Source organism: Ancylomarina euxina (genome assembly GCF_003863355.1).
GTDB lineage: Bacteria > Bacteroidota > Bacteroidia > Bacteroidales > Marinifilaceae > Ancylomarina > Ancylomarina euxinus.
The window spans coordinates 1-85,088 of sequence record NZ_QQWG01000020.1 but is presented as its reverse complement, the minus strand read 5'-3'; the positions used below and the strand labels follow the sequence as shown (position 1 = coordinate 85,088).

The window sequence follows — 85,088 nt, the reverse complement described above, 5'->3', positions numbered from 1 at the left end:
TCGTTACTCTTTAAATAAACAAATCATACATTTTGGTTTGGTAGTTCAGTTGGTTAGAATACATGCCTGTCACGCATGGGGTCGCGAGTTCGAGTCTCGTCCAGACCGCCAAAATAAGAGTTTTGATTCGTTACTCTTTAAATAAACAAATCACACATTTTGGTTTGGTAGTTCAGTTGGTTAGAATACATGCCTGTCACGCATGGGGTCGCGAGTTCGAGTCTCGTCCAGACCGCCAAAACATAAGCCTTCGATTCTTTTGAGTCGGAGGTTTTTTTTTATTAAAAAATTCTCCGCATATCTAAACGAAAACTTAACCTTCTTTAACTTGTGTTGACTCCCCTTAACTAAAGAAAACGCTATGTTTGTAGTGTAGAACAAAACTAATTTTTTCATAATTAGAGCTGAGCCAACTCCAAAAAGCTCAGCAAGTTTTTCATAGGTTAGATTTAGGTTAGTTGAAAACTCAGGTGGGGACCTGAGTTTTTTCATTTTATACCAAGCCCTCATCCCTCTCTATTATTTTTTCTGAAATTCAATTTCTCTTCTGAATCATTCCAAATAATTTCAGACATAAAGATCCCTTATTGGATTTTTTTTCCCATTTTTAATAGAAAATTACTATGTACTAAGACTTTAAATCAGATGAAAGATCTAAAATCCGCAGATCACATACAGGATTTGCAATTCTTTGGAGAATTTGGCGGTGTTAATCCTTCTATATGCGACTCGTCGACTTTTACTTTCTTACAGGCTAAAACCATGGCTGATGTGTTTGATGGAAAAATTGAAGGCTGTTATTTATACTCCCGCCACTGGAACCCAAGCAATCTTTATCTCTCAAAAGCGCTTGCCCAGTTGGAAGGCACCGAAAGTGCTCTGGTTACAGCTTCAGGGATGGCAGCTATTAGTTCAACACTCTTGCAATTGTGCAGCGCTGGTGATGAAATCGTATCTAGCAGAACCATTTATGGTGGCAGTTATGCGCTCATGAAAAATTTTCTTCCCAAGCTCGGTATCAACACCAAGTTTGTTGACACCACTGATACCCAACAGGTCAGAAAGGCCATAAGCAAACAAACCAGGTTGATTTATTGCGAAACCATGAGTAATCCCATGTTGGAAATTACAGATATTAGAGAACTTACCAAACTTGCAAAAGCAAATAACTGCCTTCTTGTCGTTGACAACACCTTTTCTCCACTCATTTTTTCGCCTGCTGAAATGGGGGCTGATATTGTGATTCATAGCTTAACCAAATTTATCAACGGCATGAGTGATTGCGTTGCTGGTGCCATCTGTGGAAGTCAGGAATTCATCAACTCATTATATGATGTCAATTCAGGTTCGGCCATGCTTCTGGGCCCCGTACTGGATAGTCATCGATCGGCTAGTATTCTGAAAAACATGAAGACTTTGCACATTAGAATGCAACAACATGCTCGCAATGCCTTAAGTCTTGCCAAGAAACTTCAAGCGGATGGGTACCGAATCATTTATCCGGGACTGGACAATCATCCCCAGTATACTTTGCTGAAAGAAATTGCTCATACCAAATATGGAGCAGGCGCCCTTATGGTTATAGATTTAAAAGAAAAAGAAAGGGCGAATCGCTTTATGGAACTCATGCAAGAAGCCAATATCGGCTATCTCGCCGTTAGTTTAGGATCATATAAAACCCTTTTCAGCGCGCCTGGTGGCAGTACATCATCCGAAATACCAGAACATGAAAGAATGCAAATGGGGCTTACTGATGGGCTCGTACGTATTTCTATTGGCTTAGATGACGATATTGAGAGGACCTACGAAAAAATAAGCCAATGTCTTGACATTGTTCATCCAAAATCCAAAAACAAATAATATTAAGTTTATTTTCATAAATTACGAATCAATTCACTAACAATTGACCAATCATGCAATTAGAAGTATTTGACATCCTATGGAAGGCTTACAGCCTGCAAAATCCTTCAGTACAAGCGATACACGACTTGTTTACAAAAGAGAATGAGCAAGTTATTAATGACCATATCGCTTTCAGAACTTTCGACGATGCCAGAATGAATATTAAGGTGTTATCAAAAAAATTCATCAAACTGGGTTATATTCCAAAAGGTGACTATGTTTTCGAGGATAAACATCTGAATGCCATTCATCTTGAACATCCTACAATTGAGAATGCTCCTCGTGTATTTATTTCGGAACTCATTCTTTCCGAATTTTCAGCGGAATTTCGAAAGACTGTCAAAAAAAGAATCAATTCGGTAGGCAATGCCTATTATGCCGATCCCGATTTAATTTACAAGGGCTCCGTTTGGGGAAAACCATCTTATGCCGATTACCAGTTTCTTCGTAAAGAATCGGAATATGCGGCTTGGCTTTATATTCATGGCTTTAGAGCCAATCATTTTACAGTGAGTATTAATGCCCTTAAGAAATACAACAGCATAGAAAAAGTCAATCAATTTATTAAAGACAGCGGCTACGAAATGAATACAACGGGTGGAGAAATCAAAGGCGTTCCAGAAAAATTACTTCAGCAATCATCAACTCTAGCCGAGATAATTCAAATGGAATTTGAGGAAGGAACATACGAAGTTCCAGCTTGTTTCTACGAATTTGCCATACGATATCCCGATACCAATGGGGAACTCTTCTCAGGCTTTATAGCGGCCAATGCCAATAAAATATTCGACAGCACAAATTTTAGATAAAAAAAGACAACAGTGATTATAAACAATGAGAAGCAAAGCTAATATTAGGCTTTGCTTTTTCTTTTTATCTAAATATTGACTTTTATTAGGTCTTTAAAAGAACGACACTCTTATATTTGCAAGACGAAACAACTAAATTCAACATTGTGAAAACATTACAATCTCCGCTGATAATACTATGTCTTTTTCTATCAGCCTGTAGCAGTTCCAAACAAGCACTTCCCATTGAAACTGGTGTAGCCAAAACATTGGCAGAATACAGAAAAGAAACTATTTCAGATCTGGAATATCAATTACAATTCAACATTCCTGAAGGAAAATCGGATACGATAACAGGAAGAAACTCAATCACCTTCAATTTAAAATCGGTAAAACAAGATTTGCAAATTGATTTCCGTGAAGATTCGAGCCTGATTAAATCTGTGACAAGTAATGGAAAAGTATCTGCTTACCAATTTCTATCAGAACATCTGATTATCCCAAAATCAGAATTACATGAAGGTCGAAACAGCATTGATATTGAGTTTACTGCAGGAAACACATCACTTAATCGCAACGATGAATTCCTATATACCTTATTTGTTCCAGATAGAGCAAGAACAGCCTTTCCTTGTTTCGATCAACCCAATATGAAGGCTAAATTCCAATTGAATTTGAGCGTCCCTTCACATTGGAAAGCTATGGCAAACGGAAAATTGAATTATAAAAAGGATGAAGGAAATAGAAGTCTCTATAGCTTTGCCCAAACAAAAGCCTTACCCACTTATTTATTCTCATTTGTTGCAGGAAAATTCGAAACCATCACACGCGAGCACAATGGACGTGTACATACCATGTATCATCGTGAAACTGATCCTGAAAAGTTAACTAACAACACCGATGAAATCTTCCGTTTGTTATTCGAATCTTTAGATTGGTTAGAAGACTATACGGATGTTCCCTATCCCTTTGCTAAATATGATATTGTTGTGATTCCATCATTTCAATACGGAGGAATGGAACATACTGGGGCCACTTTGTATAACGCTTCAAAAATGTTCCTGGATAATGATCCAACACAGAATAGTTTATTGGGTCGAGCGAACTTAATTGCTCACGAAACGGCACATATGTGGTTTGGTGATTTGGTAACCATGAAATGGTTTGATCAAGTTTGGCTAAAAGAGGTTTTCGCCAATTTCCTTGCTGATAAAATCACAAATCCAAGCTTTCCGGATATGAACCACAAACTAAAATTTCAGATGGCTCATTTCCCTAGTTCATATCGTATAGACAGAACTACCGGGGCCAATCCAATCAATCAGGTTTTACCCAACCTTAAAGATGCAGGAAGCGTTTACGGAAGCATCATCTACCACAAATCGCCCATTGTGATGAATATGTTGGAGAATATTACGGGTGAAGAAGCACTGAAACAAGGCCTGCAAAGCTATATGAAAACCTACGCTTATGGCAATGCAAGTTGGGAAGATTTAATATCTATTTTAGATGAAGCAACGCCGAGTAATTTAAAGGAGTGGAGCAAAGTTTGGGTCGATAAAGCAGGCAGAGCTCGCATTTCAACTGCATTGATCAGTGAAAATGGAAAAGTTAAGCAATTGAAACTAGTTCAGAAAGAGGTTAATGGAGCCGATGGTGATTGGACTCAAGATTTAAATGTGATTCTTGGTTACAAAGAGGAAAATATACCGATTCAAGTATCAATGGACAAGCCTCAGGTTTCAATTGAAGAAGCAAAGGGCATGGATATTCCCGATTATATTATACCCAATGGAAAAGGCAATGCTTATGGATTTTTCAAGTTAGACGAAAAATCAAAGCAATACCTACTTGAAAATATCAACCAAATAGAGAATGATTTGGTAAGAGGAATCGCCTGGATCAATCTTTACGAAAACCTACGAGAAGGTCAAATCGATGGAAATGATTTTGTTCTTGCCATCGAAAAAAATCTGGATAAAGAGAATAATAATCTAATCTTAGAGCGTATGCTCTCCTATTTACAATCCACTTATTGGTTAGATTTGACTGTCGAGCAAAGAAAGTTAATCGGCAAACAACTGGAAAAAACGCTTGGGATTCGATTGAGTTCTGAAAAGGACATGAGCAAGAAGTCGAGCCTATACTCGGCACTAAGCAATATAGCTGAAACACCAGCTTTACTGGATCAACTTTTCAAAGTATGGAAAGAGGAGATCACATTAGGTGATTTTAAACTTTCAGAAAGCAAAGCAACTACTTTGGCGTGCAACTTAGCCATTAAAATGCCAAACAAGGCTGAAGAGCTTGTTAAGACACAAATTGAGCGAATCAAAAACCCTGATCACAAAAAGCGTATGCAATTTGTTGCTCCTGCCCTTTCTGCAGATTCTCTAGTACGCAAAGCCTTCTTCGAAAGTCTAAAACAAGAAGAGAACAGACAAATTGAACGTTGGGCATTGGAAGCTCTGGGCTATTTGAATCACCCTCTTCGGGAAAAAGAAGCACTAAGTTACTTGCCTCAAGCCTTAGATTTATTGAAAGAAATTCAGGTGACTGGCGATATTTTCTTCCCTTACAATTGGTTAAGCACCAGCTACAGTGGTCTTCAATCAAAAGAAGCAGGAGATATCACCCGCAAATTCTTAGAAGAACGACCTGATTATCCGGAAAACTTGAGATTGAAGATTCTTCAGGCAGCTGATTTGGTGCTGAGGAAAAACTAAGACTCAAGCTTATAATAGACATGGCGTTCCAGATTATTGGAACGCCATTTTTATAAACTACTTACTACAACAATGTCTTAAAAAAAATACATTGTTGTTTGCAGACAACTCAATCAACAAAGCGTAAACAGCCATTCCCCTTGCCTAATCCTCATATTATAGCGAAGTTTGGCCTTGTTCAGAAAAGGAACACACAAAAACTCAAACACACAACAAACAAAATGAAAACACCCATTATTGCTCTCATCCTAAGCCTATTTTTGGCATTTAGTTCTCAGGCTAAAAACAAAACTGTAAAAACGGATTCTGTTGAAATCATCAAAGATTTTAATAGCGCCTTTAAATTCCAAAACTATTACATCAGTGCACAGCCCAGTCTGGAAGTCCTGCGTTGGTATAAATCGCAAGGCGTTAGTTCCATTATTAACCTACGCACCGAGAAAGAGAATCAGGACTTTGCCACTTATGCCTTCAACGAAAAAAATATGGCCAAAGAATTGGATTTAGACTACTACAGCTTGCCTATAGGGGGGATTAAAGATTATACTCCAGAGAATTTAGAGGCCTTTGCTAAATTAATTGAAGGAGATAAAAAGCTACTGATCCATTGCCGCAGCGCAGGTCGGGCAACCACGGTTTTCATGGCTTACCTGATTAAACACAAAGGCTATTCGGTTAACGAGGCAGCCAAAGTAGGTCGTCAGCTTAAATTCTCCTTGCCCTTAGAAAAAGTACTTGGCAAGGAAATCAGTCTGGAAATAGAGGACTAGTTTCCAAGAATTATTCTAAAAAAAACAAAGCCATTCTCTAAGGGAAATGGTTTTTTTAGTGACATCTTCTTTTACTCAACGATTAGACTTATTCTTTAGCAAGTAAAAATTCAAGAGGAATGTGCAATCTATCTCTCCAGGCGTTCTCATCATGCTTAGCACCCTCGAATTTTTGGGTCATCCAATTCATATTTCGATGATAGCCACGTTCTTTCATCAGGCTGTCAGCTATTAACTGATAAGGTTCATAAAGCGAATCAAGCGTTTTCGTTCCGTAATCGAAATAGATTTTGTGCGTTTGTGGGTCAGGTAAATTCTTTTCAACATACCTAAGAAAAACACCATCAATCGCTAGCCAATGTGTCGACAGGCAGGCTGCACCTCCAAATACATCGGGGTATTCTGAAATAGCATAACAGGATATTAAGCCTCCCATGCTCGATCCTAATATAAAGGTGTTATCACGATCAGCTTGAGTCCTATAGGTCTTATCAATAAAAGGCTTGAGCTCTTCTACCAAAAACTTAAGGTATTCATCTGAAAGAATCTTTCCCTTAAACTTATCTGGACGATCTATCAACTTCAATTCATCCTTTGGTTTATTGGGCATATACTCGAGCGAGCGGTTGTTTGTATGACTAATACCCACCACAATCACGGGTCTAATTTTATTAGCCCTAATCAAATGATCGACCGTCTCATCAACTCCCCATTCTTGTTTATTCCAGGTTGAAGTACTATCGAAAAGCATTTGTCCATCGTGCATATAGATAACAGGATAAGATTTCTTAGCCTCATAGCCAGCAGGCAACATCACCTTGACATCACGAGCCGGAATATATTTAGACTGAAACGCCAGATAATCGTTAAAGCTAAGGGATTTTCCATTATGCTTATTACAGGCAAATAAACTGCAGGTAAAGATCAAAAGCAGGACTAAATTTTTCATGTTTATCTTATTATATCAATAGGATTGCTTATCATGAAAAAAAGCCATTCCCCTAAGAGAATGGCTTTTCGAGGGGTACCCACTTTCCGTAAAAAACGAAAAGCAAATTACTTCACATATACTTTATATTCCCACGCCTTTAGAGACATTGGTGTTTCTTTAGTAAGTTCTTGCTTCTCTTTAGTGAAAAAGTCGCTATAAGCACCAGCATAAACCTCAGTGTTTAATTTCACGTCAACAGCATTCTTGCTTAGGTTAAGAACCACTAGAATTTTGTCGCCGTTTTTCTCACGAGCAAAGGCATAAACCGATTCGTTCTTATCTGTAGCGATGCGAACCAAATCGCCACCCTGAGCCCCATTTAATAAAGCTTTATTGTTGGCCTTCAAGCTCATCAATTGGGTATAAAAAGGAACCAACTCCTTATTGTTCCAATCTATTTCATCCTTCTCGAAAAACTTCAAGCGGTGACTCAAGCTAGCCTCTTGTCCTGAATACAACATTGGCATACCTGGCATTGTAAACGTTAGTACAGCAAAAGCATTCGCTGCCTCTCCCATTCTTTCCTTAACGGTACCCGCCCATGAATTTTCGTCATGATTGGTAATGAAGTTCATCAGGTAGTTATCCTTCTGGTAAAGGGTATCGATTTTTGCAAAATAAGCATCAATCTCGTTGACATTTTTCTCACCCTTGGCTATATCGTTCATAAGGTGGTGGAAATCCCAAGCATATCCCATATCGAAAGCAGACTCAAGCAATTCTGGTTCCCAAGCCTCAGCCAACATAAACACAGGCTTGATTGCGTCAAGCTCCTTGCGTGCTTCGTTCCAAAAATCAGTTGGTACCATGGCAGCCATATCGCAACGGTATCCATCAACATTCGCTTTCTCAATCCAGAATTTCAAAGACCCCTTCATATACTCACGCAAGTCCTTATTGTCGAAGTTTAAGTCAGCGGTATCCGTCCAATCCGTTCCTGCAGGAATCTGAATCTCACCTTTTTCATTTAGGGTGTACCAATCTTTATGATCTTTCATGATCACATTATCCCATCCCGTGTGGTTGGCTACCCAGTCAAGAATCACTTTCATTCCCAAATCCTGCGCTTGTTTTACCATGATTTTCAAATCCTCAATGGTTCCATAATCAGGATTAACAGCACGGTAGTCTGCTACAGCATAACAAGATCCCATGTTTCCCTTGCGATTCTTTTCAGAAATCGGGAAAATAGGCATTAACCAAAGGATATCAACACCCATCTCCTTAAGACGAGGCAAGTGATTTGCAAAAGCATTAATGGTTCCTTCAGGTGTGTACTGGCGAATGTTCACCTCGTAAATGTTCGCATTTCGTGTCCAGTCCAAATGCATGTCGGCAGACTTGGCACAACATGATTCTGTCTCTTTTGAGCAACATTCTTTCTTTGCCTTAGGTGTGTTTTGGCAAGACATAAGTAAACTTGCCATCAAAAGCAGGCTTAGTGTTGAATTGACTATTCTGTTCATATGTTTATATTTATTATTTCTATTTAAAATCGAGTTTATGGTAATTAAATAACCACCTCCCCACGTTCCTCGGGTACTCCTCCTAAAAAAAAGGAGGAGAAATTTCATGAAATCATATTCGTATATCGCAAAATAAGCTTGCGCACTTTGCGCGACACTTAGCGTTCTTTGCGGTTAATTACAAAGTTTGCTCAAGTAATACGATATCGAATTTGGTATCCAAAACAATTTTAGAATCAATCACTTTTGCTGTTTTCCCCGAATAGGCATCTCTTAATTGAATTCCGTCTTCAAAACCTGCGACAGGAATTTCTTTCTTGCCTTTCATCAAATCAAGAGCTACAACCACATAGTCACGATAGTTTTCCTGAGCAAAGCTTCTTGCAAAAACATAGGGCTTCTCAGAGATCATTTGATGGACACCTGCACCTACAGCTGGATGATTTCTACGAAATTGACCAAGCTTTTGCCAATGCTGCAACAAGGCTTGTGTTTTGGCATCCTTGGCAATGTCTTCCCAGTTCATGAACGAACGCAATGTGGCATCACCTTCAGTACCTTCAATTTCCAAAGAACGAGCTGACTCATCGCCATAATAAACCTGCGAAGTTCCAGGACAAAGCAAGAGCTTGGTTGCCGTTTCGTAGGTTTTGCTTCTCGAAGAATCGAAAGGACTACCATCGTCATGCGATGTCATGTAATTTAATACACCTGCAGTTTTTAATTCTTCATTCAAAATAGTAGAATAGCGAGAGAATAGATCCTCATAGCCTACCAATGCATTGTACTTAAACTCGAAGTTGATCATGCTATTAAAACCATAATCGTAGTAGTTTACCTGCTTGTCTCCAAAATCGAAAGCTTTAGCAGCACTGATATTGAAATTGTAAACCTCACCTACCAAATAAAAGTCATTGTCATCCAACACTTTTTCAGGATGATTCTGTTTCCAGGTTCTAAAGGCATAATCGCATTCCTTTTTCAGATCAGCCCAAACTGATTCTTCTGTATGCTTTACAGTGTCGCCTCTGTAGCCATCAATTCCAAACTCTATGATGTAATCACACATCCATTTTATCAAATGATATTTTGGTGTTCTAGGGTAGCCTGTTCTTGCAAAGAAGGCATCCAACTCTGCCATCTCATCATCGTAACGACCTTCAGCTTTCCATTTTTTTGCTAGCTCAGATGGAATATTAACCTCTTCCATGCTTTCTGTTTTTACATCAGGTAAGTTGCTGGTCAAAGTACATTCTATGGTGTTTTTATAACTGGTGTAGTCACAAGTCGGACAAGTTCTTACCCATGATTCCTCCCAGGCTGGATCCTTTTCAGTAGCTGGTCCTGTATGGTTAATCACACCATCCAATAAAATTCGAATACCATGAGCATGAGCCGTTTCAACAAGCTCAGCCAAGTCGGCTTTTGTTCCGAAGTTAGGATCTAGTGCCGTCCAATCCTTAGCCCAATAGCCATGGAAGCCATAGGTAGCACCTGTTCCTTCATCTATTGCACCGTGAATTTGCTCCGTAATGGGTGTCATCCAAATGGCATTTATTCCCAGATTATTAAAATAACCTTCTTTAATTTTTTGAGTCACCCCTTTGATATCACCCCCTTCAAAACCACGTAGTTTTGCAGTTTCCTTTGTTCTATCAAAGTTGACATCATTAGACTGATCACCATTGTTAAAACGGTCAGTCAATAAGAAATAGACATTGGCACCGTCCCAAATAAAGGGGGCTTCGTTTGTCTTAGCTTGCTTGTCGGCATTAACACAGCCGCCCAAAGCCAATAGCAGCGTCAGTAGACTAATTAATTTTGTTTGAAGTTTCATATTATATAGCGTTTCAAATATTTAAAAACCTGTCAGGTTTAGTTGTTATGTTTTGATGACAAGGTTGTTTTTGGTATTAGAGGTTACAACAAACCACCTCCCCCTCGTTCCTCGGGTACTCCTCCTTAAAAAAAGGAGGAGAAACTAATTGATAATTTATTTACAATTTTACATTCACTGAGGTCTTGTCACCAGAGGTGATTTTCACTTTTACTGATAAAAGCTTCTTCTCGGCATTCCAGCTGAAATCTGTTTTTTTGCCTGCCAACTTCACCTTCTTAGGTTGCTTGGCTATATTGTGAATGATGAGTTCAAATTCACGATCCACAGCAACAAAACGCTCCCCTTTTTCTGATTCAAATCCAATTTGTAAATTCTTCTTGCTTGTATGAGAAGTAAAGTTAATCAATTCGTAATTGCCTTTTTCAAAAGCTTCAGGTGTTGAACCATCATCATCGAACAAATAGCCTTTCCCCGTGTCAACTGCATTCGAATGATAATAATGCAGATCGATATGCTTACCGGAATAGTCAACAGTTGACTGCACCAATTTCGCAAGTGGCACAAATGATCCTGCTCGTACATATACAGGAATATGATCTTCAGCAACCTCTACTTTTTTGGCTGAACCACCTTCAATCATTTCATCGGTATAGAAATCGAACCAGGTATTGTTGGCTGGAAAATACACTTCACTTTCAGTGACTTTGGCATCGGTAATTGGTGAAACTAAAAAGGCATCACCCCACATATACGTATCTGAAAGATCAAAAAGCTTGGCATTGTCCTGCTCCTCAAAAAACAGAGGACGCATTAAAGGCATACCTAAAACCGAATTTTCATGAGCCAAAGAATAATTATAAGGCAACATGCGATATCTCAACTCAATAGCTTTTTTAGCCAAGGCTTTGGTTTTTGCTTCGCGAAACACGGGCTCCGAAGGCACATCCTCCTGTGCATGTGGTCGAAAAATTGGTTGGAATACACCGTACTGCAACCAACGTGTATACAATTCATCATCCAAATTGGCACCAGCAAAACCACCCAAATCGGAGTGCATATAAGCGATCCCCTGCAGTCCCATTTGTAATGAAATCTCTGTTTGTGGTTTTAGTCCATCCCATGAACGGCTCACATCACCCGACCATGGAATCATGCCATAGCGCTGAGATCCAACGGCACCCGCTCTCATTAAAATGAAAGGTCGCTGATTTGGAAAATCTTTTTTGTAGCCTTCGAAAACCAACTTAGCCCACTGGTGCCCATAAATATTATGAACCTCATCGGCAGATCCATTGATATGCTTCAAGTCTGAAGGATGAACCTCTGGTTCGCCTAAGTCACCCCACCAGCCGCCAACACCATTGTTGATTTGTTCCTTGTAAATATTCCAAAACCAATCCATGGCTTCAGGCTTGAAAACATCAACCAGTCCGGTATTTCCGAAATAGAAATCGTATTTGAATGGATTTCCCAAAGAATCGGTACCCAATACTTTATTTTCAACTGCCTCGTCCCATCTTTTCGATGTGGTCAGAACGAATGGCTCCGTAATCAGAATGGTTTTAACCCCCTGCTGATTAAAATCAGCCATCATTTGTTTTGGATTAGGAAACGAATCCCTTAAAAATTCCAAGGTTCCCATATTCCCCTTCATATCTTTCCCAAACCAGAACAAGTCCAAAATAATCGCATCCAAGGGAATGCTATCTTTTTTGAATAGCTCTACAGTAGCTCGTGTTTCCTCTTCGGAGTGGTAACCAAAACGACTTGAGAAATTCCCCAAAGCCCATCGAGGCAGTAAGGGCTGTTTTCCTGTCAGATCCGTAAACTCTTTCATGAATTCAGGCCAGGTATCACCTGCAATCACCTGATAAGTTTTTCTTCCCGAAATGGTTTCGTAGGCTAGGGTATTATTTTTTTCACTATCCAAATCCAGAAAGCCAATGGGTGCGTTGTCGAAATGAACCGCATATCGCTTTGATGAAATCACCAAAGGCATGGTGTAGTTCATCAACTCGGAACGGGTTCCATAACCATAGTGTGCCCTGTTGTAAAGCTGAAGTCTGTAACCACGACGGTTCATGCCCAATACTCGGGCACCACCACCCATTAGGGATTCAGTGTTATCAAGGTTGAATTCGATGCTTTCATTGTCCTTTGAAGCAAAATAGCCTCGCTTTTCCGAAATCAGCTGCTTTCCTTTGTAAATGTAGCTAATCTGAAAAGGGGATTTGCTTAACAAGACAGTCATTCCTGAACTGGCATAAACCAATTCAGACTTACTGTCAGTCAATTTAGCCTTAACGTCTTCTGACTTTAAAACAACGGCATGCGATTCAGGATTAAAACTTTCGCCATTAGGAATAAAGCTTGTTTCAACAATATTCTCATCGTAAAACTTGACCTGGTACTGACCATCGTTGGTCTTTACAAGCAAATGTTCACTTTTTAACTCGTGACTCTTATAAATACGTTGTATATTCTGTGCTGTCACAATTCCGGAAAGGAATACAAGTAAACACAGAACTTGAATCTTTATAAAGAAATTCTTTCTCATTTTATATTATAGTATCAAACACCATATACTTAAACCCTGACAGGTCTATCTCGAACGATCGGGACTGTCTGGATTTTAATTTAACTCCTGTATATAAATCTGCGTCAAGTTATTTTTCTACAGCTTCAAAATCACCTTCCTATTTAAACGCTGACAGGTCTTCGACTCTGTCAGGTTTTAAATCAACGCATCATCACATTATCGTAATTCCAAAATCATAACTGATTTTGCAGGCACTTCAATCGTGCTGATATCGTTTAATTTCTCATCGGTCATCACATTCTTGGCAGATATGAAACCAGACATCACTTCGTCGAATCTTTTACGGTCGACTGTTTTAGCCTTATCTTCATCGTTATTCATGATAACCATGATGGTTTTCTCTTCATTGGAACGGAAGTAGACGTAAGTTTCATCTTGAGGAACAAAGTGCTTCAGTTTGCCAGTGTGCAATACAGGATTATCCTTACGGTAATTCAAGAGCTTCTTTAAGAAATCGAAAGCTTCATTCTCACGTTCTGTTCTCCCCTCTTTGGTAAAGGCATTTCTCGCATCGCCTTCCCAACCTCCAGGAAAATCGATACGCATCACACCATCTCCATCAGATTTGCGACCTTCCATCAAGATTTCACCTCCATAATACAGTTGAGGAATTCCACGAGTGGTCAATAAAAAGCTCATTAGCATTTTATATTTACGCATATCACCATTCAATACCGTCATCATTCTGTCGGTATCATGATTCTCCATGAAAGTAAACAGGTTCTCAGGATGTGGGTAGAAATAATCAAATGACAACGAGTTGTATAAACGAATCAAACCTTTATTCCAGTTTTCCTTCTCATCAAATGCCTTGGTCATGGCTTCCAGCAATGAGAAATCCATCACACATGGCAAGTTTGAATTGTAGCCATCGTGATTTAAAGCATCCTCCTGCCAGTACGAAATTTCGGCAGCGGTACTCAACCAGGTCTCACCAACCACATTGAAATTAGGATATTCGTTCATAATGGCAGCGGCATAAAGAGCCATCGCATCTTTATCGTTATATGGATAGGTATCAACACGAACACCACCTAAATCGGCAAACTCAATCCACCAAATGGTATTCTGAGTTAAATAAGTTAAAAGTAAATCGTTCTTTTGATTCAAATCTGGCATGCTGGTATCAAACCATCCATTAAAATTTAAATCGTAATCGACTTTTGATACATAAGGGTCATTGGTTGTGCTCTTTCGATGATTCGAATTGGTAAATGTTGGGAAAGTATGTACCCAATCTTTTGATGGTAAATCTTTCATCCACCAATGTGCTGATGCAGAATGGTTGGTTACAATATCAATAATCAATTTAATGCCACGCTTTTTTGCTTCAGCAGACAAACGAGCATAATCTTCATTCGTGCCATATCGGGCATCGATCTTATAAAAATCGGAAATAGCATAAGTATGATAAGACACCTTAGCCATATTATCTTCCATCAAAGGTGTATTCCAAATAGCTGTAATACCGAGCTCTTGCAGGTAATCCAAATGGTTGATGATACCTTGGATATCACCACCATGACGGCCATCAGGATTTTCTCTGTCTAATTTGTCATTCATTCCATCAACTGAATCGTTATCAGGATTTCCGTTGGAGAAACGGTCGGGCATGGTGAGATACACCACGTCGGAAGTATCGAAACCTTTACGCTGAGCAGAACCAGCTCTTCGTTGTTTCAATTCGTAATTGTAAGTCGCTTTTGTTTTACCTTTATTGGTGAAAAGGATATCAAAAGTTCCGGCTTGAGCCGATTTATTGATCAAAAGGTCAAGAAATAAGTAATTGGGATTATAAGTCTTGATGACTCTTTCAACGGTCACCCCGGGATAATCGATTGCAACTCGACAATCAGAAATATTTTCGCCATGAATCATGACTTGTAGTTTGGGGTTGGTCATATTAGCCCACCAAAACATGGGTTCAACATGATCCAATTTTATTTTCCCAGCAAAGGAAGACGTACCACATATAAATGTGAGACTTAGTGCGATTAATAAGGTTTTTAATCCATTCATGGTTCGGTTGTTGTTTGTCCGACAAACATCGGAAGCTTGATTGTTGAGTTGTTTGATTAGCGGCCGATATAAAATGAAATATAAGAGCTTAATCCTATTTCGTATTACCTAAAAGGTAAAAAAAATTGGCTTGCAATCCTTGTTCTTATACACAATTCAGCAAGCCACTTTTTCATTAGAGTTATTCGTTTTCTATAACCAGACTACTGCTCTTCTCTATTTTATATTCATCATCTTTTATAAAGATTGAAACGTCTTCACCTTCTTCATTGATCACGCCAACTTCGTCAGCTGAAACAAAAATATTAAGTAGGTTCCCACGGAATAAAACTTTAAAAGAATAAGATTTCCATTGTCCAGGAATAAGAGGTTTCAGGCTAAGTTGTCCATTAACCACACGCATACCTCCAAAACCTTCTACAATCGACATCCATGTACCAGCCATACTGGTAATATGTAAGCCTTCGTGAGCTTCACGGTTGTAATCATCAAGATCCAAACGAGAAGTTCTTAAATACATCTCATAAGCACTATCGATATCACCAATCTTAGAAGCTAAGATCGAGTGAATACATGGCGATAAAGAAGACTCGTGAAGTGTTCTTGGCTCGTAGAAGTTATAATTCTTCTTGATGGTTTCCAAGTCGTAGTTCTCTTCGAACAAGTAAACACCCTGAAGAACATCGGCTTGTTTGATGAAACATGAACGAAGAATTCTATCCCAAGACCAGAACTGGTTAATCGGACGGAATTGAGGATCCAAATCAGAAGCCATCAATTGTTCCTTATCCATAAAACCATCTTGCTGCAAGAAAACACCTGTTTCTTTCTCGATAGGGAAATGCATGTTCTCAACAATATCGCTCCATCTAGCCGTTTCTGTTTCGAAATCGAAATTCAGATTTTCGATAATTTCTTCGTAACGGACAGGATTACTTTCCTTCACATATTTAAAGGCTTCCTGAGTATAAGACATACACCAACATGCAATGGTATTGGTATACCAGTTGTTGTTCACGTTGTTTTCGTACTCATTCGGTCCGGTTACGCCAAGCATCACATATTTATTTTTCGCTGTAGAGTAAGTTACTCTTTGGCTCCAAAAACGTGAAATACCAACCAAAACATCCAAACCATATTCAGCCAAATACTTTTTATCATCGGTGTGACGGATGTAGTTGTAAATGGCAAAAGCAATGGCTCCATTACGGTGAATTTCTTCGAAGGTAATTTCCCATTCGTTATGACACTCTTCACCATTCATGGTCACCATAGGATAGAGAGCAGCTCCATTTTTGAATCCTAATTTCTCAGCATTCTCAATCGCTTTTTGCAATTGTTTATGACGATAAATCAAGAGATTACGAGTCACCTCAGGACGAGATGTACTCAAATAGAAAGGCACACAGTATGCTTCAGTATCCCAATAAGTACTTCCACCATATTTCTCTCCGGTAAATCCCTTAGGACCAATATTCAAACGCTCATCTTCACCAGTGTAAGTTTGATTTAACTGGAAAATATTGAAACGAATAGCTTGCTGAGCAGCTACATCACCTTCAATTACAATATCAGAAATTGACCATTTTTCAGCCCATGCCGCAACATGCTCTTCCAATAAGGCTCCATAACCTTTTTCGAAAGCAGCAGCAGAAACTTTAGCAGCATTGCCACTAATTTCAGTTTTACTGTGATTCAATGAGCTTAATACACTTACATATTTGTAAAAACTAAGTTCATCACCTTGCTCAACATTAAATTCAATGCTATTAGCAACATATTTTTCCTTTTCGATGATATCAGCTGTAGCTGCAACATCCTGTCCATTCTTTAAAACCTGATATCGCATGTTCATACAAACATGAAAATCAAGCTTCTTGGTACGTGCAGTAATGTAGGCTTCACCAGTCATCGACTTGGTATTTAAGATATCCCAAAATTTCTCATCATAGTTCGAGTCTTCGTTCTTAACGTCGGCATCGATATACGAATTGAAACTGATTTTGCCATCGAAATTAAGAGCAGTAACCGAGTAGCGAATCACACCAACTTCAGTAGTTACAATACTCAAAAAACGTTTGGCTTCGATCTTCACCTGATTGCCATTACTCAATGTAGCCACAAAAGATCGCTCTAATACGCCTTCTTTCATGTTAAGAGTACGAACAAATTCGCTCACCTTACATTTTGCCAAATCAAGCATCTCTCCGTTTATTTTAACGTCGATACCAATCCAGTTTGGCGCATTAAGCACCTTGGCAAAATATTCTGGGTAACCATTTTTCCACCAACCCACTCTGGTTTTGTCTGGATAATATACCCCAGCAATATAGGTTCCTTGTAGAGTCTCTCCGGAATACTGCTCTTCGAACATGGCACGATGTCCCATGTTTCCATTTCCAAGACTAAATATACTTTCGGATGACTGGTGATTTTCAGGTTTAAACCCTTCTTCAATTATACACCACTCATCATGCTTTAAATACTCGTTCATTTTACTTTAATTTTAGATTACAGCACCAATAATAAATTGAAAACCGATAGTAATCTGCTACTTAAAATCGTAAAAGGCTTAATAGCCCCAATACTACTTATTCAAACCAGACTCCATAGTCTCAAAAGAAAAACCTTCGAAACCAGGAACCACAAAATTGGCTTTGTTTAAAACATCAGGAGAACCAATTCCAACACATCGCATGCCTCCGTTAATTGCAGCTTCAACACCAGCTTCAGCGTCTTCAAACACCACACAATTTGCAGGTTCAAAACCTAAAAGCTCTGCTCCCTTCAAAAACACTTCAGGATCAGGCTTAGCCTTACTAACATGAGTACCATCAACAATCGCGTCGAAATATGAGGTTAGTTTCAATTGCTCAAGAATGGTCATGGCATTCTTGCTTGCAGAACCTAAGGCAATCTTAATCCCCTTGGCTTTTAAGTCTTCGAAGAAAGTCTTCACCCCTGGAAGAATTTCATCAGGTGTCATCTTTAGAATGTATTCTAAATACTCCTCGTTCTTTTTAGCAGCCAACTTCAATTGAGTTTCCTGATCAAGATCTACGCCACCAATTTCCATTAGAATCTCCAAAGAACGCATACGGCTAACACCTTTTAAACGTTCGTTATCCTCCTCTGTAAAATCGAAACCCAATCCATTGGCCAAGCTTTTCCAAGCTATATAGTGGTATTTAGCTGTATCAACTACAACACCATCTAAATCAAAAATACATGCACTAATCGTTTCCATCCTAACAAACATTATAATTTAACAGCTTTATTTTGCTTTACAAAGGCAACTGAAATTGCCCCTAACAACATCGACACTCCAGCAATTATCATGATGTAAATTGCTTCTCCGTCAAAAAAGTATCTTAGTATTTCACCAGCAATGATCCCACTAATGATTTGAGGTCCTGCAATGGTGAAATTGAATATCCCCATGTATACACCCATTTTATCAGCTGGTAATGAATCAGACAAAATAGAATATGGCATGGCTAAAATCGCAGCCCATGCGATTCCTACTCCTACCATTGAAAACAGCCATAGAGAAGCACTGGAAGGCACATCAACTTGTGTTATCAAAAGATTTAAATGAATGATTTCACCTCCACTGAATAGATAGGTTGATAGATACCCAATACCTCCAAGTAATAATGATATGGCATAAACATTTTTCCTTCCAAAGCGATTGGCAAGATTTGACATTACAACTGAGAATATAGCCGCAAAAAGACTATAACCTCCAAACAGAATACCAACCCAATCTCCAGCATCCTGAAAGGATTTAGAAGAAACATCATCTATAGAACAACCCCAAGAATGTTGAGCCAAAGCATAAGTTGTATACACCCACATCAAATAAAGGGCAAACCATGAGAAAAACTGAACTACAGCCAATTGCATCATCGTTTTAGGTGTTTCCTTTAGAAGTTTTAGAAAACCAGCTAAAGAAGCTTTTTCCTTCTTTTCCTTAGATACAACTTCTAAGCCTTTATACTCGGCATATTCTTCTGGCGGATATTCCTTAGTTCGAAACACAGTCCAAAGTACTGATAGAAGCAACATACCACCACCAATATAAAAAGACCAGATAACGGATGAAGGCACACCACCATCGGGATCAACATTGCTTACTCCAAGAACATTGGTTAATACGAATGGCAAAATAGAACCCAGCACTGCTCCAGTATTAATTAGAAAACTTTGGATTGAATATCCCGTATTCCTTTGTTCTTCAGGAGTCATATCCGCTACAAGTGCTCTAAATGGTTGCATGGTAATATTAAATGAACCATCCATTAAAGCAAACATCACAGCCCCAAATACCAGAGGTGGCATAATTTTGACAGCGATGCCAGCATTAGGCATAAAAAACATGGCTAAAGCAGCAATTATAGCACCTCCTAAAATGTAAGGGCCTCTTCGACCGAAACGATTCCATGTGCGATCACTAGCTCCACCAACAATTGGCTGAACAATTAATCCCATAACGGGGGCGGCCAACCAAAAAAGTGATAAATGGTGTAAGTCGGCACCTAAACTGGACAAAACACGGCTTACATTAGCTCCTTGCAACGCAAAACCCATTTGTATCCCTAGGAATCCAAAACTAACATTCCAGATTTGCCAAAAATTTAAACGAGGTTGTTTCTTCATTAGATTTTCATTTTGTATCACACGACACATTTAAAATTGAATGAGACATACTTTTAAAAACAGTGCTATCGAGAACGATAACAATCATTTGCAAAAAAATATCGATTGGATCGAGACACACATAGACTAACTCAGCATGTGTCACCTTAAAATAAGGATACCAATCCCAATGAAACAGAGCTAAAGCTCAGTTTTGAGATCAATAATAAAGGAAGTAATTAAATATTATAGTCGGAATAGAGGTTTCCCTCTGGAATTCAAAATTAGATTAAATTTTACAGAATATCAAAAAAACGAAGTTGCAAGAGATTCAAAATGCCTATAAACATTGAACTAAATCGCATTTCAAACGGTTGCGAAGAAGACAAAAAAAAAAGAAAAAAATATTATTGAAGACCTAGATTATAATCATTTCATAATTGAAAACTGAAAATCTAATAAAAAAAGAGTATTTCTAGTCAAACTCTAAAGTTGAATTGAAATACTCATAATAAATCTTAAGATTCTACTTCGTTGACTCTCGAACCACCAATGATGTTTTAACAACACGAGTAACTGGCACATAATCCATATGCCCTTCTTTTATTCTTTCGAGCAGTAATTCAGTTGCTTTTAATCCAACTTCATTACCATGTTGTTCCAAAGTCGTTAATGCTGGGTCAGTAACTCTTGATACCAAGCCATCAGTAAAACCAATGATAGATATATCTTCTGGAACACGTAAACCTGCTTTTTTAACGACGCTTAATGCTCCTGCTGCTGTCAATTCATTTACAGCAAAAATCGCATCGGGACGTTCAGAAAGACTTAATAATGAAGGAACCAATTCTTTGGCCTCATCAAAACTATCACACTTCATAATCAAATCTTCGTCGATAGCAAGTTTATTCTTAATCAGTGCCTGACGATAGCCCTGCAACCTATTTTGTCCTAAAAGCATATGCTGAGGAGCCGATAAATGAGCAATGCGCTTACATCCTGACTCAATCAAGTGTTGAACAGCTGAAAAAGCACCAGCATAATCATCAACAATAACATTATCAGAAGAAACCTCATTGCAAATCCGATCAAAAAACACAATAGGAATTCCATTATTTCTTAATTCACGGAAGTGGTCGTAGTTCTTAGTCTCTTTCGACATAGACACCAAAACACCATCAACACGGCTAGACAAGAGAGCCTGAGTGTTATCCATCTCACGATCAACAGATTCGTTTGACTGGAAAATCATCACATTATATCCCGCCTCGTGGGCAATTTTCTCGATACCACTTATAACAGAAGAAAAGAAATGATGAACAATTTCAGGAATCATCACACCTATTACATTACTCTTACTATTACGCAAACTTAAGGCAACTGCATTAGGTTTATAATGCCAGGCCTTAGCCAAAGCATTAACTGCCTCTTTTGTTTTTACACTAATATCAGGATGATCTTTTAAAGCTCTTGAAACAGTTGAAGCTGAAATACCTAATTCTTTCGCAATATCCTTAATCGTTACCTGTCCGCTTCTCATATATTCCCTTTTTTTAAACTAAAACAACACATCCTAACAAGGCTGTAAAAGCCCTAAAGATAAGACTTTAATAAGATTTTAATCTACACTCTTCATGCGTAAATATAAGAATAAATCAACAATTAATTTGCACTATCAACTCACACACGCATACAAACATATAGACATTGACATATCACGCGTTTGCGGTGACGTTTGCGGTGATTTAGGAGCTTTTTCATATCCATTCAAATAAATGATTAATGACACGCTTTTACCTTTACAGCCGAAATAATTAAGGCTAACTATAGATTTAGATAACAACTAATTTACAATAAAGGAAGATTCATAGTCGGAAACAGTGAGTTCAATAATTGTAATAGGGTTTCTAAATTAAAAACATGATAGAATAATGGAATAGAGTAGTACTAATCTCGTAAACGATTTAAAATTGAGTTCTACCTCAAAATCATCATCTCAAACTTCTTATTTACATTAAATTAATATTTATGAAACTTAACATTAGTATGTTCAGAAAACTGCTTCTATTGTTGGTTATGGTATATTCTTTTACCATTGCACAAGCTCAGGAAAAAGCAGTAACTGGTACAGTCACCGATGCAAACGATGGCATGGGAATCCCAGGTGTATCTGTAGTTGTTAAAGGGACTACTACAGGCACAAGTACCGACATTGATGGTCACTTCTCTGTCAATGCCGATGCCTCTTCCACTTTAGTATTTTCATTTATTGGATACAAAAGTCAGGAAATACTGGTTGGCGCTCAAACTCAATTTAATATTGTTTTAGGTGCTGACGTCGAAAACCTTTCCGAAGTTGTGATAATTGGTTACGGACAAGTTAAAAAAGAAGACGCGACAGGTTCGGTTATTGCTATAAAATCAGATGACTTTAACAAGGGATCCATCTCTTCACCACAGGAACTACTAACAGGTAAGATGCCAGGTGTAACCATTACCTCAGGAGGTGGCGCACCAGGATCTGGTTCAACCATTCGTATCAGAGGAGGGTCCTCTCTCTCTGCCAGCAATGATCCTCTTATTATTATTGATGGTGTTCCAGTAAGTAGCGATGCCGTTTCGGGTATGCGTAACCCATTAAACACGATTAATCCAAACGATATTGCATCATTTACCGTATTAAAAGATGCCTCAGCAACAGCTATTTATGGTTCAAGAGCTTCTAATGGTGTTATTCTTGTAACAACTAAAAAAGGTAAAAAGGGACAGGATTTTAAAGTAAATTACTCTGGTAATGTTTCTATAAACACGGTTGCAAAACAAATTGATTTACTCAATACTGAAGAGTTAGGAGAAGTTATTCAACAATATTCCCCTGATAAAATAGATCTCTTAGGTACTGAAAATACTGACTGGCAAAATGAAATTTTTGAAACTTCAATAAGCCACGATCACAACATTAACTTTTCTGGTTCAGAATTTAACACACCTTATCGTGTTTCTATTGGGTATACTGATCAGGAAGGTATTTTGAAGACTTCAAATTTAGAACGTTATACAGGAGCATTAACCTTAAATCCAACATTCTTTGAAGATCACTTAAAATTAAACCTTAACGCAAAAGGTTTATATATTAAGAATCGTTTTGCTGATACCGGAGCAATAGGTAATGCCCTTGCATTTGACCCAAGCCGTCCTGTAAAATCAGACGACACAAAATACAACAAATACGGTAACTACTACACCTACTTCAATGGTGATGTTAGAGACGTATTGGCACCTACAAATCCATTAGCTCTTTTAAATCAAAAAAGTAATACCTCTGAAGTGAGACGTTTCATTGGTAACACTCAAATAGATTATAAGTTCCATTTCTTACCAGAACTTAGAGCCAATTTGAATATGGCATACGACTACTCAAAATCAGAAGGTGATGTCATAGAAAATGCAGAAGCTGCCTGGACCGAATCCAATAACGGAAATGGTTCTAGAAAAACTTATTCACAAGAAAAGAAAAACGAATTAGTTGAATTCTATTTGAACTATAAAAAAGATTTAGAGCAGTTTGATTCAAAAATTGATCTTGTTGGTGGATATTCATGGCAACATTTCTGGAGAAAAGATGCTAATGGTGCAACCAGTACATTTGATCAGTCATTCGAAAAATCTCCTGCTTCACAATCTGGTACTGAAAATTACTTAGTTTCATTTTTTGGACGTATGAACTATACTTTCAAAGATCGTTACTTATTAACATTCACTCTTCGTCAGGATGGTTCTTCAAGATTCTCAAAAGACAAGCGTTGGGGACTTTTTCCATCTGCTGCTTTTGCATGGAGAATGAATGAAGAACTTTTCTTACAGAAATTTGAACAATTATCTAACTTAAAATTACGTTTAGGTTATGGTGTAACAGGTCAGCAAGAAATTGGACAAGGAGATTACCCTTACCAGGGGATTTATAACATCGGTAATGACCAGGCTCGTTATCAATTTGGTGATACTTACTACAACACAATCCGTCCAAATGCCTACGATGCGGATATCAAATGGGAAGAGACTACAACTTATAATATTGGTTTAGACTTTGGTTTCTTCAACAACCGATTAAATGGTAGTGTAGATGCTTATAAGCGTAAAACTAAAGACCTGATTAACGAAATTGATGTCCCAGCAGGTTCAAACCTTAAAAACCGTGTTGTTACCAATATTGGTTCTCTTGAAAATGAAGGTCTCGAGATTGCTTTAAACGGGATTATTATTGCAAATGATGACTGGAATTGGGAATTGAATGCTAATGCCGCTTACAATAAAAATGAAATCACCAAATTAACCGACTCTAACGATCCGAACTTCAAAGGTGTCTTTACGGGTGGAATTGCTGGTGGTACAGGAAACAACATTCAAATTCATAGTACAGGACATGCTGCAAATGCATTCTATGTTTATCAACAAATGTACGATGTAAATGGAAAACCTCTTGAAGGCGTTTATGTTGACCGCAATGGAGATGGCCAAATTACACTTGAAGGAGATCGTTATATCTACAAAAAACCATCTGCTGATTGGACTTTCGGATTTGGATCTAATTTGGGCTATAAAAAATGGACACTATCAATGAATGCCCGTTTGAGTTTAGGAAACTACGTCTACAATAACATTGAATCAGACAAAGGTCATTTCGAAGGCGTTGTTAGCTCACTTAACAACATCACTAACCGTGTGGCTGATGCCAATGACGCGAAGTTCTTTACTGCTCAATACCACTCTGATTATTTTATTCAGGATGCTTCATTCTTTAAGCTGGATAATATCACTCTAGGTTATGATTTAGGTAAAGTTTGCCAGGATAAACTGAATATCTATTTGTATACGACTGTTCAAAACGTATTCACAATTACAGATTACAAAGGATTGGATCCTGAAATATATGGTGGTATTGACAATAATATCTACCCAAGACCAAGAACATTCCTATTGGGAGTAAACGTTAATTTCTAATGCATTTCGATATGAAAACTAATATAAAAATATATATACTGATGGCCGCAGTAGCTTTGGGCTCAACATTAACTTCATGTGTTGACGACCTGGATACTACTCCTATCGATCCTAATTATAAATCAGGAGATAAGATTTATGTTTCAGCTGAATCATACAAGCAAGGACTCTCGAAACTTTACGGTTCGTTTGTATTAGCAGGACAAGAAGGTGCTGGAGGAAATGCTGATATTGCTGGCGGAGATCCGGGCTCTACAGTTTATACTCGTTTGTTATTCTACTGTCAGGAACTCTCAACCGATGCTGCAATTGCAGCTTGGAATGATGGCGACATTAAAGAATTCCACAATCAAAAATGGACTGCAGGTAACGGTTTCGTGGGTAATATGTACACTCGATTATACCTAACTATTGGATTCATCAATCAATATTTAAGAGATACTGAATCGGGTAAACTAATTGGTTCTCTAACCAGCGAAGACCTTAAAAATATTGAGCAATATAGAGCTGAGGCGCGTCTGCTTAGAGCAATGGTTTACTACAATGCATTAGACTTGTTTGGTAGTGTACCTATTCTTACGGAGGCTGATCCTGTAGGTAAATTTAAACCCGAGCAGAAAACTCGTAAAGAAATCTTCACATTTGTTGAGACTGAAGTTAGTGAAATTGAAAGTCTGTTAGCTGCACCAGGAAGCAATGAATATGGACGTATTGACAAAGGCGCAGCATGGGCTCTTATGGCAAGAATGTATTTAAATGCTGAAGTTTACATCAACGAAGCAAAATACACAGAATGTATCGATTACTGTAAAAAGATCATGCCTTTCTACTCTTTAAATGACAGTTACGAGGAACTCTTCATGGCTGACAATCATCTAAGAACCAATGAAATGATATTCGCATTTGCATGCGATGGCTTAAATTCTCAGACTTACGGTGCAACAACCTATATCATCCATGCTGCTATTGGTGGTGATTATGTACCAGCTGATGCCGGTATTAACGGTGGTTGGGGTGGAAACCGTGTGACCTCTGCTTTCGTAAACAAATTTGATCAGAATAACGACAAGAGAGCTATGTTCTTTACAGAAGGTCAGGCTCTTGAAATTGATCAAATTGGCGAATTTACGGAAGGCTATATGTTGGTAAAATACACAAACAAAAATTCCGATGGAACCAATGGAGCTGATGATAATTTTGTAGACACAGATTTCCCTATGTTTCGTTTAGCTGATGTTTATTTAATGTATGCTGAATCCGTTTTAAGAGGCGGTAATGGTGGTTCATTAGGAGAAGCGAACTCATATGTCAATCAGTTAAGAACACGTGCCTACGGAAATACTTCTGGCAACATTGCAGAGGCCGATTTATCTCTTGATTTTATTATTGATGAAAGAGCTAGAGAACTTTCTTGGGAGTGCATGAGAAGAACAGATCTTATTCGCTTTGGGAAATTTAGTAACTCTAAATACCTATGGCCTTGGAAAGGTGGTCTTAAAGATGGTAAGTCAGTAGATTCACACTACAACCTATATCCTATTCCATTAAGCGAATTAAATTCAAATTCGAATTTGACTCCAACTCCGGGTTACTAATCTAAATTCAATAGAAGATGAAAAAAATATTATATTCTGCATTATTTACTGGATTAATTTTATTTTCAGGCTGTGCCGAAGATGAGAATCTAGCATACCTGAGTGCTAATCCAGAAAAACCAACACTTCAGCTACCCGAAAATGGGGAGGCTTATATCATCAGCGAAGCCACTGGCGAAAATAACATTGCATTCAAGTGGTCAAGTGCCGATTTTGGAATGCCTACTGAGATTACTTATAAATTACAAGTCGATAAAGATGGTGGTGATTTCTCTAACCCAATCGAACTGGGTGAAACAACTAATAATTTTATCAGTCTAAAAAGTAGTAAACTAAACGGAATGTTAGGACGCGCCGATTTTGAGGCTGAAAAACCAGTGATCGTTCTATTAAGAGTTACGGCTTCAATTTCTTCAAACATTGCTCCTATCACTTCAGAAGTTATCGAAACAAGTTTCACCTTGTACAAGTTAGCAGATCCCAATGATGATGGTTCCCGCATTTACATGGTGGGTGGAGCTGTACCAGCAGGATGGAATCCTGGTGATGCTGTCGAAATGCTTAATATTGCTCCTAACGTTTATCGTGCAACAACCACTTTTGCGGTAGACCGTTTCCGTTTCTTGGGACAAAAAGACTGGAGTCCAGTTTCATATAACTTCCCATTCTTCACTGGCAGCGTTGATAATAATTTCGAAAATGCCAGACAGGCAGACAGAGAAGATGGTGATGAAAACCTTTGGTTTAAAGGAAGCCCAGGAGAATACACCATTACAGTTGATTTAAACACGAAATCCATCATACTAGATGCTACACATACAGATGATAATTCTAGAATTTATATTGTTGGAGCAGGTGTTCCTGATGCTGGTTGGGATCCAAGTAAAGCTATAGAAATGGTAAATATTGCTCCTAATGTCTATCAGGCAATTACCGAATTTGCAGTTGATCGTTTCCGATTCCTGGGACAAAAAGACTGGAGTCCAATCTCATACAACTTCCCATTTTTTAGTGGTGGAGTAAGTGCTAATCTTGAGAATGCATTACAAGCAGATAGAGAAGATGGCGATGAAAACCTTTGGTTTAAAGGTACTGCAGGAAAACATATTATAACTGTAGACCTCGATAATAAAACCGTAGAAATTTACTAATACTTAAAAGGTCGTTTATTAAAATAAACGACCTTTTTTTTAATAATTTTTTCACAATAAATCTGTAAAAAAAACTCTAGTCCATATTTATTCTTCTACTATTAACTTTTAGGTCTCAGCTTGGATGAGCTAAAGTCGTCATCAAAACTCCTTCCTGCCTTCCCCATACAAAATTATAAAGTGTTATCACAATTGCCGCTAGGTAAACTTAAGGTAATACCATTGAGATTATATTGTCAGGTCTTAGTCAAAGCAGTAACGACCTCTTTCATTTTTCACATGTAGATCACGATGCAATTTTAAAGCTCTCGAAACTTTTGAAATAGAAAACCCCCAACTCCCTAGCGATATCTTTAATACTTTCCTATTCGCTTCCCAATATTTTTTCTTATATTAGTGTGTAGACTACATTTTGATAAGACATTGATAATGCACGAAATATGACTCAAGACAGGCTCCTACTCCCAACTCTCTAAAATTAATATTTGGAATAAATAACTATTAATTTAAACCTTATTTTTTGACACACACATACAGATATACACATATTAAAATATCAAACGTTTGCGGTGACGTTTGCGACGATTTTAAGTGCTTTTAACATTCATTAACTTATACGATTAATCAGGCACTTCATATATTTATGTAGAAAATAATTAAGGCTAACTTAAGATTTAGCTAGCAATTAGTATACAATAAAGGAAGATTCATAGTCGGAAACATTGAGTTCAATAATTGTATAATTGTTACTAAATCAAAACTTGATAGAATAATGTAATAGAGTGGTACTAGTTTCGGAAACGATTTAAATTTAAACTCTATCTCAAAAAACTATCATTACATCTAACTTCTTATTTATCTTAAATTTACATTTATGAAACTTAACATTAGTATGTTCAGAAAACTGCTTCTCATGTTAGTTATGGTATGTTCTTTTACCATTTCTCACGCACAAGAGAGGCTAGTGACTGGTACAGTTACCGATGCAAACGATGGCATGGGAATACCTGGCGTTTCTGTAGTTGTTAAAGGAACAACTGTGGGCACAAGTACCGACATTGATGGTAAATTCACCGTCTCAGCCGATGCTACATCTACTTTGATTTTTTCTTTTATTGGTTATAAAACACAGGAAATACTAGTTGGCACCCAAACTCAAGTTAATGTTGTTTTAAGCGTTGACACAGAAACTCTTTCCGAAGTTGTTATTGTTGGTTACGGTCAAGTAAGAAAGGAAGATGCAACGGGAGCAGTCTTTACAGTAAAATCAGATGATTTTAACCAAGGTACTACCAGTTCTCCTCAAGATTTAATTGTAGGTAAAATTGCCGGTGTACAGATCATCAGTGATGGAGGTGCTCCAGGTTCAGGATCAACAATTAGAATTCGTGGAGGTTCCTCAATGTCTGCAAGTAACGATCCATTAATAGTAATTGATGGAATGCCACTAGATAACAGGGGGATTGATGGGATGAGTAATGTTTTAAGTTCATTAAATCCTAACGATATTGAAACCTTTACTGTATTAAAAGATGCATCAGCAACTGCAATTTACGGTTCACGTGCTTCCAATGGTGTAATTTTGATTACAACTAAAAAAGGAAAAGCGGGTCAAAAAATACAAGTTACTTATGACTCTAAATTTTCAATAGGTAAAATTAAAGAGACTATTGATGTTTTAAGTGCTGATCAGTATAGAACTTTAGTAACTGAAAGAGCTGTAGATCATTCTTCAGTTAACCCTGCATTGTTGGGTCAAGCTTCAACAGACTGGCAAGATGAAATATACAGAGATGCAACCGGTCATGAGCATAATATTGGAGTTTCAGGTTCGTACAAAAACATCCCTTTTAGAGTTTCGGCTGGCTACACTGATCAGAAAGGTATTTTACAGACTTCTGAAATGCAAAGAACTACAGGAACTTTAAATGTTAATCCTAGCTTTTTCGATGAGCATTTAAAGATTAATGTAGGTGTGAAATATATGGCTATTGAAAATCAATTTGCTGATAAAGGTGCAATAGGAAGTGCTTTACGCATGGATCCCACTCAATCTGTTTTTAATAAAACAGGTATCTACGGAGGTTATACAACCTGGTTAATGGGTGATGGTTCCAGAAATGTAAATGCAACTCGAAATCCGGTTGCTCAATTACAACAAAAAGATGATAATTCAGATGTATCAAGAGTAATCGCGGATTTTCAAGCTGATTATAAATTACATTTCCTTCCAGATTTAAAAGCAAGTATGAAACTAGGCTATGATTATTCTGATAGTAATGGTGATGTAAATACTGATTTGGATGCTTCTTGGGTTAGAGCTTCTTCTACAGGTGTAAAAAGAGATTATACTCAGGAGAAAAAGAATGAATTAGTTGACTTCTACCTTACATATAATAAAGACCTGCCTTCCATAAATAGTAAAATCAATGTAATGGGTGGTTATGAGTGGCAACACTTCTGGTCAAAATCATCAGCTTTTGAGGTTGATAGAAATGCGGCTACAATAGAAGATTCAAAAAATGAAACGGAGAACTACCTGGTTTCATTCTTTGGCCGTGCAAACTACACATTCATGGATAAGTATATCGTTACAGCTACGTTACGTAAAGATGGTTCCTCAAGATTCCACAAAGATAATAGATGGGGTACCTTTCCGTCAGCAGCTTTTGCCTGGAGAATGAGTGAAGAGTCTTTCCTTAAAGATATTGATGTTGTAAGTAATGCTAAAGTTCGTTTAGGTTACGGTATTACAGGTCAACAGGAGTTAAACAGTGGAGACTATCCATACATGGGAACTTACCGATTAAGTGATTCAAGAACAAGATATCAATTCGGTAATCAGTTTTATACTCTAATCAGACCTGATGGATACGACGAAGGATTGCAGTGGGAAAAAACAACAACATATAATGCAGGTCTAGACTTTGGATTTTTTAATAACAGACTTAATGGTTCGTTCGATATATATAAGCGAAAAACTGAAGATCTTTTAAATACGATTCCTGTGCCTGCAGGAACAAACTTTACAGACAGATTATTGACAAATGTTGGTGATTTAGAAAACAACGGTTTTGAATTCTCTATTAATGCGATAGCAATAGAAACAGAAGATTTGTTTTGGGAACTTGGCTTCAATATAGCTTATAACAAGAATGAAATTACTCGTTTAACTAATTATGATGATCCTAATTACAGAGGAGTTGAAACAGGTGGTATTAGTGGAGTTGGTGTTGGAAACAATATTCAGATCAATGCAGTTGGACATTCTCTAAACACTTTCTATGTATACGAACAAGTATATAATAGCAACGGAAAACCAATTGAAGGTCTTTATGTAGATAGAAATAAAGATGGGGAAATCACAACAGCCGATAAATACTATGCTAAAGATCCTGCTCAGGATTATAATATGGGATTTTCATCTAATATCAAATACAAAGATCTAGATTTCGGATTTAACGGTAGAATTGGTATTGGCGGTCAAATGTACAACAATGTTATTGTAGGTGGTCGTTATCAGGAGATGACCGTAAATGAGTACTTAACAAATATGCCTTCAGAAATTAATAAGTCACAGTTTGAGACTGCGCAACAATATTCTGATTATTTCCTTGAGGATGCATCATTCTTTAGAATTGATAATATAACTCTAGGCTATAACTTTACTAAGCTATTAAAACCTCTTTTAGGTTTTGATTTTAACGCCAGAGCATTTGCAACAGTTCAAAATGCTATTGTGATAACCGATTATAGTGGATTAGATCCTGAAGTAAATGGAGGAATCGACAATGATGTATATCCAAGACCAAGAACATTCTTGTTTGGATTAAACGTTAAATTTTAATTGATAAATGTTATTTATTATGGATAAGAAATATTTTAGAACAAATTATATCATGATAACATTTGCATTATTATTTGCATGTGTATCGTGTGTTGATGATTTGAATACGCTACCTCTTGATGAGGATATAAAAACTGGAGAAAATGTACTAACTGATGCGGAATCGTATAAACAACTTTTAGCAAAATGTTATGCAGGTCTGATTGTTGGTGGTCAAACAGGTGTTGATGCCGATCAGGATATCAGTAGTATCAATGGTGGTTTTTCATCTTATTTAAGACTATTATGGAATCACCAGGAGCTACCAACTGATGAAGCTATATGTGCATGGAATGATGGTAATTTAAGAGACTTACACGATCAGGACTGGACAAATTCAAATGAGTTTGTTACAGCAATGTATTATCGAATAACACTTCAAATAGCTTACTGTAATAATCTGATTAAACTAACCAGTAATAAACCAGAATACAAAGCTTTTAGTGATGAAGCGAGAGCTCTAAGAGCTTTAAGTTACTATCATATGTTAGATATGTTTGGACGTGGTCCGTTTGTAACCGAAGAAGATGAGGTCGGCTCATTTTTCTTTCCTGAAATGGCTACACAACAAGAACTATTTAAATATATCAAGGATGAGCTAGAAGCAATTGAAACCGAATTAGCTGACCCCAGAACAAATGAATATGGTCGAGCTGATAAGGGACTGGCTTGGGCAATTTTGGCAAAGATGTACTTAAATGCTGAAGTATATATTGGAGAGCCTAAATACACCGAAGCTATCACTTATTGTAACAAAATAATTAATGGTGCCTATTCAATTGAGTCTGATTATGCCAACTTGTTCTTAGCTGACAATCATTTGAGAACTAACGAAATCATCTTCCCAATAGCGGCAGATGGTAATAGCACTCAAACCTGGGGAGGTATGACTTTCCTAATACACTCTACAGTCGGTGGCGATATGCCTGCTAGTGAATCTGGTATTGACGGTGGATGGGGTGGAAACAGAACCACAAAAGCCTTTGTGAACTTGTTCCCTGACGCTACAGGCACAGATAAAAGAGGCATGTTCTATACCGAAGGACAAAATCTGGAAATAGCGGATATTTTCAACTTTAGAGATGGATATGCACTACGTAAGTTTAAGAATATTACTTCGACTGGTGCTGTTGGTTCAAACCTGTCATTCCCTGATACTGATTTCCCTCTTTACAGATTGGGTGACTTCTATTTAATGTATGCTGAAGCTGTGGTTCGCGGAGGTGGTGGTGATATGACTGCCGCTGTAGGTTATATCAATGAACTAAGAGAAAGAGCGTATGGTGATGCTACCGCTAATATTGTAGAAGCAGATTTAACCTTAGATTTTATTCTTGACGAAAGAGGACGTGAACTATACTGGGAGTGTCACAGAAGAACCGATCTTGTTAGATTTGGGAAATTAACAACTGGTGATTACAATTGGCCTTGGAAAGGTGCTGTTGCAGATGGAAAATCAACAAATGCAAAATATAATGTATTCCCTATCCCATCGTCAGACATAAATGCCAATCCAAATCTGTCGAATATCTCAGGTTATTAATAGATAAAAAAATACGTTATGAAGAATTTTAAATATATACTCATATTACTTCTCGCTGTTAGTTTCTTTTCTTGCGAAGATGATGATATTCTGAAATTGAATGATTCAAAGTATATGCCAGCAACTAATATTACTGGTTTTGGCGAGACTTTGGCAATATCAAAGGCTACAAAAACGGAGACTATTGAGATATCTTATACACCTGCATCGTACGGTATTGATATTGTAGTAACGCATAAACTTCAGTTATCTACTTCTTCTGAATTTGCAGATCCAACTACTTTTGATGTTGATGCAGTTGACAATGCATTTACATTCACAGTGGGTGCTATTAATGAGGTTCTTACGGAGATATTATTATTACCCGTAGATGAAGAAGCGACGATTTATGCAAGAATTATCACGACCTCACTTAGTGGCGTTGATCCATTATACTCTGCAGTAGTAAACTTTAAGACAACACCATATCTAGACATTCTATTTGCACCAAATACTTTCTATCTCTTTGGTGATGGTGTAGGACGTGTTGCACAAAATAATAAGCTTAAATTCATTAAAGTTAACAGCGAACCTGATGACACTTGGATTATTGTATGGATGGAAGCTACAGGAAGCTTTAAACTGTGTTCTGATGAGAACTACAAAGGAGTAATAGGAAAAATTGGAGATCCTGTTAGTGGCGAGTACACATTAGGAACAGTTGACAACAGAGGTGAAGATATTCCAGTACCAGGAACAGCAGGATACTATACTGTTGGTGTAGATATGGCGAATAATAAGCTATTGATTGAGCCTGCAAATGTTTATATATGTGGACCGACCATTGGCAATGTATGGCCTACTAGTTCTGTTGTCCCAGATAACCAGTTTAAATTGGATTCTGAGAATAAGAAAATGTATTTATCTAAAAGCTTACAAGCTGGCGAACTAAGACTTCATGTAACACATCCATATATTGGAGACTGGTGGCATGCTGAGTTCATATTTTTTGATGGCAAAATTGCATACAGGGCAGACGGTGGTGATCAGGAAAGAGTTAATATTAACGCAGGTGAGCAGACTATAGAGCTTGACTTTATTAATCAAACTGGTAAAATTGAATAAAAATGAAGAATCTTAAATATTTATTTATATCACTGTTGGCTGTTCTCTTTATCGCTTGTGAAGACGACTTTGAGATGCCAAAAGTAACTGAGCCTGTTCAAGGAACAGCCCCAGTACTAAATGCATTAACCGAAGAAATAGATTTGGTTCTTGAGAAAAAGAATGAAGGAAGTATTATAGTAGACCTAATGTGGACTGATGCAACATATGCTGATCCTATTGGTGTTAGATACTACGTTCAAGTTGATACTGTAGGTAATGAGTTTAAAAATGCTTTAGAATTTGATCGAGTATCGGATACTAAAACATCAATCACAGTAGGTGGCCTAAATACTTTGATATCTAGCAGATATGCTCCTGCCAAAATGGTGGATCTTGAAGCAAGAATTAGAGCTTTTGCTAACGAAGATCTTCAGAGTTTGTACTCTGCATCTTTTACGATGAAAGTGACTCCTTATCTTGATGTGCCTATCCCTTCAGATCTATTTATATTCGGTACATCTACAGCTTCTGCTGAAGTAACAGACGCCTTAAAAGCTTATGGTAAAGAGAATATCTTTACAAAATACCTAAAGCTGACAAAAGATGGTTTATTTAAATTTTCTGACAAGCAAGCAGATGATGGTTATGACTATAACTTCGGCAAATTTGCTACTGTTTCTGATAATATTGAAGCTGCCGCAGATGATGCAGGAAATTTCAAATTTACAGGTGAAACAGGTTGGTATGCCGTAACTGCTGACTTTGTAAACAGTAATCTAACTATTGCAGCTTATGAAAGCTATGTTGGTGACTATCCAAACATTTACCTTGTTGGAGATTACAATGCGACTGATCCTGCGTGGAGTCCTGGAACATCGCCTGAAATGACACGAAAGTCAGAAGGTGTTTATTCAATTGAAGTAACTCTAAAAGATGGTGCTAACTTTAAATTTATTAATCAGCAAAACTGGGATGGTTTAGATTGGGCTGATGCAGATTCTGATGGAAATACTGGAATAATAGCTCCAAAGGGTAAGAACAATAACATCGCTTTCGATGGTGCTGACAAAACTTACATTGTTACTTTGGATCTTAACAAAGGTATTTACACTGTTGAAGAAGCAGCTATTTATCTTGTAGGTGATGCAACTGAAGCGGGATGGAATATCGATAATGCTATCGAGTTAAAGTATCGATCAAGTCATAACGCTTATATGGGCTATATTCCATTAAAGAGTGGAAACTTCAAATTCTTCCCTGCTAAAGGCAGTTGGGATGGTGGTATGGGTAGAATTACTGATACCGAAGATCCTAAAGGTGGTTTATTAGGTGGAGATAATAAAGACATCCCTAGCACGAACACAGGTGATGATTTCAAATTATACAGAATTGCTGTATGGTTCGACGCAGATGCTAGTTCTTATAAATATTCTGTTCTCGATGCTGAAATGATTCTTGTTGGCGATGCAACTCCTGCAGGATGGTCTATTGACAATGGATTTAATATGGTATACGCTGGAGAAGGCAAATGGACAACCTATGTGGACATGAATGCAACAGGTGGTTTCAAATTTTTCTATGAAACAGGAAACTGGGATTCAGGTTATAAGGAAATTAGTGCTGGTGAATTATCACTTGAAGGAGGAGATCCAAATATTGCAACTCCTGGCGAAGGCTATTATAAGTTAACAATGGATACTTATAATATGACCTATACTAAAGATCTTATTGCTGATAAAAAGATGTTCTTAGTAGGTTCGCCTAACGGATGGAATATCAATGCAGGTATCGAAATGACTTGGGATGACACTAATAAAGAGTGGACTCTTACTACTGATCTTGCAGCAGACGATGCATTTAAGATTTTTGCAGAATCAGGAAACTGGGATTCTGGATTTAAGTTCAAATATGAAATGCTTAATTTTGAAGGTGGAGATCCAAATCTATCAACTCCTGATGGAGCTGGAAATTACACCATCAAATTTAGCTTAGCTAAAAGGACTTTAACATTTACAAAAAATTAAACCTAAACTAAAAATCACGGGAATACGCTTCCCGTGATTTTTTTACATATTTCATTACTTACAAATTAAGATCGACAGATTGACAATAAAATTAATTCTCATTTATGAAAAAACTTTACTCCATATTTATTCTTCTACTACTAACAATTAGCTCTCAGCTAGTATGGAGTCAGGTCGTCACTACTGCTCCCATCTTCCCTACTGAAAACTCTGAAGTGACCCTTACATTTGATGCAAGTCTTGGAAATCAAGGCTTAAAAGATTATACAGGTGATGTCTATGCTCACACTGGTGTTATTACTGATAAAAGCACTTCAGGAAGCGATTGGAAATATACTCCAACCTGGGGAGACAATAGTGCAAAATACAAGCTTACAAGCTTGGGCAACAACAAATGGGAATTGAAAATCTCTCCAAATATCCGTGAATACTATGGTGTTCAGGCTGCTGAGGAAATATTGAAGATGGCCTTTGTCTTCCGAAGTGCTGACAATTCGAAAGAAGGTAAAGATATTGATAATAAAGACATTTTTGTAGATATCAGCAAAGAAGGACTTAACGTAAGCATTACCTCGCCAATTAACAATTCCATTTTTGGTAAAGATGAAACTGTTACGATTACAGCAAATTCAGCAGACAGTGAAAGCCTGCAACTCTTAATTGATGGTGTTAACACAAACACAACAAGCGCAGCAACATTAAGCTATTCCTATACCCCGCATGCTGCAGGAAATCATCAGCTTGTTGCAGTGGCTACGGAAGGTGCCAATGAGGCCAGAGATACCGTAAATATAATCTTTCGTGAAGACACCCCCATAGCCACAAAACCATCCGGACTTGTTGATGGGATCAACTATATTTCGACAACTTCAGTTAGCCTGCAACTCTATGCTCCTTATAAGCAGTATATTTTTGTATTGGGTGATTTTAATGATTGGACACTAGACAATAGCTACCAGATGAATAAAGATGGCGACTATTTTTGGTTAACAATTGATAATCTGACTCCTGGGCAAGAATATATTTTCCAATACTTAATTGATGGAAAAATTAAGATTGCAGATCCTTATGCAGATAAATTACTCGATCCATGGAACGACCAATATATCTCTGATGCAACTTATCCAAACTTAATCGCTTATCCTACTGATAAAACAAGCGAATTTGCATCAGTCTTTCAAACTGCTCAAACTAACTTTACTTGGGATGATACAGGCTTCACCATGCCCGATCATGATGACCTTGTCATTTACGAATTACTTATTCGAGATTTTACCGAAGCTGGAAACATCAAAACCGTTACGGATACACTAGACTATCTTCAACGTTTAGGTGTTAATGCAATTGAACTGATGCCATTCAATGAGTTTGAAGGCAATAACTCCTGGGGGTACAATCCAGCATTTTATTTTGCACCCGATAAAGCATATGGCACTAAAAATGACTACAAAACCTTTATCAACGAATGTCATAAACGTGGTATTGCTGTTATTATGGACATGGTTCTAAATCACTCTTTCGGGCAATCACCATTCTTCAGAATGTATACAGAGGGAGGGAAACCATCAGCCGAAAATCCATGGTACAATGTTAATCACAATTTTGAAAACCCGGATGCACACTGGGGTGCAGATTTCAATCACGAAAGTGCCGTCACACAAAAATTGGTCGATAGAATCAATGCCTATTGGATAGAAGAATATCATATAGATGGTTACCGTTTCGATTTTACTAAAGGTTTTTCCAACACACCGCACACAATTTCAGATGATATTTGGGGGAGCAAATATGATGCTGATCGTATTCGATTACTCAAACGCATGGCTGATCAAATTTGGGCGGAAAACGATAAAGCCTTTATCAGTTTCGAACATCTAGCTGATAATTACGAAGAAAAAGAGTTAGCTGCGTATGGCATAAACCTTTGGGGAAATGCCAATGGTAATTACAGTGAAGCCACAATGGGATATAACGAGAGTGGAAAGTCAGACTTAAGCTGGACATCGTGGAAAAATCGCGAATGGACAGCACCAAGACTGATCTCATATATGGAAAGCCATGATGAAGAACGTTTGATGTATAAAAACCTTCAATATGGTAATTCAAATGGTGATTACAATGTCAAAGATTTAAATACTGCCCTTTCAAGAATCGAAACAGCTGGAGCTATTTTCTTTGCAACACCAGGTCCTAAAATGATCTGGCAATTTGGCGAGTTGGGTTACGATTACTCAATAGATGAAAATGGACGTGTTGGCAAAAAACCAATCAGATGGGATTACCAAACTAATCCCGATCGTAAACATTTATATCAAGTCTTTTCAGCTCTTATAAAACTGAAAACTCAGGAGCCCGCATTCTCTTCAGAGAATTATAATTTAAATGTCTCAGGGGCTCTTAAACGTGTTGAAATTAATCATACCAATATGGATATTCGTGTGATTGCTAATTTTGATGTGAAATCCGGGTCAATCACGCCTAACTTCAGTAAAACAGGAACATGGTTCGATTATTTTAGTGGAAATGAAATTTCGGTGAGCGATATTAGCATGAATGTAAATTTGGCCGCTGGAGAATATCATATATATACCACTAAACAATTGGATAAGCCCATAATTCCAACTGCCCCAGACGCAAATAATTTAGCCATGAATGGTGTTTTTGAACAAGATGGCGTGATAAAAGCAACCTACTCATATGTTGATTTTAATGGAGATACTGAAGGCAATTCAATTCTCCAATGGTATCTTGCAGATGATCAATCCGGAACAAACGAAACAGCTATTACGGGAGCTAATACACTTGAATACACGATTTCTCGTCAGAATGTGGGTCGTTATTTACGTTTCTCTGTAACGCCTGTTGCTACTAGCGGAGAACTACTTACTGGCAACAAAGTCTATTCCGCTTATTCTCAACCAATAGACTATTCAACAGGCATAGAAGATGTTTTAGATGAAGAATTGATCTTATACCCTAACCCTGTCAAAGATTTATTGCACTTGGATAATTTAAAACAAGTGAAGCGTATCAATCTTTATAGTCTTACTGGAAAAATAATCCTTTATAAGCAAAACCCTGACAGTAACGAAATTATAGATCTTAGTTTCTTGAGTCAAGGCATTTATATCCTTGTTTTTGATCTTTATGATGGCGATCAATTAACGAGAAAAATAATAAAGCAGTAATTATTATTCACAAATTAGAAATCCTCACTTAAATAAATTAAGTGGGGATTTTTTTTATCTAATTGAATAGAAAACTCTTTTTAAACACAATAAGATCTGAAAATATTTATATTTTTAACAACTTATCTAGATATTTAAATATTATATTTGAACGTAATTTATTTCAACATTTTGAACAAGAACTTATGAACTATAAAATATTTACACTTGGCATTTTTATAATATTAGCTAGCTTTTCGAATGGATTCTCTCAGGTTAACCAACTTGAAAAAGCCGCACAAATAGCCAAAGAGCAAAATAAACTCATTTTCATGAACTTCTCTGGTTCTGACTGGTGTCGATCATGTATGGTTCTAAAACGATCCATTATAAACACAGAAGAATTTGCATCATTTGCAAATAACAATCTGGTTATGATTGATATTGATTTTCCTCGAAAGAAAAAAAACAGATTGAACGAAGAACAGACTCAGTGCAATGAAAAGTTGGCTGAAAAATATAATAAAGAAGGACAATTCCCCACCATTATCATTCTGGATTCAGACATGAATATTGTTGCGAAAACCGGCTATAAAAACTTGAGTCCAAGTCAGTATGTAGATCACATTAAAAGCTTGATTCAGTAATCATATGATCCGAAATATTACAACATTATTGTTTCTTATTTTCGCCCTAAATTCCTTTGGTCAAGAAGAATCTCACACTAAGGTACTTCTTTTAATGGGATCCAGGTTTGACATCACAGCAGTTAGTCCTTATCAGGAAAAAGCACAAAAGGCTATTGAAGCAGGTATCTCTGAAATTAAACGAATTGAGAAATTAATCTCCTCATGGGATCCAAATTCTCAAACCTCGGAGATCATACGAAATGCAGGTATAAAACCTGTGCTTGTTGATCAGGAATTATTCAACTTAATTCGTCGTTCAATTAAAATTTCAGAACTAACGCATGGTGCGTTCGACATTAGCTACGCCTCACTTGATAAAATTTGGCGTTTTGATGGACAGATGAAAGAACTACCTGATTCAAGTGCTGTTGCAGCATCAGTAGCAAAAATCAATTACAAAAATATCATCCTTAATCCTGAAAAAAGAACAGTTTTTCTCAAGAAAAAAGGAATGAAAATTGGTTTTGGAGCCATTGGGAAAGGTTATGCTGCCAACAAAGCTCTTGATATCATGTCAAAGATGAATCTACAGGGAGCTTTGGTTAATGCTTCTGGAGATTTAATCAGCTGGGGAAAAGATGAAGGTGGTAAAGACTGGAAAATTGGCATCGTGAATCCAAAACAAAAAAACAAGATTTTTTCCTGGCTCAACATTAATGAGACCGCTGTAGTTACCTCAGGCAACTACGAAAAATTTGTTAGAATAAATGGTCAAACCTACTCTCATATTATCGATCCTAGAACAGGCTATCCCGTGAAAGGACTGATTAGTGTGAGTATCATTTGCCCCAATGCTGAATTAGCCGATGCTCTGGCGACCTCAGTTTTTGTTTTAGGTAAAGAAAAAGGACTTGAACTAATCAATCAACTTAAGGGGATAGAATGCCTTCTGATAACTAATAAACAAGAACTTTTCACATCAAAAAACTTACATCTAGATTACATACAGAAACCGATAACTAATCACAAATACCAAATTAAAATTGGAAATCAACATGCGAAATAAGAATAAAATCAAGCTCTTGCTTGGTGGTTTATGCTTATTGTTTGGTCTCAACTCATGTATGTCTGTTGCAGCCTACCAAAAAGCAAACCTTAACGACAGAGAAATGGCCCTACAAGCTAAAAAACTCGAAAAATACGAATCAAATTTTCAATCATACCGTGAAGGTGCTGCTGGTGCTAATGGCGGAAAATCAGGAGGAGGTTGTGGATGCAACTAAGAAAAATAATATTACTCGCTACAATTTTAGCCGGGTCTTATACCCTAATGGCTCAAACTGATAAAAACAGTATTGATGACAAACAAAATGAGAAGCGTAAAAAGGTGACAAAATCAGAGACTGATTTCAAAGATACTGAGGTCAATTTCTTATTTAATTATTACGAACAAGATGGTGACCACTCACCTGTTACCGGCGGTCGTGGAACTGAAAAACTAGAGAATATTGCTCCAACTTTTGTAGTACATGTTCCAATGGATTCTGTATCGAGTCTAGATCTTAATTTTGGTATCGATATCTATACATCTGCTTCAACTGATAATATTGACTATTTTGATGGTAATAAATCTGGAGCATCAGGTAAAGATATTCGGTCTCACATTAATGCTGCATATAATCGAAACCTCCTGAAATCTGGTGATACATATAGTATCATGGCTGGTTTTTCAAAGGAATTTGATGTAACATCATTCAATTTTGGAGGCTCTTATACACTAAATTCAACAGATAAAAACCGATCATTAAGCCTTGATGCCCTTTACATGAGTGATACATGGAAGCTACTTTATCCTTATGAAATCAGAGGCACTTCGAAAGCAAACTTAAAGGATGACAAACGATCAACTATGAAGTTGGGCTTATCGTACTCACAGGTGATTAACAAACGCCTTCAAGCCTTGTTCTCCTTGGAAGTTGTATCGCAGTCTGGTCTTCTTAGCACACCATTCCATCGGGTCTTTTTTGACGATGCCATTGGGCAATCTGATGATATCTTAAGAAGTCTTAGCTTTGTTGAAAAACTGGAAGATAATCGACTGAAAATTCCAATTTCAATGCGATGGAATTATTATTTTAACGATTTCATGCGAGTAAGAACCTTCTATCGTTATTATACGGATAGTTGGGGGATTACGGCACATACTGCAAGTATAGAACTGCCTATGCAAGTTTCGCCTAGTTTAATTGCCTCTCCATTTTTCAGGTATCACACTCAAACGGCTGCTGATAATTTCTACGAATTTGGTCAGGTGAGTAAAGCAATGGTGGATGCAAAAGAAACTCAATTTTATACTTCAGACTACGATTTATCAGATTTGAGTAGTACTAAGATAGGTTTGGGCTTGCAATACTCTCCTATAATGGGAGTTGGAAACTTTAAATCTCCATTCAGAAAAAACAAGCAGGCACAGCTCAAAAGTATTGGTTTAAGAACTGCCTACTATGATAGAAGTGACGGTTTAAATGCCTGGCTACTTAGTCTCGATTTTGCTTTTACCTTCTAAAAAAGAATAGTGTAAAGAGTTATTTAGTTAACTCTTTACACTTCTACTATATTCTCTTGCTTTAATTTAGTATTCCCATCCCATCGGTATGCAATTAAATGCCCTCCATTGGCAACACAAGCATCTACACAACATAGATTATCTCGAACAACGCCTGCTTGTCCATTTAAACAATAATGCCCAAAAAACACAGGTAACTCTTGCTCCGAATAGGGAGGGATATTCTCGCATAATTCAAGAGGAATCGTATAATTAGGTAATCTAAATCTATTCCCAAAAGCCAAAGAGCTAAAGCTCTCCCCTTCCATTTTATTCCACCATTTTATTCGAAACATATTGCGTTTAATACCATAACTATCCTTTATAACCAAATCGTTGGGTAAAGCAAACTCTCTTCCCTTAAGTATAAGCATACAAGCATCGTACAACTTTCCTTTAGTCGTATATATTTTTCGAAGGAACTTCTTATTAAGCCTATTATCAGGATGTTTCGTCTTAATTAAGTCGACAGCTTCTTGATCCCAACAAGCATGAATGACTCTAAAGCCATCAAATTCCAAAAATAAAGGCAAGGATCTTAACCATTTCAAATAAATTTTCTTGGCCTCTTTATTAGCCTGAAATTCTAGATAAGTTCTTCTAATTTGAGCCTTATTTTTCAAGCTATGTTCGCGTAAAGAATTCCCCTCATCATCTTTTGTATAATAAGCCAAAACATTGAGTTCATGGTTGCCAACAATAGCAAAAGCTGAACCATGATCTACCATATTTTTTATCAAACAAAGACTATCGATCACTCGGAATCCCCTATCAACGAAATCTCCCACAAAAACGGCTTTCCTTTCAGGATGTGCATAAAAGCCAGCCTCCTTCTTATAGCCTAAAGTTTGAAGCATTTCTACCAAACTATCAAACTCGCCATGTATATCTCCTATTATATCGTACAAATCAATTCTATTTTGTAAATATTTATTCCATATGTGAGACTATATTCAACACCTCACCATTCTCACTTTATCAAAGATATAAAAACAAAAAAAACTCTCCCTATTGCAATGCAATAAGAAGAGTTTATATTTTAAGTCAATGTTGTCCTAAATAAATTTATTAATTGGGCTCTCCGCCCAAACCCGACTTCATTTCTTGTCTTGAAACAAGAAACGAAGCAAAGAAATTCAAGGCTACTTTTTAAATAAGTTCTTTAATTATCTCATACTTAAGTGCGGCCGGGTGATCTTCGAACAAGTTCTCAGCTTCCCGGTCTTACTAAAGCTTAGAGCTAAAACAAAAGCTATTTAAAATAGATGCCAGTATACACAAAAGTCAAACAATACCCCCTCCAAGTTATAATCACCTATATTCTTCATTAAAAAAGTGAATTAAAACTATCTTTCAAAAACGTTTAGGACGCAATTAATTTTAAGTCTAATTATTATCGAAGATAATCAGCTACTAAAGCTTGAATAATTTATCGATACTAACTTCTTTCTTAACCTTATTAGGACCAGCGTATGTAAATTCATTCGTTTTACTACTGTACTCATAGTCTTTCTTCCACTCATCAAAGTTAGCAATGATTTTTTTGATAGACTCCACAAAGTAAATAACCTCTTTATTAGTCGTCGTTGGGTGTAATGACCAACGTACCCATCCCGGCTTGTGAGTTAAGTCGCCAGCAGAAATTTCACATGTAATTGACTGTGATTTCTCTTGAGTTACATCAAGCATATAGTGACCATAAGTACCCGCACAAGCACAACCTCCACGAACCTGAATTCCGAAATGGTCATTCAACAACTTCACTAGCAGGTTAAAGTGAATATACTCAATATAGAAGGACATAACACCAATACGCTTCTGGCCATCATCAGCAAGAATCATGACATCATCAATCTCGCGCATTAATTTAAAAGAAAGATCAAGTAACTCTTCTTCACGAGCTTCCATCTTATCAGTTCCCATCTGATTTTTTACATCAATAGCCAAAGCGGTTCTTATAGATTGAAGGAAACCTGGAGTTCCACCATCTTCACGTGCCTCAATACTATTTACGAACTTGTACTCTCCCCATGGGTTAGTCCAGTCTACAGTTCCTCCACCAGGATGATCAGGAGCTGACGCAGGATCGTAAAGAGCTGAATCGAAAATCATAACACCTGAAGAACCTGGGCCACCAAGGAATTTGTGTGGCGAAAAGAAAATACCATCTAATTTACATTCCTCATCTTCAGGATGCATATCGATATCAACATAAGGAGCAGAAGCAGCAAAATCAACAAAACAAATCCCTCCATGCTTATGCATCATCTTAGCCATCTGGTGATATGGGGTGATAATTCCTGTTACGTTTGAACATGCACTAAATGAACCAATCTTGATCTTACGATCAGCATATTTTTCAAGTTGCTTTTCCAACTCATTCAAATCAACGGTAAGGCCTTCTCCTGGAGGTACAACCACAACATCAACATTCGTTTCGTACCATGATGTTTGGTTTGAATGGTGCTCCATATGAGTAATGAATACAACCGGCTTCTCCCTATCCTTAAGACAAACTTTAGAATTCATAGGACCGCAACCCTTTAATCCTAAAATACGTTGTAATTTCACAACAACAGCAGTCATCCCGTAACCTGCATGCATCAACACATCATTAGGGCCAGCATTACAATGCTTCTTAATTATATTCTGAGCTTTATGATAACTTTTGGTCATTAAAGTACCAGTAACATTTGTCTCTGTATGCGTATTTGCGACATAAGGACCAAAGTCTTTAAGCATTCTTTTCTCTAAAGGCTTATATAAACGTCCGCTTGCAATCCAATCGCCGTAAACGATAGTTTGCTTACCAAAAGGAGAATAAAATCGGGCTTCATTTCCCACCGTATTCTTTCGGAACTTTTTGAAATGATTTTCCAAATTGCTCATTAGCTAGATTAGTTTTATTTGTTTTGTTGTTTATTCTGATTTTGTGTGTCTCAAATCAATTAATATTCAGATTGTTTGGTCTGATTTAAGAACGGTCATAAAATTAGATATTCTAAAAAAGGAATACAAATAGTGATTGTATATATTCCCACTTATTAGACTATTTGTATCCACTCAATTTTCTAAATAAACAAACTATCATACTGATTACAAGCTCTAATTATTAAGAAAACACAGACTTAAGTATACAATAAATAATTCCGACTCTTATTTATAATGGATGCCATTTATGAAGGATGAAAGAATTTGATGGGAAAACACTAAATTTGGCTTCATAAAAAGGAAAATAACCCATTTTTACAATTAAGTCATTTACAGAAGACAAAAGAAATATATGGAGACAATTATTCAACTCTTCGAAAAAAGTGTAGAACAATATCCCAACAACCCATTTTTGTGGGAAAAAAACGAAGGACCTTATACATCACAATCATATAAAGAACTTCACACTGAAGTTCATTTATTGGCAGCAGGCTTATATGCCATGGGCATAAAAAAAGGAGATCGTATCGGTTTACTTTCAGAAGGTCGAAATGCCTGGGTTCTTTCTGAATTAGGTATCCTCTACACGGGAGCCATTAACGTACCTCTATCTATCAAATTGGATGCACAAAACGAATTAAAATTCCGTTTACAACATTCTGAGTCTAGATTGATTATTGTATCAAAAAATCATCTATCCAAAATTAGAGAAATTAAAGATGGACTTGAACTCTTAGAACAAATTATCGTAATAGATGATGATGTTGTATTGGAATCGAAAGAAATTTACTTGTCTTCAATATTAGAATTTGGACAAAATATTTTAGAATCTGATAAAAAAGAACTTCAAAAGATTTGGTCTACTATTGATGCTGATGATAGTGCAAATATTTCATATACTTCAGGTACAACAGCTGATCCTAAAGGCATCATTTTATCACACAACAACTATACCTCTAATGTTATACAGGCTTCCAGTTTAATGGACATTCCTGAAACCTACAGAACATTGCTTATTCTGCCATGGGATCATTCCTTTGCTCACACAGCAGGTATTTATAGTTTCATGTTAAAAGGGGCATCAATTGCCGCTGTTCAGCAAGGTAAGTCGCCCATGGAGGCTTTAAAAAATATTCCGAATAACATTAAAGAAATTCAGCCTGATATTATTTTAAGCGTACCTGCTTTAGCAAAGAACTTTAAAAAGAATATTGAAAAGGGAATTAAAGCTAAAGGACCAAAAGTTGAGCGTATGTTTAACAAGGCTCTTGATGTCGCTTATCGTTACAACGGTATGGGCATCGACAAGGGAAAAGGTACTCGTAAGTTCTTAAAGCCCATTTACAAGTTCTACGACAAGATTCTTTTTTCTAAGATCAGAGCCAACTTTGGAGGAAATCTGAAATTTTTTGTGGGTGGTGGGGCACTTCTCGATATTGAGTTACAACGTTTCTTCTATGCAATTGGTATTCCAATGTATCAGGGCTATGGTTTATCTGAAGCTTCTCCTATTATCTCATCAAATGCTCATCACCGTCATAAACTAGGCTCTTCTGGATTCCTTGTCAATAATATGGATTTCAAAATCTGTGACAACCTCGGGAATATCCTTCCATCTGGTGAAAAAGGTGAGATTGTTATCAAAGGGAGTAATGTGATGAAGGGCTACTGGAAAAATGATAAAGCTAGTGCCGAAACTCTTAAGGATAGTTGGTTACATACTGGTGATATGGGATATATTGATGAGGAAGGTTTTCTATACGTTTCTGGACGATTTAAATCCTTGTTAATTGCCAACGATGGTGAAAAATTCAGTCCTGAAGGCATCGAAGAAGCATTCATTGATCAATCACCTTATATCGATCAATGTCTTTTATACAATAATCAAGATCCATACACCATTGCAATGCTAGTACCAAACAAAGGTGCCATTCAAGCTCACCTGCGAGGTAAAGGATTAGATTCCAAAAGTGATGAAGGGCAAGTCGAAGCACTTAAACTACTACAATCGGAGCTAAACGCATATAAAACAGGTGGTAAATATCAGGATATGTTCCCACAAAGGTGGATGCCAACTGCTGTTGGAATTCTACCAGAAGCATTCACCGAAGAAAACAAATTGGTGAACTCAACAATGAAAGTTGTACGCGACAAAGTGGTTCATTATTTCAATGATCATGTGGATTATTTATATACACCTGATGGTAAAAACTTCTTAAACACTAAAAATAAGGAAACTATCCATAATTTTTAATTTAAGAACGACCAAAGCAATCGACTAAAACACAAAAGAGATACAATCATAATGAAATTAAAAAAACTCAACAGCCTATTTATTTTAGGCTTGGTATTACTTACCCTCACCTCAAGTGCTAGTGATTCTAATATTGAAAAACAACGTCAAAACTACAGAGGTAAAGCTCCAAAATATATCTTCTATTTTATTGGAGATGGTATGGGTTTATCTCAAGTTAATGCAGCAGAAGCCTATCTAGGTGCCATTAATGGAAAAAATGGCATCCAAAAACTTGAAATGAGCAAATTTCCTCACCATGGTTTTTACACCACAAATGCAACGGACCGATTTATTACTGGATCAGCAGCAGCAGGTACAGCTCTAGCCACAGGTCACAAAACCAGTGTCAACACCATTGGTATGGATGCATCAAAACAAGAGCCTCTTCAGTCTGTAGCCGAAAGAGCCAGAGATTTAAACTATAAAGTTGGCATCGTTTCATCAGTGTCTATCGATCATGCTACCCCTGCTTCTTTTTATGCTCATCAACCATCCCGAAGCATGTATTATAATATCAGTCTAGATTTGAGTAAATCCAACTTCAATTATTTTGGAGGTGGTGGCATCAAGCATCCCGAAGGCGATGGTAAGTTGGATAAAAACAACATCATGGCTAATTTTGGTATGGGAGATGAAAAAGAAGTTGCTAACAAGCAAACCAATTCTATCGAACTTGCTAAAAAACGTGGTTATCGTCTTTTAAATACTAAAACCGAATTCCATAGCTTAAAAAAAGGAGATGATAAAATTATTGCAATTGCACCACGTCTGGTTGGAGGCAAGGCACTCCCCTATGCCATTGATCAAACAAGTAAGGATATTACTTTAAGCGAATTCACAAAAAAAGGTATTGAATTATTAGAAAATAATAAAGGTTTCTTCATGATGGTTGAAGGAGGTAAAATTGACTGGACCTGTCATGCCAATGATGCTGCAACTGCCATCAAGGAAGTCATTAACTTTGATGCTGCAATTAAGGTTGCTGTTGATTTCTATAAGAAACATTCAAAAGAAACTTTGATTATTGTAGGTGGTGATCACGAAACTGGTGGAATGGCTCTTGGCTTTTCAGGCAGTCACTACCATTCGGCCTTTGACATTCTTCAATACCAAAATATATCTAATGATGGTTTCTCTGAGATTGTAGACCAGTATAAAAAAGATAATACAGACAACTATAAGCTTGAAGATGGAATGGCTTTAGTAAAAAAACACTTTGGTTTAGGTGATATCGAAAAGGGGCTTGAACTTTCTGCTTTCGAAAAAGAACAACTGAAAAATGCTTTTGAAAAAAGTATGAATTACAAAAAAGAATTCAACAAGGATGACCAATTCTATTTACTGTATGGTAGTTATAACCCTTTAACTGTAACAGCTTGCCACATTATGTCACAAAAAGCAGGTATTGGCTGGACTTCATTTTCTCATACAGCTACACCTATTCCTGTTAAAGCCATTGGTGTAGGTTCAGAACTATTCTCAGGCTATTTCGACAATACAGATATGGCAAAAAACATTTTCAGATTACTGGAATCTAAATAAATACTTAACAAGTATAAGTCATTGGACTTATACTTGTTTACTTTCCTACCACCATGTTTAAGTTACCTCAAAAATCAGATTTAATTCTAGTTGGTTCACTCCTGCTTATTTGTCTAGGACTGATACTTGCTCCGAATGGTTTTGACAAAACCACCGACACAAATTCCGTTCGAGTTAAAGCTATCGTTCTTTCCACAAATAATAATTTAATGGTAGAAACAGGTATCTTAAAAACAGGTACACAGTTATTACAAATCAAAATACAGAATGGTCAGTTTAAAGGTAAAGAGCTTCAAGCTTTCAATCAATTGGTTGGGCGCATGGAGTTTGATAAAATATTTGTAAAGGGAGATAAAACCCTGACAGTTTTAAATCTTAATAAAGATCAATCTAATATTATCAGTGCCAATGTAGTCGATCATTATAGAATTAATATCGAATTATGGCTTCTGGTTCTTTTTGTTATTCTATTAATTGGTTTTGCAGGCTGGACAGGTATTAAAGCTCTACTTTCGTTCATGTTTGCCGGACTAGCTATATGGAAACTCTTATTGCCTGGTTTCTTGAAAGGGTTCTCACCCATTCCACTTTCACTTGGTATTGTTGCATTACTTACTTCTGCCATTATTTTTCTGGTAGCTGGAACAAATAAAAAAGGCACCGTTGCTTTCTTAGGAGCGATGTGCGGTATTGCTGTCACTTGCGTGATGGCTATCATATTTGGAGATCTTTTCAATATACATGGCGCCATTAAACCCTTCTCAGAAACTTTACTTTATTCAGGATTTGCACATCTAAACCTTACTGAAATATTCCTCGCAGGCATCTTTATTTCCTCATCTGGCGCTGTTATGGATATCTCTATGGATATTGCAGCCTCTCAAGCTGAAGTGATTAATCACAATCCGAGCATCAGCGCTAAAAAACTACGCCAATCCGGCTTCGAAGTTGGGAAAGCAGTCGTGGGTACTATGACAACAACCTTACTCCTGGCCTATTCAGGTGGCTTCTCCGCTCTCTTAATGGTATTTATTGCTCAAGGAACTCCTATGACGAACATCCTAAATCTGAACTATGTATCTGGGGAACTTCTTCATACTCTGGTTGGTAGTTTTGGATTAATTCTAGTAGCTCCCTTCACTGCTATTATAGGAAGTTGGATTTTTACAAGAGTAAAATCCAGATCCTAAATAATGCATGTGATTTTGCTTTTTTTGTCACGAACAAAATCATATGATCTCTTCCCTCTCATCCCCTTGCAAAACCAAGCAATACCAAAGACACAAACAACTCACAAAGAACCTTTTATATCGTTTATCAGTCAGATTAACCTGAGCAAAATAAATAATTTTGTTTGTAATCTTAAAAAAAACATTTATATTCGTAAACCGATTTAGTAAACCGATTTAGTAAAATTATATACTTTGAAGAAGAAATCAATTAAAGATATCGCTCAAGACTTAGGTCTATCAAAAACGACTGTTTCTTTTGTACTTAACAACAAAGGAGACGAAAAGAATATAAGTAGTAAAACTCAAAAAAGAGTACTTGATTATATAAGAGAAGTTAATTATCAACCCAATCAAATTGCAAAAAGTTTAAAAAAAGGAAATACGAATACAATAGGATACTTAGTTCCTGATATTTCCAATCCATTTTTTGCAAAAATTGGAAGGCTGCTTGAAGATCATTTTTGGGAAAAAGGTTATCATCTACTTATTGGAAGTACAGATGAGAATAAAGACAAAGAAGAGCAAGTATTAAATATGTTTGTAAATCGTCAAGTGGATGCATTAATAGTCGCATCTTGTTTTATACAAGGTGATTCTATTAAATCATTATTAGCAGCAAATTTTCCTCTTGTATTTTTTGATAGAGAAGATCCCGATGTTGAAGCCAATTACATTTTAGTTGAAAATAAGATTTCAATGAAGAATGCTGTTGAAAAATCAATCCAAAATGGAGCACGAAAATTGGGATTAATCAGCTTAACACCTGATGTTTATTCTTTAAAGAATCGTATTGAAGGTTATAAAATGGCCTTAATAAATAAGGATATCGGATTTGATCAAGATTTAATAAGAATAGTTGACAATAACGATTTAAAACAAGGAACTGAAAGAGAACTCAGAAAACTTATTGAATTGGGCGTTGACACGATTGTATTTACCAATAACCAGATTGCCGTTATAGCCATTTGGTTAATGAATACATTTTATAAAGATAAAGTCAACAGCATAAAATTTGTGAGTTTTGATAATGTTGATCAATTCGATTACTCATTACCAAAAGTTATTTCAGTCGCGCAACCTATTGATAAAATAGCAAAATATTCGACCGAAATCATTGAAGATATTCTAAACTCCAAAAAAAGCGAGAATAAAAGAATTGAACTGACACCGAAACTAATAGAACGAAAATAACACATGAAAAATAATTATTTAAAATCAGGTCCAATTTTCCTAGCCTTCCTATGTATGGGGTTTGGCGATGTTGTGGGCCCTCTTACTAGTCAATTACAAGCTGAATATGAATTATCAAATTTCATGGCTGGATTAGTAACCTTCATGGGATTTATCATGTTTGGTTTACTTTCTGTACCCATGGGCTTGTATCAGGATCGTAAAGGTAAGAAACCCGTATTAGTCATTGGAATGATAGCAGCATTAATTGGTTTAATACTCCCAATCCTAGGAGATTTTTCTTCATTTGAATTGCTTTTAGCGTCCTTACTTCTCTTAGGCACGGGAGCTACAATTTTGCAAGTAGCTGGTAACCCAATCATGAGAGATGTATCACCAGAAGGGAAATATTCAAGAAACCTTTCTTTCGGTCAATTCTTTAAAGCCATTGGTTCATTATCAGGCGCCCTACTACCCTTACTTGCAGCTAAATATTGGGGTTTAGATTGGAAAATACTTTTCCCAATTTACTCATCGATCCTAATCATTGCCATTATCTATTTGTGGTCTGTGAAAATTGAAGAGAAAAGAGATGATTCAGAAACCCCGGCATCTTTTAAATCCGTCTTATCATTATTGAAAAATCCTTATATCTTTTTTATGGTATTTGCTATTTTTCTTTACGTCGGTGCTGAGGTTAGTATGAGTGCTAAGCTTCCAAATTTTTTGGAACATAAATTCAACTTTGACATTAAAGAATTGGGCCTTTGGGGAACATTATTCTTCTTTTTGGCACTGATGACAGGTCGATTTTTCGGAGGAATCATCTTGAACTGGATGTCACCTCAAAAATTCCTTAAAATTACAAGTCTAGTTTCTATAATCGGAATTTTAGGCCTTTTTGTATCTACGAGCTCTACAATGGGATTTGCGTCGATATTTATTATTGGACTAGGCTTTGCAAATATATTCCCTCTCGTATTTTCAATTACGATTGATGCTATGCCAGAGAGAAGTAATGAAATCTCAGGTTTGATGGTAACAGCTATCATTGGTGGAGCAATTGTTCCTGTTATATTTGGAGCAGTAGCTGATATTTTTTCATTGATGGCTGGTTTTGTAGTAACTCTAGTGTGTATAGGCTACATTTTAGGCTTATCATTTTATAAAAGAAAGTAAAAGACAAATATGAATATATGGAGTGATGAAAGAGTCGTATTAACTCTTGACGCAGGTGGGACAAACTTTGTTTTTTCAGCTATTAAAGGTGGTATCGAAATTGTAGACCCAATTAGGAAACCTTCTAATGCTAATGATTTAGAACTTTGTTTAAAAACAATAATAAAAGGATTTCAAGAGACTAAGGATTTAATAAAAGAGAAACCTATAGCAATTAGCTTTGCCTTTCCAGGCCCTGCAGATTACAGAAGAGGTATTATTGGTGATTTGCCAAATCTACCTGCTTTTAGAGGTGGAGTAGCTTTAGGTCCAATGTTGGAAGAACATTTTAACATACCAGTCTTCATTAACAATGATGGGGATTTATTCGCCTATGGTGAAGCTTTGGGAGGGATACTTCCAGAAATTAACAAACGATTACAGGAGGCCAATAGTCCAAAACAATACTCAAACCTGGTTGGTATAACACTAGGTACAGGTTTTGGAGGAGGATTGGTTCAGGATGGGAATCTTTTTATTGGAGACAATTCAATTGCAAGTGAAGTTTGGCTTACAAGTTCAAGGCTTTTTCCAGAGCGATTTGCAGAAGAAGGGATCAGTAAACGTGCAATTCAAAGAGTTTATTATGAATATGCAAAAAATGAATCAAATAAATCTTTAATGCCCAAAGATATATATGAGATTGCTAAAGATGAAAATCACCCAAACAATAAAGCTGCAAAAATGACCTTTAGGCAATTTGGAAGCTGCTTAGGAGACAGTTTAGCTAATCTACTTACGATTACCGATAGTATTGCAGTTATTGGCGGAGGCCTCTCCGGAGCAAGTGATGTGTATATGCCCGCTGTTATGGAAGAAATAAATGGACAGTTTCACACAACTAAAGGCCTAGCTCAATCACGTTTGGTTCAGAAGGTTTACCATATCGATAATGAATCAGAATTTCGAAAATTTATTAAAGATTGTTCCAAAACGATCACAATTCCAGGAACAAATAAAAGATTAAAATATGACCCAGAGCCCCGTTTAGCTATATGTTCAAGCAAATTAGGAGCCAGTAAAGCTATCGGAGTTGGGGCTTATGCATTTGCATTAAATGAAGTCAATCGAAGAGAAAAACTTAAAAACTAACTACTGAATTAATCAACAAACATTGTGCTTCTATTTTTTTACAACAGATACTAAATCGGTTTAGTGATTGTTTATTAAATATCAGTTGATGAATAAATAGAAAAACTTAAACAAAAAAATAAATTTGCCAATGATCCAGAGCTAACCTAAAAAAAAAGGGAAATGCGCTAACATTCCCCTAGTTAACGATGTTTATTCCGAAACATCGAGTCAATAATCGTAACTACTCAAATTTATGAAAAAAAAATCATTACATAAACCTTCCTATTACTTAGAAGGTTTTAAACAGAGTGCAATCGTTTTCTTCTTAAGCTTAGCGATTGTCATATCTAATCAGGCAGGAGTATTCGCTTCTACTGGTAATCAGGATAATCAAGATCGTACCATTTCAGGTGTGGTAAGCGATTCACAAGGCCTTTCATTACCTGGTGTTAATGTTCGAATCAGCGGAACCTCCAGAGGAACTACAACTGATATCGACGGAAAGTATAGCATCAATCAAATCGAAGATGGTCAAACACTAATCTTTTCTTTTATTGGGATGATATCTCAAGAAATCAATCCTCTAACTGCAAAAAGCTTCAATATTGTCCTATTAGATGATGCTCAGGGACTAGAAGAGGTTGTTATTGTTGGGTATGGTTCAATGCAAAGAAAACAGATTACAAGTTCTGTATCAACAGTAGATTCAGAAAGTTTACAGAGAAAAGCAACCACGTCTCCTATTCAACTATTGCAAGGTAAAGTTGCAGGTTTAACAATTAGTAGACCCAGTGGCTCAGACCCTACAGCTAGTCCAACAATAATGATTCGTGGAAACACTTCGCTTAGAGGCTATGCTTCTCCTCTAATCATTGTAAATGGTGTTGAGGTTTCTTCTCTTGATATTATTTCACCAGAGGATATTGAAACATTCTCTGTATTGAAAGACGGTTCTGCTGCTGCCATTTACGGTTCCAGAGGTACTAATGGTGTTATTATTATAACAACCAAAGAAGGAAAAAAAGGAGTAGCAACTGTTGAATATTCGGGTTATGCTTCATTTGAACAAGTGTACAATAAGCCAGACTTGCTAACAGCTGACGAGTTTAGAACATTGGGGAATAAACTGAGTAAAGAAACGGGTGATGCATCAACCGACTGGTATGATGAATTGCTTCAAACCTCGCGAAATTACACTCACAACATCGCAATAAGCGGAGGCTCTGCTAAAACAAAATATCGTGCATCTATAGAGCACAGTGATGTTACAGGAATCGTTTTGGAGTCATTTAAGAAAAGACTTAATGGTCGAATTAACATAAATCACAAAGCCATAAATGACAGATTGAATGTGAAAGCAGATCTTTCTGCCAGTCAAACACGATACCGTGCTCCTGATTATGGTGCATTTAGTACTGCTGTTACCATGAACCCAACACAATCAATCTATAATGAGGATGGGACTTACCAGTATTTCACTGAACGATTTAGAGATAACCCAATCGCATCTATTAAAAATAAAACACACGATAATGCTCATAAAATCCTATTATCTAGTATTTATGCTGACTTCAAAATTATAGATGGGTTAAAAATTGGTGGTCGATTAGCCTGGAAAATTGAAGATTGGAATATAGGGGAATATGAATCTCGTTTATCTGAAAGAAGTTTGGAAAATAGTCAGGAAGGCTATGCTAAAAGAGAAGCTAAATTTAGCTATAGAGATAACTACGAATTGAATGCAAATTATCGCAAACAAATCGGGAAACATGAGTTTAGTGGTATGGTAAACTGGACTTATGAAAAAGACATTTATGAAACAATGCTAATGGAAAATAGAGGATTCGCTACTGATGCTTTCCTTTATAATAGTATCGAATCAGGTTCATTCCTAAAGGATCCCGACCAGTCTGATTATAAAATGGATACTTACAAACAAAAAGTAGAATTAGAATCCTACCGAGCTCGTATGGTTTACTCGTATGATAATAAATATATGGTAACGGGTAGTGTTAACTGTGAAGGCTCTTCTGTATTCGGAAAAAATAATAAATGGGGAACATTCTTCGGCTTGTCAGGAGGATGGACCATTACGGAAGAAGGTTTCATGAAAGACATTCCTGAAATCAATTACCTTAAATTACGTATTGGATATGGTGAAACAGGTAATGCAGGTGCAAGCCCATACTCATCACTAGCAAGAATAGGACAAGAATTTTTGTCTTATAATTTTAGAGGAAATCCTATTGTTGCATATGGATTGACAAATAACCCCAATCCAAATTTAGGATGGGAGAAAAAAGCTGAAATAAATTTCGGTTTAGATTTTGCCATTCTTGATAATGTTATTGATGGTAGTTTAGATGTATATCAAAGAAAAACAAGCGATTTGCTTTATAGATTACCTGCAGCCCTTCCTTCTGCTGTCAATGATGATTTATTAACAAATATAGGAGATCTATATAGCGAAGGTATCGAGTTAAGCTTAAACACAAAGAATATAACATCGGAAAACTTTAGCTGGACAACTTCACTAAACGCCTCTTACAACCAAGGAAAAGTAGAAAAATTAGACCTATCATCAGGAAGTGCTTTTTTCCATGTTGAAGAAACAAGTCTAGGTTCTATTTACAAGGTTGAAACCGGAGAACCTTTAGGTAATTTCTATGGTAAACGTTTCGACAGAATTGATGAAAACGGAAAATGGGTATTCAAAGACCTAAACAAAAACGGAGAAATTGATGAAGGAGAAGGTGATAAAGAAATATTAGGTAACGGGGCTCCAAAATACCATATTGGTTTCACCAATAGCTTAAAATACAAAAACTTCAACTTAGATATCTTCTTCCGAAGCGCGCTGGATTTCGATGTTATCAATTATGGAAAAATATTTTATGAAAATATTACAAAATTCCCTAATTCAAATGTCTATGCAACTACTGGACAAAACGGTTTAAAGGATGCACCTCAATATTCAGACTATTATCTGGAAAAAGGAGATTACATTAAACTTGAAAACATATCTCTATCATACAATTTTGATGTAAAAAACATCAATTATATATCATCGGCAAGGTTGTATGTCTCTTGTTCAAATGTATTTACAATAACTAAATACTCGGGTCTTACACCCGATCTTGAAGCAGGTGGTACAAGACCTGGTTTAGATGGCTTGAACTTTTATCCCGTTTCGAGAACATTTACCATTGGAGCTGCCATCAAGTTTTAATTAAAACTTAGAAAAAGTTCAAAAATAATCATGAGTATCATTCAATATAATAAGACTCATGCTATTTAAAATTTAATTTTTAAATTAATGAAAATGAGACATATATATATATTATTAACTTTCAGTTTTATTAGTACACTTTTTGTGTCTTGTTCTGATTTGGAAGAAGAAATATACAGCGAAACTGTAGTCGAGAATTTCTATAATAATAAAGAAGAGATCATTGGTGCTTATACCCGACCATGGGCACATACGCAATGGGTGTTACCATTAACTATATTTCAATTAAGTGAGTTGTCGGCAGATGCTGTTGTGATCCCTACCAAATCGGATGGGAGTCACTATTCTGATGGAAAAAACATTGCTTTTCATGAGCATAAATGGACTTCAGAGCATCCGACTATAGATAATGCCTGGGCAATTACCTGGGAAGGTATTGGTTTTGTAAATGGTGTTCTTCAAGGTATTGAACCCGTAGATTTTGAAGAAAAGAAGGTTCCAATTAGCAAAGCAGAAATGACTGCTGAACTAAGATGTTTACGTGCCTACTGGCATCTTATAGCATGTGATTTATGGGGAAATGTACCTATTACAACAAAGGTTTCTGATCCTGCATATCCAGCAACCAATACGCGTAAAGAAGTTTATGAATTCATTGAATCAGAACTTATTGCTATAATTGATGATCTTCCTGTAAAGAAACATGCTGAAACCTATGGCTATTTCACTAAAGCTGGTGCTAAGACACTTCTTGCCAGACTCTATCTCAATTCAAAGGTATATGCTGATGCAGAAGACTATGGCAAATGTATAGACATGTGTGATCAGGTAATATCAGTTGGAAACTACGAATTAGATGAAAACTGGCAAGAGCCTTTCTTACCAACAAATGAATTCTCTAAGGAAAATATATTTGCATTTGCTCTTGACGGCGTAACAGGATGGTCATACAATATTAGTGCATTTACATTACCTAATGTACTAAAAAACAAGTTCGCTTTGCAATTCGATCCATTTAACGAAATGTATACTATTGAAGAATTTTACGATAGTTATAATGATTCAGACAAGCGCAAAGAACAATATTTGGTAGGTCCTCAATATGGCTCTGATCCTAATACACCTTTAGTAATTATAGATAAGCATATTACGAGCATAACTGATGCCGGATTAGAAGAAGGTGCCAGAAACTACAAGCATGTGTTTGGAGAAAATTCTCAAGGACATATTCATGAATCAGATTTAGTTGTCTTAAGATTTGCTGATGTTATCCTAATGAAAGCGGAAGCTCTTATGCGTCAAAATGGTGGTACTGCCACACAAGAAGCAGTTGATTTGGTTAATCAAATCAGAAAAAGGGCATTTGGAGCAAATTACGAAGCTAATAAATACACGACTGCAAATCTTACAATGGATGAACTGTTGGCAGAACGAGGAAGAGAATTTGCTTACGAAGGACAAAGAAGAACTGATCTTATCCGTTTTGGTAAATTTACTGAAACCCGATGGGCTAAGGATAATGTGAGTGAAAATTATAGAACCCTTTTCCCTATTCCTCTTAAACAAACAAATCTAAATCCAAATCTTGATCAAAACTTGGGCTATTAAATAACTCATTACAACTTGCCTGTTTTGGCAGGCAAGTTGTTCTTTTACTATCAGCTTTAAATGTTTATCGATGCATAAAAATATTATCTCTCGAATCATTCTGTTCTGTTTGTTTTTATCCGCTTGCGATCAAAAGCAAACTAATGAAATTATTACTGACTATACCCCATATGTAAAGCCTTTAGTGGGAACTTTAGGTGAAGGGAATACTTACCCTGGAGCTCAGGTTCCTTTTGGGATGGTCCAACTAAGCCCAGACACAGAAAGATGGAACTGGGGAGCTGCTTCAGGTTATGAATATTCTGACAGCACCATTTATGGCTTCTCAATGACTCATTTACATGGAACAGGGATTCCTGATCTGGGAGATATCTTATTTATGCCTACTGAAGGAAAGCTGCATATCAATAGTGGAAAAAAAGATTTATCAGAACCAGGATATTTATCTCGTTTTTCTCACAAAAATGAAATTACTGAAGCCAATTATTATTCTGTCCTATTAAATGATTACAATATTAAAACCGAACTAACAGCCACCAACAGGGCCGGCTTAATGCGTTTTACTTTTCCAAAATCGGATAGTGCACACATTGTATTGGACCTTAGCCATGTATTACGACATAAAGTAATTTGGTCTAACGTAAGAGTTGAAGATGGATCAACAATTACAGGTATGCATCAAGTTAAAGGATGGGCAAAAGAGCGCTATGTTTATTTTGCGGCTAAATTCTCCCGTCCATTCGACGAAACACGTATTTTCTCAAACAAAAAAGAGGAAAAGTATGATTCTTACAAAACCTATCGATTTAAAAGTAGCATTGAAGCTGCTGGTCCTGATATTCAATTTGTAGCTGACTATAAAACTGAAGCTTCAGAACAAATCTTAGTAAAGGTTGGTATATCGGCCATTAGCACCGCTAATGCCATAAAAAATCTGGATACAGAAATTGTAGATTGGGATTTTAATCAAGTAAAAGAAAATGGCAAGAAACTTTGGAATAAAGAACTTGCCAAATTTGAAGTAAGCGGGACACAAGAACAAAAAGAGACATTTTATACGGCTGCTTATCATGCCTTTATGTCACCAACAAATTATTTCGATGTTGATCGCTCCTACCGTGGTTTTGACCAAAACATTCACAAAGCAGAAGACTTCGATAATTATACCGTATTCTCTCTATGGGATACCTATAGAGCAACACATCCCCTATTTTGCCTGACTCAGGCAGATCGAAATGCTAACATGATCAACTCTATGTTGGAACACTATAAGCAAAGCCCGGACAAATTACTTCCAATTTGGTCATTCTGGAATAATGAAACCTGGTGTATGATTGGTTACCATGCTGTTCCCGTAATTGTTGATGCTTATTTTAAAAGTGTTAAGGGGGTCAATTGGGAATTAGCATACGAAGCTTGTGTTCGCGCAGCAACACATCCTCAATACGATGCCACCCAAGAATTTGAAAAATTAGGTTATGTCCCTTATGATATCGAAAACGAATCGGTTTCTAAAACGCTGGAATATGCCTATGACGATTACTGTATCGCCAGAATGGCTAAAGCATTAGGTAAAACTGAAGATTATAAACGTTTTTCAAAACGTGCTATGTCCTACAAAAACCTATTCGATCCTAAAATTGGGTTGATGCGTCCAAAAGACAGTAAAGGTGAATGGATGCCCAACTTTGATACACACTTTTTCAAACATATGGGTGCCTATACCGAAGGAACTACATGGCAATATACATGGACCGTTCCTCACGATGTGCAAGGACTAATTAACAGCTACGGTGGAAATGAAAATTTCACTAACAAACTGGATTCCGTATTTGCAAGCCGTAACGACAAAGATTATCTGGGTGTAGATGATATTCATGGCAGAATCGGAGAATACTGGCATGGAAACGAACCAAGTCATCATATCAGTCACCTATATAGCTATGCAGGACAAGCTTGGAAAACACAAGAGCTAACTCGAAAAATCATTGCAACACAATATGGTAATAAACCAGGTTCCTTATGTGGGAATGATGATTGTGGACAAATGTCAGCTTGGTATATTTTTAATTCTATGGGTTTTTACCCAGTTTGTCCAGGTAGCGATGAATACATTATCACATCGCCAGCTGTACCTTCAGTAAGAATGAATATGAGCAATGGTAACAGCCTTGAAATAATTGCACAAAACTATTCAGAGACAAATGTTTATATCCAATCTTTAAAAATTAACGGTAAAGAATGGGATAAAACATGGTTATCTTACAGTGATATAAAAGATGGAGGTAAAATAGAGTTCGTACTGGGAGATACACCAAATAAAAATTGGGGTTCTTCTGAAAAAGTATCTCCCCCTTCATTTTCTGATAATATTTAAACAGGTAGTAATGCCATGTTTTTTCATGAAAATGAAGAGCATGTCACATAAAAAGTAAACTCAAAAATCAACTCATATGAAGTCACTGACTTATTTTCTTATTGCAGCATTAGGCTTTTTAAGTTACTCAAACTTAAGTGCCCAGGATAAGGATCTCACACAATACGTCGATCCCTTCATCGGAACTCAGGAGATGGGGCATACATTCCCTGGAGCTTGTGCTCCCTTCGGAATGGTGCAATTAAGTCCGGATACCGATAGCATTTTATTTTCTACAAACGGGAAATACAATAAAGATGTCTACCGTTACTGTGCAGGTTACCAATACACCGATAAATCCATTGTTGGGTTTAGTCACACTCACTTAAGCGGAACAGGTCATTCAGACCTGGGTGATTTTTTAATCATGCCAACTGTAGGTAAAGTCAATTACAATTCTGGAACAATCGAAGACACAAAAAAGGGTTACCGTTCAATGTACCGTAAAGAGACAGAAAATGCAGAACCTGGATACTATACGGTAGAGTTAGATGATTATAAAATTAAAGCTGAGTTAACAGCAACACAGCGCGTCGGCTTTCACCAATATACATTCCCTAAAACGGATGATGCTCATATTATTTTAGACCTTAATCATGGTATTTACAACTACGATGGAAAAGTTCTGTGGTCAACTATTAGAGTTGAAAACGATACTTTGGTTACAGGCTATAGAATTACTCGCGGTTGGGCTAGAACCAACTACCTCTATTTTGCGATTAGCTTTTCAAAGCCAATTAAGAAATACGGTTGTCAGAATGATGAAAAAGTCATTTATAATGGTTTCTGGAGAAAATTCGATGAGACAAAGAATTTCCCTGAAATGGCAGGCAAAGCGTTAACCGCTAATTTCGATTTTTCTACAGAAGAAAATGAACAAATTAAAATCAAATTTGCTCTGTCAGCAGTTAGTACTGAAGGTGCATTGAAAAATCTAAAAGCAGAAATTCCTCATTTTGATTTTGATCGTACCAGAGCTGAAACAAAGGCTGCATGGAATAATGAGCTGAATAGAATTGATGTGACGGCTTCAAATGAAAAGAAAACAACATTGTATACCTCGCTTTATCATTCTTTTATCAATCCTGTAGAATATATGGATGTGGATGGAAAATATCGTGGATTGGATCATAACATCCACCAGGCTAAGGGTTTTACCAATTATACTGTATTCTCATTGTGGGATACCTACAGAGCACAACACCCTTTGCTTTCACTTATCCAGCCTAAACGTTCCTCAGATATGATAAACTCTATGCTAGCTCATTATGAGCAAAGCGTCCATAAGGTTCTGCCTGTTTGGAGTCATTTCGGAAACGAAAACTGGTGTATGATTGGTTATCATGCCGTACCTGTTATTGCAGATGCCTGGATAAATGGCTTGCGTGGCTTTGATCCTGAAAAAGCTTTGGAAGCCTGTCTTGCAAGTGCAAACTACAATATGTACGATGGAATTGGTGATTATAAAAAATACAATTATGTCCCTCACGAAAGCAGTAAAGTAGGTGCTTCAATCACTCTTGAATATGCTTACGATGATTATACCATTTCCCAATTTGCAAAGTCATTGGGAAAAACTGAAATCGAAAAAGAGTATCTGAAGCGATCTGAAAACTGGAAAAATTTATTCGATGAGGAATCAGGATACATTAGAGCAAAGACAAAAGCTGGCGAGTGGGTTTCACCTTTCGATCCCTTAGATACACATGCAGCTGGTTTTATAGAAGGAAATTCGTGGAACTACTCTTTATATGTTCCTCAGAATGTAAGTGGTTTGGTAAGTAAGATGGGTGGTAAGGAGCGATTTGCAGTACATCTGGATTCGCTTTTTACCATGCATATTCCTGACAAGTATTTTGCTCACAACGAAGATATTACCAGAGAAGGTATTATGGGTGGGTATGTGCACGGAAACGAGCCTAGCCATCATGTGGCTTATATGTATAATTGGGCCGGAAAACCATGGAAAACTCAAGAACGCATTCACGAAATCATGAAAACAAAATACCTGAATAAACCCGATGGCTTATGTGGAAACGATGATTGTGGACAGATGTCAGCCTGGTATATTTTCTCATCCCTGGGTTTTTATCCAGTATGCCCGGGATCAGGACAATATGTTATAGGAGCTCCATCGGTTAAGGAAGCTAAGATCAAGCTTGAAAATGGAAAAAACTTTGTGATAAAGGCACCTAATTACTCTGATAAAAATAAATATATCAAGTCCGTTACTCTAAATGGAAAGCCTTGGAAATACAATTTCATTAAGCACAAGGATATTGTAAATGGAGGTGAGCTTATTTTTAAAATGAGTCATCGTCCTAACAAAAAATGGGGTCATTCTGAAGACAGCTTTCCTTACTCAAATACTAAAAACTAGATAACTCACATTTCACTGAAAACAGAGATGGCAAAGTCTTTGTTTTCAGTGAAAAATCAACTATTCTGAGAAAAACTCACTAAGAAAAAATATGACACAGAAAATCAATAAATACCTGCTTTTAGCAAGTATAACGGCCATTGCTATATCCTGTTCAAATGAAAGGAAGCTAGTAATTGATGTCACAAATTATAAATGTATCACAGAGTCTAATTCAGAAAATTCGCCTATAGGTGAAGACATTAGTAAATTAACGGATAATGACATCTATTCAAAATTCTTAACATTTAGTCATTCTAGCACAATAGAGTTTCAAATTCTGAAGAAATGCAAGCTAAGTCATTACTCTATTGTTTCAGGTGGTGATGAAGAATCCCGAGATCCAAAAACCTGGACCTTAGAAGCCAGTAATGATCGCACATCATGGACATTGCTTGACAAGCAACATAATGTAACATTTACAGAGCGAAACCAGGTTTTGGGATTTTCAATTTCAAATTCAGACAATTATCAGTTTTATCGATTAAATCTTTCGACCAAGGCTAATGATATTCTTCAATTGTCTGAAGTTGAACTCTGGGGCAATTGGGATTCAACCGATAAAAATCCTATCGCTTTATTTTCATCGGATAAGCAATCATTTTTCAATAAAGGAGAAGTAAGCTTTACAAACCTTTCTGAGAAAGCTGATAGCCACCAGTGGTATTTCGAAGGAGGATCACCTGAAACAAGTCAGGAAGCTAACCCTCTAGTCACATATAAGTCTCATGGAAAATATGACGTTCAATTAATTGCTCAAAACAATGAACTTTCTGATACCATAAAATTAAACGACTTTATTGTTGTGAAACGAGAAGGAGCTTGGAATCAGTTTCAATATCCCAAAACAAATTTCATTAACAAAACATTAGGAGGTAATGGAGACTTTTACAAAGAATTGATACCTGAACCTATCGATTTAATAAATAAAGTATGCTTAGACGTTTGTAAGATTTTATATCGCAGTGTCGATGAAATAAATACACTGGATATACTTGATTATTCTATTGAAGATATGGAAACTATTTCTGCTAAAGGAGGAAATCCGCCACACATCAACATCTTTTTTAGCTCAAGTTATCTAATGAATAAAAAAGGTAGTATGAGTAAAGATGAACTCATCTCTGAAATTGTAGGTGTACTCTATCATGAACTTACTCATGGTTATCAATACTCTCCTAAAGGCGCCGGAGGTTATCAACAAGGAACCGATTTCTTTGGGTTTTTAGAAGGTACAGCTGACTATGTAAGATACAAAGCTGGCTACTCAAACTTGAACTACAGAAAACCAGGAGGACATTGGAATGATGGCTATAAAACAACAGCTTTTTTTATCGATTGGTTGCACAATAAAGATGCTGATTTCGTCTATAAACTCAATCAAACGACACTAACGATTATTCCTTGGTCATGGGAAAAAGCAACTCAAGAGATTCTTACCTCCTCAGTTTCTGATTTATGGGATGACTATCAAGCATTTTTGGAATCGAATTCTCAAGCCAATTCAAAACAAAAAGTCTAATCCTATTCAATTTTTAATTTCATTACAAAAAACAATCAAATTATGAGAAAATTACTAAACCTCAGCTTAATTTTTCTAGCTGTAATTTTATTCACAAACTGTGATAAAGACGAAAGTCTGGATCTTTCCAGGATAGAAGCTAAAGTATCACCCAAATTTTCAACTGATAATCAACGTGTTTTTATAGGGAACTCCATTCAGTTTACCAACGAAACTTTAAACGGAAAAACGTTTGAATGGACTTTCGAAGGTGGTGAACCTGCTACTAGTACTGAAGAAAATCCTGTCGTAAAATATGCAAACGCTGGCACATTCAATGTAAATCTACTAGTTACTAACGAGTTTGGCGAAGGTGAAAAAATAGAAGAAAGTTATATTACAATATACGAAACAGCTGGTTGGGAAGATTTTCAGTTCCCAAACATTCATTTTACCAATAAAACAATTGATGAAAATGGAAGTTTATATGCCTCATTAATTCCTAACGAACAGGATTTTATCAAAAAAGTTTGTTTGCAAGTATGTGTCGAGCTATTTAAAAGCTCCGAAGAGGTTAACAGCATTACAGATATCACCTATACCATCGAAGATTCTCAGACATTATCAGCTAAAGGAGGAACACCACCACACATCAATATCAGTTTTAGCTCAAGCTATTTAATGCAGAAAAAAAACGAAGGCTTATCCGATGAAGATCTGATTAAAGAAATTGAAGGTGTTTTAGTTCATGAAATTACACATGGCTATCAATATGAGCCTAAAGGTGCTGGTGGTTATGAACAAGGAACAGACTTTTTTGGCTTTATCGAAGGAATTGCCGATTACGTGCGCTACGTTGAAGGTTTTACATCAACCTCACGTCGTCAATCAGGTGGTAACTGGAATGATGGTTATAATACGTCTGCTTTCTTTATCGACTGGTTGCACAGTAAAGATATCGACTTTGCTTATAAATTCAATCAATCTGTAAACTTCGTCACCCCATGGTCTTGGGATACTGCGATTAAGAGAGTATTAGGTAATGAAGCTTCTGTTAGTGCATTGTGGGATGAATATCAATCAGATCTATCTTCTGGTAAGATTACACAAATCGATGCAGAGCTAAAAGATCTGAGAGATAATAGAACAACTTTTGAATACCCAAGTGACTCTGGAGAAGTTGTAGATATTACAGAAAAAGGATGCACAGCTACCAGAGATGAAGCTTATGATTCTCCGGAAGCTGAAGCTGTAGGTAACTTAATTGATAATGATTTTGGTTCAAAATTCTTGATTTTCACAAATAACACCTGGGTTCAACTTGATTGTCAAAAATTAGATGTTGTTCAAGCTTACACATTAACATCAGGTAACGATGCTCCTGGTAGAGATCCAAAAAATTGGAAATTATTAGGTAGTAATGATGGAAGTACATGGGTTGAATTAGATGCTCGTACAGATGAAGCTTTTACTGGAAGAAACCAAACAAGACAATTTGAATTCGAGAATACAAATGGATACAAGTCATATAAATTCGAATTTGAAAATACAGATGGAGACATCTTTCAGTTGTCGGAAATTGAACTTTTTAACGGAATTCCAGTCGTTGAGGAGGAAGAAGAAGGAGAAGTTGATATCACAGAAAAATTGATCTCCTCAGCCGTTCAATCTGAAGACTTTGACTTTTTTGATTGGGGAGCACCAACCTTAGCATACGATAATAATCCGGGAAGCTCATTCTTCAATATGAATGACAACACCTGGTTTGTATTCGAAACAGAAAAAAAATACAATGTCAACAGACTATCCATTAGCGCTACTGCTAACCTTTTCGGTATTGATTTCGTATTTACACCAGATGAATTTGTTCTTCTAGGTTCAAATGATGGTCAAAACTGGACTGAAATCACCGCTGTAACTGAAACAGGTATCATCGCATTTGAAGAGAGAAAAGAGTTTGCTTTCGAAAATTCGGAATACTATAAATTCCATAAAATCACGATGTCTGCTGAAATTGAAGAAGGAGATAATAAAAGAATAATGATTGGAGAAATGGAATTGTTCGGAACAGCAGAATAATACCAAATAAACTCAGCCAAGCATAAAAGGCCACTATTGCATTGATAGTGGTCTTTAAATAAGCCAACACCAAAGCGTCATGATTAAAAATATTCTTATTTTTTTAACCTTAAGTATCAGCATCTACTCGTGTGATACAGAAAAAGACTATACTAAATGGGTTGATCCCTTTATTGGAACCGGAGGACACGGACATACCTATCCTGGTGCACAGGTTCCCTTTGGTATGGTTCAATTAAGCCCTGATACCCGAAACGATGAATCATGGGATGGTTGTGGAGGCTATCACTACTCGGATTCTTCTATCATTGGTTTTAGCCATACTCATCTGTCGGGAACTGGTGTTTCTGATTATGGTGATGTTTTACTAATACCAATTACGGGAAAATTAAATTTGAATTCCGGAACAAGTCAAAATCCAGATTCTGGATATCGTTCACGCTTTTCACACGAAACTGAAACGGCCACACCTGGCTATTACTCCGTTTTCTTGGATGATTATCAGGTAAAAGCTGAGATGACCGCTACCGAAAGAATTGGCTTTCATCGATACACATTCACCAAAACTGGCAATGTCAATGTTTTGCTAGATTTAATTCACAGAGATCCTGTGATTGATTCTGAGATTGAAGTTACTGGTCCAAAAACCATTCAAGGAAAAAGAAGGTCAAAATATTGGGCAGGTGACCAACAATTATTCTTCGCTATCGAGTTTTCAAAGCCCTTCAATTCAACAAAAATTTTTAAGGATAGAGAAGAAACAAGTTCTTCAAAAAATGCCAAAGGAAAGCAACTACAATCAACAGCACTCTTTTCTGTAAAAAAGGGCGAACAACTTGAAGTAAAAGTAGCACTATCAGCAGTAAGTGCAGAGGGTGCACGAAAAAATTTAGAAGAAGAAGAATCAGCAAATCTTAATTTCGATAAAGCCAAACAGTTGGCAAGTACAAAATGGAATAAAAGCCTTAGTAAAATTGAAGTTGAAGGTGGATCTGCCAAAGAAAAAAGAATATTCTATTCAGCACTTTATCACAGCCTTTTAACGCCTAACATTTCTCAGGATGTTGATGGTAAGTACCGAGGTATGGATGGAAAAGTACACCACGCAAATGGTTTTACAAATTACACCGTATTCTCTTTATGGGACACCTTTCGTGCTTTGCATCCATTGTTAAGTATTATAGAACCTGAACGTACAGGTGATTTTGCTCAATGTTTGGTTCAAAAAAGTAAAGAATTTGGAGAGTTACCAATGTGGGAACTGGCCTCAAACGATACAAGATGCATGATTGGATATCACGCTGTATCGCTTATTGCCGATGCCCATGCTAAAGGCATTACAAATTTTAATATTGAGGAAGCTTATATCGAGATGAAGAAAACAGCCATGCTTGACAAGCGAGGCTTAAAAGCATACAAGACTCTAGGTTATGTCCCTTCAAACAAAAGTAGCCAAGGCGTATCAAAAACATTGGAATATGCTTATAATGATTGGTGTATTGCACAAGTTGCCAAAGCTTTAAATAAGCAAGAGGATTACGATTACTTTATGAATCGTGCTTCAAACTATAAAAATATTTACGATCCTTCAGTAGGATTTATGCGAGGTAAAAATGATGATCATTCATGGGTAGGAGAATTCGATCCTACAGCTGTCGGTTATAATTATACTGAAGGAAACTCATATCAATACAGTCTTTTTGTTCCACATGATATCGCAGGAATCACCAATTTATTGGGAAGTAAAAAAGAACTGGAAAATTGGCTCGATAGATTGTTCACAACCGAAATGGAACATGAGCTAGAAGAACTAACTGATGTGAGCGGCCTGATTGGTCAATACGCTCATGGTAACGAACCAAGTCATCATATGGCTTATCTATACAACTATGCCAATGCGGCCTGGAAAACACAAAGCAGAGTTCGTCATATTATGCAAACGCAATACAAAGATACTCCTGATGGCTTGTGTGGTAATGAAGATTGCGGACAGATGTCAGCTTGGTATGTTCTAAGCTCAATAGGTTTGTATTCTGATTGTCCTGGATCTCCTACTTACTCTATTGGTTCTCCAATATTCGATAAAATAAGTTTGCATTTAGATAATGGCAATACATTTGTAATAAATGCAAAAAATAATAGTCGTAAAAACCAATATGTGCAATCTGCTAGCCTAAACGGATCAAGTTGGAATAAAAGCTTGCTGTCTCATGCTGATATAAGTAAAGGCGGAGAACTTAATTTGGTGATGGGATTAGAACCTAACAAAAATTGGGCTCAAGTAGAATCTGATTCAGAATCGATATATAAATCGTCTCCAATTGTTTACCTAAGCGAATCATCCGATATCTTCATTAATAAATTCATAGTTGATATTAAGTGTGATGATTCAGAAGCTGAATGTTTCTATACACTTGATGGATCAATTCCATCTAAAACTAGTAATAAATTTGACAAAGCATTTTCCATTTCAGAAAGCACCCAATTAAAAATGCGTTCGTACAAAGAGGGTTGTCAACCAGGTTACGTTGTTACTCGCCAAATTAATAAACAAAAAGCGATCGACCTAAATTCATCTACTGTTGAAAAAGGTCTGCGCTATTCTTATTACGAAGGTATTTATCGCTCTGTTTATGATTATGCATTGGATATACCTGTAAAAACGGGTATCGTTGCAGTACCAACACTTAATATTTGCAACAGAAACGAATGGATCGGTCTAAGCTTAAATGGCTATATCAAAATTCCTAAATCAGGGGATTATACATTTTACATGTCAGCGAATGATGGCTGTAAACTGACAATTAATGGTGAGGAACAATTTGAAAGCGATGGCCGAAAATCGCATGCATTTGGGCAACAAGCAAGTTTGAAATTAGCAGAAGGCTATCATAAAATCGAATTCGGTTTCTACCAATGTTCTGATAATATTGACTTAAAAGTAGAATGGGAAGGCTCGGGTATCAAAAAACAAAACATCCCCTCAAACGTCTTTTTTCATTCAAAAGAATAACACAACAAACATCACCTGACTTCTCCCCTGAAATCTTCAATATTCAGGGGAGTATGTCTTAACTAAAAATTGATGTTGTTTTACAATTTAAAAAATTAGTTCATGCATATATATCCAATAAAGTTTAGCCCCATACCCAAAGAAACTATTTGGGGTGGAAATAAATTAAATTCTATTCTATCAAAAGATTTTTCCGATGGCATAAAAATAGGTGAAAGTTGGGAAATATCTGGTGTTAAAAATGACATTTCACTTGTAGCCAATGGTAACTTAAAAGGAGAAAGTTTAAATAACCTAATATTGAACTTTGGTCCCCGCCTATTGGGAGAAAAAGTATTTAAGCAATTTGGGAGAGAGTTTCCCTTACTTATTAAATTTATAGATGCTAATGATACTTTATCCATTCAAGTGCATCCTGATGATGAACTAGCTAAAAAACGTCATAACTCATATGGAAAAACTGAGATGTGGTATGTATTGGAAGCTGAAAAAGAGGCTAGTTTAATTGTCGGATTCAATCAAAAAGTAGATCAAAAACTCTACCAGCAAAAATTAAATGAAGGTCAACTTGAAGAGATTCTAAATTCAGAACCTGTTGAAAGTGGATCTTGTTTTTTTATTCCAGCAGGACGTGTTCACGCAATCGGAAAAGGAATTCTACTAGCTGAAATTCAGCAAACATCGGATATTACATATCGCATGTACGATTGGAATCGAGTTGATAAATTAGGACAAGCTCGTGAACTACACACTGACCTTGCTCTTGATGCTATAGATTACACGTTTGATAATCAGTATGCAACTGAATATCCATCTGATAATAACAAATCGACCAATCTTGCAACTTCAAATTATTTTACGACCAACCGTTTGGTATTTGATCAGAAAATTAAACGAGACTACTCTCTTCTGGATTCGTTTGTAATTTATATCTGCCTAGAAGGTGAATTCGAAATTTGTTATGAGAATAACGAAAGTATAAAAGTGACTAAAGGTGAAAGTATCTTAATTCCTGCTGAATTAAAAGAATTAGTTCTAGAAACTAGTGATAAGACAATTTGTCTTGAAGTCTATATCTAAATAAAAAAATATTGGAAGATAAAGGAGTAGAGAAAGGTAAAATGGTTTTTGGTTAGTCTGTAATGGAGAAAGCTTCAGTCATATCTTATGAACTTTCTTCTTAAACTTTTCTCTATATCCTTACTCCTTCTCTCCTTCCACTTTCTGATTCAATACAGCAAAATTCCAATTGTATTTTTTAGCTAAAACTGCAATCATAATCAGCGAAGCTACAATTAGAATAATGAAATCTTTAGTCGGATTGATCGTATCCTGAACCAATAAAGCTGGTGTTTGCATGACCGACGATTTTGAAGTTACGAAAATGGCAAGAAAAACATTATTAGCAGCATGAACTCCCATAGCTGATTCAATACCATCATCCCAAATACTAATAAAACCAAATACAGCGCCGAAGAATATATATTGAGGCATCATTATCCAAAATCCATGGGCAGCCACTTCGGGGTTAAAAGCATGTAAAAGACCAAAAAATATCGCAGGTAAAATAGCGACCAACCATCTATTTCGGGTCCATCGACCAACAGCTTGTGCTAAATAGCCCCGAAACAAAATTTCCTCAAAAGTAGTCTGGAAAGGAATCAAACAAACTGCTACTAGTATCAATGGAATAAATAATGACCAATTAAGATTGAATTGATAATTAGCAGGAGAAATGAAATAATCAATAGCAAGGAAAACAGCTGACACAATTGCCCAAACCGCTGCAGAATAAAAGAATTTATTCCAACGAATGGTAGTCGTACCATTGATCACTTCTTTATAGTTTCTCTTATGAAAAGGTTTCAGTATAAGTACAAATATGGTCAGTCCAATGATAAAGGATAGTATCATCAAAGCCAAACCAATATTAGGATCAATACCTAAACTAGTAAAATCCATTTGATTCTCGGGATTAATAGTACCTTTTCCTGAAAGCGTATAAAACATCATCACCATACCCAAAGGCAAAGCTCCAATTACTTGTGCTCCTACAAAAGCTATCAAAGTTACCAATATGTATCTCCACCAATGATTGGGGCCTATAAATGCGCGTTCTAAATGTTTCATGCTTTTTTGAGCTTAATAAATTGTTATTTCTTGTTGGAACTGTAACCAAAACTAACATATTAAACATAGAACAAAAAAAAACGCTCAACAGAATTGAACGTTTTTAGATGATATCTTGATATTAAACTATAAAGCCTAGGGATAACAAGATTAATATTTTAGGCCAGATTATTTCTTTTTACGCTTGGCATTTCGCTTGGCATTTCTTTTTTTATTCTCTCTTTGTTTCATCAAACCTTTCGATCCAGAAGGTGTTTTAGAGTTTTTAGCTGATTTTTCATGGAAACCACTTCCCTTTTTAGCAGCCATTTTGACTCTTACATTTCGTGTTTGAATCTTTTCGTCTTCTAAAAGCTGTGAGGTTAACTCAACTCCTTCAGGAATTTCTTCTAATAAAACAGGCTTACCAATTAAAGCCTCAACCTTTTCCATCAACTCTTCTTCTGCAGCATTCACAAAACTAATGGCAGTACCTTCTTTATCGGCACGACCAGTACGACCAACACGGTGAACATACTCCACGTAATTGTTTGGCATATCGAAGTTAATCACATGACTCACATTATCGATATCAATACCACGAGCTGCAACATCAGATGAAACCAACACACGAGCTCTTCCCTCTTTAAATGAATTCAATGCATTTAAACGTGTACTTTGAGCTTTATTACCGTGAATCACACTTAAATCATCACCCAATACGGGTTCCAAACGATCTACAATTCGATCTGCATTTCTTTTGGTTTCAGTAAAAATCATGACTTTATTAAAAATGACTTCATCTTCAAGTAAAAATTTTAAGAGATTCACTTTACTCAAGATATTCTTAACGTGGTATTGTTTCTGATAAATATTTTCTACCGTACTTGCTTGAGGAGCAACCTCAATTCGTTGAGGGGCCACTAAGAAATCGTCAGCCAATTTGTCAACAACATCCGAAAAGGTTGCTGAAAACAATAGGTTTTGATGTCTCTCAGGTAAGATTTCAAAAATAGCTTTTAACTGAGGCATAAAACCCAAATCCATCATTTTATCAGCCTCATCAATTACCAAAGTTCTGATATTTGTAAACTTTAGGATACGAGTCATATAAATATCCATTAAACGACCAGGAGTCGCCACTAGAATATCAACACCTTCGTATACTTGTTCTTTCTGTGTATTGATGTTTACACCACCGTAAAGTCCCAAAGCTCTAATATTCATATATTGGCTTAGAAGCTCAATCGTTTCACAAACTTGAACAACAAGCTCACGAGTAGGGACCACGATCAGTGCTCTAGGATCCATTCCCTGAGCATAACCGAGTTTCATTAAAATAGGCATCAGATAAGCCAAGGTTTTTCCTGTACCAGTTTGGGCAATCCCAATCACATCCTTACCGGAACGAACAGGAGAGAAAACCTCTTTCTGAATAGAAGTTGGGGTTTCAAAACCTGCATCTGCAAGTGCGTTTAAGATTTGCTTACTTAATTTGATGTCGTTAAATGAACTCATACTCTCTTTTTATTTGTAGAAATTTGCGCAAAAGTAGTCATTTTATTTCGAGTAGACTGATATAGACGAACATTAAAGTCCGAAACTGCAATTTCAAATCTAAAATAAACTCTGAACTTCTGCCTTTAAAAAAGCAATGGCTTCAGCATGAGAGGATTTCTTATCTTTCATTTGTGCTTCAATGATAGCCTTACTTAAGTTAATCGAACTATCAGAAGGTACCAATTGCAAAGCTTCAGCATTAACTAACTGCACCAAACTTTCTTTGGCAGCTTTAATCAACATCCAAGCTTGTGGCGTTACATACAATTGTTGTGAAAGATTGTGTTCAAATTCACCTCTAATCATCGTCAATAAAACCTGATGAAGTTGCTGATTCGTCATATCAGGCTTATTTTCGCGAATCACCAAAGATTCAGGATGGATTCTCTCCAATAAAATAATAAGACGTTCGTAAGCCTGCAAACGAATTGGCGTAATAGCTTTCTGATTATTTAGAAAAACATCCAATTTCATTTTCTTTTCTTCCTTTACAAGCATCGCTTTTATCAGAAAATAAGCAGTTGCAAAAACAACCAGAGCTGGTAATGTATATTTTAATAGTTCAAGCATCGGTATTTATATATAAAATGAATAATATCTTATTTCTTTCTTTACATCAAATTATAAGGCGAACGTTTAGTGTAGTAATTCATACTAAATAAAAATAATGCAAATCACATAACACACGCACCTCTCAAAATCAACTCAACCCCCTAGTAATAAAGGCTTCATATTCATATCCACATGAAATTCACATCTAAGTCCAGATGAAAAAACACATAAACCTGAATATTTCCGTAGTTACGCAAACGTTTGAATTTGTTTAAAAACATTACATTTGTACCTCAATTGAAAAATTGAATACTACAAAAGTATCAAGCTATTTTACAAAACCATAAAAAATAACCACAATGTTAAAGGTTTCAAACCGTATTACTTCAATGGAATTATCTCCAACACTTGCCATGTCTCAAAAAAGCAGAGATATGAAAGAGCAAGGAATTGATGTGATTAATCTGAGTGTAGGAGAACCCGATTTTAAAACCCCAGATCATATTAAGGAGGCTGCACACAATGCTATTATCAACAACTACTCATATTACTCACCCATTCCTGGGTTCTTAAAATTGAGAGAAGCCATTTGCACTAAACTAAAAAGAGACAATGACCTAGATTTTACACCAGAGCAAGTTGTTGTTTCGAATGGAGCAAAGCAGTCCATTCTTAATGTCATGATGTCCGTTATCAACCCTGGTGATGAGGTTATTATACCAAGTCCTTATTGGGTTAGTTATGTTGAAATTGTAAAATTAGCTCAAGGCATTAATATATTTATTCCTGCTGGCATAGAACAAAACTTTAAAATCACTCCAGAACAATTGGAGGCGGCCATTACACCTAGGACCAGAGCTTTTCTTTTTAGCTCACCTAGTAATCCAACTGGAAGCATCTATTCAAGAAAAGAACTAAAAGCTTTAGCTCAAGTTTTCGAGAAGTACCCAGATATTGTGATTATATCAGACGAAATATATGAGCATATTAACTATATAGATGGTCATGAAAGTATTGCACAATTCGATGAATTAAAAGATCGTACTGTAATTATCAATGGTGTTTCAAAAGGTTATGCCATGACGGGATGGCGTATTGGCTATATAGCAGCTCCTATTTGGATTGCACAAGCCTGCACTAAACTACAAGGGCAGATGACTTCTGGAGCCTCTACAATCGCTCAAATGGCATCGGCAGAAGCCCTCAAGGGTGACCAGTCGTGCACACTAGAGATGAAAAAAGCGTTTAAACAAAGAAGAGAAGTTGCTTTTGAGCTACTGACTAAGATCCCTAGTTTCGAAATTAAAAAACCAGATGGCGCCTTCTACTTCTTCCCTGATGTATCCAAATTATTTGGTAAAAGCTGTAATGGCATAATCATAAATAACCCAACTGATTTAAGTCTGTATCTTCTAAATGAAGCTAAGGTAGCCACAGTTACAGGTGAAGCCTTTGGTGCACCTGATTGTTTAAGACTCTCTTATGCGACCAGTGAAGAGATTATGGCTGAGGCCATATCGCGAATCAAAAGTGCCATTGATAAATTAAATTAAATTAAATCTACTTACCCAATAATTCTAATCCAACTCATAGGGAGTTGGATTAGAATTATTTGTTTATAAATAGAATTCAATAAAGAAAGTAGGCATAATAAATTTTGCATACACATTTCCTTTGTGTTTTATGATTCAAAAGTTATATTTGCATATTCAATTCGGGATGTGGCGCAGTCCGGTAGCGTACTGGTCTGGGGGACCAGGGGTCGCAAGTTCAAATCTTGTCATCCCGACAGATTATTAAGGAAAACACGAAAGTGTTTTCCTTTTTTTATTTACACCCAAAAACCTCTAAATACAAGACATACAGAACGCCTTACATTTAATAGCCCATCATTATTATTTACGTAATATTAGAATGCACGAGAAAACCAAGTGAACGAAACAAGTCTCAGTTTAAACTTGGTAGCAACATGGTAGCAACACTTTTCTCATGGAAACACTTTAAAAACAAAATGCTGCTACGAAAAACGCAGCAGCATAATGCATAGATTTGGTTAATCTTAAGAAAGAACAACTAGTGAATAAAAATCTGCAGAAAATTTCGCTCCATCTGCAGTTCCAAAAAAGGCATACACATGAACATTTCCAGCTGCAACTGGCAGGGTAATTTCGGCTGACTGATCCGAACGAACTGAGGCTGTATTTAAGATGTGAACTCTCTCAGGAGTCATCACCAAAAGATGCAGTTTGTCATCGGCATTACCGACACCTGTAGCACTATCATCCTTCCAGGATAACTCAATTCCAGATACCACATCAGCATCATCCTGAAGAGTCAAGATTTCAGGAAGAGGTAAAGCTCCCATCGAAGCATGAAAATCAGAATAATTCACCAAAGCTCCACTTTCATCGAAAGCTGGCATGTTGGTTTTCACAAACAGATTATAACCGGTCATTTTGCCACCGACTAAATTCCATACCGGACGGATTAGACTTTCCATCAAAGATGAGGCTAAACTGACCACCGACTTAAATCGGCTTCTCTGTTTTTGCTGCGCTTCACTATTTGAAGCATTTGGACCAGGAAGTGATTTGATATAATTCACTCCTCGCCATGAACTGCCTACTATGGCGCCAACCTTTCCTGTGAATGGGCCCAGGATCCCTTGATTGTATTTTCCCATGACATTTTAAATTTGGGTTAGTAATTGATTAGTTAACATAGAATTGAGACAGGTACGGAGCAGGTACCCACTTGTCCTTACTCCTTTTTGTCTCCACGCTCTCGCTTTTTACGATCACGTTTTCTCTCTTTTTTCGTCCAGAGTCGCTTTAATAAAGCAATGACTATAGTCGAAACGGTTCCACCCACAACTGAAACCATGGCTTCGGTGCTGTCAAGTGGAAGACTTTGTGCCGCATCAAGTACATCAGGCTGAATTCCAATGGATTCTGCTATACCCATAGTTGATGCAGTGCCAATCAGAAAAGAAGGTATATTTTTCATTTTCAATGACTTTAATGGTTAAACATAGACTTAAAATACATACATTAAGGTCGAAAAACACTACCATCAAGCTGATTTACAGCCCATTGCACTCAACTGCATCAAATTGTATAATTACCTGATTATGAAAGCACATGATATTTTACATCTAAGGATTATTCGAGAAGAATTCACCAGTCAAACGACTGTGGGAAAAATGTATATCGATGGTCATTTTTTTGGCTACACTCTGGAGGATACCGTCAGAGCTTTTGGCATTAAGGTGAAAGGTCACACAGCCCTACCCGCTTACCAATATCAAGTCAAATTGACTTTTAGTCCCAAGTATGAAAGAATGATGCCTTTAATTTTCAATCAAAATGACGAAAGTGTAAACGCTATGGGGATCAAATTTAAGGGCATTCGATTTCATGGAGGGAATCGACATTCCGATACGGAAGGTTGTATTCTAGTGGCCAAACATAGAGTGACCAATCAGATTATTCAAGGTAGCCTGGAGAAAGAGCTCAGTCTAAAAATTGCTGAAGCTGAAAAGCAGGGGAAGCAAATTGCTTTGGAGATCATCAACGGCTAAATTCACCTACAGATCTTTTGCTTCTTCCTGTTAAACATCTTTTATAATTACCGCAATGCGGGCTGCACTGTCAAGGTTTTTATCGGATTTTTTATCCCCTAAGAAATGGACCTGAATCAAAAATCGGATAAAACCGAAGGCCCTGACCTTGACTTGCTGATGGAGATAAAAAGCTCGTGCGTGAGAAATAGACTTATCCTGCTACTGACAAGGGAATAACTTGTTTATCAGGTAGGAGGAAAAATCCCAAATCAAGGATAAAGGATAAAGATCTAAAAAACACTACCAATACATTACTGCTAATCATTTGTTTCTTTTGTTTTTAATGCCTGCATTAAAAATGGGTGGTGGTGGGGTTAGTTGGTGGTCAGTAAGCTACGCTTCCTAAAAGGCGCGAGCCGCCTGCGAGTGGGAGGCCGTGACTGGCAAGTAAAACAAGGAACTTGTGATTGACAGCCAGCGGTTTTTGGCGGCTTTTTTGAGGATGGATGGTTGTAACTGGGCGGGGGCAAATTTTGCTATGTTTCATACTCCTAACTGATCAATACTAATCATGAAACATATTGGGAGAGGAATTGCCCTTGGCCCAGGTGTGTAGGTAAAGGGCTTGCGATAGAGTTAAAATATGCGATAGTATCTCCTTTTAGAAAATGAAAATCTATAAATTATCGTTCAGCAAAATAGATTCCTAATTGGTGGAGATAGCATTATTTTACGAAGAGCAAGTACTGTCCGTGGCCTCTCAAAAAAGATGACAAAAACCGATAGCGGCCGACCTAGCAGGCGAGCCTAAAATGAGCAATGGAGGCACTTTTGACTGGTGGATTTTGCTTGATAAAAGAAACTGATTTACGACCACCTACCCTATTCTAACAAAACACCTAAGCATTATAACCAAGCACGAGACAAAAGGGCTGAGAATTGCTGTGAACGACGAAGGGCGAAGCGAAAAAAGTATGACAGGGTTGCTGTAGCAACTTTAGGTAACAAATGCCTAATGGCTGTGAAAACTCTAATGATAAAAAGTATAAAGGATGAGGTTTAAAAACAGTGAAGCAGCCAATAGGATTTTGGAAACCCCTGGCGAACTTTTTGCAACAGCCCGAGGAGAGAACGCCATATTTCCTTTTTCTATTTCCTTATCTGTGGAACGGGACCTAATTCTTGGCCAAAAAGATTCAAAACCTGATTGACTTTATCCATTCTTAAAGTTGATTTGCCTTGCTCTAGATCACGAACGAATCTCAAGCCAACTCCTGCTTTTTCAGCTAGATCTTGTTGAGTCAGATTCAGTAACTTTCTTCTTTCCTTTATGAATATGGGTAGTGACATGTGTGCAATATTTATATAAGTATACCTTATCGGGTATAAATATACAATATTTTGCATAATTATACCTCATCGGGTATAATTTGGGGTTATCGTCTGCGATAAGCGAGATTATTATTTTAAACTCTGTCAGGTCGAAAAAGACGCTGACAGGTTTCATGAAAATATTCGGAGCCTCAACAAAAAAGTGAGACCCCGAAATAAGTTATCGCCCTAGCAACTTTAGGTAACAAATGCCTGTTGGCTGCGGAACCTCTAATGATAAAAAGTATAAAGGATAAGGTTAAAAAACAGTGGAGCAGCCAATAGGATTTTGGAAACCCCTGGCGAACTTTTTGCAGCAGCCCAAGGAGAGAACGCCATATTTCCTTTTTGAAAAATGGCTTCGGAAATTCCGAAGCCATAACACTATTCATCAAAATTATTTGATTTCTTGATTCCACCCATGAAATTTACGATCATAATACCTATAGGTTTTACCTTTATATTCGACAACAGAGTCACGACAGAGAATATTACACTCTGGATCTATTGGGTCATATTTTACGTATACAGGAGAATCTAATTTGAATGGTTTCTCAATATCTCGAAAACGAGTATAATAAGTCACATTATTCACTTTATACTCAACTTTGGAACTTATACCAAGATTTTGTCTTTTGACAAAATCTCTAACAAAACCTATAACGTATTCTCCTCTTTGCTCAATCATTTTTTCACATCTATTCTCTTCTTTAATAATTATAAGAATATTGGTAATAATTGCAGAACAAATAATAGCTAAAACGATTACAACTTTCTTATTAAAAGTCCCTACTCTAAATTCCATATTAATCAAGTTTTCTTATATCCATATAATAAGTGAGACTATCCTCAAACTTAAGCCAGCAAATCCTGTATCCCTTATAATCAAAAGCTTCTTCAGGTAATGTTATATTCTGGCTGGGATCACTCTTATAGTACGCGACTAATATGGGTACCTGCTTAAAAGGATAAGTTGGAGGTACAGCAAAAGGTCCATGCAATGAAGATTCATAATTATCACCGTCAAGCTTAAATTCAAACCAATATGTAACACTTGACATTTGTCCCGATTCACGCGAATAAAATGCAAGTGTTCTTTCGCCATTTTTTCGGATATACTCCTGTTTTTTTTCAGTGTTTTGTATTCCAAAATAAGTCAAGACAGCGAGAATTGAACCAACTATACCAACAAGAATAAATGCATATTTTGCACTTGCTTCATCCGATAAATTTTTCATCTGTTTTGCCATCTTATATTTATCACTTTCATGTCTTGAAATCTCCTGGTAACAACTATTTTTCTGAGGTCAATTGCTTTATGCCATTTATATCGATGAGGAGAACCCAAACATAAAAAAAATAAAGCAAGTCGGGATCTTTAGAGTTCTTATAGATAATAACTAAGTCCCAAAGACACTCTTAAACCTAACCACAAAACATCTCTGTGAAGATCGCCATAGGTATCTGATTCCAAATCACCATTATTACAGATCTCGTATCCACACTTGAAATCAAGCGATATTTTTTCATTATAATGATATGAACTTAGGAAGAAAGGCTCCATAAAATAAGACTGAGCCTTTAAATTAAAAGTATCATAATTAGCCCCCATATCTTTCAAATAATACTTTTCTTTTATTTTCATATTAGAAAAGATAATACCACCTTCTATTCCCAGATTACAATCAAATTTTCCTTTTATGAAAATCTGATGATGGTAATCAAGTCCTAAACGATAAGCATGTAGGAACATATCCAATTTATATTCGCCCGAATAATCTCTAAGGTGATTTCTACCGCCTGTAGCATAATAAGCAAAATCAATTCCTAAATTATCTTTTTTCCCTATTAAATAATTCGCTGTTAGCCCATAATAGATTTGATCTGAAAATTCATGAACCGATTTCGCATTTACCAGTTGACTGTATTCCAAAAGTTCTTGCTGCATCTCTTTCACTTCCTTCAACTGGTAATCACCATAACCCGCTCGTAGACTAAATTTGAAATTTTGCCCCTGGCAAGCAAAAGATAAAATCACAAATAGAATGCTTATTTTTAGTTTCATACTAATTCAATTCTTTTTCAATGTTCAACACACAACCTGTATTGCAAAACAAATGATAATTAAACAACCAATTCTGTGATTCTGTACCAGGCAAACTAAGTTCCAATTCACCTGATTTGATATCGTAAACAAATAATCTTTTATAATTGGTTAACAGAATCTTGTTAGATACCGGATCAATATTTTCAATCACCATCTTACTTTCCAGATTAATTGTTTTGGTTAAACTAAAATCTGCCGGATTTCGCACTTCTAAAACTTGATTGTCATTAAAAGTCAAATACAATTCCGAAGCATTTAATGGGTTAAAATAAACGGATCGATAAGATCTGGTATCAGAAAATATTTCATCAGCCTTATTGCCCAAATCATAAACTTTCAAACCATTATGCGTACCAACACCCATAAATTTGGCATCCTGAGAAGTCGAAATTTTAGCCCACTTACTGTATATGGGATAATCATCTATTGGGATTTGAAGCATTTCTTTTTTACTCTCAATATCAACTAAATGATAAGTTCCTGATCGAGAAAAAGCAATTTTCCCATTATCACTAAACAAAAAATGATCAATATCATCAGTTCCTCCCCCATCATAAGAAATTTCAATAGGTTTTTCTAAATCTTTATTCTCAAATACATATATTTTATCATCCGATGCCCCTGCAACCCTTGTTGAATTTGTAGGGCATGAATAAATACCTTCATACAATAAATCATCTAGCCTTATAGTGGATATGTTTTGAAATGAATTCAAATTAAAACTTTGCATACGATTGTAATCATTTGTGTAGAATACTTTTTCAACAAAATTATATGCAAATTTAGGCCAATTACCTATATTTAAGTAGGTACCAAGCCTGTATCTTTTCTTTGTCTGCAACATAAAATCATAATCATCCCAATCATTATATTGAGACTTTACAGATAAGCTAAAGGTATTTAAATCTCCAAAGCCTGTTTGCTTAATAGTATAAGTCGTATCAGCAGATTTTTCAAAAAAAACACTAGGATTGTAATTTATATTCAACTTGTATTTGGCTTTATATTTAGATCGATCTCAATTTACTCTAAGTTCTTCATAGCCTATCTCCTCAATGTACAATTGGGGCTCTTCTGTGGGCAACTCCAGAGAACTTTCAAAACCATAGCTACGACTATTACCTGTAATACAATCCACTGTAAAACGATAACCTTCACCCGCATAGAGGGGATCACAAAAGGTCGTATCGTTCACATTGCTTATCTTTTTTGAGATATGCCTAAAACCTGAATTGGCAGATATTTCATAATACTTAAAGTCATAATGATCGGCTTTAGGCCATTTTATCACCAATAAGCTATCCTTACTGATGGATGCCAAAGGCTTTAAAGAAGGGGCTTCACGACCATCCAAAATAAGGTCCCATTCTTTTTGTATCACGTATTTCTCCAGACCTATATTATCGGCTATACTATTCGTTCCTGTGCTCATAACAAGATCTAACTTTAACTTGTAAGAACCCGGACTATAATCACCAGGGTTAATGTCGATAGTACTTTCGCTTGAATAGACAGTCCAGGTCTTATCGTCTAAACTGTATTTAGCGCTGTAGATCTTTGTTGTACCATCTCCAATCTTGTATTTCAACTGGGTCGGTTTAAATATTTTTAAGGAATGACTTCTTCCTTGTAATCTCAAATCAATTGTTGATATATCAGCTGGTGGTTTTATATCAATAAAATACTCCTCTGTTAAATTATCACCACAGCTAAAAACTAAAAAAGTTAAAACCACAATCAATAAGCATTTCACAAGAACCGTCTTGCATAATGCCACAAAAATTTTCTTCATCAATTTTGTTAATTTGCGTTACCTTACAAACAGGCTTAATGTCCCCTCATATTGCAAGAGCAAGGGTGTTAACAAAAAGCACTTTCATATTGTAAATAATTTTGGAGTGCAAAGAAAAGAAAACAAAGGCGAAAAACATTCTTATTAATTATTATTTTAAACAAAAGCATTAAACCTTTTTAGTCAGAAATAACAAGGAAGCTTCAGTTGTCATATTTCTATAAGTATACCTTATTAGGTATAAAATCATGTCTCAGGCAATAACTAATGTCTTAAGGGGTATCGTTTTGATTTTATTGATACCCCACTTCGGCTGCCCTCAACCAAACTTGGAGTGAGAGCATCAAGGTGTTATTCAAATGCTAACAGGTTTTATAAAATATATTCGGAGCCTCAACAAAAAAGTGAGACCCCGAAATAAGATATCGTCACAGCAAATTAGATGGGTGAAATTATGCGGCAGCATAGAATATTCAATTATTTTATTTTTCAAATAGGCTGAGTAAGGCTCCTCATTTTTATTTAAAAGAAGTAGCTTTGAGGTCTTTAAATTACGCCTCATCTCCCCTATTTTGCAAATCTTATTTACAAATATATTGGGATAGATTGTATGTGTAAATATCTTTCCTCTACGTGAGAGTTTCAAGCATTAATAAAGTAAATCATGAATATAGAGATTGTTGATTATAGTATTTGCCAAGCGATTGGAAATACGACTAAAGATGTTGTTTCAGATAGTGCAACAGGCTATTTTTTGCATTCTGATGATATGGCGTTCATAGAAAGAACAGATATCATTTATCCGAAAGCTGGTTTAAGTTTTGGAATTAGTTACCGATTTGAAACAGATACGGAAGTGTCTGATCTTGTTGAATTTGAATGTCGGATCAAACATCCTAAGATGATCAATCCCACAAACAATGAAGCGTTTACTGAAATCTTAGAGACTAAAGATGAATGGAGTGATGAGCTGGGATTTGATTTCTATACTTTAGAGTTTGACTGGGAGATTCAGTTTGGGGAATGGATTTTTGAAATTATCCATGACGGAAAAGTTTTGGCTAGTCAATCGTTTTATTTGAAGGAATTGGAGAATTCTAAGGGTTAAATTAAGATGAGCCGTGGCGTGTACGGCTGTACATAGAAACTATTGTGCGAGATAAGAATTGCGTGCCTGCACATGTATTTGATCATTTTCTTTGGAAATGGATACGAGCGAAAGACGCTCACACCATCGGGGGGACAAATGCCTTTTGAATGTGGAACCTATTTCAATAAAAAATAGAAAGGATGAGCTTTACCCCGATGCTCGTGACCAGCAAAGCTGGAGTGGAGCCACCCAAAGAGAGAAGGCCTTTTAACTGCTTCCGCAGAGCACGAGCTAAAAGCTCGCGCTAGCTGGGTGACTTCAATCAGGTAGACAATAGAGATTATTCCGAATAGAATACTTATGGAGAAATTTCCATGTAAAATAATTCACTGAATACTAATAGTTAAAATAATCTATCAATGGAATTATTTCGTAAATACCTTAATCGATATAATGTCTAATGAAATAATCTACAACAAATCAATTGGTTTGGATGAAAAAGTCTAAAACAAAAAAGGGAATTATCCAATTTCAAACGTACTAATGGCCATTTGACCGTCAGTTATCCATTCGCCTCTGACTATCTTCTCGAAGGGCTTATTTTATCTAAGGAGCAGTCGATTATCAGATTTTTGATTCTAAAAGATCGAACAATATTACGATCGCTGAATTCAAGCCGCTAATGCAACTATTTTATTATTAACAATAATATTATACATTTCATTTGGGGTAAGATAATTTAGACGCTTTCTAGGTCTGTTGTTTAATTTATCTTGCACCCATTTGACTTT

General features: G+C 36.5%; 55 protein-coding genes, 3 tRNA genes and 1 pseudogene. 36 read left to right on the top strand and 23 right to left on the bottom strand.

Annotated elements, in window-relative coordinates; translation table 11 throughout:
* The first annotated feature begins 34 nt into the window (after nt 1-34).
* The 6 genes from DWB61_RS15330 (at nt 35) to DWB61_RS15305 (ending at nt 6,186) form a co-directional block, all read left to right on the top strand.
* A tRNA-Asp gene (locus DWB61_RS15330) sits at nt 35-111 on the top strand.
* Between the two features lie 50 nt (nt 112-161).
* Nucleotides 162-238, top strand: a tRNA-Asp gene (locus DWB61_RS15325).
* Nucleotides 239-645: 407 nt separating this feature from the next.
* Nucleotides 646-1,860, top strand: a complete 1,215-nt coding sequence (locus tag DWB61_RS15320; protein WP_125031794.1) for an aminotransferase class I/II-fold pyridoxal phosphate-dependent enzyme — start codon at nt 646-648, stop codon at nt 1,858-1,860.
* A gap of 53 nt (nt 1,861-1,913) precedes the next feature.
* Nucleotides 1,914-2,711, top strand: a complete 798-nt coding sequence (locus tag DWB61_RS15315) for a DUF1338 domain-containing protein (RefSeq protein WP_156190268.1) — start codon at nt 1,914-1,916, stop codon at nt 2,709-2,711.
* 146 nt (nt 2,712-2,857) lie between these two features.
* Entirely contained in the window at nt 2,858-5,416 is a 2,559-nt protein-coding gene (locus tag DWB61_RS15310; protein WP_158614443.1) for a M1 family metallopeptidase, read from the top strand.
* Between the two features lie 221 nt (nt 5,417-5,637).
* On the top strand, nt 5,638-6,186 hold the full coding sequence (locus DWB61_RS15305) for a protein tyrosine phosphatase family protein (protein ID WP_125031791.1): 549 nt from the start codon (nt 5,638-5,640) through the stop codon (nt 6,184-6,186).
* An 88-nt stretch (nt 6,187-6,274) separates the two neighbouring features.
* On the opposite strand, the gene DWB61_RS15300 is transcribed toward DWB61_RS15305, so the two are convergent.
* The 9 genes from DWB61_RS15300 to DWB61_RS15260 all read right to left on the bottom strand — a co-directional run bounded on the left by DWB61_RS15300 (nt 6,275) and on the right by DWB61_RS15260 (nt 21,279).
* On the bottom strand, nt 6,275-7,135 hold the full coding sequence (locus DWB61_RS15300; protein ID WP_125031790.1) for an alpha/beta hydrolase: 861 nt from the start codon (nt 7,133-7,135) through the stop codon (nt 6,275-6,277).
* A 107-nt stretch (nt 7,136-7,242) separates the two neighbouring features.
* A complete protein-coding gene (locus DWB61_RS15295; RefSeq protein WP_125031789.1) occupies nt 7,243-8,643 on the bottom strand; it encodes an alpha-amylase family glycosyl hydrolase in 1,401 nt (466 codons plus the stop codon).
* A 178-nt stretch (nt 8,644-8,821) separates the two neighbouring features.
* Nucleotides 8,822-10,480: an alpha-amylase family glycosyl hydrolase gene (locus tag DWB61_RS15290; RefSeq protein ID WP_125031788.1), complete on the bottom strand. Its 1,659-nt coding sequence runs from the start codon at nt 10,478-10,480 to the stop codon at nt 8,822-8,824.
* 160 nt (nt 10,481-10,640) lie between these two features.
* Nucleotides 10,641-13,040 (bottom strand): glycoside hydrolase family 31 protein, encoded by a 2,400-nt coding sequence (locus DWB61_RS15285; protein ID WP_125031787.1) that lies wholly within the window; start codon nt 13,038-13,040, stop codon nt 10,641-10,643.
* A gap of 198 nt (nt 13,041-13,238) precedes the next feature.
* On the bottom strand, nt 13,239-15,101 hold the full coding sequence (locus DWB61_RS15280; protein WP_125031786.1) for a glycoside hydrolase family 13 protein: 1,863 nt from the start codon (nt 15,099-15,101) through the stop codon (nt 13,239-13,241).
* A gap of 181 nt (nt 15,102-15,282) precedes the next feature.
* Nucleotides 15,283-17,595 carry a glycoside hydrolase family 65 protein gene (locus DWB61_RS15275; RefSeq protein WP_125031785.1) on the bottom strand — a complete coding sequence of 771 codons (2,313 nt, stop codon included), beginning with the start codon at nt 17,593-17,595 and terminating at the stop codon, nt 15,283-15,285.
* A 93-nt stretch (nt 17,596-17,688) separates the two neighbouring features.
* Nucleotides 17,689-18,348, bottom strand: a complete 660-nt coding sequence (pgmB, locus tag DWB61_RS15270; protein WP_125031784.1) for a beta-phosphoglucomutase — start codon at nt 18,346-18,348, stop codon at nt 17,689-17,691.
* A gap of 11 nt (nt 18,349-18,359) precedes the next feature.
* On the bottom strand, nt 18,360-19,760 hold the full coding sequence (locus tag DWB61_RS15265; RefSeq protein WP_125031783.1) for an MFS transporter: 1,401 nt from the start codon (nt 19,758-19,760) through the stop codon (nt 18,360-18,362).
* Nucleotides 19,761-20,265: 505 nt separating this feature from the next.
* Complete coding sequence (locus DWB61_RS15260) at nt 20,266-21,279, bottom strand: LacI family DNA-binding transcriptional regulator (protein WP_125031782.1); 1,014 nt, start codon at nt 21,277-21,279, stop codon at nt 20,266-20,268.
* 488 nt (nt 21,280-21,767) lie between these two features.
* Here DWB61_RS15260 and DWB61_RS15255 point away from each other — a divergent pair, with 488 nt between their 5' ends.
* From DWB61_RS15255 to DWB61_RS15200, 12 genes are all read left to right on the top strand, one after another.
* Entirely contained in the window at nt 21,768-24,740 is a 2,973-nt protein-coding gene (locus DWB61_RS15255; RefSeq protein WP_191984786.1) for a SusC/RagA family TonB-linked outer membrane protein, read from the top strand.
* Nucleotides 24,741-24,751: 11 nt separating this feature from the next.
* Nucleotides 24,752-26,335 carry a RagB/SusD family nutrient uptake outer membrane protein gene (locus DWB61_RS15250; protein ID WP_197091201.1) on the top strand — a complete coding sequence of 528 codons (1,584 nt, stop codon included), beginning with the start codon at nt 24,752-24,754 and terminating at the stop codon, nt 26,333-26,335.
* A 17-nt stretch (nt 26,336-26,352) separates the two neighbouring features.
* Nucleotides 26,353-27,486 carry a SusE domain-containing protein gene (locus DWB61_RS15245; protein WP_125031781.1) on the top strand — a complete coding sequence of 378 codons (1,134 nt, stop codon included), beginning with the start codon at nt 26,353-26,355 and terminating at the stop codon, nt 27,484-27,486.
* An 874-nt stretch (nt 27,487-28,360) separates the two neighbouring features.
* Nucleotides 28,361-31,333, top strand: a complete 2,973-nt coding sequence (locus tag DWB61_RS15240) for a SusC/RagA family TonB-linked outer membrane protein (protein ID WP_125031780.1) — start codon at nt 28,361-28,363, stop codon at nt 31,331-31,333.
* 19 nt (nt 31,334-31,352) lie between these two features.
* Nucleotides 31,353-32,915, top strand: a complete 1,563-nt coding sequence (locus DWB61_RS15235; protein ID WP_125031779.1) for a RagB/SusD family nutrient uptake outer membrane protein — start codon at nt 31,353-31,355, stop codon at nt 32,913-32,915.
* A gap of 18 nt (nt 32,916-32,933) precedes the next feature.
* Nucleotides 32,934-34,019 (top strand): SusF/SusE family outer membrane protein, encoded by a 1,086-nt coding sequence (locus tag DWB61_RS15230; RefSeq protein WP_125031778.1) that lies wholly within the window; start codon nt 32,934-32,936, stop codon nt 34,017-34,019.
* Nucleotides 34,020-34,021: 2 nt separating this feature from the next.
* Entirely contained in the window at nt 34,022-36,025 is a 2,004-nt protein-coding gene (locus DWB61_RS15225) for a SusF/SusE family outer membrane protein (protein WP_125031777.1), read from the top strand.
* Nucleotides 36,026-36,129: 104 nt separating this feature from the next.
* On the top strand, nt 36,130-39,213 hold the full coding sequence (locus DWB61_RS15220) for an alpha-amylase family glycosyl hydrolase (RefSeq protein WP_125031776.1): 3,084 nt from the start codon (nt 36,130-36,132) through the stop codon (nt 39,211-39,213).
* 185 nt (nt 39,214-39,398) lie between these two features.
* Nucleotides 39,399-39,839 (top strand): thioredoxin family protein, encoded by a 441-nt coding sequence (locus tag DWB61_RS15215; protein WP_125031775.1) that lies wholly within the window; start codon nt 39,399-39,401, stop codon nt 39,837-39,839.
* A gap of 4 nt (nt 39,840-39,843) precedes the next feature.
* Nucleotides 39,844-40,887 carry an FAD:protein FMN transferase gene (locus tag DWB61_RS15210; RefSeq protein ID WP_125031774.1) on the top strand — a complete coding sequence of 348 codons (1,044 nt, stop codon included), beginning with the start codon at nt 39,844-39,846 and terminating at the stop codon, nt 40,885-40,887.
* Nucleotides 40,877-41,104, top strand: a complete 228-nt coding sequence (locus DWB61_RS15205) for a DUF4266 domain-containing protein (protein WP_125031773.1) — start codon at nt 40,877-40,879, stop codon at nt 41,102-41,104. The genes DWB61_RS15210 and DWB61_RS15205 overlap by 11 nt, the downstream gene beginning before the upstream one ends.
* The gene (locus DWB61_RS15200; RefSeq protein ID WP_125031772.1) at nt 41,095-42,387 is read left to right on the top strand and encodes a DUF3570 domain-containing protein; all 1,293 of its coding nucleotides are present in this window, start codon (nt 41,095-41,097) and stop codon (nt 42,385-42,387) included. The genes DWB61_RS15205 and DWB61_RS15200 overlap by 10 nt, the downstream gene beginning before the upstream one ends.
* Nucleotides 42,388-42,422: 35 nt before the next feature.
* On the opposite strand, the gene DWB61_RS15195 is transcribed toward DWB61_RS15200, so the two are convergent.
* Together DWB61_RS15195 and DWB61_RS15190 are read right to left on the bottom strand one after the other, a co-directional pair.
* Complete coding sequence (locus DWB61_RS15195; protein ID WP_125031771.1) at nt 42,423-43,334, bottom strand: metallophosphoesterase; 912 nt, start codon at nt 43,332-43,334, stop codon at nt 42,423-42,425.
* 505 nt (nt 43,335-43,839) lie between these two features.
* On the bottom strand, nt 43,840-45,315 hold the full coding sequence (locus DWB61_RS15190) for an aminotransferase class V-fold PLP-dependent enzyme (protein WP_125031770.1): 1,476 nt from the start codon (nt 45,313-45,315) through the stop codon (nt 43,840-43,842).
* Between the two features lie 394 nt (nt 45,316-45,709).
* Here DWB61_RS15190 and DWB61_RS15185 point away from each other — a divergent pair, with 394 nt between their 5' ends.
* The 14 genes from DWB61_RS15185 (at nt 45,710) to DWB61_RS15120 (ending at nt 71,234) form a co-directional block, all read left to right on the top strand.
* A complete protein-coding gene (locus tag DWB61_RS15185; RefSeq protein WP_125031769.1) occupies nt 45,710-47,611 on the top strand; it encodes an AMP-dependent synthetase/ligase in 1,902 nt (633 codons plus the stop codon).
* Between the two features lie 51 nt (nt 47,612-47,662).
* Nucleotides 47,663-49,195: an alkaline phosphatase gene (locus DWB61_RS15180; RefSeq protein ID WP_125031768.1), complete on the top strand. Its 1,533-nt coding sequence runs from the start codon at nt 47,663-47,665 to the stop codon at nt 49,193-49,195.
* Between the two features lie 53 nt (nt 49,196-49,248).
* Entirely contained in the window at nt 49,249-50,385 is a 1,137-nt protein-coding gene (locus tag DWB61_RS15175) for a YibE/F family protein (protein WP_125031767.1), read from the top strand.
* 234 nt (nt 50,386-50,619) lie between these two features.
* Nucleotides 50,620-51,618 carry a LacI family DNA-binding transcriptional regulator gene (locus DWB61_RS15170; RefSeq protein ID WP_125031766.1) on the top strand — a complete coding sequence of 333 codons (999 nt, stop codon included), beginning with the start codon at nt 50,620-50,622 and terminating at the stop codon, nt 51,616-51,618.
* Nucleotides 51,619-51,621: 3 nt separating this feature from the next.
* Nucleotides 51,622-52,776, top strand: a complete 1,155-nt coding sequence (locus tag DWB61_RS15165) for an MFS transporter (RefSeq protein WP_125031765.1) — start codon at nt 51,622-51,624, stop codon at nt 52,774-52,776.
* A 9-nt stretch (nt 52,777-52,785) separates the two neighbouring features.
* Nucleotides 52,786-53,907: an ROK family protein gene (locus DWB61_RS15160; protein WP_125031764.1), complete on the top strand. Its 1,122-nt coding sequence runs from the start codon at nt 52,786-52,788 to the stop codon at nt 53,905-53,907.
* A gap of 235 nt (nt 53,908-54,142) precedes the next feature.
* Complete coding sequence (locus DWB61_RS15155; RefSeq protein WP_125031763.1) at nt 54,143-57,118, top strand: SusC/RagA family TonB-linked outer membrane protein; 2,976 nt, start codon at nt 54,143-54,145, stop codon at nt 57,116-57,118.
* 93 nt (nt 57,119-57,211) lie between these two features.
* Nucleotides 57,212-58,726 carry a RagB/SusD family nutrient uptake outer membrane protein gene (locus DWB61_RS15150; RefSeq protein ID WP_158614442.1) on the top strand — a complete coding sequence of 505 codons (1,515 nt, stop codon included), beginning with the start codon at nt 57,212-57,214 and terminating at the stop codon, nt 58,724-58,726.
* A gap of 70 nt (nt 58,727-58,796) precedes the next feature.
* The gene (locus DWB61_RS15145) at nt 58,797-61,103 is read left to right on the top strand and encodes a GH92 family glycosyl hydrolase (protein ID WP_125031761.1); all 2,307 of its coding nucleotides are present in this window, start codon (nt 58,797-58,799) and stop codon (nt 61,101-61,103) included.
* A 76-nt stretch (nt 61,104-61,179) separates the two neighbouring features.
* Nucleotides 61,180-63,522, top strand: coding sequence for a GH92 family glycosyl hydrolase (locus DWB61_RS15140; protein WP_125031760.1), 2,343 nt, complete (start codon nt 61,180-61,182; stop codon nt 63,520-63,522).
* 91 nt (nt 63,523-63,613) lie between these two features.
* Nucleotides 63,614-65,083 carry a basic secretory protein-like protein gene (locus DWB61_RS15135; protein WP_125031759.1) on the top strand — a complete coding sequence of 490 codons (1,470 nt, stop codon included), beginning with the start codon at nt 63,614-63,616 and terminating at the stop codon, nt 65,081-65,083.
* Between the two features lie 42 nt (nt 65,084-65,125).
* Nucleotides 65,126-67,141, top strand: a complete 2,016-nt coding sequence (locus DWB61_RS15130; protein ID WP_125031758.1) for a basic secretory protein-like protein — start codon at nt 65,126-65,128, stop codon at nt 67,139-67,141.
* Between the two features lie 79 nt (nt 67,142-67,220).
* Nucleotides 67,221-70,154: a GH92 family glycosyl hydrolase gene (locus tag DWB61_RS15125; protein WP_125031757.1), complete on the top strand. Its 2,934-nt coding sequence runs from the start codon at nt 67,221-67,223 to the stop codon at nt 70,152-70,154.
* A gap of 102 nt (nt 70,155-70,256) precedes the next feature.
* Entirely contained in the window at nt 70,257-71,234 is a 978-nt protein-coding gene (locus tag DWB61_RS15120; protein ID WP_125031756.1) for a type I phosphomannose isomerase catalytic subunit, read from the top strand.
* Between the two features lie 120 nt (nt 71,235-71,354).
* On the opposite strand, the gene DWB61_RS15115 is transcribed toward DWB61_RS15120, so the two are convergent.
* The 3 genes from DWB61_RS15115 to DWB61_RS15105 all read right to left on the bottom strand — a co-directional run bounded on the left by DWB61_RS15115 (nt 71,355) and on the right by DWB61_RS15105 (nt 74,393).
* Entirely contained in the window at nt 71,355-72,284 is a 930-nt protein-coding gene (locus tag DWB61_RS15115; protein ID WP_125031755.1) for a CPBP family intramembrane glutamic endopeptidase, read from the bottom strand.
* Between the two features lie 168 nt (nt 72,285-72,452).
* Nucleotides 72,453-73,781, bottom strand: a complete 1,329-nt coding sequence (locus DWB61_RS15110; RefSeq protein WP_125031754.1) for a DEAD/DEAH box helicase — start codon at nt 73,779-73,781, stop codon at nt 72,453-72,455.
* 99 nt (nt 73,782-73,880) lie between these two features.
* On the bottom strand, nt 73,881-74,393 hold the full coding sequence (locus DWB61_RS15105; protein ID WP_125031753.1) for a DUF7935 family protein: 513 nt from the start codon (nt 74,391-74,393) through the stop codon (nt 73,881-73,883).
* Nucleotides 74,394-74,734: 341 nt separating this feature from the next.
* On the opposite strand from DWB61_RS15105, the gene DWB61_RS15100 reads away from it, so the two are divergent.
* On the top strand, nt 74,735-75,928 hold the full coding sequence (locus DWB61_RS15100) for a pyridoxal phosphate-dependent aminotransferase (RefSeq protein ID WP_125031752.1): 1,194 nt from the start codon (nt 74,735-74,737) through the stop codon (nt 75,926-75,928).
* A gap of 162 nt (nt 75,929-76,090) precedes the next feature.
* Nucleotides 76,091-76,164, top strand: a tRNA-Pro gene (locus DWB61_RS15095).
* 270 nt (nt 76,165-76,434) lie between these two features.
* Here the strand turns inward: DWB61_RS15095 and DWB61_RS15090 are convergent.
* Both DWB61_RS15090 and DWB61_RS15085 read right to left on the bottom strand, forming a co-directional pair.
* Nucleotides 76,435-77,058 (bottom strand): DUF6266 family protein, encoded by a 624-nt coding sequence (locus tag DWB61_RS15090; RefSeq protein WP_125031751.1) that lies wholly within the window; start codon nt 77,056-77,058, stop codon nt 76,435-76,437.
* Between the two features lie 77 nt (nt 77,059-77,135).
* Nucleotides 77,136-77,381 carry a hypothetical protein gene (locus DWB61_RS15085; protein WP_125030697.1) on the bottom strand — a complete coding sequence of 82 codons (246 nt, stop codon included), beginning with the start codon at nt 77,379-77,381 and terminating at the stop codon, nt 77,136-77,138.
* Nucleotides 77,382-77,505: 124 nt separating this feature from the next.
* On the opposite strand from DWB61_RS15085, the gene DWB61_RS15080 reads away from it, so the two are divergent.
* A complete protein-coding gene (locus DWB61_RS15080) occupies nt 77,506-77,955 on the top strand; it encodes a DUF5675 family protein (protein WP_125031750.1) in 450 nt (149 codons plus the stop codon).
* A gap of 1,131 nt (nt 77,956-79,086) precedes the next feature.
* On the opposite strand, the gene DWB61_RS15075 is transcribed toward DWB61_RS15080, so the two are convergent.
* The 6 genes from DWB61_RS15075 to DWB61_RS15050 form a co-directional block, all read right to left on the bottom strand.
* On the bottom strand, nt 79,087-79,287 hold the full coding sequence (locus DWB61_RS15075) for a helix-turn-helix transcriptional regulator (RefSeq protein WP_125031749.1): 201 nt from the start codon (nt 79,285-79,287) through the stop codon (nt 79,087-79,089).
* Between the two features lie 418 nt (nt 79,288-79,705).
* Nucleotides 79,706-80,113, bottom strand: a complete 408-nt coding sequence (locus DWB61_RS15070; RefSeq protein ID WP_125031748.1) for a hypothetical protein — start codon at nt 80,111-80,113, stop codon at nt 79,706-79,708.
* 1 nt (nt 80,114) lies between these two features.
* Nucleotides 80,115-80,546: a hypothetical protein gene (locus DWB61_RS15065; protein WP_125031747.1), complete on the bottom strand. Its 432-nt coding sequence runs from the start codon at nt 80,544-80,546 to the stop codon at nt 80,115-80,117.
* Nucleotides 80,547-80,695: 149 nt separating this feature from the next.
* On the bottom strand, nt 80,696-81,373 hold the full coding sequence (locus DWB61_RS15060; RefSeq protein WP_125031746.1) for a hypothetical protein: 678 nt from the start codon (nt 81,371-81,373) through the stop codon (nt 80,696-80,698).
* A 1-nt stretch (nt 81,374) separates the two neighbouring features.
* Nucleotides 81,375-82,403: a hypothetical protein gene (locus DWB61_RS15055; RefSeq protein WP_125031745.1), complete on the bottom strand. Its 1,029-nt coding sequence runs from the start codon at nt 82,401-82,403 to the stop codon at nt 81,375-81,377.
* 30 nt (nt 82,404-82,433) lie between these two features.
* Nucleotides 82,434-83,207: a hypothetical protein gene (locus tag DWB61_RS15050; RefSeq protein WP_125031744.1), complete on the bottom strand. Its 774-nt coding sequence runs from the start codon at nt 83,205-83,207 to the stop codon at nt 82,434-82,436.
* A gap of 664 nt (nt 83,208-83,871) precedes the next feature.
* Here DWB61_RS15050 and DWB61_RS15045 point away from each other — a divergent pair.
* Complete coding sequence (locus DWB61_RS15045) at nt 83,872-84,315, top strand: DUF3859 domain-containing protein (RefSeq protein WP_125031743.1); 444 nt, start codon at nt 83,872-83,874, stop codon at nt 84,313-84,315.
* A 653-nt stretch (nt 84,316-84,968) separates the two neighbouring features.
* Here DWB61_RS15045 and DWB61_RS18035 read toward each other — a convergent pair.
* Nucleotides 84,969-85,088, bottom strand: a pseudogene (locus DWB61_RS18035) (IS30 family transposase); the annotation flags it as partial.

Coding starts and splice junctions, on each gene's coding strand:
- DWB61_RS15320 (WP_125031794.1), top strand. CDS start 646: ATGAAAGATCTAAAATCCGCAGATCACATACAGGATTTGCAATTCTTT.
- DWB61_RS15315 (WP_156190268.1), top strand. CDS start 1,914: ATGCAATTAGAAGTATTTGACATCCTATGGAAGGCTTACAGCCTGCAA.
- DWB61_RS15305 (WP_125031791.1), top strand. CDS start 5,638: ATGAAAACACCCATTATTGCTCTCATCCTAAGCCTATTTTTGGCATTT.
- DWB61_RS15300 (WP_125031790.1), bottom strand. CDS start 7,135: ATGAAAAATTTAGTCCTGCTTTTGATCTTTACCTGCAGTTTATTTGCC.
- DWB61_RS15295 (WP_125031789.1), bottom strand. CDS start 8,643: ATGAACAGAATAGTCAATTCAACACTAAGCCTGCTTTTGATGGCAAGT.
- DWB61_RS15290 (WP_125031788.1), bottom strand. CDS start 10,480: ATGAAACTTCAAACAAAATTAATTAGTCTACTGACGCTGCTATTGGCT.
- DWB61_RS15285 (WP_125031787.1), bottom strand. CDS start 13,040: ATGAGAAAGAATTTCTTTATAAAGATTCAAGTTCTGTGTTTACTTGTA.
- DWB61_RS15280 (WP_125031786.1), bottom strand. CDS start 15,101: ATGAATGGATTAAAAACCTTATTAATCGCACTAAGTCTCACATTTATA.
- DWB61_RS15275 (WP_125031785.1), bottom strand. CDS start 17,595: ATGAACGAGTATTTAAAGCATGATGAGTGGTGTATAATTGAAGAAGGG.
- pgmB (WP_125031784.1), bottom strand. CDS start 18,348: ATGGAAACGATTAGTGCATGTATTTTTGATTTAGATGGTGTTGTAGTT.
- DWB61_RS15265 (WP_125031783.1), bottom strand. CDS start 19,760: ATGAAGAAACAACCTCGTTTAAATTTTTGGCAAATCTGGAATGTTAGT.
- DWB61_RS15260 (WP_125031782.1), bottom strand. CDS start 21,279: ATGAGAAGCGGACAGGTAACGATTAAGGATATTGCGAAAGAATTAGGT.
- DWB61_RS15255 (WP_191984786.1), top strand. CDS start 21,768: ATGAAACTTAACATTAGTATGTTCAGAAAACTGCTTCTATTGTTGGTT.
- DWB61_RS15250 (WP_197091201.1), top strand. CDS start 24,752: ATGAAAACTAATATAAAAATATATATACTGATGGCCGCAGTAGCTTTG.
- DWB61_RS15245 (WP_125031781.1), top strand. CDS start 26,353: ATGAAAAAAATATTATATTCTGCATTATTTACTGGATTAATTTTATTT.
- DWB61_RS15240 (WP_125031780.1), top strand. CDS start 28,361: ATGAAACTTAACATTAGTATGTTCAGAAAACTGCTTCTCATGTTAGTT.
- DWB61_RS15235 (WP_125031779.1), top strand. CDS start 31,353: ATGGATAAGAAATATTTTAGAACAAATTATATCATGATAACATTTGCA.
- DWB61_RS15230 (WP_125031778.1), top strand. CDS start 32,934: ATGAAGAATTTTAAATATATACTCATATTACTTCTCGCTGTTAGTTTC.
- DWB61_RS15225 (WP_125031777.1), top strand. CDS start 34,022: ATGAAGAATCTTAAATATTTATTTATATCACTGTTGGCTGTTCTCTTT.
- DWB61_RS15220 (WP_125031776.1), top strand. CDS start 36,130: ATGAAAAAACTTTACTCCATATTTATTCTTCTACTACTAACAATTAGC.
- DWB61_RS15215 (WP_125031775.1), top strand. CDS start 39,399: ATGAACTATAAAATATTTACACTTGGCATTTTTATAATATTAGCTAGC.
- DWB61_RS15210 (WP_125031774.1), top strand. CDS start 39,844: ATGATCCGAAATATTACAACATTATTGTTTCTTATTTTCGCCCTAAAT.
- DWB61_RS15205 (WP_125031773.1), top strand. CDS start 40,877: ATGCGAAATAAGAATAAAATCAAGCTCTTGCTTGGTGGTTTATGCTTA.
- DWB61_RS15200 (WP_125031772.1), top strand. CDS start 41,095: ATGCAACTAAGAAAAATAATATTACTCGCTACAATTTTAGCCGGGTCT.
- DWB61_RS15190 (WP_125031770.1), bottom strand. CDS start 45,315: ATGAGCAATTTGGAAAATCATTTCAAAAAGTTCCGAAAGAATACGGTG.
- DWB61_RS15185 (WP_125031769.1), top strand. CDS start 45,710: ATGGAGACAATTATTCAACTCTTCGAAAAAAGTGTAGAACAATATCCC.
- DWB61_RS15180 (WP_125031768.1), top strand. CDS start 47,663: ATGAAATTAAAAAAACTCAACAGCCTATTTATTTTAGGCTTGGTATTA.
- DWB61_RS15175 (WP_125031767.1), top strand. CDS start 49,249: ATGTTTAAGTTACCTCAAAAATCAGATTTAATTCTAGTTGGTTCACTC.
- DWB61_RS15165 (WP_125031765.1), top strand. CDS start 51,622: ATGAAAAATAATTATTTAAAATCAGGTCCAATTTTCCTAGCCTTCCTA.
- DWB61_RS15160 (WP_125031764.1), top strand. CDS start 52,786: ATGAATATATGGAGTGATGAAAGAGTCGTATTAACTCTTGACGCAGGT.
- DWB61_RS15155 (WP_125031763.1), top strand. CDS start 54,143: ATGAAAAAAAAATCATTACATAAACCTTCCTATTACTTAGAAGGTTTT.
- DWB61_RS15150 (WP_158614442.1), top strand. CDS start 57,212: ATGAGACATATATATATATTATTAACTTTCAGTTTTATTAGTACACTT.
- DWB61_RS15145 (WP_125031761.1), top strand. CDS start 58,797: ATGCATAAAAATATTATCTCTCGAATCATTCTGTTCTGTTTGTTTTTA.
- DWB61_RS15140 (WP_125031760.1), top strand. CDS start 61,180: ATGAAGTCACTGACTTATTTTCTTATTGCAGCATTAGGCTTTTTAAGT.
- DWB61_RS15135 (WP_125031759.1), top strand. CDS start 63,614: ATGACACAGAAAATCAATAAATACCTGCTTTTAGCAAGTATAACGGCC.
- DWB61_RS15130 (WP_125031758.1), top strand. CDS start 65,126: ATGAGAAAATTACTAAACCTCAGCTTAATTTTTCTAGCTGTAATTTTA.
- DWB61_RS15125 (WP_125031757.1), top strand. CDS start 67,221: ATGATTAAAAATATTCTTATTTTTTTAACCTTAAGTATCAGCATCTAC.
- DWB61_RS15120 (WP_125031756.1), top strand. CDS start 70,257: ATGCATATATATCCAATAAAGTTTAGCCCCATACCCAAAGAAACTATT.
- DWB61_RS15115 (WP_125031755.1), bottom strand. CDS start 72,284: ATGAAACATTTAGAACGCGCATTTATAGGCCCCAATCATTGGTGGAGA.
- DWB61_RS15110 (WP_125031754.1), bottom strand. CDS start 73,781: ATGAGTTCATTTAACGACATCAAATTAAGTAAGCAAATCTTAAACGCA.
- DWB61_RS15105 (WP_125031753.1), bottom strand. CDS start 74,393: ATGCTTGAACTATTAAAATATACATTACCAGCTCTGGTTGTTTTTGCA.
- DWB61_RS15100 (WP_125031752.1), top strand. CDS start 74,735: ATGTTAAAGGTTTCAAACCGTATTACTTCAATGGAATTATCTCCAACA.
- DWB61_RS15090 (WP_125031751.1), bottom strand. CDS start 77,058: ATGGGAAAATACAATCAAGGGATCCTGGGCCCATTCACAGGAAAGGTT.
- DWB61_RS15085 (WP_125030697.1), bottom strand. CDS start 77,381: ATGAAAAATATACCTTCTTTTCTGATTGGCACTGCATCAACTATGGGT.
- DWB61_RS15080 (WP_125031750.1), top strand. CDS start 77,506: ATGAAAGCACATGATATTTTACATCTAAGGATTATTCGAGAAGAATTC.
- DWB61_RS15075 (WP_125031749.1), bottom strand. CDS start 79,287: ATGTCACTACCCATATTCATAAAGGAAAGAAGAAAGTTACTGAATCTG.
- DWB61_RS15070 (WP_125031748.1), bottom strand. CDS start 80,113: ATGGAATTTAGAGTAGGGACTTTTAATAAGAAAGTTGTAATCGTTTTA.
- DWB61_RS15065 (WP_125031747.1), bottom strand. CDS start 80,546: ATGAAAAATTTATCGGATGAAGCAAGTGCAAAATATGCATTTATTCTT.
- DWB61_RS15060 (WP_125031746.1), bottom strand. CDS start 81,373: ATGAAACTAAAAATAAGCATTCTATTTGTGATTTTATCTTTTGCTTGC.
- DWB61_RS15050 (WP_125031744.1), bottom strand. CDS start 83,207: ATGAAGAAAATTTTTGTGGCATTATGCAAGACGGTTCTTGTGAAATGC.
- DWB61_RS15045 (WP_125031743.1), top strand. CDS start 83,872: ATGAATATAGAGATTGTTGATTATAGTATTTGCCAAGCGATTGGAAAT.